This is a genomic window from Mesorhizobium sp. CA4, assembly GCF_020165075.1.
Classification (GTDB): domain Bacteria; phylum Pseudomonadota; class Alphaproteobacteria; order Rhizobiales; family Rhizobiaceae; genus Mesorhizobium.
Genome location: NZ_JAIUHK010000003.1, coordinates 1 through 112299 on the forward strand (window position 1 = coordinate 1; position 112299 = coordinate 112299).

General features: G+C 63.8%; 112 protein-coding genes and 1 pseudogene (1 of these 113 only partly in view). 70 read left to right on the forward strand and 43 right to left on the reverse strand.

What is annotated here, in order from left to right:
* Positions 1-392: 392 nt before the first annotated feature.
* The 5 genes from LB528_RS02985 to LB528_RS03005 all read left to right on the forward strand — a co-directional run bounded on the left by LB528_RS02985 (position 393) and on the right by LB528_RS03005 (position 3965).
* On the forward strand, positions 393-1919 hold the full coding sequence (locus LB528_RS02985) for an ABC-F family ATP-binding cassette domain-containing protein (protein ID WP_224713799.1): 1527 nt from the start codon (positions 393-395) through the stop codon (positions 1917-1919).
* 214 nt (positions 1920-2133) lie between these two features.
* The gene (locus tag LB528_RS02990; RefSeq protein ID WP_224516697.1) at positions 2134-2523 is read left to right on the forward strand and encodes a nuclear transport factor 2 family protein; all 390 of its coding nucleotides are present in this window, start codon (positions 2134-2136) and stop codon (positions 2521-2523) included.
* Between the two features lie 92 nt (positions 2524-2615).
* Complete coding sequence (locus LB528_RS02995; protein ID WP_224516698.1) at positions 2616-2798, forward strand: hypothetical protein; 183 nt, start codon at positions 2616-2618, stop codon at positions 2796-2798.
* A 217-nt stretch (positions 2799-3015) separates the two neighbouring features.
* Entirely contained in the window at positions 3016-3432 is a 417-nt protein-coding gene (locus tag LB528_RS03000; protein WP_224516699.1) for a VOC family protein, read from the forward strand.
* 179 nt (positions 3433-3611) lie between these two features.
* Positions 3612-3965 carry a DUF1428 domain-containing protein gene (locus LB528_RS03005; protein WP_224713800.1) on the forward strand — a complete coding sequence of 118 codons (354 nt, stop codon included), beginning with the start codon at positions 3612-3614 and terminating at the stop codon, positions 3963-3965.
* A gap of 292 nt (positions 3966-4257) precedes the next feature.
* Here the strand turns inward: LB528_RS03005 and LB528_RS03010 are convergent, their stop codons facing one another.
* Together LB528_RS03010 and LB528_RS03015 are read right to left on the reverse strand one after the other, a co-directional pair.
* Complete coding sequence (locus tag LB528_RS03010) at positions 4258-5892, reverse strand: tetratricopeptide repeat-containing sulfotransferase family protein (RefSeq protein WP_318012273.1); 1635 nt, start codon at positions 5890-5892, stop codon at positions 4258-4260.
* A 191-nt stretch (positions 5893-6083) separates the two neighbouring features.
* The gene (locus LB528_RS03015) at positions 6084-6476 is read right to left on the reverse strand and encodes a Kazal-type serine protease inhibitor domain-containing protein (RefSeq protein ID WP_224713802.1); all 393 of its coding nucleotides are present in this window, start codon (positions 6474-6476) and stop codon (positions 6084-6086) included.
* Between the two features lie 450 nt (positions 6477-6926).
* On the opposite strand from LB528_RS03015, the gene LB528_RS03020 reads away from it, so the two are divergent.
* The 3 genes from LB528_RS03020 (at position 6927) to LB528_RS03030 (ending at position 8321) form a co-directional block, all read left to right on the forward strand.
* Complete coding sequence (locus LB528_RS03020; RefSeq protein WP_006202520.1) at positions 6927-7139, forward strand: cold-shock protein; 213 nt, start codon at positions 6927-6929, stop codon at positions 7137-7139.
* A gap of 237 nt (positions 7140-7376) precedes the next feature.
* The gene (locus LB528_RS03025) at positions 7377-7589 is read left to right on the forward strand and encodes a cold-shock protein (RefSeq protein WP_006202521.1); all 213 of its coding nucleotides are present in this window, start codon (positions 7377-7379) and stop codon (positions 7587-7589) included.
* 318 nt (positions 7590-7907) lie between these two features.
* Entirely contained in the window at positions 7908-8321 is a 414-nt protein-coding gene (locus LB528_RS03030) for a BA14K family protein (RefSeq protein ID WP_224713803.1), read from the forward strand.
* Positions 8322-8392: 71 nt separating this feature from the next.
* Here the strand turns inward: LB528_RS03030 and LB528_RS03035 are convergent, their stop codons facing one another.
* The 3 genes from LB528_RS03035 to LB528_RS03045 all read right to left on the reverse strand — a co-directional run bounded on the left by LB528_RS03035 (position 8393) and on the right by LB528_RS03045 (position 10545).
* A complete protein-coding gene (locus LB528_RS03035) occupies positions 8393-9034 on the reverse strand; it encodes an MBL fold metallo-hydrolase (protein ID WP_224713804.1) in 642 nt (213 codons plus the stop codon).
* A 162-nt stretch (positions 9035-9196) separates the two neighbouring features.
* On the reverse strand, positions 9197-9505 hold the full coding sequence (locus LB528_RS03040) for a hypothetical protein (protein WP_224713805.1): 309 nt from the start codon (positions 9503-9505) through the stop codon (positions 9197-9199).
* A 146-nt stretch (positions 9506-9651) separates the two neighbouring features.
* Positions 9652-10545, reverse strand: coding sequence for a branched-chain amino acid aminotransferase (locus LB528_RS03045; RefSeq protein ID WP_224516705.1), 894 nt, complete (start codon positions 10543-10545; stop codon positions 9652-9654).
* Positions 10546-10806: 261 nt separating this feature from the next.
* Here LB528_RS03045 and LB528_RS03050 point away from each other — a divergent pair, with 261 nt between their 5' ends.
* The 4 genes from LB528_RS03050 (at position 10807) to LB528_RS03065 (ending at position 14782) form a co-directional block, all read left to right on the forward strand.
* Entirely contained in the window at positions 10807-11340 is a 534-nt protein-coding gene (locus LB528_RS03050; protein WP_224516706.1) for a MarR family winged helix-turn-helix transcriptional regulator, read from the forward strand.
* Positions 11327-12046, forward strand: a complete 720-nt coding sequence (locus LB528_RS03055; protein WP_224516707.1) for a response regulator — start codon at positions 11327-11329, stop codon at positions 12044-12046. The genes LB528_RS03050 and LB528_RS03055 overlap by 14 nt, the downstream gene beginning before the upstream one ends.
* 51 nt (positions 12047-12097) lie before the next feature.
* Positions 12098-13513, forward strand: a complete 1416-nt coding sequence (locus LB528_RS03060; protein ID WP_411962090.1) for an ATP-binding protein — start codon at positions 12098-12100, stop codon at positions 13511-13513.
* Between the two features lie 204 nt (positions 13514-13717).
* Positions 13718-14782 carry a glycosyltransferase family 4 protein gene (locus LB528_RS03065; RefSeq protein WP_224713806.1) on the forward strand — a complete coding sequence of 355 codons (1065 nt, stop codon included), beginning with the start codon at positions 13718-13720 and terminating at the stop codon, positions 14780-14782.
* Here the strand turns inward: LB528_RS03065 and LB528_RS03070 are convergent.
* The 3 genes from LB528_RS03070 to LB528_RS03080 form a co-directional block, all read right to left on the reverse strand.
* A complete protein-coding gene (locus LB528_RS03070; RefSeq protein WP_040989641.1) occupies positions 14774-15133 on the reverse strand; it encodes a tRNA-binding protein in 360 nt (119 codons plus the stop codon). The genes LB528_RS03065 and LB528_RS03070 overlap by 9 nt on opposite strands.
* Positions 15134-15151: 18 nt before the next feature.
* Positions 15152-15652 carry a YbjN domain-containing protein gene (locus LB528_RS03075; protein ID WP_112098904.1) on the reverse strand — a complete coding sequence of 167 codons (501 nt, stop codon included), beginning with the start codon at positions 15650-15652 and terminating at the stop codon, positions 15152-15154.
* A gap of 313 nt (positions 15653-15965) precedes the next feature.
* Positions 15966-16268, reverse strand: coding sequence for an accessory factor UbiK family protein (locus tag LB528_RS03080; RefSeq protein ID WP_112126796.1), 303 nt, complete (start codon positions 16266-16268; stop codon positions 15966-15968).
* Between the two features lie 132 nt (positions 16269-16400).
* Between LB528_RS03080 and lgt the strand changes: the two genes are divergently transcribed.
* The 6 genes from lgt to LB528_RS03110 all read left to right on the forward strand — a co-directional run bounded on the left by lgt (position 16401) and on the right by LB528_RS03110 (position 22140).
* Complete coding sequence (gene lgt, locus LB528_RS03085) at positions 16401-17252, forward strand: prolipoprotein diacylglyceryl transferase (protein WP_224713807.1); 852 nt, start codon at positions 16401-16403, stop codon at positions 17250-17252.
* Positions 17249-18316 carry a class I SAM-dependent methyltransferase gene (locus tag LB528_RS03090; RefSeq protein ID WP_224713808.1) on the forward strand — a complete coding sequence of 356 codons (1068 nt, stop codon included), beginning with the start codon at positions 17249-17251 and terminating at the stop codon, positions 18314-18316. The genes lgt and LB528_RS03090 overlap by 4 nt, the downstream gene beginning before the upstream one ends.
* An 83-nt stretch (positions 18317-18399) precedes the next feature.
* Positions 18400-19188, forward strand: a complete 789-nt coding sequence (pgeF, locus tag LB528_RS03095) for a peptidoglycan editing factor PgeF (protein ID WP_224713809.1) — start codon at positions 18400-18402, stop codon at positions 19186-19188.
* Positions 19188-20339 (forward strand): M24 family metallopeptidase, encoded by a 1152-nt coding sequence (locus LB528_RS03100; RefSeq protein WP_224713810.1) that lies wholly within the window; start codon positions 19188-19190, stop codon positions 20337-20339. The genes pgeF and LB528_RS03100 overlap by 1 nt, the downstream gene beginning before the upstream one ends.
* A 55-nt stretch (positions 20340-20394) precedes the next feature.
* On the forward strand, positions 20395-21021 hold the full coding sequence (locus tag LB528_RS03105) for a hypothetical protein (protein WP_224713811.1): 627 nt from the start codon (positions 20395-20397) through the stop codon (positions 21019-21021).
* 183 nt (positions 21022-21204) lie between these two features.
* Positions 21205-22140, forward strand: coding sequence for a ribose-phosphate pyrophosphokinase (locus LB528_RS03110; RefSeq protein ID WP_126081663.1), 936 nt, complete (start codon positions 21205-21207; stop codon positions 22138-22140).
* On the opposite strand, the gene LB528_RS03115 is transcribed toward LB528_RS03110, so the two are convergent.
* Positions 22137-23021, reverse strand: coding sequence for an AraC family transcriptional regulator (locus tag LB528_RS03115; protein ID WP_224713812.1), 885 nt, complete (start codon positions 23019-23021; stop codon positions 22137-22139). The genes LB528_RS03110 and LB528_RS03115 overlap by 4 nt on opposite strands.
* Before the next feature lie 164 nt (positions 23022-23185).
* Between LB528_RS03115 and LB528_RS03120 the strand changes: the two genes are divergently transcribed.
* Entirely contained in the window at positions 23186-24415 is a 1230-nt protein-coding gene (locus LB528_RS03120; RefSeq protein ID WP_224713813.1) for an MFS transporter, read from the forward strand.
* A gap of 79 nt (positions 24416-24494) precedes the next feature.
* Here LB528_RS03120 and LB528_RS03125 read toward each other — a convergent pair whose 3' ends face one another.
* On the reverse strand, positions 24495-25346 hold the full coding sequence (locus LB528_RS03125) for an alpha/beta fold hydrolase (RefSeq protein ID WP_224713814.1): 852 nt from the start codon (positions 25344-25346) through the stop codon (positions 24495-24497).
* Positions 25347-25492: 146 nt separating this feature from the next.
* Between LB528_RS03125 and LB528_RS03130 the strand changes: the two genes are divergently transcribed.
* Positions 25493-25936 carry a MarR family winged helix-turn-helix transcriptional regulator gene (locus tag LB528_RS03130; RefSeq protein WP_224713815.1) on the forward strand — a complete coding sequence of 148 codons (444 nt, stop codon included), beginning with the start codon at positions 25493-25495 and terminating at the stop codon, positions 25934-25936.
* A 78-nt stretch (positions 25937-26014) separates the two neighbouring features.
* Here LB528_RS03130 and LB528_RS03135 read toward each other — a convergent pair whose 3' ends face one another.
* A complete protein-coding gene (locus tag LB528_RS03135) occupies positions 26015-26659 on the reverse strand; it encodes a glutathione S-transferase family protein (protein ID WP_224713816.1) in 645 nt (214 codons plus the stop codon).
* Positions 26660-27013: 354 nt separating this feature from the next.
* Between LB528_RS03135 and LB528_RS03140 the strand changes: the two genes are divergently transcribed.
* The 5 genes from LB528_RS03140 (at position 27014) to LB528_RS03160 (ending at position 30718) form a co-directional block, all read left to right on the forward strand.
* Positions 27014-27658, forward strand: coding sequence for a 50S ribosomal protein L25/general stress protein Ctc (locus LB528_RS03140; protein ID WP_224516720.1), 645 nt, complete (start codon positions 27014-27016; stop codon positions 27656-27658).
* Between the two features lie 112 nt (positions 27659-27770).
* Positions 27771-28493: an aminoacyl-tRNA hydrolase gene (gene pth / locus LB528_RS03145; RefSeq protein ID WP_224713817.1), complete on the forward strand. Its 723-nt coding sequence runs from the start codon at positions 27771-27773 to the stop codon at positions 28491-28493.
* Between the two features lie 92 nt (positions 28494-28585).
* Positions 28586-29689, forward strand: a complete 1104-nt coding sequence (ychF, locus tag LB528_RS03150) for a redox-regulated ATPase YchF (protein WP_224516722.1) — start codon at positions 28586-28588, stop codon at positions 29687-29689.
* A gap of 91 nt (positions 29690-29780) precedes the next feature.
* On the forward strand, positions 29781-30251 hold the full coding sequence (locus LB528_RS03155; protein ID WP_224713818.1) for a MaoC family dehydratase: 471 nt from the start codon (positions 29781-29783) through the stop codon (positions 30249-30251).
* Complete coding sequence (locus tag LB528_RS03160) at positions 30248-30718, forward strand: MaoC family dehydratase (RefSeq protein WP_224713819.1); 471 nt, start codon at positions 30248-30250, stop codon at positions 30716-30718. Before LB528_RS03155 ends, LB528_RS03160 begins: the two co-directional genes overlap by 4 nt.
* Positions 30719-30760: 42 nt before the next feature.
* On the opposite strand, the gene LB528_RS03165 is transcribed toward LB528_RS03160, so the two are convergent.
* From LB528_RS03165 to petA, 5 genes are all read right to left on the reverse strand, one after another.
* Positions 30761-31306 (reverse strand): adenine phosphoribosyltransferase, encoded by a 546-nt coding sequence (locus tag LB528_RS03165; protein ID WP_224713820.1) that lies wholly within the window; start codon positions 31304-31306, stop codon positions 30761-30763.
* A 193-nt stretch (positions 31307-31499) separates the two neighbouring features.
* Complete coding sequence (locus tag LB528_RS03170) at positions 31500-32195, reverse strand: acid phosphatase (protein WP_224713821.1); 696 nt, start codon at positions 32193-32195, stop codon at positions 31500-31502.
* Positions 32196-32334: 139 nt separating this feature from the next.
* Positions 32335-33189, reverse strand: coding sequence for a cytochrome c1 (locus LB528_RS03175; RefSeq protein WP_224516726.1), 855 nt, complete (start codon positions 33187-33189; stop codon positions 32335-32337).
* A 21-nt stretch (positions 33190-33210) separates the two neighbouring features.
* The gene (locus LB528_RS03180) at positions 33211-34512 is read right to left on the reverse strand and encodes a cytochrome b (protein ID WP_224713822.1); all 1302 of its coding nucleotides are present in this window, start codon (positions 34510-34512) and stop codon (positions 33211-33213) included.
* 16 nt (positions 34513-34528) lie between these two features.
* Positions 34529-35089: a ubiquinol-cytochrome c reductase iron-sulfur subunit gene (gene petA / locus LB528_RS03185; RefSeq protein WP_112126775.1), complete on the reverse strand. Its 561-nt coding sequence runs from the start codon at positions 35087-35089 to the stop codon at positions 34529-34531.
* Positions 35090-35401: 312 nt separating this feature from the next.
* On the opposite strand from petA, the gene LB528_RS03190 reads away from it, so the two are divergent.
* Complete coding sequence (locus LB528_RS03190; protein ID WP_224516767.1) at positions 35402-35746, forward strand: cupin domain-containing protein; 345 nt, start codon at positions 35402-35404, stop codon at positions 35744-35746.
* A gap of 4 nt (positions 35747-35750) precedes the next feature.
* Here LB528_RS03190 and LB528_RS03195 read toward each other — a convergent pair whose 3' ends face one another.
* From LB528_RS03195 to LB528_RS03220, 6 genes are all read right to left on the reverse strand, one after another.
* Positions 35751-36062 carry a DUF6665 family protein gene (locus LB528_RS03195; protein ID WP_224713823.1) on the reverse strand — a complete coding sequence of 104 codons (312 nt, stop codon included), beginning with the start codon at positions 36060-36062 and terminating at the stop codon, positions 35751-35753.
* A 9-nt stretch (positions 36063-36071) separates the two neighbouring features.
* Entirely contained in the window at positions 36072-37955 is a 1884-nt protein-coding gene (locus tag LB528_RS03200; protein ID WP_224713824.1) for an ABC transporter ATP-binding protein, read from the reverse strand.
* Positions 37952-38182 carry a hypothetical protein gene (locus LB528_RS03205; protein ID WP_224713825.1) on the reverse strand — a complete coding sequence of 77 codons (231 nt, stop codon included), beginning with the start codon at positions 38180-38182 and terminating at the stop codon, positions 37952-37954. The genes LB528_RS03200 and LB528_RS03205 overlap by 4 nt, the downstream gene beginning before the upstream one ends.
* The gene (locus LB528_RS03210) at positions 38172-39842 is read right to left on the reverse strand and encodes an ABC transporter ATP-binding protein (protein WP_224713826.1); all 1671 of its coding nucleotides are present in this window, start codon (positions 39840-39842) and stop codon (positions 38172-38174) included. Before LB528_RS03210 ends, LB528_RS03205 begins: the two co-directional genes overlap by 11 nt.
* A 254-nt stretch (positions 39843-40096) precedes the next feature.
* A complete protein-coding gene (locus tag LB528_RS03215) occupies positions 40097-41977 on the reverse strand; it encodes an ABC transporter ATP-binding protein (protein ID WP_224713827.1) in 1881 nt (626 codons plus the stop codon).
* 26 nt (positions 41978-42003) lie between these two features.
* Positions 42004-42420, reverse strand: a complete 417-nt coding sequence (locus LB528_RS03220) for a hypothetical protein (protein ID WP_224713828.1) — start codon at positions 42418-42420, stop codon at positions 42004-42006.
* 484 nt (positions 42421-42904) lie between these two features.
* On the opposite strand from LB528_RS03220, the gene LB528_RS03225 reads away from it, so the two are divergent.
* Together LB528_RS03225 and soxR are read left to right on the forward strand one after the other, a co-directional pair.
* A complete protein-coding gene (locus LB528_RS03225; RefSeq protein ID WP_224713829.1) occupies positions 42905-43366 on the forward strand; it encodes a tRNA (cytidine(34)-2'-O)-methyltransferase in 462 nt (153 codons plus the stop codon).
* A 146-nt stretch (positions 43367-43512) separates the two neighbouring features.
* A complete protein-coding gene (soxR, locus tag LB528_RS03230; RefSeq protein ID WP_224713830.1) occupies positions 43513-43956 on the forward strand; it encodes a redox-sensitive transcriptional activator SoxR in 444 nt (147 codons plus the stop codon).
* 163 nt (positions 43957-44119) lie between these two features.
* Here soxR and LB528_RS03235 read toward each other — a convergent pair whose 3' ends face one another.
* Positions 44120-44377 carry a hypothetical protein gene (locus LB528_RS03235; RefSeq protein ID WP_112099415.1) on the reverse strand — a complete coding sequence of 86 codons (258 nt, stop codon included), beginning with the start codon at positions 44375-44377 and terminating at the stop codon, positions 44120-44122.
* Between the two features lie 121 nt (positions 44378-44498).
* On the opposite strand from LB528_RS03235, the gene hemF reads away from it, so the two are divergent.
* The 5 genes from hemF (at position 44499) to LB528_RS03260 (ending at position 48250) form a co-directional block, all read left to right on the forward strand.
* On the forward strand, positions 44499-45413 hold the full coding sequence (gene hemF / locus LB528_RS03240; RefSeq protein WP_224713831.1) for an oxygen-dependent coproporphyrinogen oxidase: 915 nt from the start codon (positions 44499-44501) through the stop codon (positions 45411-45413).
* Positions 45414-45670: 257 nt separating this feature from the next.
* Complete coding sequence (locus tag LB528_RS03245) at positions 45671-45931, forward strand: DUF1344 domain-containing protein (RefSeq protein ID WP_224516736.1); 261 nt, start codon at positions 45671-45673, stop codon at positions 45929-45931.
* Positions 45932-46170: 239 nt separating this feature from the next.
* Positions 46171-46356: a DUF1059 domain-containing protein gene (locus LB528_RS03250; protein WP_040989704.1), complete on the forward strand. Its 186-nt coding sequence runs from the start codon at positions 46171-46173 to the stop codon at positions 46354-46356.
* 274 nt (positions 46357-46630) lie between these two features.
* On the forward strand, positions 46631-47206 hold the full coding sequence (locus tag LB528_RS03255; RefSeq protein ID WP_224516737.1) for a hypothetical protein: 576 nt from the start codon (positions 46631-46633) through the stop codon (positions 47204-47206).
* 72 nt (positions 47207-47278) lie between these two features.
* The gene (locus tag LB528_RS03260; RefSeq protein ID WP_224713832.1) at positions 47279-48250 is read left to right on the forward strand and encodes a S8/S53 family peptidase; all 972 of its coding nucleotides are present in this window, start codon (positions 47279-47281) and stop codon (positions 48248-48250) included.
* Positions 48251-48272: 22 nt separating this feature from the next.
* Here LB528_RS03260 and LB528_RS03265 read toward each other — a convergent pair whose 3' ends face one another.
* Genes LB528_RS03265 through LB528_RS03275 form a run of 3 tightly spaced genes read right to left on the reverse strand, consistent with a single transcriptional unit; the run spans position 48273 to position 50859 of the window.
* Positions 48273-49541: a CCA tRNA nucleotidyltransferase gene (locus LB528_RS03265; RefSeq protein WP_224516739.1), complete on the reverse strand. Its 1269-nt coding sequence runs from the start codon at positions 49539-49541 to the stop codon at positions 48273-48275.
* Positions 49538-50170 carry a CoA pyrophosphatase gene (locus tag LB528_RS03270; RefSeq protein WP_224516740.1) on the reverse strand — a complete coding sequence of 211 codons (633 nt, stop codon included), beginning with the start codon at positions 50168-50170 and terminating at the stop codon, positions 49538-49540. The genes LB528_RS03265 and LB528_RS03270 overlap by 4 nt, the downstream gene beginning before the upstream one ends.
* Entirely contained in the window at positions 50170-50859 is a 690-nt protein-coding gene (locus LB528_RS03275) for a DUF1285 domain-containing protein (protein ID WP_224713948.1), read from the reverse strand. The genes LB528_RS03270 and LB528_RS03275 overlap by 1 nt, the downstream gene beginning before the upstream one ends.
* 154 nt (positions 50860-51013) lie before the next feature.
* On the opposite strand from LB528_RS03275, the gene LB528_RS03280 reads away from it, so the two are divergent.
* The 4 genes from LB528_RS03280 to LB528_RS03295 are packed head-to-tail and all read left to right on the forward strand — an operon-like array spanning position 51014 to position 57842.
* Entirely contained in the window at positions 51014-52018 is a 1005-nt protein-coding gene (locus tag LB528_RS03280; RefSeq protein WP_224516741.1) for an AAA family ATPase, read from the forward strand.
* The gene (locus LB528_RS03285) at positions 52018-52932 is read left to right on the forward strand and encodes a DUF58 domain-containing protein (protein WP_224516742.1); all 915 of its coding nucleotides are present in this window, start codon (positions 52018-52020) and stop codon (positions 52930-52932) included. The genes LB528_RS03280 and LB528_RS03285 overlap by 1 nt, the downstream gene beginning before the upstream one ends.
* On the forward strand, positions 52929-55751 hold the full coding sequence (locus tag LB528_RS03290) for a DUF4159 domain-containing protein (protein ID WP_224713833.1): 2823 nt from the start codon (positions 52929-52931) through the stop codon (positions 55749-55751). Before LB528_RS03285 ends, LB528_RS03290 begins: the two co-directional genes overlap by 4 nt.
* A gap of 3 nt (positions 55752-55754) precedes the next feature.
* Positions 55755-57842: a hypothetical protein gene (locus LB528_RS03295; RefSeq protein ID WP_224713834.1), complete on the forward strand. Its 2088-nt coding sequence runs from the start codon at positions 55755-55757 to the stop codon at positions 57840-57842.
* A 42-nt stretch (positions 57843-57884) separates the two neighbouring features.
* Here LB528_RS03295 and clpS read toward each other — a convergent pair whose 3' ends face one another.
* The 4 genes from clpS to LB528_RS03315 form a co-directional block, all read right to left on the reverse strand.
* Positions 57885-58190 (reverse strand): ATP-dependent Clp protease adapter ClpS, encoded by a 306-nt coding sequence (gene clpS, locus LB528_RS03300; RefSeq protein WP_040989718.1) that lies wholly within the window; start codon positions 58188-58190, stop codon positions 57885-57887.
* A gap of 132 nt (positions 58191-58322) precedes the next feature.
* Positions 58323-58637: a hypothetical protein gene (locus LB528_RS03305; RefSeq protein WP_224516746.1), complete on the reverse strand. Its 315-nt coding sequence runs from the start codon at positions 58635-58637 to the stop codon at positions 58323-58325.
* 154 nt (positions 58638-58791) lie between these two features.
* Positions 58792-59025: a hypothetical protein gene (locus LB528_RS03310; RefSeq protein WP_224516747.1), complete on the reverse strand. Its 234-nt coding sequence runs from the start codon at positions 59023-59025 to the stop codon at positions 58792-58794.
* A 36-nt stretch (positions 59026-59061) separates the two neighbouring features.
* The gene (locus LB528_RS03315; RefSeq protein ID WP_224516748.1) at positions 59062-59364 is read right to left on the reverse strand and encodes a hypothetical protein; all 303 of its coding nucleotides are present in this window, start codon (positions 59362-59364) and stop codon (positions 59062-59064) included.
* A 233-nt stretch (positions 59365-59597) separates the two neighbouring features.
* On the opposite strand from LB528_RS03315, the gene LB528_RS03320 reads away from it, so the two are divergent.
* The 3 genes from LB528_RS03320 to LB528_RS03330 all read left to right on the forward strand — a co-directional run bounded on the left by LB528_RS03320 (position 59598) and on the right by LB528_RS03330 (position 62190).
* Positions 59598-60314, forward strand: a complete 717-nt coding sequence (locus tag LB528_RS03320; protein WP_224516749.1) for a response regulator — start codon at positions 59598-59600, stop codon at positions 60312-60314.
* The gene (locus tag LB528_RS03325; protein WP_224516750.1) at positions 60311-61720 is read left to right on the forward strand and encodes an ATP-binding protein; all 1410 of its coding nucleotides are present in this window, start codon (positions 60311-60313) and stop codon (positions 61718-61720) included. The genes LB528_RS03320 and LB528_RS03325 overlap by 4 nt, the downstream gene beginning before the upstream one ends.
* A gap of 95 nt (positions 61721-61815) precedes the next feature.
* Positions 61816-62190, forward strand: a complete 375-nt coding sequence (locus tag LB528_RS03330) for a YciI family protein (RefSeq protein ID WP_224516751.1) — start codon at positions 61816-61818, stop codon at positions 62188-62190.
* 20 nt (positions 62191-62210) lie between these two features.
* Here the strand turns inward: LB528_RS03330 and LB528_RS03335 are convergent, their stop codons facing one another.
* Both LB528_RS03335 and LB528_RS03340 read right to left on the reverse strand, forming a co-directional pair.
* Positions 62211-63689: a pyridoxal phosphate-dependent decarboxylase family protein gene (locus tag LB528_RS03335; protein WP_224713835.1), complete on the reverse strand. Its 1479-nt coding sequence runs from the start codon at positions 63687-63689 to the stop codon at positions 62211-62213.
* Between the two features lie 75 nt (positions 63690-63764).
* A complete protein-coding gene (locus LB528_RS03340; protein ID WP_224713836.1) occupies positions 63765-64850 on the reverse strand; it encodes a PLP-dependent cysteine synthase family protein in 1086 nt (361 codons plus the stop codon).
* A gap of 242 nt (positions 64851-65092) precedes the next feature.
* Here LB528_RS03340 and LB528_RS03345 point away from each other — a divergent pair, with 242 nt between their 5' ends.
* Positions 65093-67093: a transcriptional regulator gene (locus LB528_RS03345; protein ID WP_224713949.1), complete on the forward strand. Its 2001-nt coding sequence runs from the start codon at positions 65093-65095 to the stop codon at positions 67091-67093.
* Positions 67094-67139: 46 nt separating this feature from the next.
* On the opposite strand, the gene LB528_RS03350 is transcribed toward LB528_RS03345, so the two are convergent.
* From LB528_RS03350 to LB528_RS03365, 4 genes are all read right to left on the reverse strand, one after another.
* Positions 67140-68177, reverse strand: a complete 1038-nt coding sequence (locus tag LB528_RS03350; RefSeq protein ID WP_224516754.1) for an MBL fold metallo-hydrolase — start codon at positions 68175-68177, stop codon at positions 67140-67142.
* Between the two features lie 102 nt (positions 68178-68279).
* The gene (gene choV / locus LB528_RS03355; RefSeq protein WP_224713837.1) at positions 68280-69461 is read right to left on the reverse strand and encodes a choline ABC transporter ATP-binding protein; all 1182 of its coding nucleotides are present in this window, start codon (positions 69459-69461) and stop codon (positions 68280-68282) included.
* Positions 69458-70312, reverse strand: coding sequence for a choline ABC transporter permease subunit (gene choW / locus LB528_RS03360; protein WP_224516756.1), 855 nt, complete (start codon positions 70310-70312; stop codon positions 69458-69460). The genes choV and choW overlap by 4 nt, the downstream gene beginning before the upstream one ends.
* Before the next feature lie 123 nt (positions 70313-70435).
* Positions 70436-71371, reverse strand: coding sequence for a choline ABC transporter substrate-binding protein (locus LB528_RS03365; RefSeq protein WP_224516757.1), 936 nt, complete (start codon positions 71369-71371; stop codon positions 70436-70438).
* Positions 71372-71621: 250 nt separating this feature from the next.
* Here LB528_RS03365 and LB528_RS03370 point away from each other — a divergent pair, with 250 nt between their 5' ends.
* From LB528_RS03370 to LB528_RS03400, 7 genes are all read left to right on the forward strand, one after another.
* Entirely contained in the window at positions 71622-72233 is a 612-nt protein-coding gene (locus tag LB528_RS03370; protein WP_224516758.1) for a thymidine kinase, read from the forward strand.
* A 279-nt stretch (positions 72234-72512) separates the two neighbouring features.
* The gene (locus LB528_RS03375; RefSeq protein WP_224516759.1) at positions 72513-73601 is read left to right on the forward strand and encodes a hypothetical protein; all 1089 of its coding nucleotides are present in this window, start codon (positions 72513-72515) and stop codon (positions 73599-73601) included.
* A gap of 29 nt (positions 73602-73630) precedes the next feature.
* Positions 73631-74776: a hypothetical protein gene (locus LB528_RS03380; protein ID WP_224713838.1), complete on the forward strand. Its 1146-nt coding sequence runs from the start codon at positions 73631-73633 to the stop codon at positions 74774-74776.
* A 24-nt stretch (positions 74777-74800) separates the two neighbouring features.
* On the forward strand, positions 74801-76711 hold the full coding sequence (locus tag LB528_RS03385) for an ATP-binding protein (RefSeq protein ID WP_224713839.1): 1911 nt from the start codon (positions 74801-74803) through the stop codon (positions 76709-76711).
* A gap of 222 nt (positions 76712-76933) precedes the next feature.
* Complete coding sequence (locus LB528_RS03390; protein WP_224713840.1) at positions 76934-78232, forward strand: DUF6638 family protein; 1299 nt, start codon at positions 76934-76936, stop codon at positions 78230-78232.
* 219 nt (positions 78233-78451) lie between these two features.
* Entirely contained in the window at positions 78452-79576 is a 1125-nt protein-coding gene (locus LB528_RS03395) for a DUF2333 family protein (protein WP_224713841.1), read from the forward strand.
* Positions 79577-79885: 309 nt separating this feature from the next.
* Positions 79886-81565 carry a formate--tetrahydrofolate ligase gene (locus LB528_RS03400; RefSeq protein WP_224713842.1) on the forward strand — a complete coding sequence of 560 codons (1680 nt, stop codon included), beginning with the start codon at positions 79886-79888 and terminating at the stop codon, positions 81563-81565.
* A 74-nt stretch (positions 81566-81639) separates the two neighbouring features.
* Here the strand turns inward: LB528_RS03400 and LB528_RS03405 are convergent, their stop codons facing one another.
* On the reverse strand, positions 81640-82281 hold the full coding sequence (locus LB528_RS03405) for a cysteine hydrolase family protein (protein WP_224713843.1): 642 nt from the start codon (positions 82279-82281) through the stop codon (positions 81640-81642).
* A 126-nt stretch (positions 82282-82407) separates the two neighbouring features.
* Here LB528_RS03405 and LB528_RS30145 point away from each other — a divergent pair, with 126 nt between their 5' ends.
* Positions 82408-83391 (forward strand): helix-turn-helix domain-containing protein, encoded by a 984-nt coding sequence (locus tag LB528_RS30145; protein ID WP_263487010.1) that lies wholly within the window; start codon positions 82408-82410, stop codon positions 83389-83391.
* On the opposite strand, the gene LB528_RS03425 is transcribed toward LB528_RS30145, so the two are convergent.
* A complete protein-coding gene (locus LB528_RS03425) occupies positions 83381-83938 on the reverse strand; it encodes a sugar O-acetyltransferase (protein ID WP_224518607.1) in 558 nt (185 codons plus the stop codon). The genes LB528_RS30145 and LB528_RS03425 overlap by 11 nt on opposite strands.
* Before the next feature lie 135 nt (positions 83939-84073).
* On the opposite strand from LB528_RS03425, the gene LB528_RS03430 reads away from it, so the two are divergent.
* The 5 genes from LB528_RS03430 (at position 84074) to LB528_RS03450 (ending at position 90535) form a co-directional block, all read left to right on the forward strand.
* Positions 84074-84535: a DUF4126 domain-containing protein gene (locus LB528_RS03430; RefSeq protein ID WP_224518606.1), complete on the forward strand. Its 462-nt coding sequence runs from the start codon at positions 84074-84076 to the stop codon at positions 84533-84535.
* Complete coding sequence (locus tag LB528_RS03435) at positions 84532-85908, forward strand: FAD-containing oxidoreductase (protein WP_224713844.1); 1377 nt, start codon at positions 84532-84534, stop codon at positions 85906-85908. The genes LB528_RS03430 and LB528_RS03435 overlap by 4 nt, the downstream gene beginning before the upstream one ends.
* 182 nt (positions 85909-86090) lie before the next feature.
* A complete protein-coding gene (locus tag LB528_RS03440; RefSeq protein ID WP_224713845.1) occupies positions 86091-87146 on the forward strand; it encodes a succinylglutamate desuccinylase/aspartoacylase family protein in 1056 nt (351 codons plus the stop codon).
* Between the two features lie 235 nt (positions 87147-87381).
* Entirely contained in the window at positions 87382-89571 is a 2190-nt protein-coding gene (locus LB528_RS03445; protein ID WP_224713846.1) for an anthranilate synthase, read from the forward strand.
* 16 nt (positions 89572-89587) lie between these two features.
* A complete protein-coding gene (locus tag LB528_RS03450; protein ID WP_224713847.1) occupies positions 89588-90535 on the forward strand; it encodes a cation diffusion facilitator family transporter in 948 nt (315 codons plus the stop codon).
* A gap of 113 nt (positions 90536-90648) precedes the next feature.
* Here LB528_RS03450 and LB528_RS03455 read toward each other — a convergent pair whose 3' ends face one another.
* On the reverse strand, positions 90649-91749 hold the full coding sequence (locus LB528_RS03455; protein ID WP_224713848.1) for a hypothetical protein: 1101 nt from the start codon (positions 91747-91749) through the stop codon (positions 90649-90651).
* Positions 91750-91942: 193 nt separating this feature from the next.
* Between LB528_RS03455 and LB528_RS03460 the strand changes: the two genes are divergently transcribed.
* The 4 genes from LB528_RS03460 to LB528_RS03480 all read left to right on the forward strand — a co-directional run bounded on the left by LB528_RS03460 (position 91943) and on the right by LB528_RS03480 (position 94784).
* Positions 91943-92377, forward strand: coding sequence for a DsrE family protein (locus tag LB528_RS03460; protein ID WP_224518601.1), 435 nt, complete (start codon positions 91943-91945; stop codon positions 92375-92377).
* A 68-nt stretch (positions 92378-92445) separates the two neighbouring features.
* Positions 92446-93219 (forward strand): SDR family NAD(P)-dependent oxidoreductase, encoded by a 774-nt coding sequence (locus tag LB528_RS03465; protein WP_224518600.1) that lies wholly within the window; start codon positions 92446-92448, stop codon positions 93217-93219.
* Positions 93220-93271: 52 nt separating this feature from the next.
* Positions 93272-93583: a putative quinol monooxygenase gene (locus LB528_RS03470; protein ID WP_224518599.1), complete on the forward strand. Its 312-nt coding sequence runs from the start codon at positions 93272-93274 to the stop codon at positions 93581-93583.
* 436 nt (positions 93584-94019) lie between these two features.
* A complete protein-coding gene (locus LB528_RS03480) occupies positions 94020-94784 on the forward strand; it encodes an SDR family NAD(P)-dependent oxidoreductase (RefSeq protein WP_224518598.1) in 765 nt (254 codons plus the stop codon).
* Between the two features lie 34 nt (positions 94785-94818).
* Here LB528_RS03480 and LB528_RS03485 read toward each other — a convergent pair whose 3' ends face one another.
* The gene (locus LB528_RS03485) at positions 94819-95706 is read right to left on the reverse strand and encodes a LysR family transcriptional regulator (RefSeq protein ID WP_224713849.1); all 888 of its coding nucleotides are present in this window, start codon (positions 95704-95706) and stop codon (positions 94819-94821) included.
* Between the two features lie 144 nt (positions 95707-95850).
* Here LB528_RS03485 and LB528_RS03490 point away from each other — a divergent pair, with 144 nt between their 5' ends.
* From LB528_RS03490 to LB528_RS03510, 5 genes are all read left to right on the forward strand, one after another.
* Positions 95851-97386: an MFS transporter gene (locus LB528_RS03490; RefSeq protein ID WP_224713850.1), complete on the forward strand. Its 1536-nt coding sequence runs from the start codon at positions 95851-95853 to the stop codon at positions 97384-97386.
* A 524-nt stretch (positions 97387-97910) separates the two neighbouring features.
* On the forward strand, positions 97911-99587 hold the full coding sequence (gene leuA / locus LB528_RS03495; RefSeq protein ID WP_411962094.1) for a 2-isopropylmalate synthase: 1677 nt from the start codon (positions 97911-97913) through the stop codon (positions 99585-99587).
* Positions 99588-99814: 227 nt separating this feature from the next.
* Positions 99815-101596, forward strand: a complete 1782-nt coding sequence (locus LB528_RS03500; RefSeq protein ID WP_224713852.1) for a tetratricopeptide repeat protein — start codon at positions 99815-99817, stop codon at positions 101594-101596.
* A 187-nt stretch (positions 101597-101783) separates the two neighbouring features.
* Positions 101784-102587, forward strand: coding sequence for an alpha/beta fold hydrolase (locus LB528_RS03505; RefSeq protein WP_224713853.1), 804 nt, complete (start codon positions 101784-101786; stop codon positions 102585-102587).
* Positions 102588-102744: 157 nt separating this feature from the next.
* Positions 102745-103362 (forward strand): hypothetical protein, encoded by a 618-nt coding sequence (locus LB528_RS03510; RefSeq protein ID WP_224713854.1) that lies wholly within the window; start codon positions 102745-102747, stop codon positions 103360-103362.
* Here LB528_RS03510 and LB528_RS03515 read toward each other — a convergent pair.
* Positions 103352-104287, reverse strand: a complete 936-nt coding sequence (locus LB528_RS03515) for a metallophosphoesterase family protein (RefSeq protein ID WP_224514333.1) — start codon at positions 104285-104287, stop codon at positions 103352-103354. The genes LB528_RS03510 and LB528_RS03515 overlap by 11 nt on opposite strands.
* Positions 104288-104457: 170 nt before the next feature.
* Here LB528_RS03515 and LB528_RS03520 point away from each other — a divergent pair, with 170 nt between their 5' ends.
* Positions 104458-104961, forward strand: coding sequence for an NUDIX domain-containing protein (locus tag LB528_RS03520; protein ID WP_224713855.1), 504 nt, complete (start codon positions 104458-104460; stop codon positions 104959-104961).
* Here the strand turns inward: LB528_RS03520 and LB528_RS03525 are convergent.
* Positions 104962-105947: pseudogene (locus LB528_RS03525) on the reverse strand (glutathione S-transferase family protein). It abuts the gene before it with no gap.
* 305 nt (positions 105948-106252) lie between these two features.
* Between LB528_RS03525 and LB528_RS03530 the strand changes: the two are divergent.
* The 6 genes from LB528_RS03530 (at position 106253) to LB528_RS03555 (ending at position 110993) form a co-directional block, all read left to right on the forward strand.
* The gene (locus tag LB528_RS03530; RefSeq protein WP_224713856.1) at positions 106253-106858 is read left to right on the forward strand and encodes a GNAT family N-acetyltransferase; all 606 of its coding nucleotides are present in this window, start codon (positions 106253-106255) and stop codon (positions 106856-106858) included.
* Positions 106859-106885: 27 nt separating this feature from the next.
* Complete coding sequence (locus LB528_RS03535; RefSeq protein WP_224713857.1) at positions 106886-107647, forward strand: 3-hydroxyacyl-CoA dehydrogenase; 762 nt, start codon at positions 106886-106888, stop codon at positions 107645-107647.
* A gap of 5 nt (positions 107648-107652) precedes the next feature.
* Positions 107653-108840, forward strand: coding sequence for a CaiB/BaiF CoA transferase family protein (locus LB528_RS03540; protein WP_224713858.1), 1188 nt, complete (start codon positions 107653-107655; stop codon positions 108838-108840).
* 36 nt (positions 108841-108876) lie between these two features.
* Complete coding sequence (locus LB528_RS03545) at positions 108877-109647, forward strand: HugZ family protein (RefSeq protein ID WP_224514353.1); 771 nt, start codon at positions 108877-108879, stop codon at positions 109645-109647.
* A gap of 158 nt (positions 109648-109805) precedes the next feature.
* Positions 109806-110144 carry an ArsR/SmtB family transcription factor gene (locus LB528_RS03550; RefSeq protein WP_224514355.1) on the forward strand — a complete coding sequence of 113 codons (339 nt, stop codon included), beginning with the start codon at positions 109806-109808 and terminating at the stop codon, positions 110142-110144.
* A gap of 51 nt (positions 110145-110195) precedes the next feature.
* Positions 110196-110993 (forward strand): TrmH family RNA methyltransferase, encoded by a 798-nt coding sequence (locus LB528_RS03555; protein WP_224713859.1) that lies wholly within the window; start codon positions 110196-110198, stop codon positions 110991-110993.
* A gap of 209 nt (positions 110994-111202) precedes the next feature.
* Here LB528_RS03555 and LB528_RS03560 read toward each other — a convergent pair whose 3' ends face one another.
* On the reverse strand, positions 111203-112299 hold the 3' portion of the coding sequence (locus LB528_RS03560; protein WP_224713860.1) for a hypothetical protein. 46 nt of this gene lie beyond the right edge of the window; only the last 1097 of its 1143 coding nucleotides appear in the window; the start codon falls outside the window, past its right edge — the gene reads right to left on this strand; it ends in the stop codon at positions 111203-111205.

The following is a 112299-nucleotide window of genomic DNA, read 5'->3' on the forward strand; positions in this document are numbered from 1 at the left end:
CCAAAAGCCAAAACGGAGCGAGACCTCGCGACCAAATCGCTCCGCGAGCCTGTCCTCGCTAACTGCGCAACAGGCCCGTTGGGGGAGAAGGCAAGCGCTCCACCGGCGCCGCTCGAGCGGACCACTTGCCTCCGCACCTCCCCCGGTGTACCCAATCTCCAATTCGAACGTCCAGCAAGGAGGGCTGCGTGCATTTTTATCGCCACCGTCAGCGCGGCCCTGTCTGTGCCCTGCGAGCTTGCTTGCAGGGCTGACCAGGACGGTCCGGGTTTTCCCGCTTCGATTTTTGGTCTGCCCTTCGTGGTGCCGCTGAACCTGGCCTGATGGCCCGCCGGCGCACCGTCAAAGTGCATCACAGCCCGAGTTCCTCCGGGCAGACCAGAGAAATCGACATGGCCCTGATCAGCCTCAAATCCCTCGGCGTCACCATGAGTGCGCCGCTCTTCTCCAACCTCGACCTCATCATCGGCGCCGGCGACCGGCTCGGCATCGTCGCGGCCAATGGCCGTGGCAAATCCACACTTCTCAAATGCCTGGCCGGTGCGTTCGAACCCACCGCCGGCGACATAGCAAGGTCGCGCGGCCTGCGCGTCGGCCATGTCGGGCAATCCGTTCCCGACGCGCTGCTCGGCCGCAGCTTCCATGACGTCGTCGCCGATGCCCTGCCGCGCGAACAGCGTGAGAGCGAACTATGGCGCGTCGACGTGGTGCTGGATTCACTCGACGTGCCTGAAGAAATGCGCGGCCGGCCGATGCGCGCGCTGAGCGGCGGCTGGCAGCGGCTGGCGCTGATCGCCCGCGTCTTGGTCACCGATCCGGACGTGCTCCTGCTCGACGAGCCGACCAATCATCTCGACCTCGCCAGGATCAGCCAGCTCGAGACATGGCTCAACACGCTGCTGCGCGACGTGCCGGTCATCATCGCCAGCCACGACCGCGCCTTCCTCGACGCCACCACCAACCGAACGCTTTTCCTGCGCCCGGAAGAGTCGGCGGTGTTCGCGCTGCCCTATTCCCGTGCCCGGCAGGCGCTCGACGAGCTCGACGCCTCGACGGCGCGCAAGTTCGAGCGCGACATGAAGATCGCCCAGCAGCTGCGGAAGCAGGCCGCCAAGTTGAACAATATTGGCATCAATTCCGGCAGCGACCTTTTGACGGTGAAGACCAAGCAGCTCAAGGAACGGGCCGAGAAGCTGGAGGATGCCGCCATACAAGCGCATCGCGAGCGCTCGGCCGGCGCAATCAAGCTGGCGAACCGCGGCACCCACGCCAAAGTGCTGATCACGCTGGAGGACGCGGCGGTCGAAACCCCTGACGGCATGCTGCTGTTCAGGACCGGCAAGCGCCACATCTGCCAAGGCGATCGCATCGTGCTGCTTGGCCGCAACGGCGTGGGCAAGACGCGCTTCATCGCGATGATCCGCGACGCCGTCGCCGAGCCGGCGTCAGTTGCAAATGTCAAGGTGACGCCATCGACCGTGCTCGGTTACAGCGATCAGGCGCTGTCGGGCATCGATGGCGACGACACACCGCTGGCGATGGTCTCGCGCCGCTTCGAGCTTGGCGAGCAGCGCGTCCGCTCGCTGCTCGCCGGCGTCGGCGTCGCCATCGAGATGCAGGAGAGGAAGATCGGCGCTCTGTCCGGCGGACAGAGATCGAGGCTGATGATGCTGGTGCTCAGGCTCATCCATCCCAATTTCTGTCTGCTCGACGAGCCGACCAATCATCTCGACATCGACGGCCAGGAAGCATTGGAGGACGAATTGCTGAAGCATCAGGCAAGCTGCCTGCTTGCCTCGCATGACCGCTCCTTCATCCGAGCCGTCGGCAACCGTTTCTGGCTGATCGACAAGCGGCGGCTGACCGAAGTCGACGATCCGGAGGCGTTCTTCCGCTCGGTCGCTGAAATGCCCAGTTGAGAGACGGTGCATCAGCCGGGCTGGCATTCAAAGTGCTGCCGGCCCGGCAATACTTTTCCACTCGCTAAAAAAGGAGCATGTTGAGTTGCTTAAAGCATGTCTCCCGAAAGTGGGAACCGGTTTCGGGATAAAGACATGCATAAATCAAGACCCTAAAGCGCATGGAGCGAATCTGAAAGATCGCGACGCGCTTTAGCCATGGAGGGAACGGGCCATGCGTGCAGTGGACATCGTCAGCAATCTTTACCAGGCCTATGCGGAGCGCGATATCGAGGGCGCCCTCGCGCGATGCTCCGAGGATGTCGTGTTCCGCTGGATTGCCGATCCCCGGCAATCGCGGCACGCCGGCACCGCGCACGGCAAGCAGGAATTCCTCGCCAGGCTCCTGGTGCTCGACGACGACTTCGAGTACCGGCACTTTGTTCCGGTCGAGATCATCGACGGCGGCGACAAGGTCGCCGCGCAGGTCGAGATCCACATGACGCGCCGCGCCACCGGCGAGGAGTTCATCATGCGCACCGCTAATTTCTGGACGGTGCGCGACGGCGAGATCATCGAGATGGTGGAATATTACGACACGGCGTTGGCGGCGTCGGTGTTCTGAAAAAAATCTCCACGATCTGTCGGATCGTCGATTGCCGCCTCGTCCTTGGAATGCCGACACGATGATGCCGGCATCAACCAGGGAGAGACATCATGTCGGTACTGTCATCCATCGGCCGTCTTGCCAAGCGGTATGCCCAGGCGCGCGCCCGTCACCGCAGCGAGCGCATCCTGCTTTCGTTGCCGGCCGAACTGCGCAAGGACATCGGCTTTCCAGAGATTTTCGAAACGCGCGAAAGCCGCCACGCCGCAACCTTCTCGGCGAAGGTCATATAAAACGATGCTTTGAATGCCAATCTTTCCCGGTCCCGCCGATTGTCCGGGCTGTCGGGGACCGGCCCTTAAAAATTTTTCGTCAGGTATGTAGGATCACCACCGCCTCATCCGTCCTCGGAACAATTCCAGGAAAACTGTGAACCTGTTTTCCGTTCGGAATTGCGTAGAAATGCCCCAAGTCGCGAGCCAGATCAAACCCGTGAAGAGGAACACGAGAATGAACGACCAGACCCCGCCCCGCGCCAAGGTCCTTGGCGGATTGACCCCCTACCTGCAGGTCGACGGCGCCATCAAGGCCGCCGAATTCTACAAGAAGGCCTTCGGCGCCGAGGAAGTGTTCGCCTATCCGCCGGACGACAAGGGCCGCACCATGCACATCCATCTCTACGTCAACGGCTCGACGCTGATGCTGGGCGATGCCTATCCCGAACACGGCCATCCGCACCGAGCGGCGCAGGGTTATACGCTGCAGCTTCATCTCGGCAGCGACGATATCGATGCCTGGTGGAAGCGCGCGGTGGATGCCGGCTGCGAGGTCGTCACGCCGCTGCAGGTGATGTTCTGGGGCGACCGCTGGGGCCAGGTGAAAGACCCCTTCGGCGTCGCCTGGGCGATGAATGCGCCGGTGAAGTGAGCCCGCCCACCTCTCCCCCTGGGAGAGGTCGGATTGCCCCGATTTGCCCTTCGCAATGGTGGCAATCCAGGTGAGGGGTAAGCGGCGCCGAACTGGCGCACCCCTCATCCGTCTCGGCGCTGCGCGCCGATCCACCTTCTCCCACAGGGAGAAAGAGACGCCACAAAGAGGAGTTCACCATGTCCTATGTCGATGGTTCCGTGCTTGCCGTGCCGAAGGCAAATCTCGATGCGTACAAGAAAATGGCTGAGAACGCCGGCAACGTCTGGATGGAGCACGGCGCGCTCGCCTACGTCGAATGCGTCGGCGACGATGTGCCCTATGGCGAGCTGACTTCGTTCCCGCGCGCCGTCCAGGCGAAGGACGACGAGGTCGTCATCTTCTCCTGGGTCGTCTACGAATCCAGGCAGAGTCGCGACGCGGTCATGGCCAAGGTGATGGCCGATGAGCGTCTCAAGATGGACTGGTCTGCCATGCCGTTCGACGGCAAGCGCATGATCTTCGGCGGCTTCCAGCCTTTCATCGAGCTTTGAGGAGCGACGGAACGCCAGTGTCGGCTGATCGCAATCCTTTGCGATTGGCCGAGACGCTCGTCAGGTCGTCATCCACGGGCGGAGCAAGGAGCGAAGCGACGCGGCGCAGACCCGAGGATCCATTCCGTTACCTATGAGCTTTGCAGCGATGCAGAACGACCTCTGTTCTGCGCCACCTTTAACCTTCGCGCGAGCTCACGGAATGGATCCTCGGGTCTGCGCGTCCGCTTCGCTCCCGCTCCGCCCGTGGATGACAAAGTTCGGGCGCTTCGGCCAATCGCTGACGCGTGTGCTAGTTCAGCCGATCAAGCAGCGGCTTCAGCCGCTCCCCATAACGCGTCCACAGATCGACGGAGCCCTGATACATCGGCTGGCGCACCTGCGCGGCTGAAGCGGTGCGCACCGGCCGGTCCGTCTCGTGGAATGACAGCACCTTGTCGTCCCAGGGCAGGCCGAGATACGCCATCAGCGCCCGTGTCTGCCCTTCCTGGTCGGTGACGAAATCCTCATAGCGCACATCATGCACGACGCCCGGCAGCACCTTGTGCCAATGCGCCATGATGTCGGTGTAGAGGTTATGGAAATCGGCCAGCTCGCCGAGGTCGTAGCCGTAGCGGTGGCTGTCGCCGCGGAAATGCACCTTGAAGATCGACAGGCACGTGGCCGCCGCATCACGCGCGCAATGGACGATCTTGGCCTTCGGCAGCATCATGTGCAGGAAGCCGACCAGAAGGAAGTTGCCCGGCATCTTGTCGGTGATATGGCGATAGCCCGGATAGCGGGTATGCAGCATGTCGAGATAGGCCTGGCCGGCTTCGGCGAAGGCGTTGTCGGGCATTTCGGCGATCCCGGCGGGGAAGCCGCCCGGCATGCTCATCGGAAATTGCTTGCCGACGGCCGTCTTGAGGATGTTCAACTCGCCCGCACCGAAAACCTGCGGATGGCTGGCGATGATCTGCTCGACCAGCGTGGTGCCGGAACGAGGCATGCCGACGACGAAGATCGGCGTGTCGTCGGAAATGCCGCTTGGCTTATGCTTCTCGAAGAAGGCTGTGTCGAAGGCCGCCTTCATCGCCTCGAATTCACCGCGCGTGCGCGTTGGATCGTAGTCGATCACGCTGCGGCGGATGGCATTGCCCTCGGCGAAATAGTCGAAGGCGCGGCCATAATCCTTGAGGTCGTCATTGACCTTGCCCAGTCCGAAGGAGAGCTGCATGCGCGCGAGGCTGCCTTGCGGTGCCTTGGCATGCTCGGCCTCCATGCCGGCAAGCTCCTTGTCGCGCTCGGTCTGGCGTTTGACCTGCGTGAGCAGCAGCCAGGCCTTAGCCATGTTCGGGGCGATCGCCAGCGCCTGGCGGGCGCGGTCGGCCGCCTCGTCGAGCTTGCCCTTCTCCATCATCGCGACGCCCAGCCCGTAGAGAAGCTCAGCGTCCTTCGGCCGGATCGACAGCGCCTCGCTGAACAGCTTGATCGCCTCGTCCAGCCGCCCGGCCTCCTGCATCGTCTCGGCAAGGCCGATGCGTGCGCGGACATGGAACGGGTTGCGGCTGATGGTGCCGCGGTAGATCTCCTCGGCCGCGTCGAACTGGCCGAGTTGCTTCAGCGACGAACCGAGATTGTCGCGCGCGGCCAGCTGGTCCGGCCGGATATCCACGGCGCCGCGGAAGAAATCGACCGCGGCGGCGACGCGCCCGAGGTCGCGCATGACCGTGCCCATATTGTTGAGGAAGTCGGCATTCTCGGGCTGCAGCGTCACCGACTGCTCGATGAGATCGAGCCCTTCCTCGCTCCTGCCGGTCTGGTGCAGCAGCAGCCCGAGGAAATGCAGCGCAGCGGCATGGTTCGGCTGCTGCCCCAGAACCTGCCGGTAGAGCGCCTCGGCCTCTTGCCGCCGGCCCGCCTGGTGCAGTTGCAGCGCCTTTTGCACATAAGGATCGAGCGGGTTCACCGCGCCACCTGGCCTGCCACCGGCGTTTGCCGCTCTTCTGCGATCTTTGTTAATGGGAAACCTGCCGTGTTTGTTGGTCCGCCGGACCTAAGCCATGCGGACAAGAGATTCAAGACAAAGCGTCAGCGCGCGTCGCGGTGGCCATTGAGGGGATGGACTCCGCGGTCTTCTCAGCAGGGCCCGTCGCCGACGATGCGATAGTCCGCCGCACGGGCCTCGCATGCGTTCGGGAAGGTCCGCATTTGCCCGTGGCGCCTCGCGCAGACCGGCGCGTATTCGCGCGTGCAGAAGGCTTGTTCGCCACCACCACCGCCGCCGTCGCGGCAAGCACCCTCTCGCATGATGCGGTAGCCTTCCCTTTCGGCCAGGCACGCATTGGCAAAGGTCTGCCGGTCGCCACCGCGCCGAGCACAGACCGGTTGGGACTGCATGGTGCAGAACTGCGGATGCGGCCGGGGCGGCCGCGGGCGCGGGCCATCGTCGACGACGACGGTGCAGGCTGCCAGCAGCGCCGACAGCATGAAAACGACAACGCTCTGCCGTGACACCGCAAGAAACCGCATATACCCCTCCTCCACCCCGGCGTATGATGCCGGCTCGCGGCATCCTCGCATCCTGCGCGGTAAACGCAACCGTCGTTTGTGGAGCCGCGGAACCCGTCCTCGCCACCTTCATTCTGGCCTATGCTTGGCCCGCTTCTGGCCGATGACCGGTGGTGGCACGGGTTCTATCGAAGCCGCAGCGTTGGACGCGCCCAGGCCGCCCGCGAGCGTCGTCTTGCAACCATCACGTTTCCGTGTAATAAAAATCACGTTCGGGCATTTGCGACCCGGAGAGCGGAACGTTTTGGACGACCTTTCCCCGATAAGTGTGAATCTCTGACAGCCCCGTTTTTCGGCGGGGGGTTTGACCATGCGCGAATGCATGACCGCCGAAGCAACCACCGGGATTTGCCTGAGGCGCGAGGCAGCGGGCGAACCACAAGACTGACACGGGTGAAGGAGTTTTCCCCAATGGCCCAGACCGGTACCGTAAAGTTCTTCAATGCCACCAAAGGCTTCGGCTTCATCACGCCGGATGGCGGCGCCAAGGACGTGTTCGTCCACATCTCGGCGATCGAGGCTTCCGGCCTGCGCACGTTGGTCGACGGCCAGAAGGTCACCTTCGACGTCGAGCCGGACCGCATGGGCAAAGGCCCGAAGGCGGTCAACCTGCGCGCCGCCTGATCGCCAGACCGGCCTATCCTTGCGGACGCAACGGTGCGGCAGGGTCATGAACCGGCTTCTGGACAGGCCTGAAATTGCGAAGGCGCGGCCGAAACGGTCGCGCCTTTTTTGCGCGCAAATGCTTGGATCGGCAGGCGAAAACTTTCTCTTGCCGATAGCGCTAAAATAAAGGACAAATTTCCTCTCGGGCAGTTTGCCGGCCCGAAACTTGACTTGATGGGATCAAAGGAGTTTCCCATGCCGCAGACCGGCACCGTCAAATTCTTCAACCATGCCAAGGGCTTCGGTTTCATCACGCCCGATGATGGCGCGAAGGATGTCTTCGTCCACATTTCGGCCGTGCAGGCGTCGGGCCTTCCCGGTCTTGAGGATGGGCAGAAAGTGACATTCGACACCGAGCCGGACAAGCGCGGCAAGGGTCCGAAGGCCGTCAATCTGTCGATCGGCTAAAGCATGTCTCCCGAAAGTGGGAACCGGTTTCGGGATAAAGACATGCGCCAAATCAAGAACCTAAAGCGCATGGAGCGCCTCTGAAAGATTGTGACGCGCTTTAGGCCGGCTCACGACAGACCCGACGGAGGCTATTTGAGGCGGGACCGCTCCCGCCCGGCATCGGGTTGTGCCCAAGCCTCGAAATCGCCAAGCCACGAAAAAATCGTTTTTCCCGATTCCGTTCAGCCTCCGTTCAGCCACGGTCTTCTATTAACTTTTGCTAAAGCCGGTCCGTATCCCCTGAAAATGCGCGGGCCGGCGCGAAGGAGACCGAAAATGAACCGTTTTCTCAAGACTTCCATCCTGAGCGTTGGCATTGCCGCGACCACCTTGGCCACCTTCTCAGCGGCCAATGCCGACGACTGGCGCTGGCACCATCATCGTCACCATGGCGGCGACGCCCTCGCGGCCGGCGTTGTCGGCCTTGCGGCCGGCGCCCTGATCGGCAGCGCGCTGAGCAACCCCGGGCCGCGCTATTACGAACCGGCCTACGGTGACGACTATTATGTCGACCGGCCGGTGCGCCGCTACTACGTTGAGCAGCCCCGCGTCGTCTACGCCGATCGCTACGCCGAACCGTGGACCCGCGGCTGGTACGAGTATTGCTCGGATCGCTACCGCAGCTTCAACTCGCGGACCGGCACCTTCACCGGCAGTGACGGCGCCCAGCATTTCTGTGTCGCCAACTGACCGGTCGAACATCGCCTGGGTTCCCTGCCCAGGAAAAGCGCCGCCCCCAGCGGCGCTTTTCTTTTTGAAGGTCAGGTCAGAAAGGGATTGGTCCTCCGCTCGTCGCCAAAGCGGCTGCCCGGGCCATGGCCGCAGATGAAACCGATGTCGTCGCCGAGCGGCAGAAGCTTTTGCTTGATCGAGGCGATGAGCGCGGCGTGATCGCCGCCGGGCAGGTCGGTGCGCCCGACCGAGCCGCGAAACAGCACGTCGCCGACATGCGCGAGTTTGGCCGCTCGGTTGTAGTAGACGACATGACCCGGCGCATGCCCGGGGCAATGCAGCACCTCGAACTGATGGCTGCCGAAGGACACGACCTCGCCTTCGGTCAGAAAACGGTCGGGCACGCAATTGCGCACCGGATCGGTCAGGCCAAAACGCTTGGCCTGGTTCTCGAGACTGGCAAGCAGGGGCTTGTCGGCCTCGTGCGGGCCGATAATGTCGATGCCCAGCGCGTCCTTCAGTTCCATCGCGCCGCCGGCATGGTCGATATGACCATGCGTGATCCAGATCGCGCCGGCGGTGATGGCATTGTCCTTCAGCACTGACAATATCTTGTCGACATCGCCGCCGGGATCGACGACGACGCCCGTCTTGTCGTCCATGTCGAACAAAATGGTGCAGTTCTGCTGAAACGGCGTGACCGGCACGATACCGGCATTGAGCTGACCCATGGCTTTCCTTTCTCGAGCAATTCCAGGGAAAGTGAGAACCGCTCCGATGGTTGCCCTGATGTAGACAGGCGGGCAAACGCCGTCCACTGCGGCCGGCACAATATCCTGGAAACGAAAATGGGCGGCCGAAACCGCCCATTTGAAAGCTTGAAGCGAGAGACGTTATTTCTTCATCGCGTTCATGACCGCGCCGACGATGCCGGTCAGGATGGCGCCGCCGCCGACGCCGCCGAGAAGGTTCTTCAGGTCGAGCGCGCTGCCGATTCCACCGGCCGCTGCCGCCGCGTCGACTCCACCGCCGCCGAGCAGACTGCCGAGGATGGCTGCACCGCCAACGCCGCCGATGGCGCCGCTGAGGATTTTGGTAAGCTGGCCCATCGCCGCCTGCTTCAGCGCCGCGCCAACCGCCTGGCCACCGATAATGCCGGCAATTACCTGTACAACGATCTGAATAATCGTATTGCTGTCCATGTAACTAGTCCCTCCATAGCCGCCTGCCTCCAAGGGCCGACACCATCATGAGACGCCGAACCGTTCGAAAGTCAAATGCGTGAAAGCTTAAATAAAAAGGGCGGCCCGAAAACCGCCCCTGCTGCACAAAAAAGCTGTGACTATCGCTATTCTGCGGCGATGGCATGCTTTGGTTGCACTGCGGCAGAATAGTCATTCATCAACGTCTTGGCGATCTCGCCGACCTCGAATCGGTATGGACCGATCTCCGAGACAGGCGTGACCTCGGCCGCCGTCCCGGTGAGGAAGCATTGCTCGAAATCTTCGAGCTCCTCCGGCATGATGGCGCGCTCGATCAATTCGAAACCGCGGTCTTTCGCCAGGCCGATCACCGTGCGGCGGGTTATGCCGTCGAGGAAGCAGTCGGGCGTCGGCGTATGGATCTTGCCGTCCTTGACGAAGAAGATGTTAGCTCCCGTGGCTTCCGCCACTTGGCCGCGCCAATCGAGCATCATGGCGTCGGCGTAGCCCTTGGCCTCGGCGGCGTGCTTGGACAGTGTGCAGATCATGTAGAGGCCGGCGGCCTTCGACTTGGACGGCGCGGTGCGCGGATCGGGCCGGCGCCATTCGGCGACGTCGAGGCGAATGCCCTTGAGCTTCTGCGCGGGGTCGAAATAGCTCGGCCACTGCCAGATGGCGATGGCGACGTTGATGCGATTGTTCTGCGCCGAGACGCCCATCTGCTCGCTGCCGCGCCAGGCGATCGGGCGCACATAGGCGTCCTGGAAACCCTGTTTTTTCAGCAGGGTGCGGCAGGCCTCGTCGATCTCGGCGACCGGATAGGGGATCTTGAAGCCGAGCAGGCGTGCCGATTCATGCAGGCGCTCATTATGCTCGGTCAGCTTGAAGATCTGGCCGCCATAGGCGCGCTCGCCCTCGAAAACGGCGCTGGCATAGTGCAGGCCATGGGTCAGCACGTGGATCTTGGCATCGGCCCATTTGACGAACTCGCCGTTCATCCAGATGAAGCCGTCCAATTGATCGAAGGGAACGGATGCCATGGAAACCTCCCGCGGGCGGGTGCCCGCAAATCGTTGTGTTTTAAAGCCTTTCGTACCGGCCCCGCCACAGGACCCGAAACGTTGGCCAATGCTTGAAAGCGTAGGCGGATATTCAATTCGTGGCAAACTCAGGAAGTTCCGGAAAAACGGCTTCCACTTGCCTTTTCGTTCGCAATCCGCCGAAAAGCTTGTCAAAAATTATCATTGCCCGGAAATTACGTCAATAGTACTGACATAATTCCCGCCTCGCATGGAGAAATGATGACGGATCCAAGCCCCGCAGCCGGAAAACCGATCAGGACGGCGATCGCCGACGAGGACGGCATCGACTTCGCCATCATCGAGCTATTTTTCTTCGCCTACCGCGATTTCACCTCCGACCCGGACCAGATACTCGCCGAGTATGGCTTCGGCCGCGCCCATCATCGCGTGCTGCATTTCGTCAACCGCAGGCCCGGGCTCACCGTCGCCGAACTGCTCGACGTGCTGAAGATCACCAAGCAGAGCCTGGCACGGGTTTTGAAGCAGTTGATCGACACCGACCATATCGTCCAGGTGCAGGGTCCGCGCGACCGCCGGCAGCGCGAACTCTACCCGACCGCCAAGGGTCGCGCGCTTGCCTTGGCGCTGGCGCGGCCACAGTCGCGCCGCATCCGTGCTGCATTGGAGGATTCCGGAGCCACCGAACGCGCCACGATCGAGCGATTCCTGGAAGCGATGGTCAATCCGGAACTAAGGGCGCAGATCGACATTGTGCCTGCGCAAACATCGGGGAAGAACCATGGAGACCATTGAGAAGGTTGATCATCCGGCCGCGCCCGACGATGACGCGCCGCATCTTCTGGTTGTCGATGACGACACGCGTATCCGCAACCTGCTCAAGCAGTATCTGTCCGAGAACGGCTTTCGCGTCACCGTCGCCGGCAATTCCGGCGAGGCCAGGCGCAAGCTCGCCGGCCTCGACTTCGACCTTCTGGTGCTCGATGTCATGATGCCGGGCGAGACCGGCGTTGACCTCACCAAGGCGTTGCGGGCCGAGAAGAACGTGCCGATCCTGATGCTGACGGCGCTGTCCGAGACCGACAGCCGCATCACCGGGCTGGAGGCCGGCGCCGACGATTACCTGCCGAAACCGTTCGATCCGCGCGAGCTGATCCTGCGCATCAACAACATCCTGCGCCGTGGCGGCCCGGCAACAACGCCGAAGGTCGAACAGCTGGTGTTCGGACCCTATACGTTCCAGATCGCCAAGCGCGAATTGAAGCGTGGCGGCGAGGCGCTTAAGCTGACTGATCGCGAGCAGGAGATCCTCGCGATCTTCGCCGCGCGGGCGGGCGAGACCATCCCGCGCCATGAGCTGGTGGGCGATGAATCGGATGTCGGCGAGCGCACCATCGACGTGCAGATCAACCGGCTGCGCCGCAAGATCGAACGCGATCCGTCCAATCCGGTGTGGCTCCAGACGGTGCGCGGTATTGGGTATCGGCTCAGCGTCGAATAAACTACCGTCGAAGGCCCTTTGCTGAACGGCCATCGACGAGCGGAAGGGCGAATGGCGACCACGCAACTGGAACAGCCTGAAGGAGGCAGCCCCGGCGATCTCGCGCTGCGGACACTGAGGGCGATGCCGCGCGCTTGGAACCGGTTCTGGCGCCTGGTCGCGCTCTATATGCCGAAGCGGCTCTACGCCCGCTCGCTGATCATCGTCATCGCGCCGATGATCCTTTTGCAGTCGGTGGTCGCCTTCGTCTTCATGGAGCGCCATTGGCAGACGGTCACGCAGCGCCTGTCGCAGGCGACCATCTCGGACATAGCGGCCGTCATCGACATGATGGAGACCTATCCGCACGACGCCGACTACGCCAACATCATCCGCATCGCCCAGGACCGCATGCAGTTGAAGGTGGATCTGCTGCCGCCCGATCCGCTGCCGCCGCCAGGCCCGAAGCCGTTCTTCTCGATCCTCGACGAGGCGCTGTCGTCGGAGATCACCAGACAGATCAACCGTCCGTTCTGGATCGACACCGTCGGCAACTCGAATGTCGTCGAGGTTCGCGTCCAGCTCGAAGGCAAGGTGCTGCGCGTCTTCGTGCGGCGCAGCCAGGCTTATGCCTCGAACACCCACATCTTCCTGATCTGGATGGTCGGCACCTCGCTGGTGCTGTTGATGATCGCGATTCCCTTCCTGCGCAATCAGATCAGGCCGATCCTGACGCTTGCCGAGGCCGCCGAGAGTTTCGGCAAGGGGCGGCCGATGCCGCGCGATTTCCGCCCGCGCGGCGCCGAGGAAGTTCGCCGCGCCGGCTTCGCCTTCATCCAGATGCGTGAGCGTATCGAGCGCCAGATCGAGCAGCGCACCGCCATGCTGACCGGCGTCAGCCACGACCTCAGGACCATCCTCACCCGGTTCAAGCTGCAGCTGGCGCTGGCCGGCGGCAAGTCCGAGACCAAGGCCGCGCTGAACCAGGACATCGACGACATGCAGTCGATGCTGGAAGGCTATCTCTCCTTTGCCCGCGGCGAGGCCGCGGAGGATACCGGCCGCTTCGACCTCAATGCCTGTTTCCAGAAGCTCGGCGAGGAGGCGCAATTGCGTGGCTGCAAGCTTACGACGACACTGACCGGCGATCCGGCCGTGCATGTGCGGCCGAACGCTTTCGCCCGTTTGCTTTCGAACGTCATCGGCAATGCATTTCGTTATGCCAAGACCGTCGAAGTCCACGCCAACCATGGTCGCGGCTCGCTCACCGTCACCATCGACGACGACGGACCGGGCATCGCTCCCGATAAGCGCGAAGAGGTGTTCAAGCCGTTCCTGCGGCTCGACGAGGCGCGCAACCTGGACGCCAGCGGCACCGGACTTGGCCTGTCGATTGCCCGCGACATCGCCCGCAGCCATGGCGGCGACATCAGTCTCGAGGACAGCCCGCTCGGCGGCTTGCGCGCCGTCATCAAAGTTCCCGCGTAAATCCGGCCGAGGCAGCCTTCATCCGCCCGTCATGAAATCATGGTCAAGAGCGCGCATGAAGCGCGCGACCTTTGTTGATTCGGCCCTGCCGCCCCGCTTCGATCCAGCCCCTGCCCGGGTGCGCTGGAGCGAGGCGCGGGCTGCTGCCTGGCTGCCGTTCCGGCACCGCGCCGGCGCGCTCAGGAATTATTGCAAAGTATCGCCATGCGCATCCTGATGGTCACCGACGCATGGCGACCCCAGGTCAATGGCGTGGTGCACACGCTGGAACGCCTGACCGAGGGGCTGAAACCCTTCGACGTCGAGCTCGATTTCCTGACGCCGAACCTCTTTCGCACGTTGCCGATGCCGACCTATCCCGACATCCGGCTTGCGCTGACGACGCCGGGGCATGTCGCGCGCCTGATCGAGGCCGCCAAGGCCGACCACATCCACATCGTCACCGAGGGTCCGCTCGGCATTATGGCGCGCCGTTATTGCCGCAGGACCCGCCGCCCCTTCACCACCAGCTATCACACGCGCTTTCCCGAATATCTCAGCGCCCGCCTGCCGGTGCCGGAGAGCTGGGCCTATAACTGGCTGCGCGGCTTCCACAATTCCGGACAGGGAACGCTTGTCGCCACGCGGTCGCTGGCGGACGATCTGGCCGCTCGCGGCTTCGACAAGCTGAGGCCCTGGACGCGCGGCGTCGATACCGACCATTTCCGGCCGGACAAGCGCAAGGAAACCGGATTCCCTGGCCCGGTTTTCCTATGCGTTGGCCGCGTCGCGATCGAAAAGAACCTGACCGCCTTTCTCGATCTCGACCTGCCCGGCAGCAAGGTCATCGTCGGCGAAGGGCCGGAACTGGCAAAGCTCAAGACGCGCTATCCCGACGCGCATTTCCTCGGCCACCGCCCGAATGACGAGCTGGCCGAGATCTACGCGTCGGCCGATGTCTTCGTCTTTCCGAGCCGCACCGATACCTTCGGCAATGTCGTCATCGAGGCGCTGGCCAGCGGAACGCCCGTCGCCGCCTATCCGGTGACCGGGCCGATCGACATTATCGGCGACGGCGTCGGCGGAGCCGTGTCGAACGACCTGGGCGAGGCGGCGATGAAGGCGCTTCACGTCGACCGCGCCGAAGCGCGTCAGCGCGCGATGCGCTACAGCTGGCAGGCCTGTGCCGAAATGTTCCTCGACGCGGTCGACGAGGCGTTGGGGATGCCAAGTAAGCGCGCCGATCAGGACAGGGTGGCTCCAGGTCGCCCCAGGCTCGTCCTAGAATAAGCGCCCGCCGTCCGGCACCTTGCGCTCGATGGCGCCGAGCACCACGGCGCCCTCTTCATCTGGAAAGCCCAGCGTCAGCACTTCCGACATGAACGGGCCGATCTGGCGCGGCGGGAAATTGACCACCGCGAAGACCTGGCGGCCGACAAGCGTTTCCGGCGCATAATATTTGGTGATCTGCGCCGACGACTTCTTCACCCCGATCGCCGGACCGAAATCGATCTTCAGCTTGATCGCCGGCTTGCGCGCCTCCGGAAACGGCTCCGCCTCGACGATCGTACCAGCACGGATATCGACACGGTCGAAATCGGCAAAGCTGATCTCGGGCTTGCGCTCGCTGCTAGAACTCATCGGCGATATCGGCTTGGTTCAGGCGTTACCATGGGTCTCAAAGAGCACGCTGGAGAGCGCGTCCTTGGCCGATGTACCCGACCAGACGACGAACTGGAAGGCCTGGAAATAGCATTCGCAGGCCTCCAACGCCGACGACAGAAGCACCTCGACCTGCTGGCTCGACGGCTCGACCCCGCCGGCAAGCAGCAGCGACTGCCTGAACATGATGGCGCCTTCCTGTTCCCACAGGTCGAAATGCCCGAACAGCATCTGCTCGTTGATCAGCGACAAGAGCCGCATCACTTCCAGCGTACGCGTCTCCGGCACCTTGATGTCGAAAGCGCAGGCAAGATGCAGTGCCTCGAAATCCTCCATCCAGGAAAAGGAGACATGGTAGTCGGTCCAGCTGCCAGCCACCGAAATCGAAATCTCGTCGTCGCCGGCGCGCTCGAAGGACCAGTCATTGTTGTGGGCCACCTGCTCGATGACGTCCACCGGGTGGATTTCGCGGGAGAATTCGAGTTCGAGGAGTTCCATGAATGCTTCCTGTGTTCAGGGGAGCGCCACACGCTCCGCGGGGCACACACGACGAACAATCTTGTCTAGAACTCGGACGGTCAGGACTTTCCAACGCAAAGACCCAACCGGACCCCACCGCCCGGCGCATGACCCTGCTTCGAATCATGCAACAAATTCAGTCTATTGATCGGGAGTCGCGTGAACAGCCCAATTTTTCGCACTGCGTCATCCGCATGTGGAAAGGTGGCTGTCACGAAGATTCATGCAATGCCGGTAAGCGATTCACGGCAAAGCGATTTTTCGGATCGCGCTATGTGGAAAAGTTTAACGATTATTTTTTTGCGCGGGGCTTCGCAGCACCCGCAGGTGCGGCCTGTCCGGTCAGTTCGGCGAGCTTGGCCTCGAGCGCCTCGACGCGCGTCGCCAACTGGATGTTGTCTTCCCGCGCCTTGACCGCCATCTCGCGCACCGCCTCGAATTCTTCGCGCTGCACCACATCCATGGAATTCAGCATGCGCTCGGCCTGCGCCCGGAACGCCGTCTCCACTTCGCGCCGCACGCCCTGCGCGGCACCCGCGGCATCGGTCATGATCTTTGCGAATTCGTCGAGAATGCGGTTCGGTCCGGTCGCCATGGCAGATCCTCGCTTTGTCGTTTTGACGTAGTGGCGCACGGCGCCGAATGCAAGCGAAGCCTTGCCTTGACCCCGCCAAAACCCTGCCGCATGGTCCGCGCCCAATCGTGACCGTCACCGGGGACCTCCGTTTTGAGCGAATATTTCCTGCTGCCGTTGGCCTCCCTGCCCTTCCCCAACATCGATCCGGTCATCGTCCATATCGGGCCGCTGGCGGTGCATTGGTATGGCGTCGGCTACATTATCGGCATCCTCTTTGCCTGGTGGTACGCCAAGCGCCTCGTCACCAACCCGCGCCTCTGGCCGGACGGCAAGCTGCCGATGAAGCCCGAGGACCTCGACGACTTTATCGTCTGGGCGGCCATCGGCGTCGTGCTGGGCGGACGCACCGGCTACGTGCTCTTCTACGACCTGCCTCGCTACATCGCGCATCCACTCGACATCTTCGCCGTCTGGCAAGGCGGCATGTCGTTCCATGGCGGCCTGCTTGGCGTCATCCTCGCCATGACGCTGTTTTCGCTCAGGCGCCGCATCCCCACCTGGACATTGTTCGATGTGGTGTCGGCTGGTGTGCCTGTCGGACTCGGCCTCGTGCGTGTCGCCAACTTCATCAATTCGGAGCTTTGGGGTCGGCCGTCGGATGTGCCTTGGGCGATCGAATTCCCCAATGGCGGCCCGTTCACCCGCCATCCCAGCCAGCTCTACGAGGCCTTGCTCGAAGGCCTCGTGCTCTTCCTGGTGCTGCGCCTCCTCACCCATTCGCGCCTGAAACTGAAGACGCCGCGCTTCGTCGGCGGGGCCTTCATCTGCGGCTACGGCCTGTCGCGCATTTTCGTCGAGTTCTTCCGCGAGCCCGACCAGCAGCTCGGCTATCTGCTTGGCACCAACTGGCTGACCATGGGCATGATCCTGTCCACGCCGATGGTGCTCGCCGGCATCTGGGCCATGGCCACCGCAAAACCGGCGGCCGAGCCGCGGGCATGACCCGGCTGAAGGAGCGCATCATAGGCCTGATCGGCGCGGCGGGGCCGATCCCGGTCAGCGAATATATGGCGCTCTGCCTGTTCGATCCCGACGAGGGCTATTACACGACGCGCGAGCCCTTCGGCGCCGCCGGTGACTTCATCACCGCGCCCGAGATCAGCCAGATGTTCGGCGAGCTCGTCGCCGTCTGGCTCTACCAGGCCTGGCAGGGTGCCGGCCGGCCGTTGCCCGCGACCTTCGCCGAGATCGGTCCCGGCCGCGGCACCTTGATGAAGGACATGCTGCGCACCTGGTCGCGGCTCGACCCGGCGCTCCTGGCCGGCGCCTCCTTTGCCATGATCGAGACCAGCCCGCGCCTGGCTGAGATCCAGAAGCAGACGCTTGCCGGCGAGAGCGCGCCGCTTGCCTGGCACCAGACCATCGACACGCTGCCGCGGCAGCCGCTCTTTATCGTCGGCAACGAATTGTTCGACGCTGTGCCGATCCGGCAGTTCGTCTATGTCGGCACGGGCTGGCGCGAGCGCGTTGTCGGCCTCGACGGCGCCGATGAACTGCATTTCTTCGCCGGTGCCGGATCGGTCGACCCGGCACTGCTGCCGGCCGCCGCTGCCGATGCGCCGCAAGGCGCCATCGTCGAAGTGGCGCCTGCCCGTTCGGCGCTGATGTCGCAGATCGCCGAACGCATAGCCGGCCGGGGCGGCGCCGGCCTCTTCATCGACTACGGCTATCTGCAGGCAGGGATCGGCGACACTTTCCAGGCGCTGCGCCGACACCAGCGCGAGGACGTTTTGGCCAATCCGGGCGAAGCCGACCTAACCGCCCATGTCGACTTCGCCGCTCTTGCCGACGTGGCGCGCGCTCACGGTCTCAATGTGCAATTGTCGACCCAGGGCGAGTTCCTGCTCGGCATGGGCCTGCTCGAGCGCGCCGGCACGCTTGGCGCTCATGCCGATCCCGAGACACGTCAAGCCATCTCGGACGCGGTCGAACGCCTGGCCGGCCCCGACGCGATGGGTGAACTGTTCAAGATCGTAAAGATCCTGCCGGTGGCCAAAGCTGCCTGAGATCGCGGCCTTGCCGTCTGGTCTGCTCCGTTCTCCGAACTTCGCCTTGACGAGACCGCCCCGCACGGACGACAAACCCAACCATGCTGAATCAGACCAGACCCGATCCAGTACGCTCGCCGCTGCTTGAAAAGGCGCCAGGCATGCGCCACGGCTACTTCACCCGCGTCGGCGGCGTCTCCGACGGCATCTATCGGGGGCTCAACATCGGCACGGGCTCCAGCGACGATCAGGCGCTGGTCGCCGAGAACCGGCGGCGCGTTGCTGACTGGATGGGCGTGCCGGCGGATCATCTGTTGACCGCGCACCAGGTCCATTCGCCGGATGTCGTTGTCGCCAGGCAACCCTTCGCCGGTCCTCGCCCGAAGGCCGACGCCATCGTCACCGACCGTCCTGGCATTGCCATCGGCGCCTCGACCGCCGATTGCGGGCCGGTTCTCTTCGCCGATGCCGAGGCGCGCGTCATCGGCGCCGCCCATGCCGGCTGGAAGGGCGCTTTCACCGGCGTGCTCGAAAACACCATCCTTGCCATGGAGGGCCTCGGCGCCCGCCGCGACCGCATCGTCGCCGTGCTTGGCCCCTCGATCGGCCCTGACAATTACGAGGTCGGGCCGGAATTCGTCGCCCGCTTCGTCGAGGCCGATGCAGGCAATCACTGCTATTTCAGGCCATCGAAAACAGCCGGGCACTCGATGTTCGACCTCAACCGATATACGGTCGACCGGCTGCGCAAGGCCGGCGTGACCGCCGAAGGCCTTGGCCGCTGCACTTACGCGGAAGAAGAGCTTTTCTATTCCTACCGGCGCACCACACACCGCAAGGAAGCGGATTACGGGCGCCAGGTTTCGGCAATCGTTCTGGAGAAAGAGTAATGGCGCTGCATTTCGAACGTTCGGAATTCGACGCGCGGCGCGACCGGCTGCTGATCGAAATGGCCGAGAAGAAGCTCGACGCCGTGCTTTTGTTCGCGCAGGAGAGCATGTACTGGCTGACCGGCTACGACACTTTCGGCTTCTGCTTTTTCCAGTGCCTGGTAGTGAAGGCCGACGGCTCGATGGTGCTGCTCACCCGTTCGGCAGATCTGAGGCAGGCGCGCCATACCTCGACCGTCGAAAACATCGTGCTGTGGACCGATCGTCAGGGTGCCAATCCGGCGATCGACCTGCGCAACCTGCTCAACGACCTCGATCTGCTCGGCGCCCGCATCGGCGTCGAATACGACACCCATGGCCTGACGGCCTATAACGGCCGCCGCCTGGACGAGCAGTTGCAGACCTTCGGCCAGATCGCCGATGCCTCCGGCATCGTCGGCCGGCTGCGCCTGTTCAAGAGCCCGGCCGAGATCGCCAAGGCGGAAAAGGCAGCCAATCTATCCGACGACGCGCTGGATGCGGCGCTACCGCTGATCAAGCAAGGCGGCGACGAAGGGCTCATCCTTGCCGCCATGCAGGGCGCGGTCTTTGCCGGCGGCGGCGACTACCCCGCCAATGAGTATATCATCGGCTCCGGCGCCGATGCCTTGCTCTGCCGCTACAAGGCAGGCCGCCGCAAGCTCACCAAGAACGACCAGCTGACGCTCGAATGGGCCGGCGTCTTCCACCACTATCATGCCCCGATGATGCGCACCGTTCTGACCGGCAAGGTATCGAAACGTCACCAGGAATTGTTCGACGCTTCCCGTGCCGCCCTGCTCGCGGTCGAGAAGGCGATGACGCCGGGCAACACCTTCGGCGATGTCTTCGACGCGCATGCCCGCACGCTTGAAGCGCACAATCTGACCAAGCACCGGCTGAACGCCTGCGGCTATTCGGTCGGCGCTCGCTTCACGCCGTCCTGGATGGACATGCCGATGTTCTACCAGGGCAATCCGGAGCCGATCGCACCCAATATGACGTTGTTTGCGCATATGATCATCATGGACTCCGAGACCGAGACCGCGATGACCCTTGGCCGCACCTACCTCACCACGGAATCGGCGCCGAAGCCGCTGTCGCGCCATGATCTCGACTTGATCGTGCAGTGAATCCATAATGGTTGGTTCGCGCGGGGGCGTTCGCCAACAGGGAGTTTTCAGGCAAATGAGACGATCGCAGGTGACGACCGTGTCATTGCTTGCGGTGCTGGCGCTTGGCGCCTGCACCAACGCCAAGGACGTCCTGGAACCTTCGGCGATCACCCCGCCGGCGAGCTCGGCCCAGTCTTCGGCCACCCCGCAAAGCACATCCACAACGGCCACATCTGCGACCACGACCGCGCCTGCTCCTTCGCCCGCGCCTTCCAGCACGGCCTCACCCGCGACACGCGCAACGCCGGCGCAAACCGCCGCCCTCGCCAAAACGCGGCTACAGGTGGCGCCGATCGTCGGCGCATCGGTGGACGCGGCGGCGCCGTTGACGGCGGAACTGCAGAGCCGTGCCAAACAGCGTGGCCTGACCCTTGTCGGCAGCACGGACCAGACGGCGACGCATGTGCTGAAGGGCTATTTTTCGACCATGTCCGAGGGCAAGGACACGACCGTCATCTATGTCTGGGATATTTACGATCCGTCCGGCAATCGCCTGCACCGCATCAACGGCCAGCAGAAGGCGCCTGCCGTCGGCAGCGGCGAGGGCTGGCCCACGGTGGCGCCCGCCACCATGCAGGCGATCGCCGACCAGACGATCGACCAGTTCGCTACCTGGCTCGGCAGCGGCGGCGCCGGTTGACCGGACCGGCCGAGCTGTTGCCGGCCAGACTGTTGCCGGCTTGCGATGTCTTCGGTGTTTGTTGCGGCCGCCGGAAGGATTCCCCACAACGAGGCTTGCAATACCGGCGCGGGCCGCTAAAAGCCCGCATAAAAGGCGAATGAGAGTCTCTCCGGCCTCTCCATCCTTCACCAGGAACGGTGCATGAAGCTTTTCGCGGGCAATTCCAACCGGGTGCTGGCCGAGGCGGTCGCTCGCTATCTCAACGTCCCGCTGGGGAAGGCCAGCGTCAGGCGCTTCGCCGACCAGGAAATCTTCGTCGAGATCCAGGAAAACGTGCGCGGCGAGGATGTCTTCATCCTGCAGTCGACCTCTTATCCGACCAACGACCATCTGATGGAACTGCTCATCATGATGGACGCCTTCATGCGCTCCTCGGCGCGGCGCATCACGGCGGTCATCCCCTATTTCGGCTATGCAAGGCAGGACCGCCGCGCCTCGGGGCGCACGCCGATCTCGGCCAAGCTGGTCGCCAACATGATCACCCGCGCCGGCGCCGACCGCGTGCTGACGCTCGACCTGCATGCGGGCCAGATCCAGGGTTTCTTCGATATCCCGACCGACAATCTGTTCTCGGTGCCGGTGATGGCCCGCGACGTGAAGGCCAAGTACAAGCAGCTCGGCAACGTCGTGGTCGTGTCGCCCGACATCGGCGGCGTTGTGCGGGCGCGTGCTTTGGCCAAACGCTTCGACGCGCAGCTCGCCATCGTCGATAAGCGCCGCGAGCGTCCCGGTGAATCGGAAGTCATGAACATCATCGGCGCGGTCGCCGGCAAGGACTGCCTCCTGATCGACGACATCGTTGATTCCGGCGGTACGCTTTGCAACGCGGCCGACGCGCTGCTGGCCAATGGCGCGACCTCCGTCACCGCCTACATCACCCATGGCGTGCTCTCCGGCGGCGCCGTTGCCCGTATCGCCGGCTCGAAGCTGCAGGAGCTGGTGATCACCGATTCCATCCAGCCGACCCAGGGCGTGCTCGACGCCCCGAACATCCGCGTCATTTCGATCGCCGACCTGATGGGCGAGGCGATCTCGCGCACGGCGACGGAAGAATCGGTCTCGAGTCTGTTCGATTAAATCGCCGCAGTCTCCGTACGAGACGAGCCGCTCGGCCGCTTGGTCCCCTCGCCTGCATCGCGCGCGCCGCGCATATAGCCGCGCGGCGAAGCGCCGAGCATGCGCTTGAACATGGTTATGAAGGCGGGCACGCTGTCATAGCCGAGGTCGAGCGCCACCCTGGTGATCGGCTCGCCGTCGGCGAGCCTCGGCAACGCCGCGAACAGGCAGGCCTGCTGGCGCCAGGTCGAGAGCGACAGCCCGGTCTGGCGGTGAAAGGCGCGGGTGAACGACCGCCGGCTCATGCCCGCCGCATCCGCCCATTCGTCGATCGTCGCATGCGGCGAAGGGGCCGCCACGAAGCGCCGGCAAAGCGCCGCGAGCTTCGGATCGGACGGGAAAGGCAGGCCGAGCGGCCGTTCCGGAAGGTTCGGGATCTCGTGCAGCAGCAGTCCCATGACGAGCGCCGCCCGCCCTTCGAGCTCGCCGCCCTGCGGCAGCTTCTCCGATTCCACGATCAGGCTGTGCATCAGCTCGGTGATGCCGACGACGCGTAAGCCTTGCGGCAGGCCGGCAATGGCGTCCGGCATGACATAGACCGAACGCATCGAGACGTCGCCCAGCATCTCGACCGAATGCTCGGTGCCGGCCGGTATCCACATCGCATGGTCGGGCGGCACCATCCAGCGTCCGTGCCTGGTCGTCACAAGGACCACGCCGACCAGCGCGTGCAGAAGCTGACTGCGGCTGTGGCGGTGCTGCGGCACGTGGTAGCCGTCCGGATATTCGGTTGGCAGCGCAACCGCCGGCCCGACGGCCTGTTCCAGCCATTGCCAGCGGCTTTCATGCAGCCGGCCGAGCTCGGCGGCATCGCCTCTGAATATCTCCCGGCTATTCGGCATCGGATATGGCCCACTTGCGAAACTATTGGACCAAACCACGAAAGAAGTCGCTTGGCAACGGGCTTATAAGGCCGGCTGCGGTTCGCCGCCTAGAGCATGATCCCGAAAAGTGGGAACCGGTTTTCGGACAAGATCATGCTCCAACAAGACTACGGAGCATTGCCTTGACCGATACGACCGCCACCGCCGTCGCCGCACCGGCGCCGGCAAGCAACATCTCGGCGCAAGCGACGGCCTTCACCGTCATTCTTGCGGTGAGCTTCTGCCATTGCGTCAACGACATCATGCAGTCGCTGCTTTCGGCGATCTATCCGCTGCTCAAGGACAATTACGGTCTCGATTTCTGGCAGATCGGCCTTCTGACCTTCACCTTCCAGGTGACGGCCTCGCTGCTGCAGCCGATCATCGGCATGATCACCGACAAGAAGCCGATGCCTTACTCCTTGCCCTGGGGCATGGCTTCCTCGCTGGTCGGCCTGGTGGTGCTGGCTCATGCCGGCCATTACTGGCTGCTTTTGATCGGCGCCTCGCTGATCGGCATCGGCTCGGCGATCTTCCATCCGGAATCCTCGCGTATCGCGCGCTTCGCCTCGGGCGGCCGGTTCGGCCTGGCGCAATCTCTGTTCCAGGTAGGCGGCAATTTCGGCCAGGCCATGGGACCGCTGCTCGCCGCCTTCATCGTCGTGCCGTTCGGCCAGACCAGCATTTCCTGGTTCGCCGTCGGCTCGCTGATCGGCATCGTCGTGCTGTGGCAAGTCGGCGGCTGGTACAGCCGGCTGCGCGCCTCTATGGCCACCGGCAGGCAGGCTGCCCATGTCTCGCCCTTTGCGCGCAAGAAGGTCATGTGGGCGCTGGCCGTGCTGACGCTGCTGGTGCTGACCAAGAACGCCTATATCGCCTCGCTCTCAAGCTACTACACCTTCTACGCCATGCATAAGTTCGGCGTTTCGGTGCAGATGAGCCAGGTGATGCTGTTCCTGTTCCTCGGTGCCTCGGCGCTGGGAATCCTGCTCGGCGGCCCGTTCGGCGACCGCTATGGACAGAAGGCGATGATCTGGTTCTCGATCGTCGGCGTGCTGCCCTTCACGCTGGCGCTGCCCTACGCCAATCTGGAATGGACGATGGTGCTCACCGTGCTGATCGGCCTGATCCTGTCGTCGGCCTTCTCCAACATCGTCGTCTTCGCGCAGGAGCTGGTTCCCGGTCGCGTCGGCATGATTGCCGGCATCTTCTTCGGCTTCGCCTTCGGCATGGGCGGCATCGCCGCTGCGGTGCTCGGCGTCGTCGCCGACATGAGGGGCATCGACTTCGTTTACCAGATTTGCTCGTACCTGCCCTTCCTCGGTCTCCTGACGGTGTTCCTGCCCAACATGAGGGAAGCGCGAAAGGCCTGATTGCCGGGCCACTTCGAAGGGTTTTCAAAGATCAAAGCACCCGCCGCCTGGCGGGTGCTTTCGTGTTTGGCGGCCAGCCTCAGGCCTTGAAGAAGGCCAGGAGGTCGGCGTTGATGACATCCGCATGGGTCGTTGCCATACCATGCGGAAAGCCCTTGTAGACCTTGAGCTCGCCCTTCCTGAGCAGCTTGATCGAGATGAGCGCGGAGTCCGCGATCGGCACGATCTGGTCGTCGTCGCCATGCATGACCAGCACCGGCACGTCGATCTTCTTCAGGTCTTCGGTGAAGTCTGTTTCCGAGAAGGCCTTGATGCAGTCGTAATGCGCCTTGGCGCCGCCCATCATGCCCTGGCGCCACCAATTGTCGACGACGCCTTCGGAAATCTGCGCGCCCGGGCGGTTGAAGCCGTAGAACGGCCCGGCCGGCACGTCGTGGAAGAACTGGGCGCGGTTGGCCGCCAGCGCCGCGCGGAAACCGTCGAACACCTCGATCGGCAGGCCGCCTGGGTTGGCCGGCGTCTTCAACATGATCGGCGGCACCGCCCCGATCAGCACGGCCTTGGCGACGCGGTCGCCATATTGCGCGACATAGCGCGCCACCTCGCCGCCGCCCGTCGAATGACCGACATGGATGGCGTCCTTGAGGCCGAGATACGCCGTGAGCTCGTCTACATCGGCAGCATAGGTGTCCATCTCATTGCCGGTGTCGGTCTGGCTGGAACGGCCATGGCCACGCCGGTCATGCGCGATGACGCGGTAACCCTTTGACAGGAAAAACAGCATCTGAGCGTCCCAGTCGTCACTGCTCAGCGGCCAGCCATGGTGGAAGACGATCGGCTGGCCCGTGCCCCAATCCTTGTAGAAGATCTGCGTTCCGTCCTTGGTGGTGATCGTGCCGCTGCCCGAGCCTGACTTGGTCTGCGAGGTCATCTCAATCTCCTTCTGTTGATATCGCGATAAATACTATCGCGATAATCTCATTAACTGAGGTGGGGCGCCGCGTCCATGGAAATACGTATCGCGATATCATTTTTCGTGGTACACAACAGAAGCTCAGTCGGCAAAAGGAATGCGCCGTGCCTCTCCCGTTGGACAATCAGCTCTGCTTCACGCTCTATGCCACCAGCATGGCGATCAGCCGCACCTACAAGCCGATGCTGGACGAGATGGGCATCACCTATCCGCAATATCTCGTGCTCAACGCGCTGGGAGAGGCGGACGGCATATCGGTGGGCGGCATCGCGCGTCGGCTCGCCCTGGAATCGAGCACGATCACCCCGCTGGTGAAGCGAATGGAGCAGGCAGGCCTTGTCACCCGGCAGCGCAGCCAGACCGACGAGCGTCAGGTGCAGGTCGACCTGACCCCCAGAGGACGGGCTCTGCTCGTCCGGTGTAATTGCCTGAACGAGACCCTGATCGAGCGCTCAGGCATGAAATTGGCTGAACTCGATACCTTGAACCGGAAAATCCAGGCGTTGCGCGATGCGCTGAACGACAGTCTGGAGGTCGACTCCGGCTGAGATGTACTGAAGACGAGATCGGACTCGACCGGACGAGTTTGCGTCCCGGGCGCCTTTGATAGGTTCAGCGTATGCGGGTCACGCCTCGATCTTGACCGGCGCCAGTGGCGGCGCTTCCAGTCCCTGGAACGGGTCGCGCCAGGCGTCGATCGCTTCCAGCCGGCCATACCAGCGACGGATCGACGGATAGTCGTCGAGCGGCAATCCGGCGGCATCGTTGAAAGGCAGGAACGTCGCCATGCGGAAGTCGGCATAGGAGACTGAATCGCCGACCAGCCAATCCCGCGCGGAAAGCTCAGGCTCGAGGACCGCCGCGGCGGTGTGGAACTGCCTCAGCCCCTCCTCGACCAACGCCCGATCGATCGGGCCGAGCCCGTAGCGCTGCTTGGTGCCGCGCTCGAAATGCACCATGTCGCAAGCGAAGGCGAACCGTTCCTTGCCCCAGCTGATCCAGCGGATCATGTCCGGCTCGTCGTCCCCGCTGCGCCAGAAATCCGAGCGAAGGTCGCGAGAAAGCCGGCAGGCGATGGCGTCAGCCTCCCACAGGCTCCATCCCGGACCGACCAGGATAGGCAAGGTCAGATTGGGATTGAGCGCGCGGTAGCGCTCGGCCTGCCCGGGCGCCATTGGCGATGCGAACTCGAACGCGATCTTGGCCTCGAGATAGCGCGCGGTCGCGACCGCGAGGCGAGGATTGGGATTGCGGCTGAACAGAAGTTTCATGTTGGTCCCCACGGGGTCTGATTGCATGCCGCAGGACGGTTGAGAACCGCGCGATCCTACATTCGCCGCAAATGAGTATCCAGTTTATGCTCGGCGTTGAAAACCACCCTGCAATGCTCCCAATCCCTTCCAGCCCAATCGCTTGCACCCTCGGCCGCCTTCCGCTATAGAGCCGCCACCCGCGTAGACACCCTTGGAGGCAACGCGGAGGAAGGCCGGCCAGGCCTCGCAGATCCCAGACGCATTTGGATCGCCAAACGCATTGGATAGATCGTGCAAGGCCGCGACGGCTTTCGACGTTTACGGATGGGCTTGCCCGCCGTAAGCGCTCCACAACACGCGAAAGGAAATGCCATGAGCCACGACGCTTACGAGCTCAAGGCCGAAGCGCGCGAACAGGTCGGTAAGGGGTCCGCCCGTGCAGTTCGCCGCAACGGTAAAGTGCCTGCAGTTATCTACGGCGACAAGCAGCCTCCCCTGGCTATTGCGCTGAACTACAAGGACATCTTCTACAAGATCCATGGCGGCGGGTTTCTGACCACGATCGCCACGATCGATGTCGACGGCAAGAAGATCCAGGTCCTGCCGAAGGATTTCCAGCTCGACCCGGTCAAGGATTTCCCTGTCCATGTCGACTTCCTGCGCATCGGCAAGGACACCGAGGTCAATGTCGACGTGCCTGTCCACTTCATCAATGAGGACAAGTCGCCCGGCATCAAGCGCGGTGGCGTGCTCAACATCGTTCGTCACGAAGTCGAGTTCCACTGCCCGGCCAACGCGATCCCGGAATTCATCACCATCGATCTCACCGGCACCGACATCGGCGACTCGATCCACATCTCGGCGGTCAAGCTGCCGGCCGGCGTCAAGCCCGTCATCTCCGATCGCGACTTCACCATCGCGACCATTGCCGGCTCGTCGGCGATGAAGCCGGAGACGGAAGCCACCACCGAGGCGTCGGCGACCGAGACGGCGGCCCCGGCGGCCGAAGAGAAGTAATTCTCCGAGCCGGATGATTTCATCCGGCTCTAAATCAAAGAAATAGAGCATCATGTTTTCCGAAAACCGCTTCACACTTTTCGGCATCATGTTCTAACGCTCGGAGATAGCGATGCTTGTCTTTGCAGGCCTCGGCAATCCGGGCGCGAAATACGAAAACAACCGGCACAATGTCGGCTTCATGGCGGCGGACGCGATTGCCCGCCGCCATTCCTTTTCGCCCTGGTCGAGAAAATTCCAGGGCCTGATCTGCGAAGGCATGCTCGGCGGCGAAAAAATCCTGCTGATCAAGCCGCAGACCTTCATGAACCTTTCCGGACAATCGGTCGGCGAAGCGCTGCGCTTCTACAAGCTCGAACCATCCGCCCTCACCGTCTTCTATGACGAGATCGATCTTGCCGCCGGCAAGCTCAGGATCAAGGTGGGCGGCGGCTCTGGCGGCCATAACGGCATCCGCTCGCTCGACCAGCATGTCGGCAACGCCTATCGCCGGGTGCGCATCGGCGTCGGCCATCCCGGCGTCAAGGAGATGGTGCACGGCCATGTGCTTGGCGATTTCGCCAAGGCGGACCGCGAGTGGCTCGATGTCCTGCTGGACGCAATCGCCGACCATGCCGCGCTGCTCGCCAAGGGCGACGACAGCTCGTTCATGAACCGCGTCACGCTGACCTTGCGCGAGAAGCTCGTGCCGACCGGCGATGACGACCGCCCGCCGCCCAAGCCGCCGAAGCAGCAAAGCCATGTCCGCCAGGCGCGCCCGCAGCAGCCGGCGGCAAAACTTCCCGAGAGCGGCCCGATGGCCGCCATGCTGAAGAAGCTGTTCGGCAAGGAGTGAGCGTCGATCGAACGACGCCTGGGGCTTGACGTTCGTCACCCCTATCGCCCATAGCCCACTTCAAAATCGAATTCCGACAGGACTGGACGAACATGGGTTTCAAATGTGGCATCGTTGGCTTGCCCAACGTCGGCAAGTCGACGCTGTTCAACGCGCTGACCAGGACGGCCGCCGCGCAGGCCGCCAACTATCCTTTCTGCACCATCGAGCCGAACACCGGCGAGGTGGCGGTGCCTGACCCGCGCCTGCAGAAGATCGCGGCGATCGGCAAGTCGAAGGAGATCATCCCGACCCGCATCTCCTTCGTCGATATTGCCGGCCTGGTGCGCGGCGCCTCCAAGGGCGAAGGGCTGGGCAACCAGTTCCTCGCCAACATCCGTGAGGTTGACGCCATCGTGCATGTGCTGCGCTGCTTCGAGGATGACGATATAACCCATGTCGAGGGCCGCATCGATCCTGTCGCCGACGCCGAGACGGTCGAGACCGAGCTGATGCTCGCGGATCTCGAAAGCCTCGAGCGCCGCATCGCCCAGATCCGCAAGCGCGCCGCCGGCAAGGACAAGGAAGCCATGGCCGTGCTGCCGATGATGGAAGCCGCCCTCGAATTGCTGCAGGCCGGCAAGCCGACGCGCGTCCTGCTCAATGGCATCGCGCCGGAGGATCTGCGCATCCTGCAGGGACTGAACCTCCTCACCTCGCACCCCGTGCTGTATGTCTGCAACGTCGCCGAGGCGGACGCCGCCACCGGCAACGAGCATACCAGGGCGGTCGAGAAGATGGCGGCCGCGCAGGGCGCCGGCACGGTGGTGATCTCGGCGGCGATCGAGGCGGAAGTCGCTCAGCTTTCCGACGAGGAGGAAATGGAGTTCCTGGCCTCGATCGGTCTCGACGAGCCGGGCCTCAACAAGGTGATCCGCGCCGGCTACGAGCTCCTGCATCTGATCACCTATTTCACCGTCGGGCCGAAGGAGACGCGCGCCTGGACGATCCACAAGGGCGATAAGGCGCCGCAGGCGGCCGGCGTCATCCATACCGACTTCGAGCGCGGCTTCATCCGCGCCCAGACGATCTCCTACAACGACTTCGTCACGCTGGGCGGCGAAGTGGCGGCCAAGGAAGCCGGCAAGGCGCGCGACGAAGGCAAGGAGTATGTCGTCCAGGACGGCGACATCATGCTGTTCAAGTTCAACACCTGAGTGCCTGACTGGCTTACCAGAAATCACTTGACCAAATCGTCCTGGGCCTGCATCCGGGTCGCCCGATCTTTGGGATAACCGGATTGCCGACATGACCGGAAAGACCTGGGCTTATGAGGACTTCGTCGAGGGCGCCTCGCTGGACATCGGTAGCAAGACCGTAAGCGCCGCCGAGATCATCGAATTCGCCGCGGAGTTCGATGCCCAGCCGATGCATCTCGACGAGGAAGCCGGCAAGGCCAGCATTCTCGGCGGGCTTTCGGCCTCGGGCTGGCACACCTGCGCGATGTTCATGCGCATGCTGTGCGACGCCTTCCTGCTCGATTCGACCTCGCAGGGCTCGCCGGGCATCGAGCATGTGAAATGGAAGAAGCCGGTGCTGGCCGGCGATACCTTGCGCGGCACGGTCACGATCCTGTCCAAGCGCCAGTCCAAGTCGCGGCCGCAGCTCGGCTTGATCACCATGCGCAGCGAATTGGTCAACCAGCGCGGCGAGAGTGTTTTCGAGCTGGAGAACACCGGCATGTTCCTCGCGCGTGATGCCGCAAGGGACCTGTCATGACCCTGGACGAGTACTTCCTGATCGGCGAAACGGTCACGCTCGGCTCGCATAAGTTCGAGGCCGACGAGATCAAGGCGTTTGCCAAAAAGTACGATCCGCAGATCTTCCACGTCGATGAAGAGGCGGCGAAGAAGAGCCTGCTTGGCGGGCTCTGCGCCTCGGGCTGGCACACCGCCGCCACCTGGATGAAATACAATCTCGAAAAGCGCATGGAGACCGAGGGCGTGCGCTGGACCGACCCCGGCCCGCAGCCCGAATTCGGCCCGTCGCCCGGCTTCCGCAATTTGAAATGGCTGAAGCCGGTCTATGCCGGCGAGACCGTGACTTTCACGCGCACCGCGCAGGCGCACCGCCCGCTCGCCGGGCGTCCGGGTTGGAATCTGCTCACGCTGCGTTCGGAAGGGTTCGATTCGACTGGCGACAAGGTGATCGAGTTCGACAGCGCCGTTCTGGTGAAGGTGGGATAGTGAGCCTCTCCCTTCTCCCCTTGTGGGATGAGGGAAAGCTCTTCAATGCCCCTCGAACCCGATCAGCGTCCTGACCGGCACGCCGAGCGCTTCGAGCTTATTGCGTCCGCCGAGATCCGGCAGGTCGATGACGAAGCAGGCGGCGACGATGTCGGCGCCGATTTGCCTGAGCAACTTCACCGCCGCTTCCGCCGTGCCGCCGGTGGCGATCAGGTCGTCGACCACGATCACCTTCTCGCCCGGCGAGACGCCGTCCTTGTGCATCTCCATCTCGTCCAGCCCGTATTCGAGGCTGTAGGCCACGCGCACCGTTTCGTAAGGCAGCTTGCCCTTCTTGCGGATCGGCACGAAGCCGGCCGAAAGCTGGTGCGCAACGGCGCCACCGAGGATGAAGCCGCGCGCCTCGATGCCGGCGATCTTGTCGATCTTCAGCCCGGCATAGGGATGCACCAGCTCGTCGATGGCGCGCCGGAAGGCGCGGGCGTCGCCAAGCAGCGTGGTGATGTCGCGAAACAGGATGCCGGGTTTCGGATAGTCAGGAATCGTGCGGATAGCCGCAAGCAGCGTGTCTTCTAGGGAGGATTTCATCGAGGCTTTCCGCGTGTCCGGCTGTCGGATGTGGCGGCGTCGGCCATTGCTGCCCGACGCGACCGACAAGGGCTACCGCGATGTCGAGCCAGAGACAAGCACATCCGGCAAAGGATCGGCACCGACCGGCCTCGGACAAAACGAAAAGGGCGCCCGCGAAGGGGCCCTTCGAAATACAGGCGCTACCGTGCGGCTACATGCCGAGGTCCGAGCGCAGCTCGGAGCGCGCCACCTCGTACTCGGCCTTGAAATCGGGACGGTTGAGCAGCACCGCGGCGATCACGCTGCCGGAGATCTTGCCCATCTCGATGTCGGACGGATAGTGGATGCCGCCGACCACGCGGTTATGGGCGAATTCGGCCGCGCGCGCCATGATCTCAGCGCGCTTTTCCGGAACCATGTCGGCAAGGATGATGCCCATCATGGTGCCGACCGTCGCATGGCCAGACGGCCAGGAGCCGGAGTTCGACAGCTTCACGACCGGCTTGACCAGATCGCTCAGCTGATGCGGGCGCGGACGCTTCCAGACATCCTTAGCCGGATCGACGACGGCCCCTTCGGTCGCCACGACGCGATCGAAGAAGGCGCCGAATTTCGGCAGCGTTTCCTTGTTGAACTTCGGTCCCATGACATCGGCGAAGCGCCAGACATTCTCTTCGGCATCGGCGATGGCTCGCTTTTCCATTTCCGGCGTGCGCGTCACCTGCAGGGTCAGCACCTCGCCGAGCTCGGCCTTGGTCTCGGCCGAATCGTTGGCGGGCGGCGGCGGCAGGATCATCGTCAGGTCGATGTCTTTGCTGGTGAGGAAGGGCTGCGCCTCGTCGGCATGGGCGGCATATCCGGTGACAAGCAGCAGGAAACCGGCCGCGAGCGATGCATATCTTTTCATGGGTGCGATCCTTTGATGAAGCAAGGCAGGATCGCCACGCGCAATGACGGCCATGTGACATAGCCCGCAGTTAGCGCGTACCGAAATGCAAAAAGGGCGCCCTGTGGCGCCCTTTCAAATTCTTCCGGTCAACGGCGCCTCAGTGCGCCACGTCGGCCCACACCCTGCGCTTGGTCATGTAGACCAGCGCGCCGAAGAGCAGCAGGAAGACCATGACGCGGAACCCGGTCTTCTTGCGTTCCTCAAGATGCGGCTCGGCGGCGAACATCAGGAAGGCCGCGACGTCGCGGGCATACTGGTCGACGGTCTGCGGCGAGCCGTCGTCATAGGTCACCTGGCCGTCGGAGAGCGGCTTCGGCATCTTCAGCGACACACCGGACAGGAAGTACGGGTTGTAGTGCGTGCCTTCCGGGATCACCATGCCGGCCGGCGGCGTCTGGTCGTAGCCGGTGAGCAGCGAGTGGATGTAATCCGGGCCGCCCTGCGCGTACTGGGTGAAGATATCGAAGATGAAACGCGGGAAGCCGCGCTCGACGCCGCGCGCCTTGGCAAGTAGCGACATGTCGGGCGGCGCGGCGCCGCCATTGGCGGCAGCAGCGGCCTGCTCGTTCGGGAACGGCGCCGGGAAGTGATCCGACGGCTTGCCGGGACGGTCGAACATGTCGCCGGCATCGTTCGGGCCGTCATGGATGGTGTATCCGGCGGCCAGCGTCTTGATCTGCGCTTCCGAATAGCCGAGCCCTTCCAGCGTTCGGAAGGCCACCAGGTTCATCGAGTGGCAGGCCGAGCAGACTTCCTTGTAGACCTTGAGGCCGCGCTGCAGCTGCGCCTTGTCATAGGTGCCGAACGGACCGGCGAAGCTCCAGCTCATTTCCTTCGGTTCGTTGATCGGGAAATGCGTCGGAGCGGCCGGGTTCTGCTCTTCCGCGGCGATGGCAGCGGTACCCGCAACCACCAGGCCGAGCAGCGCCAGCGAGGTGAGAATCTTCTTCATACCCAAAATCCCCTCAGATTCTCAGCCCTTGGCGTCCGGCGCGGCGGTCATGCCTGCCAGATGTCCGCTGCCGCCCTTTTTCTTTTCCAGCACCGCCTCGGTGATCGAGTTCGGCAGCCTGCGCGGCGTCTCGATCAGGCCGAGTACCGGCATGACGACCAGGAAGAAGGCGAAGTAGAACAAAGTCGCCATCTGCGCCATGAACACGTAGCTGCCTTCCGCCGGCTGCGAGCCCAGCCAGCCGAGCAGGATGGCATCGGCCACGAACAGCCAGAAGAACAGCTTGTACCACGGACGGTAGACCGCCGAGCGCACCTTCGAGGTGTCGAGCCACGGCACCAGGAACAGCATGGCGATGGCGCCGAACATGCACAGCACGCCGCCAAGCTTGGAGTTGATCGGGCCGATGTTGAAAGTGATGGCGCGCAGGATCGCGTAGAATGGCAGGAAGTACCATTCCGGAACGATATGGGCCGGCGTCTTCAGTGGGTTGGCGACCGTGTAGTTGTCCGGGTGGCCGAGATAGTTCGGCAGATAGAAGACGAAATAGGCGAAGACGAACAGGAACACGATCATGCCGAACGCGTCCTTGATGGTCGCATAGGGCGTGAAGGCGACCGTGTCGGTCTTCGACTTGACCTCGATGCCGGTCGGGTTCGACTGGCCAACGACATGCAGCGCCCAGATGTGCAGGACGACGACGCCGGCGATCATGAACGGCAGCAGGTAATGCAGCGCGAAGAAGCGGTTCAGCGTCGGGTCGTCGACGGCGAAGCCGCCGAGCAAAAGCTGCTGGATCCAGTTACCGACCAGCGGGATGGCGCTGAAGAAACCGGTGATGACGGTGGCGCCCCAGAAGCTCATCTGACCCCAGGGCAGCACATAGCCCATGAAGCCGGTGGCCATCATCAGGAGGTAGATGATGCAGCCGAGGATCCACAAAAGCTCGCGCGGCGCCTTGTACGAACCGTAGAACAGGCCGCGGAAGATGTGAATGTAGACGGCGACGAAGAAGAACGAAGCGCCGTTGGAATGAAGATAGCGCAACAGCCATCCCGAATTCACGTCGCGCATGATCTTCTCGACCGAATCAAAGGCGAGATTGGTGTCGGACGTGTAGTGCATCGCCAGCACGATGCCGGTCAGGATCTGCGCGACCAGCATGATCGACAGGATGCCGCCAAACGTCCACATGTAGTTGAGGTTGCGCGGCACCGGATAGGCGATGAAGCTGTCATAGATCAGCCGCGGCAGCGGCATGCGGGCGTCGAACCAGCGCTCGATTCCGGTCTTCGGCGTATAGGTCGAGTGTCCCTCGCTCATCGAAATGTCCCCTGCCTCAACCGATAAGGATCTTGGTATCGGAAATGAACTTGAAGACCGGGATCGCCATGTTCTCCGGCGCCGGGCCTTTGCGGATGCGGCCGGCGGTGTCGTATTGCGAACCGTGGCACGGGCAGAACCAGCCGCCGAAATCGCCTTCCTGGCCAAGCGGGATGCAGCCGAGATGGGTGCAGACCTGCACCATCACCATCCAGGCTTCCTTGCCCGGCGTGGTGCGGTTGGCGTCGGTCGCCGGCGCGTCGGCCGGCAGGTTGGCGTTGCGCGCGATCGGATCCTTGAGATCGGCGAGATTGACGGCTTCGCCGTCCTTCATTTCCTTTTCGGTGCGGTTACGCACCACCACCGGCTTGCCGCGCCATTTGACGATCAGCGAGCTGCCCGGCTGCAGCGAGGAGACATCGACCTCGACCGAAGCAAGCGCCAGCGTCGAGGCATCGGGGCGCATCTGGTCGATGAATGGCCACGCGACGGCTCCAGCGCCGACAACGGCGGCCATGCCGGTCGCTACATAGAGAAAATCGCGACGGTTGGGATCGTGGATGTCGGTTGCGCTCACGGGTGCCTGATCCTTTCGCCTCTTCCTAACCGGAGGCCGAGCCTTGTCCCCGCTCAATCGCACCTGCCCGACAGCGCATGGCGAACAGGCTAGCGAATTCCTCCGGCATTTGGATTTTCGGTTTATGCGTGCGGCCCGTTTTTGTCCAGCGGGGTGAGACCACAAGGGCAGATTGTCGCGGGCATGCGCGGCGGCCGTTGCCGATGCATCCCGCCCCGGCCGCCGGACAGGGTGGAACAGCGGGAAATCCGGGGAGAAATCGGGCCGGTGTTCGCCTCGACATCGGCTGCTGGCCCGGTCTATTCTGCCGTCATGGCGTATGTCATTGAACGCTACAGCTGGGCCGACGCCCCCGACCTCTGGATAGGCGAGCTGCAATGCGGCCAGTTCGGTGCCAATTCCTGCCTGATCTTCAACTATCAGCCGACGATCGGCGGCGGCCCGCGCCTGCACAAACATCCGTATGCGGAAATCTTCGTCATCCGCTCCGGCACCGGCCTGTTCACGATCGGCGACCAGGAGATCAAGGCCACGGCCGGACAGATCCTGATCGTGCCGCCCGACACGCCACACAAATTCACCAATCTCGGCCCCGGCCCGCTCGAAAGCACCGACATCCACGAGAACGGCCACTTCATCACCGAGTGGCTGGAATAGCTGTTTAGCTGGCGCCGAGCCTGACCAGCACAGCCCTTGGGATGTCGTATTCGCGGATCACGGCATCATGCTTGCGCAGACCGCAAAGCTCGCGCTGGATGAAATAGGCGTGGACGGCCGCGGCCGCTTCCTTGAGCAGCCGGTTGCGATGCTCGCCCTCGCCGCCTTCGCGCAATTTGGCAAGGGTTTGCTCCACGCGCTGGCCGGCGCGGCCGAGCGCGGCAGCCTTTTCGGCGAGGATCTCGTGGCCGAGGAGATCGAGGGCGCTTTCCTGCGCGCCTGACCGTCCGAATTTGGTGGGCATGCGTACCGACATGGTGCCGTTCTACTCCGCCGGCCGCGTCTCTTCCAGCGCGCTTTCCTCGTTGAACAGGAAGCCGCCGGACTGGCGTTTCCAGAGCCGCGCGTAAAGGCCGTCGAGCGCAACCAATTCGTCATGCGTGCCCTGTTCGACGATGCGGCCGCCGTCAAGCACCACCAACCGGTCGAGCGCTGCGATGGTGGACAGCCGGTGCGCGATGGCGATCACTGTCTTGTTTTCCATCAGCTTGGTCAGGTTCTCCTGGATCGCCGCCTCAATGTCCGAATCGAGCGCCGAGGTCGCCTCGTCGAGGATCAGGATCGGCGCATCCTTGAGGAAGACGCGCGCGATGGCGACGCGCTGCCGCTGGCCGCCGGAGAGCTTTACGCCGCGCTCGCCGACATAGGCCTCGTAGCCGGCGCGGTCTCTGGTGTCGCGCAGTCCCAGGATGAAGTCATGCGCCTCAGCCTTCCTGGCGGCGGCGATCACTTGCGCATCGGTGGCGTCCGGCATGCCGAGCTTGATGTTGTCGCGCAGCGAGCGGTGGAACAGTGCTGTATCCTGGCTGACGACGCCGATATTGCTGCGCAACGAGTTCTGCGTGACCCCGGCAATATCCTGGCCGTCGATCAGGATCTGGCCGCCCTCCAGGTCGTAGAGGCGCAGGATCAGGTTGGCCAAGGTCGTCTTGCCGGCGCCGGACGGGCCGACTAGGCCGACCTTCTCGCCCGGACGCACGACGAGGTCGATGCCGTCAAGCACCCCTGCCCCCTTGCCGTAATGGAAGGTGACGTTGCTGACGTCGATGCGGCCGCCGGTGACGACCAGTTCCTTGGCGTCAGGCGCGTCGGTCAGGCCGAGCGGCTGCGAGATCAGCGCCTTGGAATTCTCCAGCACGCCGAGATTTCGCAGGATGCCGTTGAGCTGCATCATCAGCCGCCCGAGCAGCATGTTGAGCCTCAGCACCAGCGACAGGGTGAAGGCGACGGCGCCGACTGTGATCGAGCCTTCGACCCACAGATAGATGGCGAAGGCCGCGATCGCGGTGATCATGATGCCGGAGAGCATGGTGAGCGCCATGCGCACGCCGGTCAGCCGGCGCGTGAACGGCCGCAGCGCGTCGAGATAGATGCCGAAGCCGCCGCGGATATAGCGATCGTCGCCATCGGCCGAAAACAGCTTCAGTGTCTGCACGTTGGAATAGGAATCGACGATGCGGCCGGTGATCATCGAACCCGCCTCGGCCGTCGCCTCAGCATGCTTGCGGATCGCCGGCAGATAGAGTTTTGCCAGCCAGCCGAACGCGGCGATCCAGATCACCACCATGACCGCCAGTCGCAGATCCAGCCCCGCGACCAGCGCCAGCGTCGTCACCGTATAGACGATCATGAACCACACGACCTCGATGAAGCTTTCCATCAGGTCGCCGGTCGCCTGCCCCGCCTGCCAGACTTTTGTCGCGATGCGGCCAGCGAAATCATTCTGGAAGAAGGCATAGGACTGGCGCGAGACATGCCGGTGCGCCTGCCAGCGCACCAGATTGTAGAAGCCGGGCGTGATCGTCTGCTCGTCGACCAACGCCGACAGGCCGACGACAGCGGTGCGGATGACAAGCACCACCGCGCCCATGAACAGAAGCTCTGGCCCCGCAGCAGCCCAAAGCGCATGCCAGCTGCGTTCGCCCGGTAACTGATCGAGGATATCGACCAGCCTTCCGACGAAATAGAAGAGGCCGGCCTCGACCAGCGGCGCGATCCCGCCGATGATCAGCATGGCGAAGAAGGCGAGCTTCGCCTGCCCGACATAGTGCCAGAGGAAGCCGCCGACGCTGGCGGGCGGTCGCAGATTCGCGGGCTCGCGGAACGGGTAGACCCAATGCTCGAACCAGCGATAGATGGCCTGCATCATTCTGCGGCTTCACCTTTCGTCGCCAAACCGTCGGCCGCCTGCTTTTCCTCGAGCAGGAAACCGCCCGACTGACGCCGCCAGAGCTGGGCATAGAGCCCGCCTTTGGCGATCAGCGCCTCATGCGAGCCGTCCTCGACGATGCGCCCCTTGTCCATCACCACCAGCCTGTCCATCGCCGCGATGGTCGACAGGCGGTGGGCGATGGCGATGACGGTCTTACCCTGCATGAGCTTGTAGAGGTTCTCCTGGATGGCGGCCTCCACTTCCGAATCGAGCGCGGACGTGGCCTCGTCGAGGATAAGGATCGGCGCGTCCTTCAGCATGACGCGGGCAATTGCGATGCTGCCGCTGCCCGCCGGACAGCTTCACACCGCGTTCGCCGACAAGCGCCTCATAGCCGCTCTGCCCATGCGGATCGGTCAGCCCCGCGATCACATCGTCGATCTGGGCGGCCTTGGCGGCGCTGAACATCGCCTCGTCGCTGGCTGACTGGCGTCCATATTTGAGGTTCTCGCGAACGGATCGATGCAAGAGCGAGGTGTCCTGGTTGACGAAGCCGATCGCCGCGCGAACGCTTTCTTGCGAGACGTTGCGGATGTCCTGCCCGTCGATCAGCACCTTGCCGTCCTGCACGTCGAACAGCCGCAGCACGAGATTGACCAGCGTCGACTTGCCGGCTCCCGAACGGCCGATCAGGCCGACCCGCTCGCCCGGCGCGATCTTCAGCGACAGATCGTCGATGACGCCGCCTTTGCCGTCCTTGCGCCAGTAGTTGAAATTCACCCGGTCGAACTCGATGCCGCCGGCGGCCACGACGAGGGCCGATGCGTCAGGCTGATCCTGCATGACGATCGGCCGCGCGATCGTCGTCATCGAGTTGCTGGCAACGCCGATCTGCCGAAAGACGTTGGCGCCGACATCGAGGATCCTGCCGGAGATGTTGGCGATCTGCAGCGCGAACGGTATCGCGGTCGCCACGGCCGCGGTGGTCATGGCGCCGGCGTTCCAGCCGGCGAGCGCCAGCCAGCTCACGGCAATAAGCAGCGCCGCATTGAGGATGAACAAGGCCGACCACATCAGCGTGAAAACGCGCATCAGCTGGTAAAACGTGTCGGCGTGCTCGACCACCGCTTGCGAGACATATTTGTCTTCATGCTCGCCGGTCGAGAATGTCTTGAGCGTCAGGATGTTGGTGTAGCTGTCGACCATGCGGCCGCTCACCTGCGACCACCGCTCCGACAATTGGGACGAGCGTTGCGTGATCCTGGGCATCGCAGACCAGAAGATCAGACAATAGACCACCAGCCACACCGCCGCCACAGCCAGGAGAAGCGGGTCGAGCCGCGCCAGCACCACGATGGCAACCGCAACGAAGACCAGCGCATACCAGACGGCATCGACGGTGAGGTTGACGCTCATCTCCATCGAATCGCCGCTCTGCATCACCTTGGTTCCGATGCGGCCGGCAAAGTCGTTCTGAAAGAACGACCAGTCCTGGCGCACGACATGCCAATGGCTCTGCCAGCGGATGAGGTCGATGAGGTTCGGCGCGATGGCGTGGTTGCGGATGAGGCCATCGATAACCATCGACAGCGGACGCAACAGCACGACGAAGGCCATCATGACGAGCAGCGGCCCATGCGCGGCAAAGAAATCGCCCGGCTTGGTGCTGGCGAGCAGGCCGACGATCAGGCCGACGAAAATCGGCAGCATCGCGTCCACTATCGCCGCGACGGCAACGATGATGATGCGCAGCCAATAGGCGGCGCGAAACTGCCTTATGAAATACCAGTAGAAGCGCCAAAGCCCCATTGGCGGCCGCCGGTCGTCGGCCAGCGCGACCGGCGAGTAACGGCTTTCGAACCAGGTGAAGATGCGGTCGAACATTTTTCTCTCATAGAGGCCCAAAACCCGCCGGCGCCCGAACTGGTCGCCGGCAGGCCTCTGACCAAGCCGTGGTTACGCCCGGGAAAGATTCCCGGCAATCGCCGTAACCTTGATGCCGGAACGGCTCGACGGCTCACAGAACCGCCGGGCCGCTCCAAGCCTTTGTTTTGCGCATTCCGGACTGAAGGCTACGGCGAAGCCGCCGAGCCCGACCGCTATGCATTTTTCCTGGAATCGCTGCAATTGCGATCGCGTTACTCCGCCGCCATCTCGGATTGAGGCGCCTTGGCATCGGGCCCGGCCGGCACGTCATCGAGCAGGAAGCCGCCCGACTGGCGCTGCCAGAGCTGGGCATAAAGCCCGCCCCTCGCGACGAGCTCCTCGTGCGAGCCTTCCTCGATGATGCGGCCCTTGTCCATGACGACGAGCCTGTCCATCGCCGCGATCGTCGACAGCCGGTGCGCGATGGCGATCACGGTCTTGCCCTGCATCAGCTTGTAGAGGTTCTCCTGGATCGCCGCCTCGGCTTCCGAATCGAGCGCCGACGTCGCCTCGTCTAGGATGAGGATCGGCGCGTCCTTCAGCATGACGCGGGCAATCGCGATGCGCTGCCGCTGGCCGCCGGACAGTTTGATGCCGCGGTCGCCGACTTGGGCGTCGAAACCCTTGCGGCCATTGTGGTCCGAAAGCCCGCCGATGAAATCAAGCGCCTCCGCCCGCCGCGCCGCCTCGATGAGCATTTCGTCGGTCGCGTCCGGCCGGCCATAGAGGATGTTCTCCTTCACCGAGCGGTGCAGCAGCGAGGTATCCTGCGTCACCATTCCGATCTGCGCGCGCAGCGAATCCTGCGTCACTGCCGCGATCTCCTGGCCGTCGACGAGGATCCTGCCGCTTTCCAGGTCGTAGAAGCGCAGCAACAGATTGACCAGTGTCGATTTGCCGGCGCCGGAGCGTCCGACAATACCGACCTTCTCGCCGGGCTTCACGGTGAGCGACAGGTTCTCGATGACGCCCTTCTGCTTGCCGTAATGGAAGCGGATGTCCTCGAAGCGGATCTCGCCCCGGGCGACGGTGATGTCCTTGGCGCCCGGCCTGTCTTCGACCAGGCGCGGCAGCGAGATCGACTGGATGCCGTCCTGCACCGTGCCGATATTCTCGAACAGCACGGACATCTCCCACATGATCCATTGCGACATGCCCCACATGCGCAGCACGAGGCCGATGACCACGGCGACCGCGCCGATCGTCACCGCCTGGCCGAGCCACAGCCACAGCGAGATCGCCGTGACGGAGAACAGCAGCAGCGAGTTCAGGATGTAGAGCAGACCATATAGCACCGTCACCAGCCGCATCGAGCGGTAGACCGTGTCGAGGAAGCCTGCCATGCCTTCCCTGGCAAAGGTCGCTTCGCGGCGTGCGTGCGAAAACAGCTTCACCGTCTGGATGTTGGCGTAGCTGTCGACGACGCGGCCGGTCATGGTCGAGCGGGCATTGGCTTGCTCCTCGCCGACCTTGCCCAGCCGCGGAATGAAATGCCACAGCAAGGCGACATAACCGATCAGCCATACAGCCAAGGGCGCGGCCAGCCGCAAATCCGCCGAACCGACGATGAACAGCATGCCAAGGAAGTAGACGATCACGTAGTTGAGGACGTCTATCAGCTTCATGACGCAGTCGCGTACGGCGAGTGCGGTCTGCATCAGCTTGGTGGCGATCCGGCCCGCGAACTCGTCCTGGTAGAAAGCCATCGACTGTTTCAGTAAGTAGCGATGTACCTGCCAGCGGATGCGCATGGGATAATTGCCCATCAGCGTCTGCTGGTTAAGCAACGAACGCAGCCACACCGTACCGGGCAGCGCAAACAGCACGATGAAGGCCATGCCGGCGAGCTTCCAGCTCTCGGTCTGCAGGAAAGTTTCCCGGTTCTGCGCCGACAGCCAGTCGACGATGCGGCCCATGAAACCGAACATCCACACTTCTGTGATAGCGATCACCGCCACCAGCACCGCATCTACGCCGATGTAGGGCCAGACGCCGCGCGTATAATGAACGCAGAAGGCGATCAGCGTCTTCGGCGGCTCGACCGGCTCCGCGGCGGGAAACGGATCGAGCCTGTTTTCAAACCAGCGGAACATTCCGGGCACTCGACTTATCTATGCGCTCACGCGGCGCGGGATTGATGAGCTAGGCTTTGCGGCCGCGCGGCATTGCGGGCCGGCGATACGGAACCATCCGCATCGCCGGCCCTATCCCGCGCAATATAGGGTTTCGCCGGCATTTCGCCGACAGGCTCGTTTGACGTCCCTGAGGGCACCGAACTTCCCGACGAAAGGCCGGAACCTGCCCGGTTCCTGTCGCCCGGCCGGATCAGGCGGATGATCCGGCGCACCAGCGTGGGCCGGCTGTGGTCGGGCACCGCGCGCGAGAAATCGACGTCCGGCAGCATGCCGCGATGCGGCCGGCGCCGCTCCTCGGCATGCACCGCCGACGAATAGGTCTCGCCGATCAGCAGCGCCCAGGTGGCCGCCTTGCGCTCGTGCAGGCTTCTTGAACCAGGTATTTTGTAGGGATCGAACATCGGCCCGTCCTCCATATGCAAATGCGTTAAAAAGGGTGATGCGTCCTCGACCTCCGGCATTCGACCGAAGGCGCGGATCGAACCGGTCGAGACGGGACGGAAAGCGTCGATTGGGACGCGACAAGCGTCGACCTCGACACGAGCGTCGGTCTTGACACGTTCAGCTGGGGCGCGGCGCCCCTTTGGCAGTTTGAAAAACATCGCAAGATTCCTTCGAAGCCGAAAACTGGGTTCGGCGGGAATCGGTGCGATGAGGACTTAAAGTGTCAGAAGAATCGTCGTACCGAAACCGCCTGCGGGCATACGTGAGCCCCGGATGGGAGCTGGATGTGCATGGTCATCATGTGTTCCCCTCCATTCGGTTCGGGTTGACGATGGTGGGCATATACTCGACTTCGCAGAAAATGGCCATCCGCCACCCCCGAAATTGCCGAAAGCGGGAGATGCCTGTGGCCGATCTGCCACTTATTAGCAGGATGCGAAAATGAACGATCGTCTCCGCATTGCGCTCTACCAGCCGGATATTGCCGGCAACACCGGGACGATCCTGCGCCTCGCCGCCTGCCTCGATATTGGTGTCGATATCATCGAGCCGGCTGGTTTCCCGCTCTCCGACCGGGCGCTGAAACGGGCCGGCATGGACTACCTCGAAATGGCGGCGCTTTCCCGCCATGCCGACTGGCACGCCTTCGAGGAATGGCGAAAGATGCATGCGCGCCGCCTGGTGCTGCTCACCACTAAGGCCGCTACCGCCTATACCGACTTTGCTTTCGCCGCCGGCGACATTCTTCTGTTCGGCCGTGAATCCGCCGGCGTCACGGAAGAGGTCCATGAGGCGGCCGACGCGCGATTGACCATTCCGATGCGGGGGGGCGCGCGCAGCATCAATGTCGCGCTGTCGGTCGCCATGGTCGCGGGTGAAGCGCTCCGCCAGCTCAGAAAATAGCTCTCGCGCTTCCGCGCCATCCCGAACCGCCGTGCCTTCCGCCGTCATTCTTGCCCAGACGCACATCGCCTTCTCCTGCAATTGCCCTATCGATATTTCTTGGCTACAAGCTCAACTTAACTTGAGGTCAAGCGGGAATTTGGGAAATGACTCCAGCGAGGGAATTGACGGTCGGCCAAGTGGCGATGCGCAGCGGTGTTGCGGTATCGGCGCTGCATTTCTACGAGGCGCGCGGGCTGATCCGCAGCCACCGCACGTCGGGCAACCAGCGGCGCTACAGCCGCGATGTGCTGCGCCGCGTCGCGATTATCCGCGTCGCCCAGGAAGTCGGCATCTCGCTTGCGGAAATTGCCGCCGCGTTCCAATCCTTGCCTGAAGAGCGCACGCCAACACGTGAGGATTGGAACCTGCTTTCGACAGCCTGGCGCGACGGGCTCGACCACAAGATCAGCCAATTGAAGAAATTGCGCGATGGCCTGACGGATTGCATCGGCTGCGGCTGCATGTCGATCGACAAATGCCCGCTTAGGAACAGGGAAGACCGGCTGGCCCGGGAGGGTACGGGGGCGAGAAGGCTGGCGGTGCGCTGACAGTCTGTCGCCAAGGCGCATTGAGATTCAGGTCAGGCCGAGTCGAAAATGGTGGCTTCCGAGAACCGGAGCGGAGCGTACGCAATGTACGTGAGCACCGGAAGCGCTGGAAGCGCTGGAAGCCGCCATTTGCAGGCCGGCTTCGCCTGAATATCAATGCACCTTAATCCGCCGCCGGCAGCCGGCGCATGGTGAATTCGATCACATCGCCCGGGCGTTCGAACCAGCTTTCGATCTCGGTCCAGTAGGCCTGTTTCGGAAAACGCTCGAACCACTCCTTGGCCTTGAGGCGCGCGGCGGGCCTCGGCAGCACGAAGGTCTCGCGCAGGAAACCGTCGCGTGGCTGGCCTGCGCGCTCGGCCCGCGAGCGCTCCAGCCTCTTCTTCAAACCATCCAGCGGCGGCCTTGCCGGGGTGCGCACGAAGGAACTCCTTTGCACCTTGGTCAGACAGGACTTGACCCTTGCCTTTAAGAGATTAGGGATCGCGCGCAGAAAAAACGAGTCATTTGTCAGGCAAGCGGGCCTGTGACTGGAGACGGAATTGGAACGACCTGACCTTCCAGTGGGACTGCCGGCCGACATCGAACAGAAGAAGATGAAGGCTCGCCTCTGGTTCGAGGCCCTGCGCGAGCGCATCTGCGCCACCTTCGAGCAGCTCGAGCAGGAACTCATCGGCCCGCAAGCGTCTTGGTCGCCCGGCCATTTCGAAAAGACTCCCTGGGAGCGCGACGAAGGCCGTGGCGGCGGCGGCACCATGTCGATGATGCGCGGCCGCGTCTTCGAGAAGGTCGGCGTGCACACTTCGACCGTCCATGGCGAATTCTCCCCCGAATTCAGGAGGCAGATTCCCGGCGCCGAGGAAGACCCGCGCTTCTGGGCGAGCGGCATCTCGCTGATTGCGCATCCCTGGAACCCCAATGTGCCGGCCGTGCACATGAACACACGCATGGTCGTCACCACGCGCCAGTGGTTCGGTGGCGGCGCCGATCTGACGCCGGTGCTCGATCGTCGCCGCACCCAGGACGATCCCGACACGATCGCCTTCCATCGCGCCATGCAGTTCGCCTGCGAGAAGAACGCCGCCGTCGCCGACTATCCCAAATTCAAAGCCTGGTGCGATGAGTATTTCTTCCTGCCGCACCGCAACGAGCCGCGCGGCATCGGCGGCATTTTCTTCGACTGGCTGCATTCGGACGAGGACAAGGGCGGCTGGAACGCCGATCTCAATTTCGTCCAGGACGTCGGCCGCTCCTTCCTCGTCGTCTATGCCCATCTGGTACGGGGCAATTTCAACCGGAACTGGACCGATGGCGAGCGCCACGAACAGCTCATCCGGCGCGGCCGCTACGTCGAATTCAACTTGCTTCACGATCGCGGCACCATCTTCGGCCTGAAGACCGGCGGCAATGTCGCCTCGATCCTGTCCAGCCTGCCGCCCGAGGTAAAATGGCCGTAACGATCCGGTGAGTGCGGCGATGGCCGCATTGCTGTCCCATTCGCCGAATCTTGGCCGGCAATGTGCAGCGACGATATCTTTTTCGTCTAATATCGTTTTGAAAAAATGGGATTATTTAAGGTCGTCGGGTCGGGAAGCGCCGGCGGTCGAAGCGGAGATCATTTGTCTCCCGCGGCCGCGACCCGACGCGACTTGACGACCCTGATCACGCGAGGTGCCTCGCCAAATCGGGCACCCGCATTCCAGGAGAGCACGTCATGCGCAAGCTTATCGTGACGGCAGCAACCGCCGCCCTTCTCGCCTCCGGCGGCGCCGCCTTCGCAGCGGTCAAGCACACCACCGGCACCGTCAAGAGCTTTGACGGAACGGCCATGAGCCTTGTTCTGGAGGATGGATCCACATTCAAGCTGTCCAAAGCCTTCAAGGATCCCGGCATTCAGGCCGGCGAGAAAGTCCGCGTGTCCTGGGACATGAGCGGCAAGAACAAGATCGCCGAGGCGGTCAAGATCATGAAGTAACGGCCTTGCTCTGAAGGTCCAGTTCTCAGGCGGCAGGGAAAGGCGGGGCATAGCGCTCCGCCTTTTTCTTTCCAATCCGAGACAGGGGACTTTCGATGCAACCGAACCGTTGCACAGGTGTTATGATAGCCCGGCAGGTTAACCGGAAGAGGCGCGCCGCTCCCTCCCGGACTGCCAAGACAAGACATCAGGGGTGGGCGGCCAAGGTCGAACCACCCTGCGCTAGGAAAGGAAGGATCATGAAGGAATTCCAATGCGGGTCGCTGGTTCCGGGCTGTGACTGGCACACGCGCGCCGAGGAGGAAGCGGAGGTCATGCGCCGCGCCGTCGAGCATATGCGCGAGACGCATGGCGAGACCATCATCCGCGAGACGATGATCGAGGCGATCCGCTCGCGCATTCAAAAGGTTCGCGACGCCGCCTGAGCGGCCAAATTCCGGAATTCGACCAGATGGGCCGACACGCAAGAGCGGAACGCCGCTTACGCCTGCGCCCAACTCTCCGCCGGCGATCTCCCGGTCGCCGGCAGAAACATTTTCCCTATGATTCAAGCAAATTCTTATATTCCTAACGGCTCGGATAACCTTGCAGTAACGATGCACGTGCGATTCTCCGATCCATGATCCGGCCAGAGGGGCTGCCCGAGCAGCCTTCGTCATCAAGGCGCTGTCCGGAATGATGGGGCGAGGTGCTTCGCGCATGCGCGAGCGGTCCAACATCGGAGTCGGTCTCTGCGCGGCGCTCCTGTCGAGCGCCTTGCTCTTTGCGTCGCCAGTAACGGCCCAGGAATGGACGACCTCGCTCGTCGATATTCATCAGGGTTCTCCACTCAGCGATCGCGCCAGGAGCCTCGGCAATGGCGGCTATGAGTTGCAGGGCGGAAGCTGGGTATCGTTCACCCATTGGTACCATGCGAGCTGGGTCGATATGCATGCGGATCTTCTTACCCAGATCACACCCGATACCGGCATTCTTTGGGGATTTGGCACAGGCGAGCAAGCCGAGAAATACCGTATCGAGCCCAGCCTGAAGCTTGGCTTCCTCACCCAGATCCATCCCAATCCGAACAGCACGCTGTCGCTTTCCGTCACCTCGACCATCGGCGGCGGCCTCACTGAAAAGCCTTGCGAAGCCGACTATGGCGACCTGGGCACCTACAGCGTCAATTGCCGGCTCGCGGCGGGCGAGACGGCGCCGGAGGAAACCTTGAAATATCTGGTCAGCGCCAAGCCGGAGACCATGCATCTCTGGTTGAATTACCGTCTCACATTCTGATTGCGGGAGCCGCAAATGAACATCATCTCGTGCCCAAATTCGCGCCCGTCCCGGTCCTCGTTGGACTGGAGAATGACCCTGAAATTGGGCGTTGCAGCCGCTTTAGCCGCCCTTTCGGCGCCGACTGCCTCGGCGCAGGAGGTCCTCAGCGCGGACGAGATGGCCGCGCTCTGCCATGGCGGCGGCTCCATCTGCGTGAGCGCAAAGATCCCGGTCGCGCGCACGACGCAAACGGTACAGAACTGGATGAGCCCCGACGTCGGCGCCGCATGGGCAGCCGGCTACAAGGGCAGGGGCGTCACCATCACAATGGTCGACGACTTCAGCAGCACGTCGCGTTTTTCCGGCAATTTCGGGGTCGGCGTGCAGACCCAGCGGCACGGCGAATGGACGCGCGAGGAGGCAAGCATGATTGCTCCCGCCGCGACCATCCGCTCCAAGGATTTCTCGACGGGCACGGCGGTTTCGCTGGCACGCGGCCTCAACGTGCTGAACCTCAGCTACGGCATGTACGCCACCGCCGGCTACAGCGCGAACCAGATCTGGTGGGCTCCAGAGGAGTCCTCGATCATCTCCTACGCCACCAAAGGTTCGGCCATCGTCTCGAAGGCGGCCGGCAATGACTCTGTCGCCGTCGGCGGGGTCACCGATGGCCAGCAGGACTATCTCGACCTTGCCCTGATCGGCAAACCGACGGCGATCTTCGTCGGCGCGCTGTCGACGAACGGCACCACAGCCAACAAGGCCCAGCTCGCCTGGTATTCCGACTATGCCGGCTCCAACACGGCTGTGCAGAGCCACTTCCTGGTGGTCGGCGTCGAGGGCGACAAGACCGGTCTCTACGGAACATCTTTCGCCGCGCCGATCATCTCAGGCTATGCTGCGATCATCGGCAGCAAGTTCACCAAGGCGACGCCGGTGCAGATCACGAACGACCTGCTCAACACTGCCCGCACCGACACGCTGGTGGACTACGACCCCTCGGTCTACGGCAAGGGCGAGGCAAGCCTTTCCCGCGCGCTCGCCCCTGTTGCGATCCATTGACAGGCGCGGCCGCCTGAACAGGTTAGATCTCCAGCGCGTGCGCGGCGCGCTCCATCAGCACGCCGCGTTCCAGGGTGAAGCCCGATTCGACCCATTCCTTCTCGAGGTTCTTCAGCGTCGCGCCGAGCTTCGGCCCCGGCGAGGCGCCAAGCGCGGTCAGGTCGGCGCCTTTGATCGGAAACACCGGCTTTTGCCATTTCAGCGTGAAATTGAGCAGGCGTGAGAAACCGCCGGCTTCCATCATCGCCTGATTGTCCTCGACGGCACGCGTTCGCGCCGCGGCAAGCGCCAGCCGGATGCGGTCGACATAGCCATTGCGATCGCCGTGATAGAGTTTCTTGGCCAGTTCGGTTTCGGTCACCTTCGCATCCGGCGCAATAGTCAACGCCCAATGCCGCAGGCGGTCGGCCTCGTCGTTCGACAATCGCAGCCGCTCGCCAAGCGTCTTCATGCGTAAGGCATCGGGCGGGACGATCGCCTCCAGCCTCAGCACAGGATCGGCGGCCCAGCCGAGATCTTTTCCAGTCTTGACCAGGCCATGGATCGCGTCAATGCCCCATTTCTCGCTCTCCGGCAGCACGGCGGTGAGCACGCCGGCCTGGCGCATCCACAAGAGCGCGCGCGAGGGATCGGGCGCCGACAGCAGCTTCTTCAGTTCGGACCAGACGCGTTCGGCCGAAAGCCGCGCAAGCCCGTCCTTCAGCCTTGCGCAGGCCTTCAGCCCATCCGCGTCCGGCCGTCCGTCGCCATACCAGGCAAAGAAACGGAAAAAGCGCAGGATGCGCAGATAATCCTCCCGGATGCGCGCTTCCGCGTCGCCGATGAAACGCAGCCGCCGCGCCTCTATATCGGCAACGCCGCCGACGAGGTCGACGATCGTGCCATCGGCCTCGGCGTAGAGCGCGTTGATGGTGAAGTCGCGCCGCTCGGCGTCCGCTTTCCAGTCGCGCCCGAAGATCACTTTTGCCCGCCGCCCGTCGGTCTCGATATCGGCCCTGAGCGTCGTCACTTCATAAGGCTTGCCGCCGGCGATCACCGTGATCGTGCCATGCTCGATGCCTGTTGGCACAGTCTTGAAGCCGGCCGCCTCGGCGCGCCGGATCGTTTCCTCGGGCACGGTGGTCGCAGCGATGTCGATGTCGGCGACCGGCTGGCCGATCAGCGCATTGCGCACCGCGCCGCCGGCGACACGCGCTTCCTCTCCGCCTTGCTTCAGCGCCGCAAGCAGCTTCTGCAGATGCTTGTCGGCCAGCCAATCGGCCCTGCCCGAGAGTGACGTCTCAGCGCTCAACCGTAAAGCCTTTCATAGAGCGTGCGGATGATGCCGGCGGTGACGCCCCAGATGCGCTGGCCGCCATAGGGCATCTCGTAGAAGAACCATTCGAGCTCGTTCCACATGCGGCTGTCGCGCGCGTGGTTGGCCGGGTCCATAAGGAAGCTCAAGGGCACCTCGAAGGCGGCGTCGACCTCGTCGACATTGAGCGTCAGCGAAAAGCCGGGCCGCACGATGGCAAGCACCGGCACGATACGGTAGCCGCTGCCCGCGACATAGTCCGGCATGCGGCCGATGATCTCGACATGGCCACGATCGAGGCCGATCTCCTCGAAGGTCTCGCGCAAAGCGGCGGCCTCGGGGCTTGAATCGGTCGTATCGATGGTGCCGCCCGGAAAAGCCACCTGGCCGGAATGGCTGCGCAGCTTCTCGGCGCGTTTGGTGAGCAGCACCATGGCGCCCTCGGCACGGTCGATCACCGGGATCAGCACCGCCGCGTCGCGCAATGGCTTGATGTGCTTGAGCCTGGGATGGCCGGGATTGAAGCGATGGTCGCCGAAATCGTCGCCAGGGCCGATCGCGGCCTGCGCGGCGACGCGCGCCCGAAAGTCTGCGATCGAAAACGGCGCCGGCGTCACCTGGTCCATCACGCGCTCAGCCGTTTCAGCTTCTCGGCCGGCATGATCGGATAAACCTCGCCGCCCGAGCGGACGGCGAACATCGCCCTGCCGTCGATGTCGATCTCCTCGCCGTGCTCGACCAGTTCATACATCACCGGCCGCGCCACCAGCGCCTCCAACCGTCCGCGCACCAGCACATAGGGCTTCAACCCCCCGGTTTCGTGCTCGTCGACGAAGCGCAGCGGATGACCGGGGCCGGCCGCGACGACGTCGCCGACATTGGTACGGAAGGTGATGACCTGCTCGCCCCCGCTCCCCGACACGTCCATTTCGACGGCGATGAAGGGCGCGTCGACGACGCGGATCCCGACCCGCTCGACCGGCGTCACCAAATAGGTCTTGCCGTCGTCATCCTTGCGCAGCACGCTGGAAAAGAGCTGCACCAGCGGCATGCGTCCGATCGGCGTGCCGAGATAGAACCATGTGCCGTCGGCCTTGATCTCCATGTCGAGATCGCCGCAGAAATCGGGATTCCAGCGCTCGACCGGCGCCGGCCCCTTGCCGGCCCGCGCCGCGCGCGAGATCAGCGCCTCCAGGCCCCGCGCCTCGGTGGCCCCAGTCAGACTCTGGTTGCTCAGATTCTGGTTGCTCAGGCTCTGTTTGCCCAGGCTCTGCTCGTCCGGGCTTGGTTCACGATGTTCGCTGCGTTCGGCCATGGTCACGAAATAGTCACTGTTGTCCCGATTGTCAGCCTTGTCCGCCCGAGTCTGTGATTTAAGTTCAATTGCAGGCGCCGGGTGAGGCCGAATCGCGGCATTCTGCGGCATTGAGAATGCAGGCCGGCATTTCCAACCACAAGGATCGAACGGCATGAGCGTGATGATCAAGGAGAGCCCGATCAGCGAAAAAGCGATGATCGAGGAAGCCGAAAAGGCGCTGGCCGACATCTCCAGGGTCCGCGACGCGGTCGGCCGGGTGATCTTCGGCCAGGAAGCCGTCGTCGAGCGCGCACTGGTGGCGCTTCTGGCGGGCGGCCATGCGCTGCTGGTCGGTGTGCCGGGTCTCGCCAAGACCAAGCTGGTCGAGACATTGGGCATCGTGCTTGGCCTCGATTCGCGCCGCGTCCAGTTCACGCCCGACCTGATGCCGTCGGACATCCTCGGCTCCGAGGTGATGGAGCAGGACGAGTTCGGCAAGCGGTCCTTCCGCTTCATTTCCGGGCCGATCTTCACGCAATTGCTGATGGCGGACGAGATCAACCGCGCCTCGCCGCGCACGCAGTCGGCGCTGCTGCAGGCGATGCAGGAATATCATGTCACCATCGCCGGAGCCCGCCACGACCTGCCCTCGCCCTTCCATGTGCTGGCCACGCAGAACCCGCTGGAGCAGGAAGGCACCTATCCGCTCCCTGAGGCCCAGCTCGACCGTTTCCTGATGCAAGTCGACATTCTCTATCCGGAGATCGAGGCGGAACGCCGCATCCTGCTCGAAACGACCGGCGTCGACGAGGCAAAGGCCGACAACGTGCTGCAGCCGGCCAGGCTCAGGGAAATCCAGACGCTGATCCGTCGCATGCCGGTGCCGGAAAGCGTCGTCGAGGCGATCCTCAAACTGGTGCGTTCGGCCCGGCCAGGCCAGGGCAATGCCGAGACCGACAAGCACGTCGCCTGGGGGCCGGGCCCCCGCGCCAGCCAGGCGCTGACCCTGTGCGCCCGCGCCCGCGCCCTATATGATGGCAGGTTGGCGCCTTCGGTCGACGACGTTCGCGCCTTGGCCGAACCGGTGCTGCAGCATCGCATGGCGCTGACTTTCGCCGCCCGCGCCGAAGGCACTTCCGTGCGTGACGTGGTGGCGAAGCTGGCAAAAGGCATCTGATGGGTCGAATAGGCGAGGTCCAGGCACCGGTTGCGACGCGCGACGCGCTCGCCCGTGGCCGGTTGCGGGCTTCACTGGTGCCGGACCTGCTGGTCGAGGCGCGCCGTATCGTCAATACGGTGATCGCCGGCTGGCATGGCCGCCGCAAGCGCGGCATCGGCGAGAATTTCTGGCAGTTCCGGCCTTATGTCGAAGGGGATTCCTCGCGCATCGACTGGCGCCGCTCGGCGAGAGATGACCATACCTATGTGCGCGACCGTGAATGGGAAGCCGCGCACACCGTCTGGCTCTGGGCCGACCCCTCGCCTTCGATGCTCTACAAATCCGCCGCGGCAAGCGTTTCCAAGGAATCGCGCGCGCTGGTGCTGGCGCTCGCCTTGGCCGAGCTTCTGTCGCGCAGCGGCGAGCGCATCGCCTGGCCGGGCCTGACCGACCCGTTCACCGCCCGCAGTGGCGCCGAGCGTATCGCCGCCCAGCTGAGCCATGCCGTTGCGCTTCCCGCCAAGCCGGATCTGTCGGCCATCCGCCGCTTCTGCGACATCGTGCTGGTCAGCGATTTTCTCGATCCGGTCGAGGAAACCATGGCTTGGCTCGACGTGCTCGCCCGCCACGGCGTGCGCGCGCATCTGATCGAGGTGGCCGATCCGGCGGAGGAAACCTTCCCCTATGCCGGCCGCACCGAGTTCACCGATCCCGAGACCGGCGACAAGCTGACCGCCGGCCGCGCCGAGATGCTGGCCGAGGAATATCGCCTGCTATACCGGGCCCGCCGCGAGGAACTGGCCGCCTGGTGCAAGCGTCTCGGCTGGAGCTACACCGTCAACCACACCGACCGCCTCGCCTCTGAGGCGCTGGTTCGTGTCCACTTGGCCATGACCGCCGACGGCACCAATTTCGGAAAGGCGGTCGCATGAGTTGGCTGCCGCTTTCCTTCGGGGCGCCCATGGTGCTGTGGGGCCTTCTGGCGCTGCCGGTGATCTGGTGGCTGCTGCGCTTCACCCCGCCCAGGCCGCAGATGGAGGTTTTCCCGCCGCTGAGAATTCTCGCCCGGGTCCTGAGGCGCGAAGAAACCCCGCAGCAAAGCCCGTGGTGGCTGACGCTGCTTCGTTTGCTGATGGCGGCGCTCATCGTGATGGCGCTGGGCGAGCCGGTCTTCAATCCGCGCGAAAAACTGCCGGCGGAAGGTGCCGCCCTGGCGCTTGTCGTCGACAATGGCTGGGCGAGCGCCGCCGACTGGAACAAGCGCGTGGCCACCGCCGAGCGGCTGATCGCCGACGCCGGCTCGAACGGCGTGCCGGTCGTGATCGCCTTCACCGCCGAGAAGCCCAATGCCGAGATCGGCCCTTTCGACGCCTCGGCCGCGCTCGATCACCTGCGTGCCGCCAAGCCGCGGCCGATTCCTACCGACAGGCCCGCCGTCTACGCCCGCGTCGCCGCCGCGTTGGAGCGCCTGCCGGGCGCCAGCGTCGCGGTGCTCGCCGATGGGCTTGCCGCCAAAGGCGACGAAGCCGCTTTCAGGACGCTGCTCGAAAAGAATGCGACACGGCTGGTCTGGGCCACGTCCGACCGGCCCTCCGTGACCGGCCTGATCGGCGCCGACAATCAGGTCGACGGTTTCGCTTTGACCGCCATTCGCGCGCCCGGCAATCCGGCGCCGGCGCAGGTCACCGCTGGCGCCTTCGACGACAAGGGCCGCCGCATCGCCGATGCGACGCTGACCTTCGCGCCGGGCGAAGCCACCGCCACGGGAACAATGGCGGTCCCCTTCGAACTGCGCAACGATTTCGCTTCGATCGCGCTCGACGGCGAGCGCCAGGCCGGCGCCGTGCGCGTGCTGGACGAGAGCTCCAAACGCCGCCGCGTCGGCCTTCTGTCGCAGGCCGAGGCCGACCAGGCGCAGCCGCTTCTGTCGCCGCTCTATTACATCCGCCGCGCCCTGCAGCCGTTCGCCGACCTGGTCGAGCCGTCGAGCGCCGATCTGGCCGACGCCATTCCGCAGCTTCTCGACCAGAAGCCGGCGATGATCATCATGGCCGATGTCGGCACCATCCCGGCGCAGGTCAAGCAGCGGCTGGTCGACTGGGTCGACAAGGGCGGCACGCTGGTGCGCTTTGCCGGTCCCCGTCTTGCCGCGGCCGGCAATGACGACGACCTTTTGCCGGTCAGGCTGCGCAGCGGCGAGCGCGCGCTGGGCGGCGCGCTGTCCTGGACGACGCCGCAGGCGGTGACCGAATTCCCGAAGAACGGTCCCTTCGCCGATCTTTCGCCGCCCTCCGAGGTGACGGTGAGCCGGCAGGTTCTGGCCGAGCCGACGCCCGACATCGTCGAGCGCACCTGGGCCACGCTCGCCGACGGCACGCCGCTGGTGACGGGCATGAAGAAGGACAAGGGCACGCTGGTGCTCTTTCATGTCACGCCCGAGGCGACCTGGTCGAACCTGCCGATCTCCGGCAGCTTCGTCGAAATGCTGAGACGCGTCGTGCAGCTGTCGCGCAACCAGGGCGCCGCGATCGCCAATGCCGAGGCCACCGCCGCATCGCTCGCGCCCTACCGCATGATCAGCGCCGACGGCATGCTGACGCCGCCCTCACCGGATGCCCGGCCGCTGGTGCCCGGCGCCGGTCCGCTGCCGGTGACGCTGGAGAATCCGCCCGGCCTTTACGGCTCCGAAACGGGCGTCTTCGCGCATAATCTGCTCGATGCGTCGAGCACGTTCACGCCGCTGGTCCGTCCGCAGGTTTCGCTGCCGGTGACAGCCATCCCCTATGCCTTCGATGAATCGGAGAACCTGAAGGGCCCGCTGGTCGCCATCGCGCTCCTGTTGATGGTGCTCGACACTTTGGCCGTGTTCTGGATGGGGGGTCTGCTGGCGCGCCGGCCGCGCCGCGCCGGCACGGCGGCGACCGCCGCGGCCGTTCTGGTCGTGCTGGGCGGCCTCTTCGGCCATGCCGATCTTGCCCGCGCCGACGATTCCAAGCCCGGCGACACCCAGGCGATCGAAGACATTTCGAAAACCCGCATCGCTTATGTCATCACCGGCGAGCCGGGCGTCGATTCGATCAGCCGCGCCGGCCTCGAGGGCCTCACCCGTTTCCTGGTCGAGAAGACCGCGCTCGAGCCCGGCCCGCCGGCCGGCGTCGACATCGCCAAGGACGAACTATCCTTCTTCCCGCTGATCTATTGGCCGATCGATGCGACGGCGCCCATGCCCAGCCAGGCGGCGATCGCCCGCATCGACGCCTATATGCAGCAGGGCGGCACGGTACTGTTCGACACGCGGGACCAGTTTTCCAACGGCATTGGCGCCGGCTCGGCAAGCCCGGCGACCGAGCGGCTGCGCGACATCCTGGGTAATCTCAACGTGCCGCCACTGGAGCCGGTGCCGTCGGACCACGTGCTGACCAAGTCCTTCTTCATCCTTCCGGAATTCCCCGGCCGTTTCAACGGCAGCCCGCTCTGGGTCGAGGCCTCGCTCGACGCCAGCAACACCGAGAACCGCCCCGTGCGCACCGGCGACGGCGTCTCGCCGATCATGATCACCGCCAATGATTTCGCCGGCGCCTGGGCGACCGACGAGAACGGCGATCCGATGCTGCCGACCGTGCCGCCGGATCCGATGCAGCGCATCTACGCGCTGCGTGCCGGCGTCAACATCATGATGTATATGCTGACCGGCAACTACAAATCCGATCAGGTGCATGTGCCGGTGCTGCTCGAACGGCTGGGGCAGTAGATCATGAACTGGTCTATCTCGTTCGAACCGCTTCTCTCCTGGCCGCTCTTCGGCCTGCTCTTCGTGCCCTTGCTCTTGCTGGCTCTGGTCGGCCTGTGGTTCCGCCAGCGCGGATCGGCATCGCGCTTCATTGCGCTGCTCGCGCTTGCCGCTTCATTGCTCAATCCCGTTTTCCTCGCCGAGGAGCGCGAGGCGCTGAAGAGCGTCGTCGCTCTTGTCGTCGACCGCAGCCAGAGCCAGGACATCGGCGACCGCACCAAGCAGACCGACGAAGCGCTGGCCGGCCTGCAGCAGCGTCTTGCCCGCTTCAAGCAGTTCGATGTCCGTGTCGTCGAGGCCGGCAAGTCCGAAGCCGCCGACGATCGCACCGAAACCAGGCTGTTCAGCGCGCTGGAAGGCGTCTTCCGCGACGTGCCGCCGTCGCGCATCGGCGGTGCCGTCATGATCACCGACGGCGAGGTGCATGATGCGCCTGCCGGCGCGCCGGAGTTCAACGCGCCGCTGCACGCGCTGATCACCGGCAATGAGCATGAGAAGGACCGCCGCATCCGTTTCGAGAACGCGCCGCGCTTCGGTCTCGTCGGCAAGCCGCTCGACATGACCTACCGCGTCATTTCGACGGAAGGCGACGGCGCGCCTGTGGACGTGCGCGTCTCGGTCAATGGCGAGCAGGTCTCGGTCGAGCACGCGACCGTCGGCCAACCGATGAAGCTCTCGGTCACGATACCCAACGCCGGCCGCAACATCGTCCAGCTCGGCATCGACCGGGAGCCCAGCGAACTGACCGACGCCAACAACCGGGCGATTGCCCTGGTCGACGGCATCCGCGAGAATCTGCGCGTGCTCTTGGTCTCCGGCGAGCCGCATGCCGGCGAGCGCACCTGGCGCAACCTTTTGAAGTCGGACGCGTCGGTCGATCTCGTCCATTTCACCATCCTGCGCCCGCCGGAAAAGCAGGACGGTACGCCGATCAACGAATTGTCGCTGATCGCTTTCCCGACGCGCGAGCTGTTCGTCGAGAAGATCAAGGATTTCGACCTGATCATCTTCGACCGCTACCAGCACCGCGACGTGCTGCCGATCCTCTATTACGATTACATCTCCGAATATGTCGAAAAAGGCGGTGCGCTGCTGATTGCCGCCGGCCCCGAATATGCCGGCGAAAACTCCATTGCCCGCACGCCGCTCAACGCCGCGCTGCCGGCCATGCCGACCGGCGAAGTGGTGGACAAGGCCTTCTATCCGCGCCTGACCGATCTCGGCCAGCGCCATCCGGTGACGCGCGGGCTCGACGGCTCGGCAAGCGAGCCGCCACATTGGAGCCGCTGGTTCCGCACCATCGGCGTCAAGAACCCGGAAGGCGAAGTGGTGATGAAGGGCGCCGACAACCGGCCCTTGCTCCTGCTCGACCGCAAGGGTGAAGGCCGGGTCGGTATACTCTTGTCAGACCAGGGCTGGCTGTGGGCGCGCGGCTTCGAAGGCGGCGGACCGCATGTCCAGCTCTACCGGCGCATTGCCCATTGGCTGATGAAGGAGCCTGAGCTGGAGGAGGAGCGGCTGACCGCCGACGGCCGCGGCATGGTGCTCGAAATCCGCCGCCAGACGATGAGCGACGATCCGGGTCCCGCCCAGGTGATCACGCCGTCCGGCAAGACCGTGACGGTGAAGCTCGAGAAGGCCGAGCCCGGCATTTTCACCGGAAGCCTGCTGACCAGCGAGATCGGCCTTTACCAGATCGGCAATGGCGATCTCACCGCGCTTGCCCATGTCGGTCCGGTCAACGCGCCGGAATTCTCCGACGTGGTTTCGACCGAGAACAGGCTGAAAGCGCCGGCCGAGGCGACCGGCGGCAGCGTACGGCGGCTGGCGCCGTCGTCGACGCTCGCCAATCTCGCCGGCGGCGTGACCCTGCCGTCGATCGTGCCGGTCCGCTCCTCAGCGGCCGCTTCGGGCGACGATTGGATAGGCCTGCGCACGACCGATGATAGCACGCTCAAGGCCGTGTCGCGCGTGCCGCTGTTCGGCGGCTTCCTCGGCCTCGGCCTCTTGCTGCTCGCCATCGGCTCGATGTGGTATCGCGAAGGACGGTGACGCCACCTCTTCCTTCTTCCCTTGTGAGAGAAGCGCCCTGCCCTATTCTTCCGGCTCGGTCGTGAACAGCAGCGGGTAGCCCTTGGCCTTGCCGGCATCGGTTGCGCGCGCCGCCTTGGTCTCGGCGACGTCGCGCGTAAACACCGCGACGACGCACACGCCGCGCGTATGCGCGGTGATCATGACGCGGTGCGCCTGGTCCTCGCTGAGCTTGAACTCTCCCTTGAGCACCGTCACCACGAATTCGCGCGGCGTGAAATCGTCATTGACGAGGATGACCTTGTAGAGCTTCGGCCGCTCGGTTTTCGGCTGCGTCTTGGTGCGGGGTTTGAGGACGGTTTCGGGCATCGGAATCCACCAGCGATGAACTGGGTTTTCATTTTCACTTTGTCACGCAGGAACGCGCACGTCTATTTGCCTGCGCAGCGGCAACAGGGCCAATGCGATGAAAACTCTATGTGCGGAAGCGTTGCCTGCCGGTCAACGGCCCTGCCGCCCGGCCGTGCGCGACCTGTCGGGGCCGCCTGATCCGCGCTCCAGGAGTGCGAAGAACATCCAAGCGACAAAGCCGATCATCGTCACGCCGGCCAGCACGAGCAAAATCCACGACTGCGCCGGCGTGATGTAGTCGAAGCTCGAAGAGATCAGCGGAGCGAACAGCTCAGGCTCGGTCCTGCCGCTGGCCGGATCCGGCACGGGGCTTGCGGTAAAGATCATCAACGACCGCGCGGCCGCCGTGGCGATCAGGCCGCCGAGTGTGAGCGAACGCATCAGGGACGAAAACCGCTTCTTCATGCGGATTGTCCTACTGCACCGGCATTGCAATCAGGTTAAGGGTCGCGCCAGGCGCAGCGGAAAGCTGCCGGTTGGGAGGCTTCCGTGCGTAAGCCGCTCCGGCCGAAATGGCCGGAACGGCTTTGCAATTTGCAAGATGATGCCGAAGCCCGGATCAGGTCTTCGGGGCGTCCTTCTTGTCGGCCTTCTTGACGACCTTCTTGTGCTTCTTGGCCGTCTTCTTGACGACTTTCTTCGCCGGCTTGGCGGTGGCGTCGGCCGGAGCGGTCGTGGTGGTCGTCGTCGAAGCAGCCGGAGCGGTGGTCGTCGTCTGGGCGTTGCCGAGAGCCGGCATCGCGAAGGCGAGAGCAACACCGAGGCCGAGGGCGGAGAGGATGGACTTCTTCATGGCTTCATTTCCTTTTCTTGCAGATCTGGATGAGCGTCACTGAACGGGATCGATCGGCGTCACTCCAAGCAGCTTCAAAGCGTTTGCGAGCGTCCGGATTCCCTGTGCCTGTTTCTTGTTGGCGCAGAACCGGTTTCCCTTTCTTTGCAGTGCTTTCGCCGCGGTGACCTGCGTTGCCGCGGCATGGGTTTCGAGGGCTTCGTCAACCTGACGGCTCAGATTGGTGCAACGCTCGGTCCGGGTGAGCGGGGCGACTTTCGCGGTGGAGGCGCCGGCCGCGGCTGTGATGAGTGATATGCTGAGCAAAGCACCCATCACGCTGATCCAGAACCTCTGCATTGGTCTTATCCGTTACTCCGGAAACTTGCGTCGCAGCCGATGACCTGACCGCCACGGCACCGGTTATGCCCTTGAAATTTTTCACGAGTTTTTCCCAACTGTAGAATTTTGTTTCCGGATTGTTTCTGGGGAATCCGCGCAGCGCGCGATCGCGGCACTGGCCAAGATGTGGCCCGAATTCTATCGTGTGGGTGTTTCGCGAAGAACGTCCGGCAAAGAACGATAGGTTTCGAGTGAAATCCGATGCGCACATACTGATCGTCGACGACGACAAGGGCATACGCGACCTGCTGCAGGAGTTCTTCCAGAAGCGCGGCCTGCACACCACGGTGGCCGGCGACGGCACCGAGATGGAAGCGGTCCTGCGCCGCACGCCGGTGGATCTGATCATTCTCGACGTGATGCTGCCCGGCAAAAGCGGGCTTGAGCTTTGCCGCGAGCTTCGCGCCAATTACACCACGCCCATCATCATGCTGACCGCGGTGACGGAAACGACCGATCGCGTCGTGGGCCTCGAAATGGGCGCAGACGACTACGTGCCCAAGCCCTTCGATCCGCGCGAGCTTCTGGCCCGCATCCGCGCCGTGCTGAGGCGCAACGGCAGCGCCGAGCCGCGTCGCCCCACCACCAAGCAGGTCTACCGCTTTGCCGGCTGGACCATGGACTGCGCGCGGCGCCGCCTGACGGCGCCCGACGACGTGCGGGTGGAGCTGACGATGGCCGAGTTCAACCTGCTGCAGACCTTCGTCAAAAGCGCGCAGCGCGTGCTTACCCGCGAGCAGCTGATCGAGCTGTCCGGCGGCGACACCGGCTACAGCTTCGACCGCAGCGTCGATATCCTGGTGAGCCGCTTGCGCCGCAAGATGGAAGACGACCCGAAGACGCCCAAACTGATTCTGACTGTGCGCAGCGGCGGCTATCAGTTCCTGCCCGAGACCACGTCCGAATGAGACGCTTCCTGCCGCAGACCCTGCCAGTCTGGGTGCTGCTGATCGTCATTGCCGGGCTCATGATCAGCCAGGTGACGACGCTCTACATCGTGGCGCGCGACCGCGCCGCCGCCAACAGCATCGTCGATCTCTACCGGCTGAACGACCGCGCCTACTCGCTGGTGCAGCTGTTGCATGACGCCCCGCCCGAAGAGCGCAAGGCAATCGCGTCCGGCCTGTTCAACTCGACCTATGCGCTGACGGTTTCGGACACGCCCGCCGTCACCTCTTCGATCGCCGGCGACGACGAGCTGGCCGAGCTTGAGGACATCCTGGTCGGCCGCCTGTCGAAATTCGGCGTCACCGACGCGCGCGTGCGGCGCGATCCGGCCACCCAGGAGGCCGACGTCCCGGACGGCCAGGCGGTGAACAAGGATGTCGGCCAGGTCGAGCGCGACCTGCTGGTTCTGGCCGCGGATTTCGCGCAGAGCGACAAGCTGACCGCCTCGCTGCGCTTTTCCGACGGGCAATGGCTGAATTTCACCGAGCCGATCACGCCGGCGGGACCGATACTGAGCGTCGACAGCCTGCCGCTCTACTCGCTGATCGCCGGTTTGATCGTCATCATGTCGATCTGGTCCCTGCGCCGGTTGACCGCGCCCTACCGGATGATGGAAACGGCGGTGAAGCGCATCGGCAACGACCTGAAAAGCCCGCCGATCGCCGAAAGCGGCAGCCGCGAGATCCGTGCCGCCGCGAAGGCGATCAATGCCATGCAGATGCGGCTGCGCGATTATGTCGAGGATCGCGAGCACCTCGCGGCGGCGCTGGCGCATGATCTGCGCACGCCGCTGACGCGCATGCGCCTGCGCCTTGAACTGCTGCGCAAGTCGTCGGCGCGCGAGGCGCTCGCGCACGACCTCGCCGATATCGAAAGCATCGCCAGCTCCGTCATCGACTTCGCCAAATTCGAGGTGACCGAGGAAAAGGCCGAGCGGATCGATTTCTGGTCGCTGGTGGAATCGGTGGCGGACTCCTTCGACGGCGCGTCCTTCGACGAAGACGTGGTCCCTTCGCGCGGCCTGATCTGCATCGCGCGGCCGGTAGCGCTGCGCCGCTGCGTCACCAATCTCATCCAGAACGCGGTGACTTACGGCAAGAAGGCGCATCTGGGCGTGCGCCGATCGGGCGACATGATCACGCTGTCGATCCGCGACGAAGGCCCCGGCATCCCGCAGGCGAAGCTGGATGCGGTGTTCGGCTCCTTCGTGCGGCTGGAGGAATCGCGCAACCGCACCACCGGCGGCCTCGGTCTCGGCCTGACCATCGCCCGCAATATCGCGCGCGGCGCCGGCGGCGAGGTCAATCTTTCCAACTACCCTGGTGGCGGCTTGTTGACGGAGCTACGGCTGCCGTTGGCAACTTGAGTCAGGAGTGGGCTTTGTCCTCCACCGGCGCCACTGGATCAGTCGAGCCATCCTTGTGATAGTGCGGCCCACCTGGTTACGAGGGAAATCCGCCCATGTTCTACGCCGTCCTGGCCTATCACGTGGAAGACACCGTGCAGTCCTGGTCGCCCGACGAGGATGCGGCGCTGATGAAAGACCTGCTCGAGCTCAACGACAGGCTGACGCGCGAGGGCAAGCTCGGGCCGGCGGCGAGGCTTGACGTCACGGCAAAGGCGGTGACGCTGCGCGGTCCCGGCGACGGCATGGTCATTGACGGCCCCTTCGCCGAAACCAAGGAGCAATTGCTCGGCCTCTATGTCCTCGACTGCGCGACCCAGGACGAAGCGATCGCCGCGGCGCGCGATCTCAAGCGCGTCAACCCCACCGCCGTCTACGAGATCCGGCCGATCATGCTCTATCTGCCCGGCGCCACGCTGAGAGTAAGCTGAGACAGCTTCCCGGGCATGCTTCAGCCCGGTGTCGCGGCCGCGATTTCCTGTCCCAGCCGGAGCACCTCGCTGACCAACAAGTCGAGATCGTCGCGGCGGGTGCGGTGATTGGCGATTGCCACTCTCAGGCAATGCCGGCCCTGCACCGTGGTGTCGGACAAGACCGCGATGCCCTCTTCCTGAAGTCTCAGCATGATCTCGGTGTTGAACGCCTTGAGCTTTTCCTCCGACGCGCCATCCAGCCGGTGGCGGAAGCTGACGATGTTGATGATGGTCGGCGACATCAGTTCGAGCGCCGGCTCCGCCTCAATCAGCCGGGTGAGGTGGCGTGCCTGGGCGATGTTCTGATCGATCAGGCGGCCGAACTTCTCGACGCCATGCTCCTTCAGCGCCATCCAGATCTTGAGCGCGCGGAAGCCGCGCGATGTTTGAAGTCCGTAATCGTGCAGCCACTCTCCGGACGCCAGGCCCCGCGGCGTCGATTCCAGATATTCCGGCGTGACGGCAAACGTATTGCGGTGCTGGGATGCGTCCCGCACCAGGGCGCAGCCGGCTTCGAACGGCGCGTGCAGCGACTTATGCGGATCGAGCGCGATCGAATCCGCCTGTTCGATGCCTGCGACGAGCGATCGGTTCTCAGGCGCGATCGCGATCAGCGCGCCGATGCAGCCGTCGACATGGAACCAGAGGTCTTCTTCGGCCGCGACGCTCGCCAGCGCCTGCAGGTCGTCGACCGCGCCGGTGTTGACCGTGCCAGCGGTGCCGATCACGCAGGCCGGCCTGAAGCCCGCCTCGCGATCCTCCGCGATTGCCGCCTTGAGCGCGGCGATGTCAATGCGCAGGCCGGCATCAGTCGAGATCCGCCGCAGCGCCCGATTGCCGAGGCCGAGCGCCTCCACGGCCTTGCGGTGACAGGAATGGACCTGGTCCGAGGCGTAGTAGCGCAACGGCTTCGGCATGGCGCCGACGCCCCGCTCGCGCACGTCGACGCCGGCCTTGACGTTGCGCGCCACGGTCAGGCCGATGATGTTGGCCATCGAGCCGCCGCTGACCAGCGTGCCGCTGGCCGAGGCGGGAAAGCCCACCATCTCCTTCATCCAGTTGACGACCTGCTTGTCCATCAATCCGGCGGCATGGTTGCCGCCGCCGAGATTGGAACCCTGGATCGCGGCCAGGAAGTCGCCGAGCGCGCCGGTGAAGTTGCTGGATCCCATATACCAGGACCAGAAACGCGGATGGATGTTGCCCATCGGATAAGGCATGAGGTTACGGGCGACGTCGTCATATACGTCGGCCGCGGGCGCCGGAGATCGCGGCAACGGCGCCGAGAAGAACGAGCGCACTTCAGCCGACATCTCGCGCCAGGCCGGGCGCTCCCGGACATCTTTGAGATAGGCAATGGCGTCGTCGACGATCCGGTGCGAGAGCGCTTCCACCTCGGTCCAGTCCGGCGGATCGAGCGTTTCGTCCGCGGCCGCCGCTTCCTGAAGGCTGTCCATCCATATCTCCCGCCGGCATGTGCATGCGCAACAATGGCGACGCCGCCAAATCACGGCGGCATCGCGTTTCTATCTTCAGCCTTCGAACTGGCAGCTCGGCGTCGAGCGCGACAGCGCCGTCTCCTCGGCGTCCATCTCGGCTTCGATGCCGTCGAAGAGCGGGCTCGACATATAGCGCTCACCGGTGTCGGGCAGCATGCACAGGATCACCGAGCCGGCTGGGGCCTTGCCCGCGATCTGCCGCGCCACGGCGAAGGTGGCGCCGCCGGAAATGCCGGTGAAGATGCCCTCCTGCCGCGCCAGCGCCTTCGCCCATTTGATGCCTTCGGGACCGGAGATCGGCACCACCTCGTCATAGTAGCGCTGGTCGATCGCTTCCTGCAGCACATTGGGGATGAAGTCGGGCGTCCAGCCCTGGATCGGATGCGGCTCGAAGGCCGGATGGCTGGCGGCCGGCGCGCCGCCGGCGCCGCGCTCCTGGGCCTTGCCGCTGCCGATCAGCTGCGCGTTCGCCGGCTCGGCCAGCACGATCTTCACCTCCGGCCGCTCGCGGCGCAGCACGCGGCCGACGCCAGCCACCGTACCGCCGGTGCCGTAGCCAGTAACAAGCACGTCGAGACGCGACCCGGCGAAATCATTGACGATCTCGCGGCCGGTGGTGGCCTCGTGGATGGAGGCATTGGCCTCGGTCTCGAACTGGCGCGCCAGGAACCAGCCATTGGCCTCGGCCAGCTCGACCGCCTTCTTGTACATGCCAAAGCCCTTTTGGGCGCGCGGCGTCAGCACCACCTTGGCGCCAAGCATGCGCATCAGCTTGCGGCGCTCGATGGAGAAGCTGTCGGCCATCGTCACCACCAACGGGTAACCTTTCTGCGCGCAAACCATGGCAAGGCCGATGCCGGTGTTGCCGCTCGTCGCCTCGACGACGGTCTGGCCAGGCTTGAGCTTACCGCTGCGCTCGCCTTCCTCGATGATGTTGAGGGCCAGCCGGTCCTTCACCGAGGCCGCCGGATTGAAGAACTCGGCCTTCACATAGATCGTCGCGTGACCCGGCCCGAGATTGTTGATGCGGATGACCGGCGTGTCGCCGATCGTATCGAGAATGGTGTCGAACAGACGGCCGCGCCCGGCCGTGGTCCTGATTTTCAACTGATGCAACATGGGCTTTCTCCTCGAAATCTCACGCGCCGGTTACAGACCGGCGGATTGGGCGGCGCGGTTTCGACACTTTGCCGCGTTAGTTGCGAGTGACTTGCCGGCAATTCGGCAAAGGCCGCGTCCGGCTCGAAAGTTCGCCGCCGGATGCGCCCTGTCGTGTTTGGTGATAGAACATGGACCAACTGTTCGACGTGGGAGCGAGCGTGGAAACGGACGTGGAATCCGTTCGGTCGACTCTGAAAGGCATGGCAGCCCGCCTTTCAATCAGGCTGCTCGGCCCGCTTGCGATCATGCGCAACGATGTTCCTGTGGTGTTGCCATCGTCACGCAAGCTGCGCGCGCTGCTGGCCTATCTGGCGCTGGCGCCCCATCCGGTCAGCCGCAGCCGCCTTTGCGAACTTCTCTGGGACGTGCCCAACGATCCGCGCGGCGAGCTGCGCTGGTGCCTGAGTAAGCTGCGTGCCGCGCTCGACGAACCGGGCTTGCGCCGGATAGAAACGGAAGGCGACACCGTGGCGCTTCGCCTCGGCGATGTGAGCGTCGATGCCGTCGAGGCAGCTGCCGCGGTGGCGGGCGGGATCGAGACACTTGGCCTCGACCGCCTGCGGACACTTGCGCTACTATTCGCCGGCAACTTCCTTAATGGCCTGGAACTCGATCGCAGCCCGCATTTCGGCAGTTGGCTGACGGCGCAGCGCCGCCGTTTCAGCACATGCCATGTCGCGGTCCTGGAACACGTTATCGGCCTTATCCCACAGGGAGCCGATGAGGCCGGCCCCTATATCGACAAATGGCTGGAGCTTGCACCCTTCGACGGCCGCGCACATGTGGCGCTGCTGGAAAATCTGGCACGGCGCGGACAGATCGGCGCCGGCGAGGAGCATCTTGCCACCGCGGCGGAGCTGTTCCATTCGGAAGAGCTGGATTTCACGCCATTGCGCGAGGCGTGGCAGGAGATAAGAGCCCGGAACGCCGGCGCAACGCCATGCGCCCGATCCGGGCCGGCTTTCCCGCCCCCGGACTTGCCGGTCGCCGCGATCGAATCCGAACCCGCGGCGACGCGCCGGGCTTCGCTCGCGGTGATGCCGTTTGCGGAGAGCGCCGGCACTGGCGGCTTCCGCGGCGGCCTGGCCGACGGCCTCACGCATGACATCATCACGCGGCTTGCCAAGCTTCGCGATTTTTTCGTCATCGCCCGAGGCTCGGTCTTCGCGCTCGCCGAGAAGAACATTGCGCCGGACGACGCCGGACGCAGGCTGAATGTCGACTATGTCGCGACGGGCTCGGTGCGGGCTTTGCCGGGCCGGTTCATCGTGTCGGTCGAGCTTGTCGAGGTCCGCACGGCAAGGATCGTCTGGGCCGAGACCTTCGAGCACAAGCCCGACGACATCTTCATCGTCACCGAGGATATCGGCAACAGCATCGTTTCCTCCATCGCCGCCGAGATCGCGACGGTGGAGCGCAATCGTGCATTGCTGAAAGCGCCAAACTCGCTCAATGCCTGGGAGGCTTACCATCGCGGCCTTTGGCACATGTATCGCTTCACCCGCCAGGAAAACGAGCTGGCGCAGCATTTCTTCGGCGAGGCGTTGAAGCTCGATCCTACTTTCGCACGCGCCTATGCCGGCATGTCCTTCACCCACTGGCAGAACGCTTTCCAGCGCTGGGGCGACCGCGACCGCGAGGCCGCGCTTGCCTTCGAAAGCGCCGGCCAGAGCCTGCTGGTCGACGACCGTAACCCAGCCGCCCACTGGGCGATGGGCCGCGCGCTATGGCTGCGCGGCGAGCAGGACAGCTCGCTGTTGGAACTGGCGAGCGCCGTCGATCTCAGCCCCAATTTCGCGCTCGGCCATTACGCGCTGTCCTTCGTCCATTCGCAGTCGGGCGACCCGCAATCAGCGATCGGCTCATCTGACCATTCGCGTCATCTCAGCCCCTTCGATCCGCTGCTGTTCGGCATGATGGGCGCGCGCGCCATGGCGCATGCGCGGCTCGGCGAATTCGAAGCGGCGGCCGAATGGGCGCTGAAGGCGGCCGCAAGGCCAAACGCCCATGTCATCATCCTGGCGATCGCCGCCCATTGCCTGGCGCTGGCCGGCCGGCAGGACGAGGCGCGCACCTTCGCCGCGACGATCCGCAACACCTTGCCGAACTATCGCGCCGACGATTTCATAGCCACATTCCGCTTCGACCGGGACGGTGAAGCCCTGTTCCGGAACGGCGCCAAGCTGATCGGGCTGGATTGAGCGGCCGGCCGTTTGCAGGCCGGCATTACCTGAATATCAACACACCTCAGTGCATCAGCGGGCCGCTGGCCTTCCGCCAGGCGTCGATGCCGCCCTGGATATGGCGGGCGCTGGCAATCCCGACATCCTGCGCTGCTTGCACCGCCATCGCCGAACGCTCACCGAAGGCGCAATAGAACAGGATCTGTTTGCTGGTCGACTTCGCCAGCTCATGCAGCATGCCGCCGGCGGCGATGTTTTCCTGCAGCCGCGCATAGGGCAGATGGATCGCGCCGGGAATGACGCCGTGGCGCTCGCGTTCGGACTGCTCGCGCAGGTCGATCAGCGCCACGTCGGGCCGTCCGACCAGCGCCAGCGCCTGCTCCGCGCTCACCGCCCAGCCGCGGCTGGCGATGTCGTCCTGATGCAGACCGACCCGCATATTGGCCGGCACGGCCACATCCATCATTTTCGGGTTGGACAAATTGAGATTGTTCATGATGTTCACATACTCGTCGACCGACTTCACCTGCAGGCGCGGGTTGAAGGCCTTTTCCTCGCCGATCGTCGACACGGTCTCGCCCTTATAGTCATGTGCCGGGAAGATCAGCGTCTCATCGGGCAGCTTAAGCAGGCGGCCGAAGATCGATTCATATTGCTGGCGCGGATCGCCGTTCTGGAAGTCGGTGCGGCCGGTGCCGCGAATGAGCAGTGTGTCGCCGGTGAAGACCCGGTCGGGCAGGACAAAGCTGTAGGAATCGTCGGTATGGCCGGGCGTGTAGATGACGTCGAGCGCCAGCCCTTCGATACCGAGCTTGTCGCCGTCGGCAAGCCGCATCGACACCACATCGGCCTTGGTCTGCTCGCCCATGACGGTCACGCAATGCGTCTTGTCGCGCAGCGCGCCGAGGCCAGTGATATGGTCGGCATGGAGGTGCGTGTCCACCGCTTTGACCAGCCTGAGGTCGAGCTCATTAACGAGCTGCAGATAGCGTTCGACCTTTTCCAGCACCGGATCGATGATCAACGCCTCGCCGCCGCGCCGGCTGGCGAGCAGATAGGAGTAGGTACCCGAAACGGAATCGAAGAGCTGACGGAAGATCATTCGTGCCTCTTTCGCCTGACGCCGGTTGTTCGGCTGCCGGCCAGTCTAGAACAAGCGCGAGGTGCCCGCCAGCGGCACACGCCCGTCAAAAAGGCTGAAACCCTATCGCCGCAGCACAGCGCTCAGCACATCGCGGATGCCGATCGCGCCGACGAAACGCGAGCCCTCGTCGAACAGCGCCACCGGAGCCGTCTGCGAGCGGTGCATGGCGAGCATCACCGTCTTCAGCGGCGTGCCGGGATTGGCCCAGAACACCTGCGCCCCTTCTTCCGGCTGGCGCTCGACATCGGCACAGGAGACCCACACCGCCGGCTTGCCATCGCGTTCGGCTGCCGCCACAAGGCCATGCTCGTCGATCTTGAAGCGCGTCGTCTTGCGCCGGTCGAGCCACACCCAGCCATTGTCGCCCTGCTCCAGGTCGCGGCGGTCCCGCATCACGTTCCACGCCGTCAGCACCGACAGCGGATTCACATTGGCAATGAAGTCGCGGACATAGTCGTTGGCGGGCCTGAGCACGATGTCTTCCGGCGCGCCGGTCTGGACGATGCGACCGCCCTCCATGATCGTGATGTGGCTGCCGATCTTCAGCGCTTCCTCGAGGTCGTGGCTGACGAAGATGATGGTCTTCTTGAGTTCCGCCTGCAACTGCAGCAATTCGTCCTGCAGCTTGGTGCGGATCAGCGGGTCCAGCGCCGAGAACGGCTCGTCCATCAAAAGGATCGGCGCCTCGGTGGCAAAGGCCCGGGCGAGACCGACGCGCTGCTGCATGCCGCCGGAAAGCTCATGCGCATATTTCTTCGACCACTGGTCGAGGTGGACAAGCTGCAGCTGCTTCTGCACCCGCGCCTTGCGCTCGGCTTCCGGCACGCCGGCAAGCTCAAGGCCGAAGCCGACATTTTCCTCGACCGTGCGCCACGGCAACAGGCCGAACTGCTGGAACACCATGGCCACCTGCTTCTGCCGCAGCCGCCGCAAGGTCGGCTCATCGCAGGTGACGACATCGACGATGCGGTCGCCGTCCTTGACCAGCACCTGGCCGCGCGACACGACGTTGAGCCGGTTGACGGCCCGCAGCAGCGTCGACTTGCCGGAACCGGACAGGCCCATCAACACCGAGATCTCGCCTTCGTGCACGGTGAGGCTGGCGTCGGCGCATCCGAGCACATTGCCGGTCTTTTCGAGGATCTCGGCACGGGTGGCGCCCTGATCGATCAGCGCCAGCGAACCGGCCTGATCGGCGCCGAAGACGATGTCTACATTCTTGAAATCAACCGCGACGGTCATTTCTTACCTCCAACGCCGATGCGGGTCATGCGGTCGAGCACGATGGCGAGCACGACGATCGCGAGGCCCGCCTCAAGCCCGAGATCGATGCGGCGCGAGCCGAGCGCCCGGTTGATTTCCGTGCCGAGGCCGCCTGCGCCGATCAGGGCGGCGAACACCACCATCGAGAGCGACAGCATGATCGACTGCGTCAGACCCGCCATGATGGTCGGCAACGCCGAAGGCAGCTCCACCTTCCACAGAAGCTGGCGCTTGGTGGCGCCGAACGCCTCGCCCGCCTCGATGATTGCCTTGGGCACCGAAACGACGCCGAGATGGGTGAGCCGAACGGCCGTCGGGATGACGAAGATGATGGTGACGATGAGGCCGGGCGCATTGCCGAGCCCGAACAGGGTGAGCACCGGTATCAGGTAGACGAAGGTCGGCAGCGTCTGCATCAGGTCGAGCACCGGCAGCATGACGCGGTAGACCTTCGGCTTGTGCGCGGCCCAGATACCGAGCGGCACGCCGATCGCCATCGCCATGGCGGCGGCGGCAACCACCAGCACCAGCGTCTGCACCGTCTGCTTCCACAGATTCTGGTTGATGATGAAGATCAGGCCGAGGAAAACGCCGATGGCGAGCGGCCGCGAACGCTGCAAGAGCCAGGCGATGATCGCGATGACCAGGGCCAAAAAAACCGGCGGCACCATGAGCAGGAGGCTCACTGCTCCATCCAGGATGAAATTCAGACCGTTTGAAAATGCGCGGAAGATGGTGTCGAAATTGTCGGTCAGGAAACCGAAGAAAGCCTTGCCCCATGGCCCGATCGGAATTTTGTAGTCGGTCAGGAATTTAGAAATCGGATCCATCTTTCCCCTCTCGGCTTCGCCGCGCTTGCCGCGCGGTCATCCTCTCACGTCTCCAGGCATATGAAAAAGGGCAGCCTCTTCAAGGGCTGCCCTTTTCCGGAAATCATGCCGGTCCCAAGCGGATCAGCCCCCGAGCGCGGTCTTGACGGCCGCGGCCGCGTCGCCGCCATCGAAGGTGGTGACGCCGGCGATCCACGGCGTCACCGCATCCGGATGCTTCTTCAGCCAGTCGGTGGCGACCGTCTGCGGGTCGCCGCCCTTGAGGATGGCGTCCATCATCTCGCCTTCCATGTCGAGATTGAACTTCAAATTGGCGATGAACTTGCCGGCATTCGGGCACTCGGTCATGTAGCCCTTGCGGACATTGGTCGAGACGGTGGCGGCGCCGAAGCCGCTGTCGCCCATGCCGCCGAGATAGGTGATCTTCATGGCGCCCATCACCGGATGCGGCGTCCAGCCGAGGAAGGCGATCCATTCATTGTTCTTCATCGACTGCTCGGCCTGCGTCAGCATGCCGGCTTCCGAGGATTCGACCAGTTCGAAGCCGGCAAGGTTGTCGGCCGGGTTCTTGATCATGTCGAGGATGATGCGGTTGCCGTCATTGCCGGCCTCGATGCCATAGATCTTGCCGTTGAACTTGTCCTTGAACTTGCCGAGATCGGTCAGCGTCTTGACGCCGGCATCCGCGACATAGGTCGGCACGACGATGCCGTAGCCGGCGCCGGCGAGGTTCTGGCTGACGGTCTCGACCGAGCCGTCGGCGGTATAGTCCTTGATGTCGTTGGTCATCGAGGGCATCCAGTTACCGAGGAAGACGTCGAGGTCCTTGTTCTTCAACGACGCATAGGTCACCGGCACCGAAAGCTGTATCACCTGGGGCTCATAGCCGAGCGCGGTGAGCAGCACCGAAGCCAGGCCCGTGGTGGCCTGGATGTCGGTCCAGCCGACGTCGGAGAGCCGGACCGCCTTGCAGCTCGCCGGATCGCCGGCATAAGCGGCAGTCGTGGACAGAAGCGCCGCCAGGCCGAGGCCTGCGACGAATGATTTCATACGCGACATAAACTTTTCTCCCATTGGAACTCTGAGGCAAAGCGAAGTCACGGTTCTTGCGCCCGCCTTGTTTCGTCAGCCAAACACCATTTTGAAGCTGTTTCAAGCGCTTCAACATCACGACGAACGGCGCGCGCTGGTCATTAAGCGACATGACAGGCTTTTGAACGACATCGAGTTTTAGACGGCAGGGAGTTTTTGGTGGACGGAGCCCCGGGCCCCCTCCCCGTGCGCCGACATGTGAGCTTAGAAGGACGGCATGGCAAAGCTTTACTTCCACTACGCGACGATGAACGCCGGCAAGACCACCATGCTTTTGCAGGCGTCCTACAATTATCGCGAACGCGGCATGGCGACGATGCTGTTCGTCGCCGGCCACTATCGCAAGGGCGACAGGGGGTTGATCTCTTCGCGCATCGGTCTCGAATCCGAGGCCGAGATGTTCCGTGACGGCGACGATCTTTATGCCAGGGTCGCCGAGCATCACCGGCATGCCCCGGTGCATTGCGTCTTCGTCGACGAGGCGCAGTTCCTCGAGGAGGAGCAGGTCTGGCAGCTCGCCCGCATTGCCGACCGTCTGGGCATTCCGGTCATGTGCTACGGCCTGCGCACCGACTTCCAGGGCAATCTGTTCCCCGGCTCGCGGGCGCTGCTTGCCATCGCCGACGACCTGCGCGAGGTGCGCACCATCTGCCGTTGCGGCCGCAAGGCGACGATGGTGGTGCGCCTGGGACCCGACGGCAAGGTGGCGAGGCAGGGCGAGCAGGTGGCGATCGGCAAGGACGTCTATGTCTCGCTCTGCCGTCGCCATTGGGAAGAGGAGATGGGCCGGGCAGCGCCCGACGACTTCATCGGTTTTGTCAGCCGCTGAGCCGGAAGGCTGCCGGTCGACGGGTAGCGCAAGAGATTTGCCGGCGCTGTTTCGTCGCCTTGGCCGTCCGTGAAAACAATAACTTAGGCATATAAGGCGAAGCTGTTCGACGGTGGCGGGCATTACTGGCCGCCATGCGCATGCTTGCCTTGTCTTTCAAGGACCTAACCAGTTCTTTTGTTTTGACGTCCCTCCTTGTCTTCCTTCTTTCAATCCCTTGAAGCCCCACATATATTCGCCGCCACGACACGGAAACGGATGCCCAAGCGGGAGGCCCCAATGGCGACATTGCAGAATTTCGATGCCGAAATTGCCAAGACCAAGCAGGTCGTGCAGGACATGCGCACCAAGATCGAGCAGTCCGGCACGGTGCTCGACACGCTCGCCCAGGCCGACAAGAAGATCGGCGACGCCAATTTCGACATCGAGAACGCCCGCATCGAGGACGTGCTCAAGCAGCAGAAGGTCATGGAAGGCAACATCGCCGACCTGATCATCGGACTCGAGGACGCCACCAACGTCTTCGGCGCCGAATTCGAAAGCATGAAGAACTACACCGGCTGGGAAAACTTCGTCGGCGTCTTTTCGGCGCAGCGCAAGCAGCGCATGCGCACCGACCGCGTCCGCAACATGTCGCTGGCCGGCAATCTGCAGGAGCTTTTGGCGAAGTCGGATACTATCGTCGGCATCTTGAAGGCGCAGAAGCAGATCCTCGACCAGCGCTACAAGACCTCCGAAGCCAGCCTGTCGCAGGTGATCGAGCGCCGCAAGACGACCATGTCCAACCTCGAAGCGGTGCAGAAGCGCATCGAGGAATTGAACCCTCTGCTGCTCGACATCGAAAACAAGATCGCGTCTTCCACGACCCAGAAGGAGCGCACCGAGCTTGAGGGCGAGCGCTCGAAGATGGCGACCGAATACAACGAAAAGCAGGCCAAGGAGCAGGAGCTGCTGGCCGAAAGCCAGACGCTGGAGCGCTACACTTCGATGTTCCAGACTTTCGTCGATTCGCTCAACAACCAGATCGCCGCGCAGTCGACGCTGATCAACAAGCTGACCATCGACACCGAGCAGCGCATCGTCCTTTACAAGGCGCTGGAAGATTCGCTGAAGACCGCTGCCCAGCAAGACGTCGCCCACAAGATCAACACGCTGGGCAGCCAGGTCGACAACACGGCCGAGGAGACGATGGCCGGCATCGGCGCCGCCTCGCAAAAGCACATCGGTGACCTGCTGGAGATGCATGAGAAGAACATGGTGGCTTCAGCCGACATCCAGCGCCGCAAGAAGCTTGCCGACGATGCTTTCGCCCGTCGCTTCGACGATGTGATGAAGAAGCACAATTCGGCAAACTACGTGCAGTCGTAGGGCGCTGACTTCATTTCCACGGCAGTCCCATGACACCTGAGAACGACGCGGCGGCACGCTATTTCTCCGCCATCACGGCGGCGCTGAGCGGGCTGGAAGTGTTCATGCGTGACGATCACTCGCCGCTTTACCGGCACGGCATCGTCGCCAGGATCGTCGCCGAATATATCGCGCGGCTGGACAAGTCCTTTGCCTGCTGGCGCAACCGGCTCGGCTTCATGGACACCTTCCGCATCTCGCGCGCCGAGAGCGGCTATCCGATGTTCCAGAACCTGCTCGAATTGGAAAACGACCGTCAGCAGGCGGATGCCCGCCTGGCCAACATCCCGCAGGCCGGCGAGCTGCGCGAGGAGATGGCCGATTTCATCCTGCGCCACAAGGAGTTTCCCGAAGCGCTGCAGAAGTCGATGGCCGAGCGGCTGTATCTGGAGGATGTCAAGAGCGAGGCGACTTTCGGTCCCTTCACCCTGGCGCAGACGGCCAAGGTCTCGGTCAACCCCAAGACCATGCGGCCCTATTATCTCGTCCACTGGGCAACGTTCGACGGCAGCGCCAACCTGCCGCTGGTCTATATGGTGACGGTGGAGGATTCCTCCGAAAGCATGGTGCGCCAGCTGGTCGACGTGAACGGCAAGCTGAACGAGAAGGTCGATATCCCGCTTCCTGTCGACGGCCTGCTCAACCCGGAGCTTGCGCACCGCTTCGACGATTTCACCGAGAAGAACTCGGCCTATACGCTCTCGCCGGCGACGATCGCCGTCAATCTCGACAAGGATTTCGAGCCGCTGCACCCCAAGCAGCTGCGGCGCGTCGTGCTCGGCCCCTTTTATTCGGCCGGCATCACCGACAACAATTCGACCGTGGCCGAGGTGCTGGCCAAGGTGCGCAAGCCGGACAACGCCTGGCTGCTCACCTGGACCATCCAGGAAGTCTTTTCCAAGAGCGAGAAGCCCGGACGCAAGGGCCTGTTCTCCAGCGAGAAGACCACGCAGGAATTCTTCATCAACACCGACGATCTCGAAGCGGCGCGCCAGGGCGTGTCGAGCTACGAGAACCATGCACTGATCCCGCACGAGGCCTACCAGGCGCTCTATGCCGCCGGCGAAGCGCAGAAGATCTTTTCCGGCTACCAGGTCCACATCCTGTCCAACGGGCAGGTCATCAGCGACGTCTGACCGTCAAACCGCGGAGCATCCTTCATGGACACCGGCCTGACAACGATCTCGGAAACGGCAATCGACAAGCACCGCGCGACCGCGCAGAGCTTCATCACCCGCATCATCGTGCTGGAGGACCCTTCGCGCGAATCCGGCACGGCGCTTGCCGGCACCAACCGCCGCTTCGTCTCGACCGTGTCGGTCGGCTCGGTGCGGCGCACGCGCGAGGTCGAGCTCACCAAGAGCGTTGCCGCGATCCATCCCGACGACCAGTTGATGACGATCCCGCAGCACACGCTGCTCTACCGCGCCCGGCGCGGCCTGGCGATCGCGCTCGCCATATCCGACGTCTTCGCCGAGGGCTCCGATCTCGAAAGCCTGCAGGCGAAAAACGTGCGTGCGCCGCTGGAAGGCGACGAGGCAGCCACCTTCAAGAAGCTTCTGTCGGCTTCGGCTTACGTCTCCGCCTTCAGTTTCGCCTCTTATTTGTTCCAGCTGATCGACAGCGACGGTGAGGCGCCGAACGACATCCCCGAGCCCGACTTCCTGTTCGACACGCCGCAGGACGCGGTGAAGTCGATCGTCGCCGGTCTCGACAAGGCGATCGTCGGCTCGAAGGATGACGCCGACCTGACGACGCGGGCGCGGGCCTTTGCCCGCCTCGCCATCGACGGGCTTCTGGCGCGAAAAGGCCGCTTCGACGGTATTGGCCCGTTCGAGAACGCCCATATCCGCATCGATGTCGACGATTTCACCCTCGACGGCTTCGACGTTGCGCCCGGCAAACGCGCCAAGCCGCCGGTGATGACCTTCAAGAAGCCGGAGGAAGTCGTCGGCAACCACATCGCCAAATATCAGTCGATCAAATTGGCCAAGATGCTGATGGCCTACGACTTCGAGCGCGAGCTGAACCCCTTCGTCGAGCTCGGCGGCTTCCTGTTCACCTTCATCGGCGACGGAGCGCCGGGCACCGGCAAGACGACGCTGATCCAGATGATTGCCGGCCTCGTCAATGGCTACTGCCAGGTCGCCAGCTATCCGTTCGCCTATGAGAATTTCGGCGTCGACCAGATCTCGTCCTATCAGGGCAAGTCGGGCCAGAACTGCCGCCAGTTCATCAACAATGTGCTCAATCCGCGCGTCATCGGCTTCGGCACCATCGACGACATCGATCAGGTGGCGGCGCGCCGCTCCGACGACCGTGCTTCGGCCGGCCAGCAGGAAATCACCGGCGTCCTGATGGACGCTTTCGCCGGCGCCTCGACGGTGGTCCGCGGCAACTGCTCCTTCGGCATGTTCTCCAACTATCCGGAAAATGTCGACGACGCGCTGCGCCAGCGCGCCGGCGCACGCTGGCTGGTCGACGGCCCGCAGACGCGCGACGACTATATCGACATCTTCGTGCTGCTCGCCGGCAAGAACCACAAGATTCCGCTCGGGGACCACGAGCTCTATGCCGCGCAGGAGATCCAGCGCGCCGTGGCCGAGGCCTATGAAGAGCACGAGAAGCCGCAGGAAGACGGGCTGATGAAGGTCTATGAGCGCTACATGAAGCAGAATGGCGCGCCGAAGACTATGGCCGATGTCGGCACCTATCTGCACATGATCAAGGACGCCGAGCCGCGCTTCACCGGCCGCGCCATCAAGAACGTCACCGACGCGATAAAAATGCGAGCCATGGACATCGAGCTTCCGGACGACTGGTTCGAGAAGCCGGAAGCCTTCATGCACAAGAGCTACGACGACAAGAAAGCGATGATCGAGGAACTGCGTGGGCCGTTCTCGATGGACATGGTCATGCAGGAGATCAACCGCTACGCCGATTCCGAATTCCGCTATTCCGACAAGTCGGATGATGCAGCAGTAGAAAAGCTCCTGCGCGACGCCAGGTTGCGCGAGCGCGCGGCGCGCGAAATGGAGGAGTTGAAGAAGAAGGGGGCGTGGAATGCGTGAGTTGCGCCTTCCCCTTCTCCCCTTGTGGGAGAAGGTGGATCGGCGCGATAGCGCCGAGACGGATGAGGGGTGTTCCAGCGGAGTGAGACGCTGGCATTCCCTGGAGCACCCCTCATCCGGCCGCTTCGCGGCCACCTTCTCCCACAGGGGGAGAAGGGAAGGCTGCGCCGCCCCTCATCCGCCCTCCCGGCACCTTCTCCCCGTAAACGGGGAGAAGGACAGGTGAAGAAAAACCCCGACCTCCTGCGCGACAACGACCTGATCTACGGCCGCTTGCTGACCGTGGACGAGCCGCATCTCATCCAGCGCTACAACAAGGCGCTTGCCGCTTTCGGTCTCGAGCCGACCAGGCTCAAGAGCTTCCAGATCGACCGCACCGGCTTCTCACCCGAAATCGCCGAGGAGTGCGGCGACTATGACTATCTCGATCCCAACGAGGTCAACCGCCGCTTCATCATCCTGACGCCGTCGCAGATCGACCTGCCGGTGGTGCACACCGCCTTCTCCAACACCTCGCAGCTGATGTTCGAGTTCATGTCGAAGAACCGGCGCGCCATCGACGCGCTGACCATCAAGGACGTCATCTACGGCGAGATCGAGGACTCGGTCCCCAAGGTCAACGACATCGAGGACCTGCTGTCGATCAACCAGGTCGAGTTCAAGGTGCTGTCGGCCGAAGACGTGCTGGGCAAGGCGGCCGAACTCGGCAAACTGGTCGACCGGCTGAAGCAGGAGCCCGGCGCCTGGCGCGACAATGCCATGCTCCAGCGCATGGTCGATCTTGCGAAGGTCTGCGGCGACATCCGCGAGAACGCGCTGGTGCCGGACCAGGTGATCTTCCGCCACAACGCCTACTGGACCAGCCATTTCGGCGGCCTCTATGTCTTCGTCGACCCCGATATGACGACGGTGATCAGCGACCCGGCCGCTCCCGGCTTCCGCCGCTCGCGGCCCTGGCAGGTGAGCTATCTATCGATTAACGATGCCGATAAGGTGTTCGGCTTCCTGGCCGCCACCGGCCGCCTCGACCTGCCGCGCGCCTCCTGGATCGAGACTTCCGGCTATCTCGAGCACCGGGCCGAAATGGTCGTGCGGGCGCTGATCCGCGACGCCGAGCCCAATCGCAATCTGACCGATGTCGACAAGGTCTGGCTGCAGACCTGGATCCTCGGCCATGCCGACCTGATCGCCAGCGACGGCAATTTCCCGTTCCTCAACGCCGCCAAGCGCGAGATCGCCCAACTCGGCCATCTCAAGATCGAGGACGTGCCGCCGCGCCAGCGCTTCCTGGTCGTGCGCGCCAAGCCCGATCACCCCGATGCCTGGCTAACCAACCAGCTGATCTCGGACTTCGTGCCGCAGGACTTCGTTTCGCGCTACGTCTTCAACAAGCCCGGCTTCTACAAGGATTATGACGGCTTCAGCGACGCCTGGCGAAGCCATGTTGTGGACGTTCTGAAAACCACATATTTGAAGGACAAGGTGGCGTTCCGCGCGCGCCTTTACGGTTTGCCTGACTAGAGCATGATTCCGAAAAGTGGGAACCGGTTTTCGGGGGAAATCATGCTCCAACAAAGAGTTAGATCAGGATGACGTTTCAACGAAACGTTATTCTGATCTAAAGCAATTCCAGGAAAAGTGTGGGCGGTTTTCCGCTCGGAATTGCGCCAAAACAAAGGGTTAGGGCAGATCGCCATTTCCCTTGAAACGATGAAATGCTCTAAGGGGGTGACGAGAGCCATGCTTGACCCGATCGTGAACTTCTTCACCCGGATCTTCCAATGGGTTGGTCGCGGTATCGGCTTCGCCATCGGCGTCATCCTGTGGCCGTTCATGTGGGTCGGCCGCTGGTACGGACGGCGTGGCTGGATACTGAAAGCCGTGGTCGGCCTTGCCCTCCTAGTGCTGATCGGCCTCTACGCCAATTTCTTCTACGCCACCCAGTGGTGGAACAATTTCAACCCGAACTATCCCGACACCTACACGTTCGAGAAGCGCAGCGTTTCCGCCGGCGAGCAGGTTTCGGCCGGCAGCGGCACCGACACGGCCAAGACCTGCGGCAACTCGGCGATCGCCCAGGTCGCCGCCGATCTGACGGATTTCAACGTCAATCAGAATGCCTGGGTCTCGTCGATGATCCTGTACAAGCTCGGCCTGTTCGGCATCAACTGGGACAACACGCCGTGGATGGACAACAAGGCCTCCTTCCAGCGCGGCATCAATCAGGCGGTGCGGCGCACCGCGACCGAGCTTGCCGACAATCTCGGCCGCGTGCGCACGACCTCGCAGATCGACGCCGACCTGCAGGACGCGCGCGGCAATCTGCAATTCGACGAATACACCTGGTATTTCGGCCTGAATCCGTTCGGGCCCAAGACGCCGACGCCGAGCTATTATCGCGACGCGGTGCGCAAGCTGCGCTCCTTCAACGCCCGTCTCGCCACTTGCCAGGCGACCTTCGACGCCCGCGCCGACAATCTCAAACAGTATATCGACCGCATCGCCAGCGACATCGGCTCGACCTCCGCCATCCTCAAGGAGCGCGCCGAAAACCACAACAATGGCTGGTTCGATACTCGCGCCGACGACCGCTTCTGGTTCGCCTATGGCCAGCTCTACGCCTATTACGGCCTGATGAAGGGCTCCCAGGCCGACTTCGAGGACGTGATCAAGGAAAAGCACCTGCAGAATCTGTGGGACACGATGGACCAGCAATTCGTCTCGGCGCTGCGCATCCAGCCCTTCATCATCGCCAACGGCCGCGAAGATGGCTGGCTGTTGCCGACGCACCTGACGACGATGGGCTTCTACATCCTGCGCGTGCGCTCCAACATGGTCGAGATCAGCAACGTGCTGACGCAATAGCGGCGTCTTAAGCCAAGACGGCGATGGTGGATTTGCGCCGTCGCCTCTGTCGCTTTTCGCGTATTCAGCGGCTGTTTTGAGACGGCGGAACGGCCTTCGCTCTGGCTTCTATACGCCGCAAGCGACCGGGGCCGAAGACCCGAACGGGTCGGACCGGGAACAGCAGTACTTTCTTTGCAGGAAACTTAGTTGCATGGAAGTTGACGCCGCGGCTGCGACAGGGTTAGAACTTGCCCTTGCGTCCGCGCGGCGTTTCGAACATGCACAGATGATCAAACCCTCCACCGTCCAATCCAGAGGAAAGCCGTCATGGCCGAAGTGAAGTCCGACATCGAGATCGCGCGCGGCGCCAGGAAGAAACCGATCCAGGAGATCGGCGCCAAGATCGGCATCCCGAACGAGCATCTCTTACCCTATGGCCACGACAAGGCGAAGGTCTCGGCCGAGTTCATCAAGTCGGTGAAGGGCAACAAGAACGGCAAGCTGATCCTTGTCACCGCCATCAACCCGACCCCGGCCGGCGAAGGCAAGACGACCACCACGGTTGGTCTCGGCGACGGCCTGAACCGCATCGGCAAGAAGGCGATCATCTGCATCCGCGAAGCCTCGCTCGGCCCGAATTTCGGCATGAAGGGCGGCGCCGCAGGCGGCGGCCTGGCCCAGGTCGTGCCGATGGACGACATGAACCTTCACTTCACCGGTGACTTCCACGCCATCACCACGGCGCACAACCTCCTTTCGGCGCTGATCGACAACCACATCTACTGGGGCAACGAGCTCGGCATCGATACCCGCCGCGTCGCCTGGCGCCGCGTCATGGACATGAACGACCGGGCGCTGCGTGAAATCATCTGCTCGTTGGGCGGCGTCGCCAACGGCTATCCGCGCGAGGCCGGCTTCGACATCACCGTGGCTTCCGAAGTGATGGCGATCCTGTGTCTCGCCACCGACCTCAAAGATCTCGAGAAGCGCCTCGGCGACATCATCGTCGCCTACCGCCGCGACAAGTCGCCGGTCTATGCCCGCGACCTCAAGGCCGACGGCGCCATGGCCGTGCTTTTGAAGGACGCCATCCAGCCCAACCTGGTGCAGACGCTGGAGAACAATCCTGCCTTCGTGCATGGCGGCCCGTTCGCCAACATCGCGCATGGCTGCAATTCGGTCGTCGCCACCACGACGGCGTTGAAGCTTGCCGACTATGTCGTCACCGAGGCCGGCTTCGGCGCGGATCTGGGTGCTGAAAAATTCTTCGACATCAAGTGCCGCAAGGCCGGGCTCCAGCCGGCTGCCGCCGTCATCGTCGCCACGGTGCGCGCCATGAAGATGAATGGCGGGGTCAAGAAGGAAGACCTCGGCAAGGAAAACATCGATGCGGTCAAGAAGGGCTGCCTCAACCTCGGCCGCCACATCGAAAATGTGAAGCAGTTCGGCGTGCCGGCCGTGGTGGCGATCAACCACTTCACCACCGATACCGAGGCCGAGATCCGGGCGATGAAGGATTTCGTCAAGGCGCAGGGCGCCGAGGCGATCCTATGCAAGCACTGGGCGCAAGGCTCGGCTGGCATTGAGGACCTCGCCAGGAAGGTCGTCGAAATCGCCGAATCCGGCGCCTCTCAGTTCTCGCCGCTCTATCCCGACGACATGCCGCTGTTCGACAAGGTCAACACCATCGTCAAGCGCATCTACCGCGGCGACGAGGCGATCGCCGACAAGTCGATCCGCGACCAGTTGCATGCCTGGGAACAGGCCGGCTACGGCAACCTGCCGGTCTGCATGGCCAAGACCCAGTACTCCTTCTCGACCGACCCTAACCTGCGCGGCGCGCCGACCGGCCATACGGTGCCGATCCGCGAGGTCCGGCTCTCGGCCGGCGCCGGCTTCGTCGTCATCATCTGCGGCGAGATCATGACGATGCCGGGGCTTCCCAAGTCCCCGTCTTCGGAAAAGATCTTCCTCAACGAGCAGGGCCAGATCGAAGGACTGTTCTAAACACCCTTCAGGCCGGAAACGATCAAGGGCGCCGTCTCATCGCGGCGCCCTTTCTATTCCGGAGTTCAACGGAGCTAGGCAGCGTTTCGCTGCAAGGCCCGCTGGTTCGATGCATAGATCGTGTCGCGCTCGGGCAGCCTCCCGGTCTTCAGGCAATCGACCCACTCGGCGGTCTTCAACACCGCGGCGAAGCGCGACTGCAGAACCACGCTCACCACCCGGTGTATGTCCTCGGCCGATGCAAAGCCGGCGCTGTTGGCGTAAGGCACCGAGCCGCTGGCATCCGAAAGGAACTCGACCGCAAAGCCCATATGCACCGCATGGATGATGGTCGACAGATCGCAATTGTGCGTCATGTAGCCGACAACCGCGATCGTATCGATGGCGTTGGCGCGCAACCAGTCTTCAAGATCCGTGCCGGTGAAGGCCGAAGGCAGCGTCTTTTCGATGTAGTGGTCGCGGCCGCGCCTGGCGATCTCGGGATGCAACTCGCCGCCATGGCTGTCCTTGGCGAAGATCGGCGAAGTCTCGGGCGCCATCTGCTTGACGACGACGATCTTGATGCCGGCCGCCGCGGCGGCATCCATGGCGCGCGCAACATTGGCGACGGTCTCGTTGAAGGGCGGATGCTGGATGGCGAGACTACCGCCATTGTAGTCGTTCTGGACATCGACGACGACTAACGCGCGGCGCGGCTGGGTGGCTGGTGCTGACATGGCGGTTTTCCTTTCGACCAGGTTGAGGGCGCAAAGCTAGGCGGATGTTTCAGGCCGAGAAAGTGTCCCGATTGACAACGATCGAAAGAATTGGGACATTCGGCTTCCAACGGAACGATGTCTGCCATGAAGAACCCGATCATCGCCGCTGTCGCTTTCGACGGTATCAGTCCATTCCATCTCTCCGTGCCTTGCCTGGTGTTCGGCGCCGATCGAACCAAGCTTGGGCTGCCGCGCTTCGACTTCCGCGTCTGCGCGATGGAGAAGGGACCCGTTCATACCGATGCCGGGCTGAGCATCGTCGTGCCACATGGGCTTTCGGCGCTCGAGGAGGCCGACATCGTCATCATCCCGAGCTGGAAGGATCTCGAGGATCCCCTGGCCGCGCCGTTCAAGGATGCTCTGCAACGCGCGCATCGGCGTGGCGCTTTGATCGTGGGCTTGTGCCTCGGCACCTTCGCCATTGCCGGCGCCGGATTGCTTGCCGGGCGCAAGGCGACGACCCACTGGGCCTATACGGATCGGTTGCGGAAGCTTCATCCTGACATCGCGATCGACGCCGACGTGCTCTATGTGGACGAGGGCGACATCGTCACCTCGGCCGGCGTCGCCGCCGGGCTCGACTGCTGTCTGCACATCGTGCGCGCTCACTATGGCACGGAGGCCGCCCTTCGGCTTGCCCGCCATGTCGTGCTCTCGCCGCACCGGCAGGGCGGGCAGGCGCAGTTCATCGAGCGCCCGCTAGCGCCGACGCCGAACGCCGACCGCTTCGCCAAGACCCTCGATGAAGTGCGGGCATCGCTCGGCGAAGTCCACAGCCTGGACAGTGTCGCTGAAGCAGCGGGCCTTACCCGCCGCACCTTCACGCGCCGTTTCCAGAAAACCACCGGCACCAGCTTCGGCGACTGGCTCGCCGACCAACGCGTAGCACTTGCGCAAAGGCTGCTGGAACAGACGGACAAATCGATGGACATCGTCGCCTTCGAAGCTGGCTTCGGCAGCGCCACCTCGCTGCGCCAGCACTTTGCCGCGCGGCTCAGAACCTCCCCGAGGCAGTACCGGCGCGAGTTTTCCCGAAGCACCAAGGCGCCAGACGGACTCAGCCTCTAGTAACGGCCCGTGCCGGGTTGCCGACGACGGTCGCATTGGCCGGCACGTCGCGGGTCACCACAGCGCCCGCGCCGACGATGGCGCCCTCGCCTATGCTGACGCCAGCGAGGATTACCGCGCTGCCACCGATCCAGGCATTGTCGCCAATCGTTACGGCTTTTGCGATCTCCAGCCCGGCCAGCCGGCCCGCAGCTTCGCGATGATGCTCGGCGCAGTAGATCTGCACATTGGGCCCGAGCATCGTCCCCTTGCCGATGCGCACCGGCGCCGTGTCGAGGATGGTGCAGCCAGCATTGAGGAAGACGCCATCGCCAAGGAACAGGTTGAAGCCATAGGCGCAGTGGAACGGCGCCTCGATGCGCGCCCCCTCGCCCGCGCCACCGAGCAGCGCCTGCAGGGCCGGAGCGATATCGCCGCGCTGCCGGGGCGGCAGGCTGTTGTGCTCGAACACCGCATCGCGCGCGGCGATGCGCAACGCCTCCAGCTCATCGTCGATGCAGGTGTACCATTCGCCCGCCGCCATCTTTATGCGTTCGCTTGTCGTCATGGTGGCATCTCCAGATTTTTCGTCTGCTGCCAAAGCATAATCGATCGTCTGGCAAAAGCCCCGTAGCCAAACGCCCGGCTTGTGCTAGCCTGCCGTTGCGAGACCATGCGACGGTCTCGTTTGAGGGGGGCGATCATGCTTTACATTCTTGCATTGCTGATAGGCGTCATTGCCGGCCTGCGCGCCATGACGGCGCCCGCCGCCGTCGCCTGGGGTTCTTATCTCGGCTGGCTGCCGGTCACAGATACTTGGGCGAGCTTCATGGGCCACTGGATTGCTGTCGGCAGCTTCACCATCCTGGCCATCGTCGAGCTGATCGCCGACCAACTGCCGTCAACGCCGAGCCGCAAGGTACCGCCACAGTTCGGCACGCGCATCGTCGTCGGCGCCTTCTGCGGCGCGGTGATCGGCGCGACCGCCGGCGCCACCATCGGCGGCCTGGTCGCCGGCGCGATCGGCGCGGTGATCGGCACGCTGGGCGGCGCCGAAGCACGCGGCCGGCTCGCGGCCGCCTTCGGCAAGGATCAGCCCGCCGCCTTCATCGAGGATGCTGTCGCCGTCGTCGGCGGGCTGCTCATCGTGGCGGCCGTCGCATGAGCGCAAAGAGCTTCGACGCCATCGTCATCGGCGCCGGCCAGGCCGGCCCGCCGCTGGTCGGCCGCCTCGAGGCCGCCGGCATGAAGGTTGCGCTGATCGAGCGCAAGTTCATCGGCGGCACCTGCGTCAACACCGGTTGCATGCCGACCAAGGCGATGGTGGCGAGCGCCTATGCCGCGCATCTCGCCCGCCGCGCTGCCGATTATGGCGTCGCGCTCTCCGGCCCCGTCGGCGTGGACTACAAGGGCATCAAGGCGCGCAAGGACAAGGTCACCAACGACGCCCGCGGCAATCTCGAAAAATGGATCGCCGGCATGAAGGGCTGCACGCTTTATCTCGACCATGCGCGTTTCGAATCCGCCGACACGGTGCGCGTCGGCGACGAGCTGCTCACCGCGCCAAAGATTTTCCTCAACACCGGCGGCCGCGCCTCGGTGCCCGATCTGCCCGGCGTCAACGACATACCCTATCTCACCAATTCCTCGATCATGGATCTCGATGTGTTGCCCAGCCATCTGATCGTCGTCGGCGGCAGCTACATCTCGCTGGAATTCGCGCAGATGTTTCGCCGCTTCGGCTCCGAGGTCACGGTGATCGAGAAGGCGCCGCGGCTGACCGGCCGCGAGGATGAGGACACCTCCGCCGCCATCCAATCGATACTCGAAAACGAAGACATCACCGTCCATGTCGGCGCGGACGACATCGCCTTTGTCAGGCAAGGCAATGGGATCGCCGTCACCTTCGCCGCCGGCAAGCCGCCGGCGGTCGGCTCGCATGTGCTGCTGGCGCTGGGGCGCACGCCCAACACCGACGATCTCGGCCTGGACAAGGCCGGCGTCGCGGTCGACCAGCGCGGCTACATCATTGTCGACGACCAGTTGCGCACGAATGTGCCGGGCATCTGGGCGATGGGCGACTGCAACGGCAAGGGCGCCTTCACCCACACCTCCTACAACGACTTCGAGATCGTCGCCGCCAATCTGCTCGATAATGATCCGCGCAAGGTCAGCGACCGCATCGAGGCCTATGCGCTCTACATCGACCCGCCGCTTGGACGCTGCGGCATGACGGAAGCCGCCGTGAAGAAATCCGGCCGCCGCGCGCTGATCGGACAGCGGCCGATGACGCGTGTCGGCCGCGCGGTCGAGAAGGGCGAGACGCAAGGCTTCATGAAAATCCTGGCCGATGCCGATACCGGCGAAATCCTCGGCTGCTCGGTGCTTGGGCCAGGCGGCGACGAGGCGATCCACTGCGTGCTCGACCTCATGTACGCGAAGGCGCCGATCTCGAGGCTGGCGCGCGCCATGCACATCCACCCGACCGTCTCGGAGTTGCTGCCGACCATCGTCCAGGATCTGAAGCCGCTGGAGTAGAGCAATTCCAGGAAAGGGCGCAGCGGTTAGGCTCGGCGACTTCGCCGTAGCAAGGCTCGGCGCCGTAGCAAGGCTTGGCCTCTTCGCCGTACCCGCTCTCGCCGACAGCCCGGCGCCGCTGGACCACTCGACAGCCGATCCGCAAACATGCATTTGGTGGCCTCTTCATTCGGAGGCCCCCCATGCAGAAGACGATCGAACGCATCGCCGGCGACAGCGAGGGTGTCGTTTACGAATTTCCGATCTTGCGTTTCGAGGGCAGGGACAAGGCGGCTCCTTCCGCCTATCTGCAGGCGGCGCTGCATGCCGGCGAGCTGCCGGGCGTCGTTGCCATCGACGCGCTGATGCCTATGTTGGCCAAGGCGGAGGCCGAGGGACGCATCAAGGGTCCGATCACCATCGTGCCCTGGGCCAACCCGATCGGCCGCGCGCAATATCATTTCGGCGAGCACCAGGGCCGCTTCAATCTCGGCACCCGCACCAACTTCAACCGCTCCTTTCCGTTGCTTGCGGCGCCCGACGCCAGGCTTCTGCCGGATGTCAGCCTCGGCGGCGCCGATCGCCGGTTGAAGAACCGGCTCGTCCAGCTCTCGCTCGGTAACGACATCGTCCTTGACCTCCACTGTGACGACGAAGGTCTCGCCTATCTCTACATCCACACCAGCCTTTGGCCGCATATGGCCGATTGCGCGGCCGCCATGGGCGCCGAAGCCGTCCTGCTGTGGAGCGAGGACAATACCGGCACGTTCGAAGGCGCCTCGATCATGCCCTACCAGAACGCGCCCGCGGGCATCGCGCGCTTCGATCGCCGCGCCGTCACCACGGTCGAATATCGCGGCATACTCGACGTCGACGCCGCCCTCGCCGCGTCGGATGCCGCGGGACTCTACCGCCTGCTGGTGACGCGCGGCGTCGTTCAGGATTCATCCGTGCCGAAATTCGAGAAATTTTCCGGACCGGTCGTACCGCTGGAAAACATCGACATGATGCCCTCGCCCAAGGCCGGCGCGATCCTTTACGACGTCAAGCCCGGCGACCGCGTCAAGAAGGGCGACAGGTTGGCGACGATCGTCCATGCGCCCGGCGAGGCCGGCGGCCGCACGGAAGTGTTTGCCCCGCAATCGGGCTTCATCCTCACCCGCCGCTCGCGCCGCATCATCCGCGCCGGCGAGGATCTTCTGAAGCTCGCCGGCGACGCCAGGAGCGGCGACGCACGCTCCGGCACGCTGGAAGACTGAGGCTGTGCGTTCGGCATCGGCGTGAAATCCAGTTGCATGGACCACCATTCGCCGCTATGGGAGTCGCCATGAACATGCGTTCGAACAAGACCGTTTGGTGGTGGGCTCGCTGACAGCGGCCTGTTCGTGCGTGTGCGCGTGAAAAAGAGGGTGGCCGCAGCGGAATGTCCGGGCGGCCATTTGTTTTTTAACGCCATTCCCGGGTCCGTTGCCCAAGACGCTGATGGAGACGGCAATGACGATTAAAGTTCTGGACAACGGGGCCGAGCGCTTCGTCACCGCGGGCGGCGTGACGATCACCCGCGAGCGGCACGACCGGCCCTATGAAGGCGCGATCGATGCCTATGTCGACGGTCTGAATTCGCGCCGTGGCGCCGTGTTCTCCTCCAACTACGAATATCCGGGCCGCTACACGCGCTGGGATACGGCCATCATCGATCCGCCGCTGGTGATTTCCGCGCGGGGACGCACGATGCGCATCGAAGCGCTGAACAAGCGCGGCGAAGTGTTGCTGCCGGTGATCGGCAAGGCGCTTGGCGAACTCAGCGAAGTGACGATCGTCGAAACCTCGAAGACGCTCATCCGCCTCGATGTCGCCAAACCCGGTCGCGTCTTCACCGAGGAGGAACGCAGCCGCGTTCCGTCCGTGTTCACGGTGCTGCGCGCTATCACCGCGCTGTTCAAGGCCGCCGAGGACGCCAATCTCGGCCTTTACGGCGCCTTCGGCTACGACCTCGCCTTCCAGTTCGATCCTGTCGAGTACAAGCTCGAGCGCAGAGAAAGCCAGCGCGACCTCGTGCTGTTCCTGCCCGACGAGATCCTCGTCGTCGACCACTATTCGACCAAGGCCTGGACCGACCGCTACGATTATTCCGGCGAAGGCTTTTCCACCGAAGGCATGGCCCGCGATGCCCAAGTCGAGCCGTTCAAGACCGCCGACCGTATCCCGCCGCGCGGCGACCACGAGCCGGGCGAATATGCGAACCTGGTGCGGCGCGCCATGGAGAGCTTTAAGCGCGGTGACCTGTTCGAGGTCGTGCCTGGCCAGATGTTTTACGAGCGCTGCGAGAGCCAGCCTTCCGACATCTCGCGCAAGCTGAAGTCGATCAACCCCTCGCCCTATTCCTTCTTCATCAATCTCGGCGAAAACGAATATCTGATCGGCGCCTCGCCGGAAATGTTCGTGCGCGTCAATGGCCGCAGAGTCGAGACCTGCCCGATCTCGGGCACCATCAAGCGCGGCGACGACGCCATTTCCGACAGCGAGCAGATCCTGAAGCTGCTCAACTCGAAGAAGGATGAGTCCGAGCTCACAATGTGCTCGGATGTCGACCGCAACGACAAGTCGCGCGTCTGCGAACCCGGCTCGGTGCGCGTCATCGGCCGCCGCCAGATCGAGATGTATTCGCGCCTGATCCACACCGTCGATCACATCGAGGGACGGCTGCGCGAAGGCATGGACGCCTTCGACGCGTTTCTCTCACATGCCTGGGCGGTCACCGTCACCGGCGCGCCGAAGCTGTGGGCCATGCGCTTCATCGAGCAGAACGAGAAGAGCCCGCGCGCCTGGTATGGCGGGGCGATCGGCATGGTCAACTTCAACGGCGACATGAACACCGGGCTCACCTTGCGCACCATCCGCATCAAGGACGGTATCGCCGAGGTGCGCGCCGGCGCCACGCTGCTCTTCGACAGCGTGCCCGAGGAAGAAGAAGCCGAAACCGAACTGAAGGCATCCGCCATGCTCTCCGCCATCCGCGACGCCAAGACCGGCAACGCCACGGGAACCGAGCGCACCACCGCGCGCGTCGGCGACGGCGTCAACATCCTGCTCGTCGACCACGAGGACTCCTTCGTCCACACCCTGGCCAACTATTTCCGCCAGACCGGCGCCAACGTTTCCACCGTGCGCACGCCGGTGCCGGAGGAGGTCTTCGAGCGGCTGCGGCCCGACCTGGTCGTGCTGTCGCCCGGCCCTGGCACCCCGAAGGATTTCGACTGCGCCGCCACCATCCGACGAGCCCGCAGCCGCGACCTGCCGATCTTCGGCGTCTGCCTCGGACTGCAGGCGCTGGCCGAAGCCTATGGCGGCGAGCTTAGGCAGTTGCATATCCCCATGCATGGCAAGCCGTCGCGCATCCGCGTTTCGAAGCCCGGCATCATCTTCTCAGGACTGCCCAAGGAAGTGACCGTCGGCCGCTATCACTCGATCTTCGCCGACCCGGTGCGCCTGCCCGACGGCTTCGTGGTCACCGCCGAGACCGAGGACGGCATCATCATGGCCTTCGAGCACCGCAAGGAGCCGATCGCAGCGGTGCAGTTCCATCCTGAATCGATCATGACGCTCGGCCACAATGCCGGCATGCGCATCATCGAGAACATCGTCGCGCATCTGCCGCGCAAGGCCAAGGAAAAGGCCGCCTGAGAGGCGGCGCGTTGGGATGAACGCGGCAATGACGCTGACGACGGCGCAAGCAAAAGCCGCGACCAGGCAGAAGGTCGCAAGGCTCGCCTTCTGGTCGATCGTCGTCGCCGGCGTCGTCCTCGCCCTTAAGCTTGCCGCATGGTACATCACCGGCTCCGTCGCGCTCTATTCCGATGCGCTGGAATCGATCGTCAACGTGATTGCGTCGGCCGCTGCCTTCTGGGCGGTCCAGGTCAGCTACAAGCCGGCCGACCAGGACCATCCCTTCGGCCATCACAAGGCCGAATATTTCTCGGCCGTGCTCGAAGGCGTGCTGATCGTCGTCGCAGCCCTGCTCATCCTCAACGAGGTCTGGCGGTCCTGGCAGCATCCGGCCCCGCTGGAACAGCCTTGGGAAGGCCTTGCCGTCAACGGCGCCGCGACCGTGGTCAATGCGATTTGGGCCTTCACGCTGATCCGCGCCGGGCGAAACGCGAGATCCCCTGCTCTGGTAGCCGACGGTCAGCACATCATGACCGACGTCGTGACGTCGGTGGGCGTGTTCGGTGGTCTTGTCGGCGCAGTGCTGACCGGCTGGCAGATCCTCGATCCGGCGCTGGCAGTGATCGTCGCGCTCAACATCCTGTGGCAAGGCTGGCATGTGATCGGCTCGTCGATGAACGGCCTGATGGACCGCGCCGTCGACACCCAGGAACACATGCAGATCCGCGACATCATCTCGGCCAATTCGAAAGGCGCGCTCGAAGTGCATGACCTGAAGACGCGCATTGCCGGCCGCGCCACCTTCATCGAGTTCCATCTCGTCGTCGACGCCGACATGACCGTCGGCGCCAGCCATGTCATCTGCGACCGCATCGAGGATGCGCTGAAGGCCGAGATCCCCTCGGTGCGTGTCACCATCCATGTCGAGCCGGACGACGAGGCCAAGCTGCCGAAAGGCACCACGGCGGTGCCTTTCGCCTGACGATGCCAGCATGGCAGACGTTGGAGATTGGTCGGAGCGTCTCAACTTCGTCATTCTAGGGTCTTCGCGACGGAGCTTCGCTCCTGCTCCGCCCTAGAATGACGAAGCGCTGGTCACGGCGCACAGGCCGACTGCGGCATGGGGTTCAGGCGGTAGACCTTGTCGTCGGATTTCGTCTTGCCCTCCGCCGCCTTCGAGCAGAGATCGACAATTGCCACCGCATTGTTGGGGTTCGCGACCATCATTGTGCCGTTGGCGCCCCGCTTGAGGAAAATCTCCTTCTGCGAGATGTCGCAGGAAAAGTCGCTCATCTTCGAACTGGCCGAACAACGCCACTGGTCGGCCTCGCCCTGGCAGGAATAGGTCTGCATGACCTTTTTCCCCTTCTGCCTCGTCGTCACCGAAACGGCGATATCCGCCCCATCCGGCCAGTTCGCGGCATCGCCGCCGGCGGCGAACGAGGCAAGCTCTATCGGTCCGCGGAAAACGCGGATCGATTGTGTCAGCTGGTTGGGACGCGACGTCAGATGCGCATCGTCGTAATCGCGTCCGAAGCAGAAGGGCTGATTGGGCTTCAGCCGCACGCGCAGCGGGTCGCCAAGCGCCGGGTCGATGGGATCGATGCGCGCGAACTCCGCCTTGCATGTCTCGGCCGGCATCGGGTCCAGCTTGAAATTGTCGTCCTCACTGCCCAGCGCCTGCTTGTTGTACTCGGCCTTGCCGAGATCCTCCTCAGCGCCGGCGTCGAGATACACATCAGGCTGTACGTTGGAGAGGAGTAGCCGGCCTTTGTCGTCGACATTCAGCGAGGCGAGCGTGCGGTCGCATTCCATGCCGCAGCGGATGCCGCTTGCGATGTCGCCCGGGTCCTCCTTATTGCACCAGCCAGCCGCCCAGTCCGGCTTCTTGGCGCCGCGCACCGTGGTGGTGAGAAAGCCGTTATAAGCGGCGTCCGACATCGTGCTCGGCTCCTCGTTCGGCCGGCTGACCGGGTCGTGGCCATAGTAGAAGAAGATGCGCGCCACCTTCTGGTGCGGACGCGCCTTCAGATGGGCGGCATCGTAAACGCGGCCGAAGCAGGCGTCGGCGCCGGTCGGGCTGAGCTCGGGAAGCTTGGGCGGTTGTTCGGCGCGCGCCGCGCCGGCAAAAGCGGCAAGGGCAGCGCAAAGCACCGCGCCCGCCATGGCCCTCCCCACAACGGTCCTCGATGCCATATGATCCCTCCTCCCGCCGACAGGACTGGCTTGATGCTAGAGCAATTCCGGGAAAAATGTGAGCAGTTTCCGTTCGGAATTGCGTTAAAACAAGGAGATAGGGCGTTTCGCCGTTTCCGTGAGACGCAGTAATCTAGGAGCATCGCCCGGACCATGCAAAATTCTGCGAACGGGTAAGGCAAGGGAGGACAGGATGCTGCGCCGTGACATTTTTCGTGCCGGTCTCGCAGGCGCCGCGGGCCTGCTCGGTCTGAGCCGTGCAAATGCGGCAACGCCTGAGGGAAGGCTGAAAGTCGCCTATCACCTCAGCGACGCCGACAAGGTCAGTTTCGTCCTCGGCAACATCAAGAACCACTATGAAGGCACCGGCGGCAACGTCGAGATCGTGCTTGTGGTGCACGGTCCGGCTCTGGCCGCCTTTAAGTCGAAGGGCGCTTCCGGCGCTGTTTCCAGCCGCTTCGCCGGCCTTGTCCAGCGGGGACTCGTCCCGCAAGCCTGCAGCAATACCCTGCACGGCATGGATATCACACTGACCGACCTGCTGGCGGGCTTCCAGCTTGCCGAGAAAGGCGGCGTCGTGAAGCTCGCCGAACTGCAACACCAGGGCTATCTCTATCTCAGGCCCTGAGCGCGACCGGGCTTGAACGGCAGGCCGGCAATGGCCTACGAAGGATGGCAACCCGGAGGCCAGCCGACATGACAACACTTGCCATCCCCGATCTTGCCGGAAAGGCGGTGCTGGTCACCGGTGCTTCGACCGGCATAGGCGCAGCACTTGTTCGTGCCTACGCGGCGCAGAAGTGCCGTGTCGCGCTGCACTACAATGCGAGCCGCGAGGCCGCCGAGAACCTGGCCGGGTCCATCCGCGACGATGGCGGCGAGGTGTTTCTGGTCCAGGGTGACTTTTCGAAACCTGCCGATGTCGAACGCGTCGTCGAGGAGAGCGCAAACCATTTCGGCCGGCTCGACGGGCTGGTCAACAATGCCGGCGGCATGCTTGGCCGCGTCGCCTATGCCGAGCAGGACGAAGCGCACTACGACGCGGTGATGGACCTCAATGCGCGCTCTGTCCTGACCGCCTCGCGCAAGGCGATACCATGGCTGAAGCGCCAGGGCGGCTTCATCATCAACACCACCTCGATCGCCGCCCGCAACGGCGCCGGCGGCGGCGCCGGCCTTTACGGGTCGTCGAAGGCCTTCGTCTCCAACGTGACGCGCGGCATGGCCAAGGAACTGATCGGCTTCGGCATCCGCGTCAACGCGGTGGCGCCGGGCACCATCCTGACGCCCTTCCACGAACGCTATTCGAGCGCCGAGCAGATCAAGGCCATGGTCGCCACCATTCCGCAAGGGCGCGCCGGAACGCCCGAGGATTGCGTCGGCGCCTATCTGTTCCTGTCATCCGATCTGCTGAGCGGCTACATCATCGGCCAGGTGATCGAGGTGAATGGCGGCCAGTTGATGCCGTGAGCTGGCGATTGCCTACTTCATGCAGCGTGCAACCTGGAGGGAGAGCAAGGGCATGTACGGACTGATCGGCAAGATGCGGGCGGCGCGCGGCCAGCGCGATGCGGTCATGGAGGTGCTGCGCGAAAGCACCGCCGCGCTTCCCGGCTGCCTGAGCTACATCATCGCCACCGATCCGGCCGACGCCGACGCGATCTGGGTTACCGAAGTGTGGACCGACCAGGCGAGCCACAAGGCCTCGCTGCAATTGCCCGAAGTCCAGGCGGCGATCGCCAAGGCGCGTCCCTTCATCGCCGGCTTCGAATTCCAGATCGAGACCCAGCCCGTGGGTGGCTTCGGCCTTCCTGCCCCAGAAAAGGCTGGCTGACGAGGACAGCTTTGTCGTTTGCTTGGAGCACCTGATGCGGACCGTGCATCCATCATGCGAAGACCAATTTATCACGTCTTGTAGGCCAAACCGCTGGAGGTGAGCCGTTTATCAACACCAAGGCAGGCAAGCCGCTGGTTGGCCGCTCTTCCTCGGTGTGGTGATAGCGACCGTCGCCGTCTCCGCACAACGTCGACCTCTGCTTCGTCATGGCCCTGCAGTCGGCGCGCTTCCGGGTCGTGCTGCTCATTGGGCCAAGCGGAGCCAGACTGGTGGCGCGAAACGTCGGGGCCTGATCCGGGCTATCCAATGCCAAAGGAATTCCAGGAAAAATACTCAGCGGCTTTCCGTCCAGAATTGCGTAAAACAGAAATCAGAGGAGGTCAGCAATCCTATCAGGATGCTGAATTGCTCTAAAGGGAACGGAGGAGTGCCCATGGAACGCCGTCAGAATGCCGTCGACCTGTCTGGCCGCATCGCCGTGGTGACGGGCGGCGCGCAAGGTATCGGCTTTGCGGTCGCCCGGCGCCTCCTGTCGTCAGGCGCCGGCGTCGCCATCTGGGACGTCGACCAGGCCGCGATGCGCAAAGCTGCTGCCGAACTCGCCGCGCTCGGCCGCGTTGAAGCGATCCTGTGCGACCAGTCGCAAATCGAGGCCGTCGATCGCGCCGCCGCCGAGACCGAGCGGACGCTCGGTCCCGTCGATCTCCTCGTCAACAATGCCGGCATTGCCGGGCCGGCGGCGACGGTGGCGGACTACGACCCCGCCGCCTGGCGCCAGATCGTCGACATCGACCTCAACGGCGTCTTCTATTGCTGCCGGCGCCTGGTGCCCGGCATGGTCGCGCGCAATTACGGCCGCATCGTCAACATCTCGTCGGTGGCCGGCAAGGAAGGCAATCCGAATGCCGCCGCTTATTCCGCTGCAAAAGCCGGCGTGCTGGCGCTGACCAAATCGCTCGGCAAGGAACTTGCCGGACACGACATCGCCGTCAACGCGTTGACGCCCTCGCCCGCCCGCACCCGCATCCTCGAGCAGCTCACCGAGGCGCAGGTCGCCTACATGCTCGGCAAAGTGCCGCGCGGCCGCTTCGTCGAGGTCGAGGAGGCGGCCGCCATGGTCGTCTTCATGCTGTCGGACGAGAACTCCTTCACCACCGGCGCGACTTTCGATCTCTCCGGCGGCCGCGCGACCTACTGACCATCCCCGCGGACCTTCATTTGGATTGCCGGGCCTATCGCCCCGCCGCAAGCCTTTCGGACAGGAAATCGACGAAGACCCGAACCTTCGGCGAAAGATGGCGATTGGACGGCCACAGCATGCGAAACTGACCGCGTCCGTCGACATGCTCGTCGAGTACGGTGCGCAGCCTGCCGTCATGCAGCGCCTCCCGCACCAGGAAATCGGGCATGCAGGCGATGCCGAGACCGGCAATCGTGGCGCCCTTCAACGCCTCCATGTTGTTGCAGGTCAGCATCGAACGGATCTGCGGCGCGGCGCTCCCGGTCATGAACGGCCAGTTGAGCAGCCTGCCGCTGTTGAGAAAACGGAAATGTATGCCGAAATGGGCCGCGAGATCCGCCGGCGTGCCGGGAGTGCCATGCCGATCGAGATACGACGAGGCTGCGCACAAGATCATGCGAAAAGGCGCAACGGGCCTCGATACCAATCGTGAATCGGGCAGCTCGCCGCTTCGGATCGCGACGTCGATACCCTCTTCGACGACGTCGACGATGCGATCGTTGAAATCGATATCGAGCTCGATTTCCGGATATCGCGCCATGAATTCCGACAGCACCGGCAAAAGCAGATGATAGGTGACGATGGGGGTTGAGATGCGCAGCCGGCCATGCGGCGTTTCGCGTGTCCGCGACAGCATCGCCTCCGCATCGTCGATATCGTCTAGGATGCGGCGCACCCGCTCATTGAACAGCTTGCCCTCCTCTGTCAGGCCGATACGCCGCGTGCTCCGCTGCAGGAGACGCACGCCGAGTTCCTGCTCGAGCCGGGCGACGCTCTTGCCGACCGCGGAGGCGGAAATACCGAGCGCTTGTCCGGCGGCGACGAAACTGCCCAGCTCGGCGGTGCGGGCGAAGGCCAGAAGGCCGTTGAGGCGATCCATGGTGAACCTATTCGAGCGTTTTGCTCCGAGATGAACGGAGATTTAATACTATTTTGCCGGAAATGTCGCCGCCCTATCTTGCCGTTGCGATCGGCTGTGCCGGTCAGGACCTGCCGGTAAATCCCGCCTCGGATAGGAAAATCCATGACTTTGATGACCAGAACCGGCCCGGCCGGCAGATGGCTTGTGCTGCTGTCGGTTTGTCTTGCCGCCATGACGATGCCGTTGAGCTTTACCGGCCCAGCCGTGGGGCTTTCGCGCATTGCCGCCGATCTCGGCGGCAATCCGATCGAACTCAATTGGATGACCAATAGCTTCATGCTGACCTTCGGCGCCGGCTTGATGGCCGCCGGAGCATTGGCCGACAACCTTGGCCGCAAGCGGATCTTCCTCGCCGGCCTTGCCACCTATGTGCTTGCCGCGCTGGGCTGCATGCTGGCGCCAGACATCGTCTGGTTCGACCTGTTCAGGGCCCTCCAAGGCATAGGCGGCGCGGCCGCTTTCGCCGGCGGTGCCTCCGCGCTCGCGCAGGAATTCGACGGGCAATCGCGTTTGCGGGCCTTCAGTTTCCTTGGCACCAGCTTCGGCATCGGCCTTGCCTTCGGCCCTGTTGCCTCTGGCCTGCTCATCGACGCATTCGGCTGGCGCGCGATCTTTCTTCTCGTGGCGGCACTTGGCTTTGCCGCCGCCGCGCTTGGCCAGCGCACCGTCGCCGAATCCCGCGACCCGAATGCATCCGGGCTCGACTGGGCGGGAGCCGGCACCTTCACCGTCGCGCTCGCCGCGCTGACCTACGGCGTGCTTCAGGCGCCGCAGAGCGGTTGGGCCAACCCCTTGGTTATCGCCCTTCTCGGCGTGGCAGTCATCGGCTTTGCGGCCTTCGTCATTGTCGAGCGGCGGGTGCGCCGGCCGATGCTGGATCTGACGCTGTTTCGCTTTCCGCGTTTCGTCGGCGTGCAGTTCCTGGCAGCCGCCCCTGCCTATGCCTTCGTCGTCCTGCTCGTGCTCCTGCCGATCCGCTTCATCGGCATCGAGGGGATGAGCGAGATCAAGGCGGGAGAATTGATGATCTGCCTGTCCGGGCCGCTGCTGATCTTGCCGCTGCTGGCCGGCCAGGTGGCACGCTGGATCGCCCCGGCCACAATCTGCGGTGTGGGCCTCCTCGTCGCCGCGGCCGGCCTGGTCTGGCTCAGTCGTGTGCCCGTGGCGGACAACGCGCTGGTGGCCCCGCTGGTCTTGATCGGCATCGGCATCGCCTTGCCCTGGGGGCTGATGGACGGACTCGCCGTCAGCGTCGTGCCGAAGGAACGCGCCGGCATGGCGGTCGGCATCTTCAACACCACCCGCGTCGCCAGCGAGGGCGTGGCCCTGGCGATCGTCATGGCGACCTTGTCCGGTTTCACCGGCACGCAGCTTGGCTGTCAGGCGCTGGTCTGGCCCGCCGAAGCGGCCGCGGCGGCCCAGCTGCTGGCAACCGGCAACATCGCCGGAGCGGCGCAACATCTGCCGACGGCTGGCGCCACGGTCCTCATCCAGGCCTATGAAACTGCTTTCGACCGACTGCTCGTCTTGCTGGCGACCATCACCGTGCTTACGGCCATCGTCGTCTTCCTCGGCCTGCGTCGCGGATCGGCGCCGGAACAAGACGTCGCTCCCGTCCCCGCCTGCCAGGAAGGTTAACCGAGGCCAAACCTGCGCCGGTGGACGCCCCCTCCCCGGAACTTCGCTCGGTAGCCAAGCCTTCAGGCCAAGTCTGGCGCATTTGCGATCCGTGGGGAAGACGCCGGTGCCGGCGACGGGACCAGGCTCGGCGCAGTCGCCCCTGTGTCCCGCTTGCCTCCGACGAGCCGCTCCTGTAAGAGAGCCGCCATGACCACGCGCGTCCGCTCCGTCGCCTTCTCTCGCACCGGCTTTGCCGGCGAGACCGCGCGCGCGCTCGCCTCGACCCTGCTTCTTCTCGGCCTTATCGGCGATCGCCGGGTTCGCTGAAGGAGCGCCCGGCGGTCGAAACCGCCGCTTAAGGCGCATGCTCCTTGGCCAGACTTTGGCAAAGTCACATCAAGCGAACGATTTTTTGGTAGAGGCGACGCTCGCCACCCATCCGCCTGAAGCGGGCATGCGGGCCGCCGGGAGAAACGACGATGAACGCACGAGAAGAAATCCGCGCCGGCGAGGCTGAAAGCCGGAAGCGCGCGGCCGGCCACATGCCGGATGCAGCACGTAAATACCAATCCTACCCGACGGTCGGCCTGACCGACCGCACCTGGCCGAACAAGATCATTGACAAGGCGCCGATCTGGTGCTCGGTCGACCTGCGCGACGGCAATCAGGCGCTGATCGATCCGATGGGTCATGAACGCAAGGCGCGCATGTTTGCGCTGCTCCTCGACATGGGCTTCAAGGAAATCGAGATCGGCTTCCCCTCGGCTTCGCAGACGGATTTCGATTTTGCCCGCTGGTGCATCGAGGAAGGCGGCGTGCCCGCCGACGTGTCGCTCCAGGTGCTGGTGCAGTGCCGGCCCGAGCTGATCACGCGGACCTTCGAGGCGCTCAAGGGCGCGCACCGCCCGATCGTGCATTTCTACAATTCGACCAGCGAGCTGCAGCGCCGCGTCGTTTTCGAAAAGGACGTCGCAGGCATCAAGCGCATCGCCACCGACGCCGCCAAGATGATCACCGACATGGCCGCCAACGCCGGCGGTGGCTACCGCTTCGAATATTCGCCCGAAAGCTTCACCGGCACCGAGCTCGAAGTCGCGCTGGAGATCTGCAACGCGGTCACCGAGATCGTGAAGCCGACGGCCGACAACAAGCTGATCATCAACCTGCCGTCGACGGTCGAGATGTCGACGCCCAACGTCTATGCCGATCGCATCGAGTGGATGTGCCGCAACCTCGACGCCAGAGAGAACCTGATCGTCTCGCTGCATCCGCACAACGACCGCGGCACCGGCATCGCCACCACCGAGCTCGGCCTGATGGCCGGCGCCGACCGCGTCGAGGGCACGCTGTTCGGCAATGGCGAGCGCACCGGCAATGTCGATATCGTCACGCTGGCGCTCAACATGTTCACCCAGGGCGTCGATCCGCAACTGGACTGCTCCGACATCAACCGGATGAAGGACGTCTACGAATATTCGAACCAGCTGAAGATCCCGGAACGTCACCCTTATGTCGGCGAGCTGGTCTACACGGCTTTCTCCGGCTCGCACCAGGATGCCATCAACAAGGGCATGAAAGCTCTGAAGAAGGCCAATACCCCCATCTGGGAAGTGCCCTATCTGCCGATCGATCCGGCTGATGTCGGCCGCACCTATGAGGCGATCATTCGCATCAATTCGCAGTCGGGCAAGGGCGGCATCGCCTATGTGCTGCAGGCGGATTACGGCCTCAATTTGCCGCGCAATCTGCAAATCGAGTTCAGCCAGGCGATCCAGGCGATCACCGATGCGGAAGGCAAGGAAGTGCCTGCCAGGCGCATCCACGAACGTTTCCTCGAAACCTATGTCGACCAGCCCGGCGCGCGATTGAAATTCCTCGACCATCGCACCTTCCCCGATACCGAGGTGAAGGGCCGGCGTATCGTGGAGGCGGAGATCCTCGACAACGGCAAGGAAATGACCATCACCGGCTCGGGCACCGGCCCCATCGACGGCTTCGTCGATGCGCTCTCGCGCCATGTCGGTGTCGACATGTCGGTGCTCGACTATTCCGAGCATTCCCTGCAGCGCGGATCCAACGCCTCGGCGATCTCCTATGTCGAAATGGAGTATCCGGGCGGCAAGCTGTTCGGCGCCGGCATCAACACCAACATCGTCGCCGCCTCGCTGGAAGCCGTTGTTTCGGCCGCCAACCGCATCGTCGGCCGCCGGAGCAGCTGATGTGAAGCGATCCGGCTCGGCGACAGGCTGACCGGGTGGATCTGTCTGCAGCGTGGCGCATTCCAGCTTGCGCCACGCTGCAGAAGCGGACGCGAACCTGCCATTCGTTAACCGCCGGAGGAATTTCCGGTGGCTTACGCGATCGCATAATAGAAGCATCCTTGTGCGCCGGCGCGAGCGCTATATTATCGCGCCCTAACCTGTGCCGACTTCGAAAGGTTCGACACTTGGAGCATGCCCCGCCTGCCGCCCCCGCAGTGCGCGAGACATTGGAGCGACTGCTTGCCAGCGAAACGTTCGGGCGATCCGAGCGTGCCCGCAGGCTTTTACGCTATCTGGTCGAACGCGAGCAGGCCGGCGAGGCCGATAGGCTGAAAGGCGTTTCAATCGCCATGGACGTCTTCGGCAAGGACGGCGATTTCGATGCCTCCACCGATGCCGTGGTCAGGGTCCAGGCCGGACGTCTGCGCGAACTTCTGGAGCAGTATTTCGCCAATGAAGGCGTCGCCGAGCCAGTGCGCATCGCGATTCCGCGCGGCGGCTATGTCCCTTCCTACGAGCTGAACGCGATCCGGCTGCCTGGCGACGCCAAGTCCGCCTCCGGCAACATCGCGCAGCGGCCCGACGCTTTGGCCGAAGCCGCTCCGGCCGCGACCGGGCGCCTGGACACCTCTGCGCCGAGCGAACCTGCAGCGCTGATGGCGCCGGCGGCACCTGCGCAATCGCTCACCCGCCAGTTGCGCTTCTTCTGGGCTGCCATGGTCCTCGTCATTGTCATGCTCGGCGTGCTTATCGTGCGTCAAAGCAATGCCTTCCTTGACGGCGGCGACACGGTCGAAACGGCGGGCACGGCGAGCATCGCTGCCCAGCCGACATTCGACTCCCTGCCGCTGATCTACATTGCGGTGAAAGCCGATGGAGCGGAAGCGGCTCGCGTCGCGTCGTCGCTGCGCGCCGGGCTTGCTGGTTTCGACACCATCGATTTTATCGGGCGCGATGCGGATTCGACGCGCGATCGGTCCGCCGATCCGATCAGCTTCGTTTTCGAAATTGTTCCCGGGCCCGCTGCCGGCGACGTCACGGTGGAATTGCAGAGCGTCGCGACCGGGCGGGTTCTCCTGTCGCGCAACCTGACATCGGCCGAAAGCGCCCCGGGCGCGGTTGAAAGCAACATCGCCAGCCTTCTCACCTCGACCGTTCCCGCTTCGGGCGCGATCTACGGCTACATTGACCAGAGCGACATCCGGACCAGCCAGATCGGGTGTCTGGTGCTCGACGACCGCTATTATCTCGACATGAGCGCCCAGACGCACGAAATTGCGTATCGCTGCCTGGAGAAGCTGGTCAGCGAAGGCACCAAATCGTCGCTTGTCTACGCGGAGTTGGCCGCGCTTCATGTGGAAGCCGTCACCGCGCATTACGCCTATCCACCGCAAGCGACGCTCGAAAAGGCCATGTCGCTTGCCCATCGCGCCGTCCAGATGGGGCCGATGAGCCCGCACGCGCATCGCGCCTTTGGCTACCTCAACTCGCGCCTCGGAAACACGGACGAAGCGATCCGTTTGATGCGCAAGGCTTACGAACTCAACCCGTATGATCTCGGCATGGCCGCCGCCTATGGCTACGGGCTGATCTTCGCCGGCAAATATGATGAGGGAACGCCGATCCTGGGCCACGCGGTCGAGGCCTTCAGCGGCCATCCGACATGGTGGGATTATGGCCTGTTCATCGGAGCCTTCATGCAGGGTGACATGAAGAAGGCCGCGATCGCCAGCGAGTCACTGCGCACGACGTCATCCAAGTCGCATTATCTGGCCGCGCGCCTGATCGGCGCGAGGATTTCCGGGCGCGAGAAGCTGGCGCGCGAGCTTGCCAACGAACTCACCGCCGAATTCCCGAACTTTGTCGTCAACCCGCGCGCGACATTCGTCGACCGCAAATACCCCGCCGATCTCACCGACCGGCTGGTCCAGTCTTTGCGCGCCGCCGGGATTGGCAACCCGAGCTAATCCAGCTCTTCGTGGGTATTTGGACCGGAATTATGATGCTGTGATCCGCCAAATATTAATTCATGCTTGCGCGTCGGGCGCTGACGGGACGCTGCGGTCGCGAAAATTTTACTGGCCATAGGTCTGGTTCGGGAGCAATTCAGCCACAATTTGAAGTAGCTCCTGTCTTGTTTACCGCTCCATTTTCATGCTTCCATTCCCTTATGCCGTCGAACGTGGCGCTGGTCCGAGGACGATCGTCCTTCTACACGGCTTCGGAGCCTGTGGTGAGATCTGGCTTGACGTCGTGGCCTCGCTGGCGGCGGAAGCGAGAGTGTTGGCCTATGATCTGCCGGGCCATGGAGAATCCCTGGAAAGCGAAGGCTTGGGCGGCGCCAAGGCGGCCGCGCGAGCCATCCTCGCCGATCTGGCCGCCCGGCGGTTGGGCAAGGTCCATCTTGTCGGTCACTCCATGGGCGGCGCGATCGCGACATTGATGGCGCTTGCCGACCCCGACAGGGTTGCCTCGCTCACTCTGTTGGCGCCCGGCGGCTTCGGTCCGGAAATCAATGCAGACTTGCTGCGCCGCTATGCCGCCGCGGCCGGCAGGAGAGAACTCCGCGCCAGCCTTGCCGCCATGTCGGGCCCGCGCAGCGTGCCGCCCGACCATGTGGTGGATGCACTGTGCCGGATGCGCAAACGGCCGGGCCAGTTGCAGACCCTGATCGGTATAGCCGCGGCGATGACCAGGGATGGCCGGCAAGGAGTGATCCCCCGCGCGCAATTGGATACGCTCGACATGCCGGTGATGATCGTCTGGGGAGCGGAGGATCCGCTGCTGCCCGTCGAGCAGGCCGAGGCGCTGCCGTCGCATTTCCATCTGCACCATGTCCTTGACGCAGGTCATATGCTGATCGAGGAAGCTCCGGACCTCGTTGCCGAAATCGTGCGTCGCAACACGCGACGGCGCCGCAGACGGTTGCGTCCACCGCTGGGCGCCGCGGCGAGTTGATTGCTGAGTACCTTGCCGGGATCGGCTCTCCCGGCCGACCTCGACGCATCCTTGACGCGCTTTATGCGGACCGGGGCGGCCGCGCCGCTCATCGTCGGCAGTGCATTTTTCCGGCGACTGTGTTAATTCGCTGTTAACCAACAGCGAGACAGCCGCCATGAAGGATGCAGGCGACAAAATCACCCCGATGGAGCCGTCGCGAAAGCTCTCGGATGCCATACGCGACGTCAAAAACGCCTTCGCCGACCGCGATGACGTGGTCGTCGACATGCGCGAGGCGCATCGCATGCGGCTCGATCTGCTGGCAACCGAGCTTGCCCCGGTCTTTGCCGATGTCCCGGCCGACATGGACAGCTTCGACTTCGCCGTCTCGTCCGGCCTGCAGCCCCGGCTATGGATCGATGCGGTGAGCCACGTCGCCATGGGGCGCGACCGCCGCACCTACCGCTTCCTCAAGGATACGCGCGTCGGCCGTGTGGTGCTGGCCGAGACGACCGAGATGAAAGCCGTCGCCGATGCGGTGACGCGCTACGTGGCCGAACGGGTCGTCGAGCGGCAGCACATGATGGAGGGCGGCGTGGAGAGTGCCGTTCCCGGGCTGCATCGTCCCGTGGTCCGGGAGGCGGAGCCGCCCATTCAATCCGAAAGCCGCCTCAATGGCTGGACGACCTTCTTCGCCGGCCTCGGCCTGATAGCCGCCGGTGCGCTTGTCGGCCTGGCGGTTTCGCTGGCGATGTTCTGGGAACGCATCGTGCACATGAAGATCAGCTTCTGACGAGTTCGCGGTCCTTCACGCCCGGCACATCGAGATCCGTCGTTTGCAGATCCGAAGGCGGCAGTGCCGGCCCGGTCAGGCCGCGCCGCGTCAAGCGCACGCGCCAAGCGCCCTTTTCGCCATCGATCTCGAAAAGATTGTACTGAGCGGCCGGATGCTTGCCGCCCGGCGCCTGGCCCGCGGCGGCAACCCCGACCACTGGCACTTTGGCGCCACGTGCGCCGATGGCGAACAAGGACGGCAGATGCGAATGCCCGTGCAGGACGAGCTCCGCGCCATGCCGACGAATGACCTTGTGAAAACGAGCGATGCCAAACAGCCGCTTATGTTGCTGGACGGCGCCGCGCACCGGCGGATGGTGGATCATGATGGCGCGGAACAGCCCTTGTTTCGCCGCATCGTCGAGAATCCTGCCGAGCCGCTCGGCCTGCCCTTCCATGAAGAAGCCATTGGCCATGAAGGGCGCGGTGGCGCGCGCCGTGGTGACGCCGATCAGCGCGACATTGCCGCGCACGCGCAGATACGGAAAGGAATTGCGGTCGACCGGACTGTTGACGCCGTCACCCGTCATCCACGGAGCCCACGACCGGCAGACCTTGTCGAAAGCGCCCGGCACATAGGCGTCGTGATTGCCGGGGACCACGGAAACATCATGCGGCGATCCAAGCGTCTCCAGCCAGTGCTTGGCCATCTCGATCTCGCCGTCGAGCGCCAGGTTGACGAGGTCGCCGGTGACGGCGAGATGGTCCGGCGCGCCAGCCTTGATGTCGGCGACGATAGTGTCGATCACCGCGTCGTGCATATGGCGGCGGCGGTTGCGCTGCCAGTTGACGTAGCCCAACACGCGCTTGGACGCGAGATCGCGATAGGTTACATCGGGCAGCGGTCCCAGATGAGCATCGGAAATATGCGCGAGCCTGAACATGGCCCATTCTTAAGCGACGCCGGCGAGGCTTTCCACTCACCCTTTGCTGTTTGCCCAAGCAGGTTCCGCAAAAGCGCCTCACGGTTTTGCGGCCAGAACCTGCGAAAAACAAGGGAAGCCAAGCTGATGTCCGTGGGGCAATCCATGGACATCTGCTTGGGGATTGTCGGATGAATCGCCGAGCCGATCCGGAAGAGGCATTCCGCCAGACCGGCTGGCCGGGGTTGCGAGCAAAGCTGTTCCATTTTTACTTCCTGCTGCGCCGCCCGATGACGCTTGGCGTGCGCGGGCTGGTTTATGACCGCGCCTCCAACTCCGTCTTCCTGATCCGCCACACCTATGTTCCCGGCTGGCAGCTCCCCGGCGGCGGCGTCGAGGTGGGCGAGACCCTTGAGGAAGCGCTGGCGCGCGAATTGGCCGAGGAAGGCAACATCACTTTGACCGCTCCGCCAGTGTTGAAGTCGATGCATTTCAACCGCCGACCCAGCAAGCGCGACCATGTCGCTCTCTATCTGATCGAAGCCTTCAGCCAGACGGCGCCGAAACTGCCGGACCACGAGATCGCCGAAGCGGGTTTCTTCCCGCTCGACCGGTTGCCGGAGGGCACAACGCCAGCGACGCTGCAGCGGATAGCGGAGATTTTTGGCAACGAGCGTATCTCGGCTTACTGGTAATCACGCCGCCTTCCTGAACCTGTTGCGGTCATGCGGCGCGGCATAATCGAGTTCCGGCCCTGCCGGAACGATCCCCGTCGGGTTGATCGATCTGTGGCTGCCGTAATAATGCGCCTTGATGTGATGCAGGTTGACTGTGCCAGAGACGCCGGGCACCTGATAGAGATCGCGCAGGTAGTTCGACAGGTTCGGATAGTCAGCGATGCGGCGCAGATTGCACTTGAAGTGGCCGACATAGACCGGATCAAAGCGCACCAGCGTCGTGAACAGCCGCCAGTCCGCCTCGGTGATGTGCTCGCCAGCCAGATAGCGCTGCTTCGAAAGCCGCTCCTCGATCGTATCGAGCGCCGCGAACAATTCGCCGAACGCTTCCTCATAGGCTTTCTGCGTCGTGGCGAAGCCGGCGCGATAGACGCCGTTGTTGATCGCCGGATAGACCAGCGCATTGATCTTATCGATCTCCGCGCGCCGCCCCGCCGGGTAGAAGTCGAGACGGGCATCGCCCCATTCGTCGAAGGCGGAATTGAGCATGCGGATGATCTCGGAGGACTCGTTGTTGACGATCGTCTTTTCTTGCTTGTCCCACAGAACCGGCACCGTCACGCGGCCTGAATAGGCCGGATCGGCCTTGGCATAGATCTGGTGCAGGAAATCGAGGCCGTAAAGCGTGTCCCCGGTGGCGCCGTCCTCGGCTTTGAAGGTCCAGCCGTTTTCGCCCATGAAATGGTGCACAACGGAAATGGAGATGATGCCCTCCAGCTTCTTCAGAGCGCGGAAGATCAGCGTGCGATGCGCCCAGGGACAGGCGAGCGACCGTAGAGATGATAGCGGCCGGGTTCCGCCTTGAAGCCGCCCCTTCGCCCCTCTGCCGGCCTGCCGTCGCGCGTGATCCAGTCGCGCCATTGCGACTCCGTCCGCACGAACCGCCCACCGCTGTCGGTGTTGGGCGCGCTATCCCGCCATTTGCCTTCGATCAGCAATCCCATCGAAAATCTCCCTGTGCTCACACATATCTAGACCGATAACCGGACTGGCGAAGCCTTCGGGCACTGAACAGTTCGTCAAACGACGAACCAGTTCGTCAAGCGACGAACCGGCTCGTCTGGAGCAAAGAAAGGCAAAAGGCACCGATTGCAGCGACACAAAATTGGTGCTAGCGGAGGCGCCCATGTTCGACTTTGCCTCGATCCGGTTCGACCGACGACGAAAGGGCGCCCGCGCTTAAGAAGCGCTGACTGGCGAACGCTGCCGCTTGCAGCAAACCTTCCTCGCATACCGGAACGCAAAGACCATGAGCCTTGCCGACGTGAAATACCTGCCGGAAACCCCGGCGCATGATGCCGAAATCGAAGCCATCAATGACGAGGCCTTCGGCCCCGGCCGTTTCGTTCTTGCCGCCTACAAGATCCGCGAGGCCGGTGGGCACGACCGCTCGATGTCCTTTGTCGCCGTCAAGGACGATAAGGTTATCGCTTCGGTGCGCATGACGCGCGTGGCCGCAGGCGCAGGTCGCGCCATGATGCTCGGCCCGCTTGCGGTGCGCCCGGCCTTCAAGAATCTCGGCATCGGCCGCAAGCTGGTCGCGATCGCGCTGGAGGCGGCCAGGAAGGCCGGTGCGCCTGCCGTCATTCTGGTTGGTGACGAACCATTTTATGGACCGCTTGGCTTCAAGCGCTTCCCGCGCGGACAGATCACCATGCCGCGCCCGGTCGATCTCGACCGGCTGCTGTATCACGAGATCAAGCCAGGCGCCGTCGCCCGCTTTGCCGGCGATGTCTGTCACGCCAACACGGCAAAGGTTGCGGAATTCGCCCCGGCCATGTCGCGTTCGACTGCGAGTGTGCAGCCGTCGATCGACCCGCCTATTGCGGTTGCGCCTCCTTTGCGCGCTTCGTAGCATAATCGCGAATCCTGGGAGGCCTGCATGAACCCGAACGGCCAGATCGCGATCGTCACCGGCGGCGGGTCGGGCCTTGGCGAGGCAACGGCGCGCGCCTTGGCGGCCAAGGGCGCCCGCGTCGCCATCCTCGACGTGGGCATCGAGCGCGCGGCGAAAGTTGCAGCCGAGATCGGCGGCGTTGCCGTCCAATGCGATGTCGGCAGCGGCGACAGCGCTACGGCCGCGATCGCCGAAGTGGCTGAAAAGCTTGGGCAGCCGCGCATCCTGGTCAATTGCGCCGGCATCGCCATCGGGATGAAGACGATCGGCAAGGACGGACCGCATTCGCTCGACCAGTATCGCAAGGTGATCGAGATCAACCTGATCGGCACCTTCAACATGATCCGCCTCGTTGCCGACCGGGCAGCGAAACTCGAACCGCTTGCCGGCGGCGAGCGCGGCGTCATCGTCAACACCGCATCCGTCGCCGCCTATGACGGCCAGATCGGCCAGGCGGCCTACGCGGCGTCCAAGGGCGGCGTCGTCGGCATGACGCTGCCCGTGGCGCGCGACCTGGCGCGGTCCGGCATCCGCGTCTGCACCATCGCGCCCGGCATCTTCAAGACGCCGATGATGGCCGGCATGTCGCAGGAAGTGCAGGATTCGCTCGGCGCCTCCGTCCCCTTCCCGCCCCGGCTCGGCGAGCCGTCGGAATATGCGGCACTTGCCCTCCACATCGTCGAGAACCAAATGCTGAACGGCGAGACCATCCGCCTCGACGGCGCCATCCGCATGGCGCCGAAATAAGCGGGATGGCTGGCTCGCCGACAGGCGCCGGTGCCTCTGCCGAAAAGACCGGGCCGCTCGCCGGCCTGAAAGTGATCGAGATGGCCGGGCTTGGTCCGGTGCCGTTTGCCGCCCTGATGCTTTCCGAGATGGGCGCCGGGGTGCTGCGCATCGAACGCGCCGATGCCAGCCAGCCGCTTCTGAGCCTGCCGGAAGAATACGATCTCGACCGCTACGGCCGTTCCATACTCAAGCTCGACCTGAAGCGTCCGGCGGGCGCGGAACTGCTGCTACGCCTTGCGGCAAAGGCCGACATCCTCGTCGAAGGCTTCCGCCCCGGCGTGATGGAACGGCTCGGCCTCGGGCCGGATGTCGTTCTCCAGCGCAATCCAGCGCTGATCTATGGCCGCCTGACCGGTTTCGGCCAGGACGGGCCGCTGTCCGGGCGAGCCGGGCACGACATCAACTATCTCGCCTATGCGGGCCTCTTGCATGCGGTCGGCAGGCAGGACGCGCCGCCGGTGCCGCCGCTCAACCTCGTCGCCGATCAAGGCGGCGGCGCCATGATGCTGGTCGCAGGCCTGCTCGCCGCCCTTTTCCAGCGTTCCCTGACCGGCAAGGGCCAGGTGATCGATGCCTCGATGATCGAGGGAGCCTCGATGCTCGCCGCGCCGATCCACGCCTACATGGCGGCGGGTCTCTGGAGCGACAGGCGCGGCGAGAACCTGCTCGATTCCGGTGCACCGTTCTACGATACTTATGAGACGGCTGACGCAAGGCACATTGCCGTCGGCTGCCTCGAACCGCGCTTCTTCGCCGAATTCGCCAGGCTGCTGCCGCTCGACAATCATTTTGTCCGCAGCCAGTACGACAGGTCGTCGTGGCCCGCGATGCGCGCCGCCATTGCTGGCCGGGTCATGGAAAGGACGCGCGACGAGTGGGCCGGGCTTTTCGCCGCGACCGATGCCTGCGTGGCGCCCGTGCTGTCACTGGTCGAAGCCAGGAACCACCCGCACAATCGCGCCAGGCAAAGCTTCGTGACGTTGGGTGGTCTCCAGCGTCCGGCGCCCGCGCCGCGTTTCTCGCAAAACCCGCAGACTCTTGCCGCGGCGCCGGCCGCCGCCGATCGCCAGCCCGCGGGCATATTGACCCGTTTCGGCTTGAGCGAAGAGGAAGTCGGAGCCCTTGCAAAGGCGGATGTAATAGGCCGATAACCGGAGAACAGAAATCAACTTATCTCGGGTGAGCTTGTGACCGAACCGAAGAAGGATGTCGTCCGCGAGACCGACGCCGAGGCGATCAGGCTGGCGAAAACCCTGATCCGCTCGGCGCGTTTCGGCGCGCTCGCGGCGATCGAGCCCGGCACCGGCGCGCCGCTGGCGAGCCGGGTTGGCGTCGCTACCGACATTGATGGCGCGCCGCTGATCCTGATCTCGATGCTGTCCGCGCACACCGGGGCGTTGCTCGCCGATCCGCGCTGTTCGCTGCTGCTTGGCGAGCCCGGCAAGGGCGATCCGCTGGCGCATCCGCGCATCAGCCTAGCGTGCCGCGCCCTGCGGCTGGAACGGGGATCGGCCGATCAGATCCGAGCCGAACGGCGCTACCTCAACCGCAATCCGAAAGCGAAGCTCTACGCCGGGCTAAGCGACTTCTCATTCTTCCGGCTCGAGCCCGAGCGCGCCAGCCTGAACGGCGGCTTCGGCAAGGCCTTTCTTCTTGACCGCGACGATTTCATGACCGGTCCCGCCCTTGTCGAAGAGTTCGCCGGCAGCGAGCAGGCGGCGCTCGATCACATGAATGCCGATCATCGCGACGCGCTTGCCCTTTATGCCCGCCATTTCGGTCGTGCCGAAGGTGATGGCTGGATCGCCACCGGCTTCGACCCCGACGGCATGGATCTCGCCACCGCGGATGCGGCCTGTCGGATCTTCTTTCCCCAGCCTTTGCAAACCGCGCGCGAATTGCGTTCCGTGCTGGTCGAGATGGCCAAGGCGGGACGCGCAGCAGAGCAAGAGCGATAGTTGATCGCGCGCCGGCGAAAGCAACGCTTGAGATTTAAACGAAATGATCTACCTTTGTTACGGCGCTGATTCAGAAGCGCCCATCGACATCTGAACATTGTGGATTCAGGCGCCATTGCCCCCTGGCGCCAGGATGAGCCAGGACCCTTGGGGGATCTATGATCTCAAATAAGCTTATCGCCAATGCGGAATCGGCAGCCGCGTTTCTCACTCTCATGGGCAACGAAAAGCGCCTCCTGATCGTGGCCTATCTGATGGATGGCGAAATGTCGGTCGGCGCCATCGCCGAAAAGGTGCAGCTCAGCCAGTCGGCTCTGTCGCAGCATCTCGCCAAGCTGAGGGGACTCGATCTCGTCGAGACCCGGCGCGACCGCCAGATGATCTATTATTCCTGCAAATCCGAAGCGGTGCGCGAATTGCTGCGCATGCTGGAAGGCATTTTCGGCGAAGGCGATCTTTCCCAGATGGCCTACCGGTTGCGCCGCGCCGGGGCTTGACCCGCGGTTCCAGTCGCTCATACCTCGCCGACAACTCTCGGCGAGGCATGCATGAACCTCATCCCTATCGACGATCCCCAGGACCCGCGCGTCGCCGCTTATCTCGACATTCGCGAGCGCGACCTCGTCGGCCGGCACGGCCGCTTCGTCGCCGAGGGCAAGGTGGTGGTCGACCTCCTGTTGTCGACGGGGCGCTTCGCCGCCGCGTCTGCCCTCATCCTCGAAAACAGACTGGCTGGCGTGCAGGGGATCTTGCGTAAGGCGCCGCCGGATTTTCCGGTCTATGTCGCCGCCGGTGAGGTCATGGACCGGATCGCCGGCTTCCACATGCACCGCGGCATCCTGGCGGTCGGCATACGGGGCGCGCCGGCACCCGCCGAAATTCTGGTGGAAACCTTGCCTCGGCGGGCGTTGGCCGTCGTCCTGGTCGGCATATCCAATCACGACAATATGGGGGCGATCTTCCGCAACGCCGCGGCCTTCGGCGCGGACGCGGTGCTGCTCGACCGGACCTGCTGCGATCCGCTCTACCGCAAGGCAATCCGTGTTTCGGTCGGCGCGGCGCTGAAGGTTCCCTTCGCCTTCTTCGGCGATACCGCAGCCCTCACCGCGACGCTCGATCGGCTTGGCTTCAGCCAGTTCGCGCTATCGCCGGGCGGCACCACAGACATCCGGACTGCGCAAAATTCGGCCAGGCTGGCGCTCTATCTCGGCGCCGAAGGCGAAGGCCTGTCCCAAGACCTGCTTGCCCGGTTGCGCACGGTACGGATCAACATGGCGGAAGGCTTCGATAGCCTGAACGTCGCGGCCGCGTTGGCGATCGCCCTGCATCATTTTTCAAACCGCTAGCGGTCCCGCCTGGACCGCACAGCTGCAACGCTTTGAGGTGTTGAGATTCAGGTCAGGCCGAGTCGAAAATGGCGGTTTCCGAGAACAGGCCTACGCCGGCCGTAGCCCTTCATAGGGGCAAAGACACTTGTGAGGGCTTCCGCCGGCGAAGGCCGGAAGCGCAGGAAGCCGGCGTTTGCAGGCCGGCCTCACCTGAATATCAACACACCTCAGCTGGACGAGCCGGCTTTCTGCAAAGCCCTCACGCGGTCGGCAAGGCTGACGCCGCGCCCAGTTTGCTGCCCCTCGCCCGCCAGTGCCTTGGCGATGGGCGAGTCCGGCCCATCGAGCTTCATCGTCAGATTGACGACCTCGGCCGCCAGTTCGTTCATCTGTTCGCGAAGACCGGCGCCGGAGCGTGCGTCGCCCGCCGATTCGGGCATTGCCGCCCCCGAAGCGGCAAGATCGATTTTCAGCCGCTTGTTCTCACGCGCCAGCGCCGTCAGCCTTGCCTCCAGCCGATCCCGGTCGCCCTCGAGCTTGGCGATTGCCTTGTCGACATCGTCACTTTTCACATCCGAGTCGGCAGCCAGCCGCGCGACGCCGTTTGGCACAGCGGCCTCCTTCGAACGTTCGCGCATTCGAGCGAGGTCCTTCTCGCGCCGGTCGAGCTTTTCCTCGCGGTCGGCAAGCGTGGCGAGCAGCCGCTCCACCTTCTTCTCGAGCTCGGCCGTTTTCTTCTTCTCGACTTTCAACGCTTCGCGCGCGGCCTTGCTTTCCGATGCGATTTCCTGGTTGCGCCGGTCCGCCTCCTTTCGCTGGCCTTTGAGCAACGCGATGTCGCTGGCGAGCTTTTCCAGCTCGGATTCGCGCGCGACCAGCTCGATCTGGCGGTTGGAGGACGAGAAGCTGGCGTCGTCATACATCTGCTCGAGCTTTTGCAGGTCCAGCGTGCGCTTCTCCAAAGCCCGCTCCGCCTGTGCGAGCTTTTCCGACAGGCGGTGCAGATCCTCCTCGCGCTGCCTGAGCTCCGCATTTTTCGCCTGCAGATCGGAGAGCGCCTGGTTCTTGTCCTTCTGTTCGACCGCGAGTCCCTTCAAGGCCTCGCGCCCGCGACCGATCTCGACCAGTTGCTCGGCTACCTTCTCCTGCAGATTCCTGACGGTTATCTCCAGCCGGCGCGTCGTCACGGCATATTCCGCACGGACCCGGTCCTTGTCCGCCTGGATCTCGGCTTGTGTCAGCGGCAACGAAGCCTCGATGCGCCTGCGCGTCAGGACAACGGCGCGCCGCCAGACCGCCGGCGCGACCAGCGACACGAGAAAAA

What these genes read in the sequence shown, in the direction of transcription:
- LB528_RS02985 (WP_224713799.1), top strand. Translation starts at nt 393, where the DNA reads ATGGCCCTGATCAGCCTCAAATCCCTCGGCGTCACCATGAGTGCGCCG.
- LB528_RS02990 (WP_224516697.1), top strand. Translation starts at nt 2,134, where the DNA reads ATGCGTGCAGTGGACATCGTCAGCAATCTTTACCAGGCCTATGCGGAG.
- LB528_RS02995 (WP_224516698.1), top strand. Translation starts at nt 2,616, where the DNA reads ATGTCGGTACTGTCATCCATCGGCCGTCTTGCCAAGCGGTATGCCCAG.
- LB528_RS03000 (WP_224516699.1), top strand. Translation starts at nt 3,016, where the DNA reads ATGAACGACCAGACCCCGCCCCGCGCCAAGGTCCTTGGCGGATTGACC.
- LB528_RS03005 (WP_224713800.1), top strand. Translation starts at nt 3,612, where the DNA reads ATGTCCTATGTCGATGGTTCCGTGCTTGCCGTGCCGAAGGCAAATCTC.
- LB528_RS03015 (WP_224713802.1), bottom strand. Translation starts at nt 6,476, where the DNA reads ATGCGGTTTCTTGCGGTGTCACGGCAGAGCGTTGTCGTTTTCATGCTG.
- LB528_RS03020 (WP_006202520.1), top strand. Translation starts at nt 6,927, where the DNA reads ATGGCCCAGACCGGTACCGTAAAGTTCTTCAATGCCACCAAAGGCTTC.
- LB528_RS03025 (WP_006202521.1), top strand. Translation starts at nt 7,377, where the DNA reads ATGCCGCAGACCGGCACCGTCAAATTCTTCAACCATGCCAAGGGCTTC.
- LB528_RS03030 (WP_224713803.1), top strand. Translation starts at nt 7,908, where the DNA reads ATGAACCGTTTTCTCAAGACTTCCATCCTGAGCGTTGGCATTGCCGCG.
- LB528_RS03035 (WP_224713804.1), bottom strand. Translation starts at nt 9,034, where the DNA reads ATGGGTCAGCTCAATGCCGGTATCGTGCCGGTCACGCCGTTTCAGCAG.
- LB528_RS03040 (WP_224713805.1), bottom strand. Translation starts at nt 9,505, where the DNA reads ATGGACAGCAATACGATTATTCAGATCGTTGTACAGGTAATTGCCGGC.
- LB528_RS03045 (WP_224516705.1), bottom strand. Translation starts at nt 10,545, where the DNA reads ATGGCATCCGTTCCCTTCGATCAATTGGACGGCTTCATCTGGATGAAC.
- LB528_RS03050 (WP_224516706.1), top strand. Translation starts at nt 10,807, where the DNA reads ATGACGGATCCAAGCCCCGCAGCCGGAAAACCGATCAGGACGGCGATC.
- LB528_RS03055 (WP_224516707.1), top strand. Translation starts at nt 11,327, where the DNA reads ATGGAGACCATTGAGAAGGTTGATCATCCGGCCGCGCCCGACGATGAC.
- LB528_RS03060 (WP_411962090.1), top strand. Translation starts at nt 12,098, where the DNA reads ATGGCGACCACGCAACTGGAACAGCCTGAAGGAGGCAGCCCCGGCGAT.
- LB528_RS03065 (WP_224713806.1), top strand. Translation starts at nt 13,718, where the DNA reads ATGCGCATCCTGATGGTCACCGACGCATGGCGACCCCAGGTCAATGGC.
- LB528_RS03070 (WP_040989641.1), bottom strand. Translation starts at nt 15,133, where the DNA reads ATGAGTTCTAGCAGCGAGCGCAAGCCCGAGATCAGCTTTGCCGATTTC.
- LB528_RS03075 (WP_112098904.1), bottom strand. Translation starts at nt 15,652, where the DNA reads ATGGAACTCCTCGAACTCGAATTCTCCCGCGAAATCCACCCGGTGGAC.
- LB528_RS03080 (WP_112126796.1), bottom strand. Translation starts at nt 16,268, where the DNA reads ATGGCGACCGGACCGAACCGCATTCTCGACGAATTCGCAAAGATCATG.
- LB528_RS03090 (WP_224713808.1), top strand. Translation starts at nt 17,249, where the DNA reads ATGACCCGGCTGAAGGAGCGCATCATAGGCCTGATCGGCGCGGCGGGG.
- pgeF (WP_224713809.1), top strand. Translation starts at nt 18,400, where the DNA reads ATGCTGAATCAGACCAGACCCGATCCAGTACGCTCGCCGCTGCTTGAA.
- LB528_RS03100 (WP_224713810.1), top strand. Translation starts at nt 19,188, where the DNA reads ATGGCGCTGCATTTCGAACGTTCGGAATTCGACGCGCGGCGCGACCGG.
- LB528_RS03105 (WP_224713811.1), top strand. Translation starts at nt 20,395, where the DNA reads ATGAGACGATCGCAGGTGACGACCGTGTCATTGCTTGCGGTGCTGGCG.
- LB528_RS03110 (WP_126081663.1), top strand. Translation starts at nt 21,205, where the DNA reads ATGAAGCTTTTCGCGGGCAATTCCAACCGGGTGCTGGCCGAGGCGGTC.
- LB528_RS03115 (WP_224713812.1), bottom strand. Translation starts at nt 23,021, where the DNA reads ATGCCGAATAGCCGGGAGATATTCAGAGGCGATGCCGCCGAGCTCGGC.
- LB528_RS03125 (WP_224713814.1), bottom strand. Translation starts at nt 25,346, where the DNA reads ATGACCTCGCAGACCAAGTCAGGCTCGGGCAGCGGCACGATCACCACC.
- LB528_RS03135 (WP_224713816.1), bottom strand. Translation starts at nt 26,659, where the DNA reads ATGAAACTTCTGTTCAGCCGCAATCCCAATCCTCGCCTCGCGGTCGCG.
- LB528_RS03140 (WP_224516720.1), top strand. Translation starts at nt 27,014, where the DNA reads ATGAGCCACGACGCTTACGAGCTCAAGGCCGAAGCGCGCGAACAGGTC.
- pth (WP_224713817.1), top strand. Translation starts at nt 27,771, where the DNA reads ATGCTTGTCTTTGCAGGCCTCGGCAATCCGGGCGCGAAATACGAAAAC.
- ychF (WP_224516722.1), top strand. Translation starts at nt 28,586, where the DNA reads ATGGGTTTCAAATGTGGCATCGTTGGCTTGCCCAACGTCGGCAAGTCG.
- LB528_RS03155 (WP_224713818.1), top strand. Translation starts at nt 29,781, where the DNA reads ATGACCGGAAAGACCTGGGCTTATGAGGACTTCGTCGAGGGCGCCTCG.
- LB528_RS03160 (WP_224713819.1), top strand. Translation starts at nt 30,248, where the DNA reads ATGACCCTGGACGAGTACTTCCTGATCGGCGAAACGGTCACGCTCGGC.
- LB528_RS03165 (WP_224713820.1), bottom strand. Translation starts at nt 31,306, where the DNA reads ATGAAATCCTCCCTAGAAGACACGCTGCTTGCGGCTATCCGCACGATT.
- LB528_RS03170 (WP_224713821.1), bottom strand. Translation starts at nt 32,195, where the DNA reads ATGAAAAGATATGCATCGCTCGCGGCCGGTTTCCTGCTGCTTGTCACC.
- LB528_RS03175 (WP_224516726.1), bottom strand. Translation starts at nt 33,189, where the DNA reads ATGAAGAAGATTCTCACCTCGCTGGCGCTGCTCGGCCTGGTGGTTGCG.
- LB528_RS03180 (WP_224713822.1), bottom strand. Translation starts at nt 34,512, where the DNA reads ATGAGCGAGGGACACTCGACCTATACGCCGAAGACCGGAATCGAGCGC.
- LB528_RS03190 (WP_224516767.1), top strand. Translation starts at nt 35,402, where the DNA reads ATGGCGTATGTCATTGAACGCTACAGCTGGGCCGACGCCCCCGACCTC.
- LB528_RS03195 (WP_224713823.1), bottom strand. Translation starts at nt 36,062, where the DNA reads ATGTCGGTACGCATGCCCACCAAATTCGGACGGTCAGGCGCGCAGGAA.
- LB528_RS03200 (WP_224713824.1), bottom strand. Translation starts at nt 37,955, where the DNA reads ATGATGCAGGCCATCTATCGCTGGTTCGAGCATTGGGTCTACCCGTTC.
- LB528_RS03205 (WP_224713825.1), bottom strand. Translation starts at nt 38,182, where the DNA reads ATGCAGGGTAAGACCGTCATCGCCATCGCCCACCGCCTGTCGACCATC.
- LB528_RS03210 (WP_224713826.1), bottom strand. Translation starts at nt 39,842, where the DNA reads ATGTTCGACCGCATCTTCACCTGGTTCGAAAGCCGTTACTCGCCGGTC.
- LB528_RS03215 (WP_224713827.1), bottom strand. Translation starts at nt 41,977, where the DNA reads ATGTTCCGCTGGTTTGAAAACAGGCTCGATCCGTTTCCCGCCGCGGAG.
- LB528_RS03220 (WP_224713828.1), bottom strand. Translation starts at nt 42,420, where the DNA reads ATGTTCGATCCCTACAAAATACCTGGTTCAAGAAGCCTGCACGAGCGC.
- LB528_RS03225 (WP_224713829.1), top strand. Translation starts at nt 42,905, where the DNA reads ATGAACGATCGTCTCCGCATTGCGCTCTACCAGCCGGATATTGCCGGC.
- soxR (WP_224713830.1), top strand. Translation starts at nt 43,513, where the DNA reads ATGACTCCAGCGAGGGAATTGACGGTCGGCCAAGTGGCGATGCGCAGC.
- LB528_RS03245 (WP_224516736.1), top strand. Translation starts at nt 45,671, where the DNA reads ATGCGCAAGCTTATCGTGACGGCAGCAACCGCCGCCCTTCTCGCCTCC.
- LB528_RS03250 (WP_040989704.1), top strand. Translation starts at nt 46,171, where the DNA reads ATGAAGGAATTCCAATGCGGGTCGCTGGTTCCGGGCTGTGACTGGCAC.
- LB528_RS03255 (WP_224516737.1), top strand. Translation starts at nt 46,631, where the DNA reads ATGCGCGAGCGGTCCAACATCGGAGTCGGTCTCTGCGCGGCGCTCCTG.
- LB528_RS03260 (WP_224713832.1), top strand. Translation starts at nt 47,279, where the DNA reads ATGACCCTGAAATTGGGCGTTGCAGCCGCTTTAGCCGCCCTTTCGGCG.
- LB528_RS03270 (WP_224516740.1), bottom strand. Translation starts at nt 50,170, where the DNA reads ATGGACCAGGTGACGCCGGCGCCGTTTTCGATCGCAGACTTTCGGGCG.
- LB528_RS03275 (WP_224713948.1), bottom strand. Translation starts at nt 50,859, where the DNA reads ATGGCCGAACGCAGCGAACATCGTGAACCAAGCCCGGACGAGCAGAGC.
- LB528_RS03280 (WP_224516741.1), top strand. Translation starts at nt 51,014, where the DNA reads ATGAGCGTGATGATCAAGGAGAGCCCGATCAGCGAAAAAGCGATGATC.
- LB528_RS03285 (WP_224516742.1), top strand. Translation starts at nt 52,018, where the DNA reads ATGGGTCGAATAGGCGAGGTCCAGGCACCGGTTGCGACGCGCGACGCG.
- LB528_RS03290 (WP_224713833.1), top strand. Translation starts at nt 52,929, where the DNA reads ATGAGTTGGCTGCCGCTTTCCTTCGGGGCGCCCATGGTGCTGTGGGGC.
- LB528_RS03295 (WP_224713834.1), top strand. Translation starts at nt 55,755, where the DNA reads ATGAACTGGTCTATCTCGTTCGAACCGCTTCTCTCCTGGCCGCTCTTC.
- clpS (WP_040989718.1), bottom strand. Translation starts at nt 58,190, where the DNA reads ATGCCCGAAACCGTCCTCAAACCCCGCACCAAGACGCAGCCGAAAACC.
- LB528_RS03305 (WP_224516746.1), bottom strand. Translation starts at nt 58,637, where the DNA reads ATGAAGAAGCGGTTTTCGTCCCTGATGCGTTCGCTCACACTCGGCGGC.
- LB528_RS03310 (WP_224516747.1), bottom strand. Translation starts at nt 59,025, where the DNA reads ATGAAGAAGTCCATCCTCTCCGCCCTCGGCCTCGGTGTTGCTCTCGCC.
- LB528_RS03315 (WP_224516748.1), bottom strand. Translation starts at nt 59,364, where the DNA reads ATGCAGAGGTTCTGGATCAGCGTGATGGGTGCTTTGCTCAGCATATCA.
- LB528_RS03325 (WP_224516750.1), top strand. Translation starts at nt 60,311, where the DNA reads ATGAGACGCTTCCTGCCGCAGACCCTGCCAGTCTGGGTGCTGCTGATC.
- LB528_RS03330 (WP_224516751.1), top strand. Translation starts at nt 61,816, where the DNA reads ATGTTCTACGCCGTCCTGGCCTATCACGTGGAAGACACCGTGCAGTCC.
- LB528_RS03335 (WP_224713835.1), bottom strand. Translation starts at nt 63,689, where the DNA reads ATGGACAGCCTTCAGGAAGCGGCGGCCGCGGACGAAACGCTCGATCCG.
- LB528_RS03340 (WP_224713836.1), bottom strand. Translation starts at nt 64,850, where the DNA reads ATGTTGCATCAGTTGAAAATCAGGACCACGGCCGGGCGCGGCCGTCTG.
- LB528_RS03345 (WP_224713949.1), top strand. Translation starts at nt 65,093, where the DNA reads ATGGCAGCCCGCCTTTCAATCAGGCTGCTCGGCCCGCTTGCGATCATG.
- LB528_RS03350 (WP_224516754.1), bottom strand. Translation starts at nt 68,177, where the DNA reads ATGATCTTCCGTCAGCTCTTCGATTCCGTTTCGGGTACCTACTCCTAT.
- choV (WP_224713837.1), bottom strand. Translation starts at nt 69,461, where the DNA reads ATGACCGTCGCGGTTGATTTCAAGAATGTAGACATCGTCTTCGGCGCC.
- choW (WP_224516756.1), bottom strand. Translation starts at nt 70,312, where the DNA reads ATGGATCCGATTTCTAAATTCCTGACCGACTACAAAATTCCGATCGGG.
- LB528_RS03365 (WP_224516757.1), bottom strand. Translation starts at nt 71,371, where the DNA reads ATGTCGCGTATGAAATCATTCGTCGCAGGCCTCGGCCTGGCGGCGCTT.
- LB528_RS03370 (WP_224516758.1), top strand. Translation starts at nt 71,622, where the DNA reads ATGGCAAAGCTTTACTTCCACTACGCGACGATGAACGCCGGCAAGACC.
- LB528_RS03375 (WP_224516759.1), top strand. Translation starts at nt 72,513, where the DNA reads ATGGCGACATTGCAGAATTTCGATGCCGAAATTGCCAAGACCAAGCAG.
- LB528_RS03380 (WP_224713838.1), top strand. Translation starts at nt 73,631, where the DNA reads ATGACACCTGAGAACGACGCGGCGGCACGCTATTTCTCCGCCATCACG.
- LB528_RS03385 (WP_224713839.1), top strand. Translation starts at nt 74,801, where the DNA reads ATGGACACCGGCCTGACAACGATCTCGGAAACGGCAATCGACAAGCAC.
- LB528_RS03395 (WP_224713841.1), top strand. Translation starts at nt 78,452, where the DNA reads ATGCTTGACCCGATCGTGAACTTCTTCACCCGGATCTTCCAATGGGTT.
- LB528_RS03400 (WP_224713842.1), top strand. Translation starts at nt 79,886, where the DNA reads ATGGCCGAAGTGAAGTCCGACATCGAGATCGCGCGCGGCGCCAGGAAG.
- LB528_RS03405 (WP_224713843.1), bottom strand. Translation starts at nt 82,281, where the DNA reads ATGTCAGCACCAGCCACCCAGCCGCGCCGCGCGTTAGTCGTCGTCGAT.
- LB528_RS30145 (WP_263487010.1), top strand. Translation starts at nt 82,408, where the DNA reads ATGAAGAACCCGATCATCGCCGCTGTCGCTTTCGACGGTATCAGTCCA.
- LB528_RS03425 (WP_224518607.1), bottom strand. Translation starts at nt 83,938, where the DNA reads ATGACGACAAGCGAACGCATAAAGATGGCGGCGGGCGAATGGTACACC.
- LB528_RS03430 (WP_224518606.1), top strand. Translation starts at nt 84,074, where the DNA reads ATGCTTTACATTCTTGCATTGCTGATAGGCGTCATTGCCGGCCTGCGC.
- LB528_RS03435 (WP_224713844.1), top strand. Translation starts at nt 84,532, where the DNA reads ATGAGCGCAAAGAGCTTCGACGCCATCGTCATCGGCGCCGGCCAGGCC.
- LB528_RS03440 (WP_224713845.1), top strand. Translation starts at nt 86,091, where the DNA reads ATGCAGAAGACGATCGAACGCATCGCCGGCGACAGCGAGGGTGTCGTT.
- LB528_RS03445 (WP_224713846.1), top strand. Translation starts at nt 87,382, where the DNA reads ATGACGATTAAAGTTCTGGACAACGGGGCCGAGCGCTTCGTCACCGCG.
- LB528_RS03450 (WP_224713847.1), top strand. Translation starts at nt 89,588, where the DNA reads ATGAACGCGGCAATGACGCTGACGACGGCGCAAGCAAAAGCCGCGACC.
- LB528_RS03455 (WP_224713848.1), bottom strand. Translation starts at nt 91,749, where the DNA reads ATGGCATCGAGGACCGTTGTGGGGAGGGCCATGGCGGGCGCGGTGCTT.
- LB528_RS03460 (WP_224518601.1), top strand. Translation starts at nt 91,943, where the DNA reads ATGCTGCGCCGTGACATTTTTCGTGCCGGTCTCGCAGGCGCCGCGGGC.
- LB528_RS03465 (WP_224518600.1), top strand. Translation starts at nt 92,446, where the DNA reads ATGACAACACTTGCCATCCCCGATCTTGCCGGAAAGGCGGTGCTGGTC.
- LB528_RS03470 (WP_224518599.1), top strand. Translation starts at nt 93,272, where the DNA reads ATGTACGGACTGATCGGCAAGATGCGGGCGGCGCGCGGCCAGCGCGAT.
- LB528_RS03480 (WP_224518598.1), top strand. Translation starts at nt 94,020, where the DNA reads ATGGAACGCCGTCAGAATGCCGTCGACCTGTCTGGCCGCATCGCCGTG.
- LB528_RS03485 (WP_224713849.1), bottom strand. Translation starts at nt 95,706, where the DNA reads ATGGATCGCCTCAACGGCCTTCTGGCCTTCGCCCGCACCGCCGAGCTG.
- LB528_RS03490 (WP_224713850.1), top strand. Translation starts at nt 95,851, where the DNA reads ATGACTTTGATGACCAGAACCGGCCCGGCCGGCAGATGGCTTGTGCTG.
- leuA (WP_411962094.1), top strand. Translation starts at nt 97,911, where the DNA reads ATGCCGGATGCAGCACGTAAATACCAATCCTACCCGACGGTCGGCCTG.
- LB528_RS03505 (WP_224713853.1), top strand. Translation starts at nt 101,784, where the DNA reads ATGCTTCCATTCCCTTATGCCGTCGAACGTGGCGCTGGTCCGAGGACG.
- LB528_RS03510 (WP_224713854.1), top strand. Translation starts at nt 102,745, where the DNA reads ATGAAGGATGCAGGCGACAAAATCACCCCGATGGAGCCGTCGCGAAAG.
- LB528_RS03515 (WP_224514333.1), bottom strand. Translation starts at nt 104,287, where the DNA reads ATGTTCAGGCTCGCGCATATTTCCGATGCTCATCTGGGACCGCTGCCC.
- LB528_RS03520 (WP_224713855.1), top strand. Translation starts at nt 104,458, where the DNA reads ATGAATCGCCGAGCCGATCCGGAAGAGGCATTCCGCCAGACCGGCTGG.
- LB528_RS03530 (WP_224713856.1), top strand. Translation starts at nt 106,253, where the DNA reads ATGAGCCTTGCCGACGTGAAATACCTGCCGGAAACCCCGGCGCATGAT.
- LB528_RS03535 (WP_224713857.1), top strand. Translation starts at nt 106,886, where the DNA reads ATGAACCCGAACGGCCAGATCGCGATCGTCACCGGCGGCGGGTCGGGC.
- LB528_RS03540 (WP_224713858.1), top strand. Translation starts at nt 107,653, where the DNA reads ATGGCTGGCTCGCCGACAGGCGCCGGTGCCTCTGCCGAAAAGACCGGG.
- LB528_RS03550 (WP_224514355.1), top strand. Translation starts at nt 109,806, where the DNA reads ATGATCTCAAATAAGCTTATCGCCAATGCGGAATCGGCAGCCGCGTTT.
- LB528_RS03555 (WP_224713859.1), top strand. Translation starts at nt 110,196, where the DNA reads ATGAACCTCATCCCTATCGACGATCCCCAGGACCCGCGCGTCGCCGCT.